The 107,192-nt window shown below is 70.1% G+C and carries 118 protein-coding genes and 3 tRNA genes (1 of these 121 running past the window's edge); 52 read left to right on the top strand and 69 right to left on the bottom strand.

The genetic code is table 11. From position 1 onward, the window contains the following. The 12 genes from ASG30_RS06140 to trpE all read right to left on the bottom strand — a co-directional run. Positions 1-97: GTP-binding protein (locus ASG30_RS06140; protein ID WP_033470817.1), on the bottom strand; the 97-nt coding region annotated here is incomplete at its 3' end. Positions 98-140: 43 nt separating this feature from the next. After that, positions 141-215, bottom strand: a tRNA-Thr gene (locus ASG30_RS06145). Positions 216-245: 30 nt separating this feature from the next. Continuing rightward, positions 246-319: transfer RNA gene (locus tag ASG30_RS06150), tRNA-Gly, on the bottom strand. 145 nt (positions 320-464) lie between these two features. Then, positions 465-550: transfer RNA gene (locus ASG30_RS06155), tRNA-Tyr, on the bottom strand. Between the two features lie 78 nt (positions 551-628). Then, positions 629-1,384, bottom strand: coding sequence for a uracil-DNA glycosylase (locus ASG30_RS06160; RefSeq protein ID WP_442965669.1), 756 nt, complete (start codon positions 1,382-1,384; stop codon positions 629-631). After that, a complete protein-coding gene (gene trpC, locus ASG30_RS06165) occupies positions 1,381-2,172 on the bottom strand; it encodes an indole-3-glycerol phosphate synthase TrpC (protein WP_055894065.1) in 792 nt (263 codons plus the stop codon). The genes ASG30_RS06160 and trpC overlap by 4 nt, the downstream gene beginning before the upstream one ends. Positions 2,173-2,175: 3 nt before the next feature. Then, positions 2,176-3,207, bottom strand: a complete 1,032-nt coding sequence (gene trpD, locus ASG30_RS06170; RefSeq protein WP_055894067.1) for an anthranilate phosphoribosyltransferase — start codon at positions 3,205-3,207, stop codon at positions 2,176-2,178. A 15-nt stretch (positions 3,208-3,222) separates the two neighbouring features. After that, on the bottom strand, positions 3,223-3,873 hold the full coding sequence (locus ASG30_RS06175; protein WP_055894070.1) for a LysE family translocator: 651 nt from the start codon (positions 3,871-3,873) through the stop codon (positions 3,223-3,225). A 5-nt stretch (positions 3,874-3,878) separates the two neighbouring features. After that, positions 3,879-4,928, bottom strand: a complete 1,050-nt coding sequence (gene ltaE, locus ASG30_RS06180) for a low-specificity L-threonine aldolase (protein ID WP_055894072.1) — start codon at positions 4,926-4,928, stop codon at positions 3,879-3,881. Further along, positions 4,925-5,494, bottom strand: coding sequence for an aminodeoxychorismate/anthranilate synthase component II (locus ASG30_RS06185; RefSeq protein ID WP_055894074.1), 570 nt, complete (start codon positions 5,492-5,494; stop codon positions 4,925-4,927). Before ASG30_RS06185 ends, ltaE begins: the two co-directional genes overlap by 4 nt. Positions 5,495-5,567: 73 nt before the next feature. Beyond that, a complete protein-coding gene (locus tag ASG30_RS06190; RefSeq protein WP_235579744.1) occupies positions 5,568-6,005 on the bottom strand; it encodes a GxxExxY protein in 438 nt (145 codons plus the stop codon). Further along, a complete protein-coding gene (gene trpE / locus ASG30_RS06195; protein WP_055894078.1) occupies positions 6,002-7,501 on the bottom strand; it encodes an anthranilate synthase component I in 1,500 nt (499 codons plus the stop codon). Before trpE ends, ASG30_RS06190 begins: the two co-directional genes overlap by 4 nt. Positions 7,502-7,793: 292 nt before the next feature. Between trpE and ASG30_RS06200 the strand changes: the two genes are divergently transcribed. Further along, positions 7,794-8,378 carry a chalcone isomerase family protein gene (locus ASG30_RS06200; RefSeq protein ID WP_055894080.1) on the top strand — a complete coding sequence of 195 codons (585 nt, stop codon included), beginning with the start codon at positions 7,794-7,796 and terminating at the stop codon, positions 8,376-8,378. Positions 8,379-8,394: 16 nt separating this feature from the next. On the opposite strand, the gene gph is transcribed toward ASG30_RS06200, so the two are convergent. Then, the gene (gph, locus tag ASG30_RS06205) at positions 8,395-9,057 is read right to left on the bottom strand and encodes a phosphoglycolate phosphatase (RefSeq protein WP_055894082.1); all 663 of its coding nucleotides are present in this window, start codon (positions 9,055-9,057) and stop codon (positions 8,395-8,397) included. A 41-nt stretch (positions 9,058-9,098) separates the two neighbouring features. Continuing rightward, a complete protein-coding gene (locus ASG30_RS06210; protein ID WP_055894085.1) occupies positions 9,099-11,249 on the bottom strand; it encodes a catalase in 2,151 nt (716 codons plus the stop codon). A gap of 428 nt (positions 11,250-11,677) precedes the next feature. On the opposite strand from ASG30_RS06210, the gene ASG30_RS06215 reads away from it, so the two are divergent. Continuing rightward, entirely contained in the window at positions 11,678-11,983 is a 306-nt protein-coding gene (locus tag ASG30_RS06215; RefSeq protein ID WP_055894087.1) for a hypothetical protein, read from the top strand. Here ASG30_RS06215 and rpe read toward each other — a convergent pair. Next, entirely contained in the window at positions 11,980-12,663 is a 684-nt protein-coding gene (rpe, locus tag ASG30_RS06220; protein ID WP_055894089.1) for a ribulose-phosphate 3-epimerase, read from the bottom strand. The genes ASG30_RS06215 and rpe overlap by 4 nt on opposite strands. Before the next feature lie 46 nt (positions 12,664-12,709). On the opposite strand from rpe, the gene apaG reads away from it, so the two are divergent. The 6 genes from apaG (at position 12,710) to ASG30_RS06250 (ending at position 17,570) form a co-directional block, all read left to right on the top strand. Next, positions 12,710-13,090 carry a Co2+/Mg2+ efflux protein ApaG gene (gene apaG, locus ASG30_RS06225; protein WP_055894091.1) on the top strand — a complete coding sequence of 127 codons (381 nt, stop codon included), beginning with the start codon at positions 12,710-12,712 and terminating at the stop codon, positions 13,088-13,090. A 101-nt stretch (positions 13,091-13,191) separates the two neighbouring features. Then, on the top strand, positions 13,192-14,445 hold the full coding sequence (locus tag ASG30_RS06230) for a cation:proton antiporter (protein WP_055894093.1): 1,254 nt from the start codon (positions 13,192-13,194) through the stop codon (positions 14,443-14,445). 16 nt (positions 14,446-14,461) lie between these two features. Beyond that, on the top strand, positions 14,462-15,616 hold the full coding sequence (locus tag ASG30_RS06235) for a YbdK family carboxylate-amine ligase (RefSeq protein ID WP_055894773.1): 1,155 nt from the start codon (positions 14,462-14,464) through the stop codon (positions 15,614-15,616). A 107-nt stretch (positions 15,617-15,723) separates the two neighbouring features. Beyond that, positions 15,724-15,984: a GlsB/YeaQ/YmgE family stress response membrane protein gene (locus tag ASG30_RS06240; protein WP_055894095.1), complete on the top strand. Its 261-nt coding sequence runs from the start codon at positions 15,724-15,726 to the stop codon at positions 15,982-15,984. A 42-nt stretch (positions 15,985-16,026) separates the two neighbouring features. Further along, positions 16,027-17,007, top strand: a complete 981-nt coding sequence (gene thiL, locus ASG30_RS06245) for a thiamine-phosphate kinase (RefSeq protein ID WP_055894097.1) — start codon at positions 16,027-16,029, stop codon at positions 17,005-17,007. Positions 17,008-17,051: 44 nt separating this feature from the next. Continuing rightward, positions 17,052-17,570 carry a thermonuclease family protein gene (locus ASG30_RS06250; protein WP_156385444.1) on the top strand — a complete coding sequence of 173 codons (519 nt, stop codon included), beginning with the start codon at positions 17,052-17,054 and terminating at the stop codon, positions 17,568-17,570. On the opposite strand, the gene ASG30_RS06255 is transcribed toward ASG30_RS06250, so the two are convergent. Further along, positions 17,567-17,749: a hypothetical protein gene (locus ASG30_RS06255; RefSeq protein ID WP_055894098.1), complete on the bottom strand. Its 183-nt coding sequence runs from the start codon at positions 17,747-17,749 to the stop codon at positions 17,567-17,569. The two genes, ASG30_RS06250 and ASG30_RS06255, sit on opposite strands and share 4 nt — an antisense overlap. A 128-nt stretch (positions 17,750-17,877) precedes the next feature. On the opposite strand from ASG30_RS06255, the gene ASG30_RS06260 reads away from it, so the two are divergent. The 4 genes from ASG30_RS06260 to ASG30_RS06275 are packed head-to-tail and all read left to right on the top strand — an operon-like array spanning position 17,878 to position 20,349. After that, the gene (locus ASG30_RS06260; protein WP_055894100.1) at positions 17,878-18,798 is read left to right on the top strand and encodes a LysR family transcriptional regulator; all 921 of its coding nucleotides are present in this window, start codon (positions 17,878-17,880) and stop codon (positions 18,796-18,798) included. Continuing rightward, complete coding sequence (locus ASG30_RS06265) at positions 18,795-19,334, top strand: phosphatidylglycerophosphatase A family protein (protein WP_055894102.1); 540 nt, start codon at positions 18,795-18,797, stop codon at positions 19,332-19,334. Before ASG30_RS06260 ends, ASG30_RS06265 begins: the two co-directional genes overlap by 4 nt. After that, positions 19,331-19,819 carry a CinA family protein gene (locus tag ASG30_RS06270; protein WP_055894105.1) on the top strand — a complete coding sequence of 163 codons (489 nt, stop codon included), beginning with the start codon at positions 19,331-19,333 and terminating at the stop codon, positions 19,817-19,819. Before ASG30_RS06265 ends, ASG30_RS06270 begins: the two co-directional genes overlap by 4 nt. 32 nt (positions 19,820-19,851) lie before the next feature. Further along, entirely contained in the window at positions 19,852-20,349 is a 498-nt protein-coding gene (locus ASG30_RS06275; RefSeq protein WP_055894107.1) for a nuclear transport factor 2 family protein, read from the top strand. 21 nt (positions 20,350-20,370) lie between these two features. On the opposite strand, the gene ASG30_RS06280 is transcribed toward ASG30_RS06275, so the two are convergent. The 10 genes from ASG30_RS06280 to ASG30_RS06325 form a co-directional block, all read right to left on the bottom strand. Beyond that, positions 20,371-20,781, bottom strand: coding sequence for a PIN domain-containing protein (locus ASG30_RS06280; RefSeq protein WP_055894110.1), 411 nt, complete (start codon positions 20,779-20,781; stop codon positions 20,371-20,373). After that, the gene (locus ASG30_RS06285) at positions 20,762-21,991 is read right to left on the bottom strand and encodes a THUMP domain-containing class I SAM-dependent RNA methyltransferase (RefSeq protein WP_055894112.1); all 1,230 of its coding nucleotides are present in this window, start codon (positions 21,989-21,991) and stop codon (positions 20,762-20,764) included. Before ASG30_RS06285 ends, ASG30_RS06280 begins: the two co-directional genes overlap by 20 nt. A 5-nt stretch (positions 21,992-21,996) precedes the next feature. After that, positions 21,997-23,553 (bottom strand): RNA polymerase factor sigma-54, encoded by a 1,557-nt coding sequence (locus tag ASG30_RS06290; RefSeq protein ID WP_055894113.1) that lies wholly within the window; start codon positions 23,551-23,553, stop codon positions 21,997-21,999. 22 nt (positions 23,554-23,575) lie between these two features. Then, the gene (gene lptB, locus ASG30_RS06295; protein WP_055894115.1) at positions 23,576-24,367 is read right to left on the bottom strand and encodes an LPS export ABC transporter ATP-binding protein; all 792 of its coding nucleotides are present in this window, start codon (positions 24,365-24,367) and stop codon (positions 23,576-23,578) included. Then, positions 24,364-24,975, bottom strand: coding sequence for a lipopolysaccharide transport periplasmic protein LptA (gene lptA / locus ASG30_RS06300; RefSeq protein WP_055894118.1), 612 nt, complete (start codon positions 24,973-24,975; stop codon positions 24,364-24,366). The genes lptB and lptA overlap by 4 nt, the downstream gene beginning before the upstream one ends. Positions 24,976-25,078: 103 nt before the next feature. Next, positions 25,079-25,729, bottom strand: coding sequence for a thiol:disulfide interchange protein DsbA/DsbL (locus tag ASG30_RS06305; RefSeq protein WP_055894119.1), 651 nt, complete (start codon positions 25,727-25,729; stop codon positions 25,079-25,081). Positions 25,730-25,795: 66 nt separating this feature from the next. Next, positions 25,796-26,401, bottom strand: a complete 606-nt coding sequence (locus ASG30_RS06310) for an SPOR domain-containing protein (protein WP_055894779.1) — start codon at positions 26,399-26,401, stop codon at positions 25,796-25,798. A gap of 5 nt (positions 26,402-26,406) precedes the next feature. Continuing rightward, the gene (argS, locus tag ASG30_RS06315) at positions 26,407-28,080 is read right to left on the bottom strand and encodes an arginine--tRNA ligase (protein WP_055894122.1); all 1,674 of its coding nucleotides are present in this window, start codon (positions 28,078-28,080) and stop codon (positions 26,407-26,409) included. Between the two features lie 40 nt (positions 28,081-28,120). Beyond that, positions 28,121-28,573: a DUF2214 family protein gene (locus tag ASG30_RS06320; protein WP_055894123.1), complete on the bottom strand. Its 453-nt coding sequence runs from the start codon at positions 28,571-28,573 to the stop codon at positions 28,121-28,123. Further along, positions 28,570-29,589, bottom strand: coding sequence for a LysR family transcriptional regulator (locus tag ASG30_RS06325; RefSeq protein WP_055894125.1), 1,020 nt, complete (start codon positions 29,587-29,589; stop codon positions 28,570-28,572). Before ASG30_RS06325 ends, ASG30_RS06320 begins: the two co-directional genes overlap by 4 nt. Before the next feature lie 209 nt (positions 29,590-29,798). Here ASG30_RS06325 and ASG30_RS06330 point away from each other — a divergent pair, with 209 nt between their 5' ends. The 5 genes from ASG30_RS06330 to ASG30_RS06350 all read left to right on the top strand — a co-directional run bounded on the left by ASG30_RS06330 (position 29,799) and on the right by ASG30_RS06350 (position 34,442). Beyond that, on the top strand, positions 29,799-30,476 hold the full coding sequence (locus ASG30_RS06330) for a haloacid dehalogenase type II (protein ID WP_055894128.1): 678 nt from the start codon (positions 29,799-29,801) through the stop codon (positions 30,474-30,476). Positions 30,477-30,512: 36 nt separating this feature from the next. Continuing rightward, positions 30,513-32,717, top strand: coding sequence for a malate synthase G (locus ASG30_RS06335; RefSeq protein WP_055894130.1), 2,205 nt, complete (start codon positions 30,513-30,515; stop codon positions 32,715-32,717). A 133-nt stretch (positions 32,718-32,850) separates the two neighbouring features. Beyond that, positions 32,851-33,072 carry a cysteine-rich CWC family protein gene (locus tag ASG30_RS06340; protein ID WP_055894132.1) on the top strand — a complete coding sequence of 74 codons (222 nt, stop codon included), beginning with the start codon at positions 32,851-32,853 and terminating at the stop codon, positions 33,070-33,072. Positions 33,073-33,141: 69 nt separating this feature from the next. Continuing rightward, the gene (locus tag ASG30_RS06345) at positions 33,142-33,906 is read left to right on the top strand and encodes a class II glutamine amidotransferase (RefSeq protein ID WP_055894133.1); all 765 of its coding nucleotides are present in this window, start codon (positions 33,142-33,144) and stop codon (positions 33,904-33,906) included. Positions 33,907-34,091: 185 nt separating this feature from the next. Beyond that, positions 34,092-34,442, top strand: a complete 351-nt coding sequence (locus ASG30_RS06350; protein WP_055894135.1) for a DUF1428 domain-containing protein — start codon at positions 34,092-34,094, stop codon at positions 34,440-34,442. On the opposite strand, the gene gshB is transcribed toward ASG30_RS06350, so the two are convergent. From gshB to ASG30_RS06420, 14 genes are all read right to left on the bottom strand, one after another. Further along, positions 34,432-35,388: a glutathione synthase gene (gshB, locus tag ASG30_RS06355; RefSeq protein WP_055894136.1), complete on the bottom strand. Its 957-nt coding sequence runs from the start codon at positions 35,386-35,388 to the stop codon at positions 34,432-34,434. The genes ASG30_RS06350 and gshB overlap by 11 nt on opposite strands. Before the next feature lie 32 nt (positions 35,389-35,420). Beyond that, positions 35,421-36,134, bottom strand: a complete 714-nt coding sequence (locus tag ASG30_RS06360) for a glutathione S-transferase N-terminal domain-containing protein (protein ID WP_055894137.1) — start codon at positions 36,132-36,134, stop codon at positions 35,421-35,423. A gap of 83 nt (positions 36,135-36,217) precedes the next feature. Next, a complete protein-coding gene (locus tag ASG30_RS06365; protein WP_055894138.1) occupies positions 36,218-38,086 on the bottom strand; it encodes a potassium transporter Kup in 1,869 nt (622 codons plus the stop codon). Between the two features lie 117 nt (positions 38,087-38,203). Then, positions 38,204-39,499: a glutamate--cysteine ligase gene (gshA, locus tag ASG30_RS06370; RefSeq protein ID WP_055894139.1), complete on the bottom strand. Its 1,296-nt coding sequence runs from the start codon at positions 39,497-39,499 to the stop codon at positions 38,204-38,206. Between the two features lie 77 nt (positions 39,500-39,576). Continuing rightward, positions 39,577-40,590, bottom strand: coding sequence for a DUF6352 family protein (locus tag ASG30_RS06375; protein ID WP_055894783.1), 1,014 nt, complete (start codon positions 40,588-40,590; stop codon positions 39,577-39,579). Positions 40,591-40,598: 8 nt separating this feature from the next. Beyond that, positions 40,599-41,879: a glutamate-5-semialdehyde dehydrogenase gene (locus ASG30_RS06380; RefSeq protein ID WP_055894141.1), complete on the bottom strand. Its 1,281-nt coding sequence runs from the start codon at positions 41,877-41,879 to the stop codon at positions 40,599-40,601. A 165-nt stretch (positions 41,880-42,044) separates the two neighbouring features. After that, positions 42,045-43,109, bottom strand: coding sequence for a DNA polymerase III subunit delta (holA, locus tag ASG30_RS06385; RefSeq protein ID WP_055894143.1), 1,065 nt, complete (start codon positions 43,107-43,109; stop codon positions 42,045-42,047). Between the two features lie 149 nt (positions 43,110-43,258). Beyond that, positions 43,259-44,488, bottom strand: a complete 1,230-nt coding sequence (rocD, locus tag ASG30_RS06390) for an ornithine--oxo-acid transaminase (RefSeq protein WP_055894145.1) — start codon at positions 44,486-44,488, stop codon at positions 43,259-43,261. Positions 44,489-44,592: 104 nt separating this feature from the next. Further along, positions 44,593-45,081: an LPS-assembly lipoprotein LptE gene (locus ASG30_RS06395; protein WP_055894147.1), complete on the bottom strand. Its 489-nt coding sequence runs from the start codon at positions 45,079-45,081 to the stop codon at positions 44,593-44,595. Between the two features lie 2 nt (positions 45,082-45,083). Continuing rightward, the gene (leuS, locus tag ASG30_RS06400; protein ID WP_055894150.1) at positions 45,084-47,729 is read right to left on the bottom strand and encodes a leucine--tRNA ligase; all 2,646 of its coding nucleotides are present in this window, start codon (positions 47,727-47,729) and stop codon (positions 45,084-45,086) included. A 47-nt stretch (positions 47,730-47,776) separates the two neighbouring features. After that, positions 47,777-48,193: an ExbD/TolR family protein gene (locus ASG30_RS06405; RefSeq protein WP_055894152.1), complete on the bottom strand. Its 417-nt coding sequence runs from the start codon at positions 48,191-48,193 to the stop codon at positions 47,777-47,779. Beyond that, positions 48,193-48,843 carry a MotA/TolQ/ExbB proton channel family protein gene (locus ASG30_RS06410; RefSeq protein WP_055894154.1) on the bottom strand — a complete coding sequence of 217 codons (651 nt, stop codon included), beginning with the start codon at positions 48,841-48,843 and terminating at the stop codon, positions 48,193-48,195. Before ASG30_RS06410 ends, ASG30_RS06405 begins: the two co-directional genes overlap by 1 nt. A gap of 37 nt (positions 48,844-48,880) precedes the next feature. After that, positions 48,881-49,708 (bottom strand): 4-hydroxy-tetrahydrodipicolinate reductase, encoded by an 828-nt coding sequence (gene dapB, locus ASG30_RS06415; RefSeq protein WP_082521933.1) that lies wholly within the window; start codon positions 49,706-49,708, stop codon positions 48,881-48,883. Between the two features lie 5 nt (positions 49,709-49,713). Further along, positions 49,714-50,277, bottom strand: coding sequence for an outer membrane protein assembly factor BamE (locus ASG30_RS06420; RefSeq protein WP_055894156.1), 564 nt, complete (start codon positions 50,275-50,277; stop codon positions 49,714-49,716). Between the two features lie 69 nt (positions 50,278-50,346). Between ASG30_RS06420 and fur the strand changes: the two genes are divergently transcribed. Beyond that, the gene (gene fur / locus ASG30_RS06425; protein WP_055894158.1) at positions 50,347-50,793 is read left to right on the top strand and encodes a ferric iron uptake transcriptional regulator; all 447 of its coding nucleotides are present in this window, start codon (positions 50,347-50,349) and stop codon (positions 50,791-50,793) included. Positions 50,794-50,797: 4 nt separating this feature from the next. Here the strand turns inward: fur and hprK are convergent, their stop codons facing one another. From hprK to ASG30_RS06445, 5 genes are all read right to left on the bottom strand, one after another. Beyond that, complete coding sequence (gene hprK / locus ASG30_RS06430; protein WP_055894160.1) at positions 50,798-51,748, bottom strand: HPr(Ser) kinase/phosphatase; 951 nt, start codon at positions 51,746-51,748, stop codon at positions 50,798-50,800. A gap of 1 nt (position 51,749) precedes the next feature. After that, on the bottom strand, positions 51,750-52,217 hold the full coding sequence (locus ASG30_RS06435) for a PTS sugar transporter subunit IIA (protein WP_055894162.1): 468 nt from the start codon (positions 52,215-52,217) through the stop codon (positions 51,750-51,752). Positions 52,218-52,359: 142 nt separating this feature from the next. Beyond that, complete coding sequence (gene hpf / locus ASG30_RS06440) at positions 52,360-52,689, bottom strand: ribosome hibernation-promoting factor, HPF/YfiA family (RefSeq protein ID WP_055894163.1); 330 nt, start codon at positions 52,687-52,689, stop codon at positions 52,360-52,362. Between the two features lie 254 nt (positions 52,690-52,943). Further along, positions 52,944-53,120 (bottom strand): hypothetical protein, encoded by a 177-nt coding sequence (locus ASG30_RS22450; RefSeq protein WP_156385445.1) that lies wholly within the window; start codon positions 53,118-53,120, stop codon positions 52,944-52,946. Between the two features lie 26 nt (positions 53,121-53,146). Next, positions 53,147-53,335: a hypothetical protein gene (locus tag ASG30_RS06445; protein ID WP_055894165.1), complete on the bottom strand. Its 189-nt coding sequence runs from the start codon at positions 53,333-53,335 to the stop codon at positions 53,147-53,149. 180 nt (positions 53,336-53,515) lie between these two features. Here ASG30_RS06445 and ASG30_RS06450 point away from each other — a divergent pair, with 180 nt between their 5' ends. From ASG30_RS06450 to ASG30_RS06465, 4 genes are all read left to right on the top strand, one after another. Next, a complete protein-coding gene (locus ASG30_RS06450; protein WP_055894166.1) occupies positions 53,516-54,127 on the top strand; it encodes a cysteine hydrolase family protein in 612 nt (203 codons plus the stop codon). Between the two features lie 45 nt (positions 54,128-54,172). Continuing rightward, positions 54,173-55,369 (top strand): patatin-like phospholipase family protein, encoded by a 1,197-nt coding sequence (locus ASG30_RS06455; protein ID WP_055894168.1) that lies wholly within the window; start codon positions 54,173-54,175, stop codon positions 55,367-55,369. Positions 55,370-55,495: 126 nt separating this feature from the next. Continuing rightward, positions 55,496-56,482 carry a magnesium/cobalt transporter CorA gene (corA, locus tag ASG30_RS06460; RefSeq protein ID WP_055894170.1) on the top strand — a complete coding sequence of 329 codons (987 nt, stop codon included), beginning with the start codon at positions 55,496-55,498 and terminating at the stop codon, positions 56,480-56,482. Between the two features lie 12 nt (positions 56,483-56,494). After that, positions 56,495-57,184 carry a hypothetical protein gene (locus ASG30_RS06465; RefSeq protein ID WP_055894171.1) on the top strand — a complete coding sequence of 230 codons (690 nt, stop codon included), beginning with the start codon at positions 56,495-56,497 and terminating at the stop codon, positions 57,182-57,184. Positions 57,185-57,188: 4 nt separating this feature from the next. Here ASG30_RS06465 and ASG30_RS06470 read toward each other — a convergent pair whose 3' ends face one another. From ASG30_RS06470 to ASG30_RS06490, 5 genes are all read right to left on the bottom strand, one after another. Continuing rightward, positions 57,189-57,881 (bottom strand): 5'-methylthioadenosine/adenosylhomocysteine nucleosidase, encoded by a 693-nt coding sequence (locus ASG30_RS06470; RefSeq protein WP_055894173.1) that lies wholly within the window; start codon positions 57,879-57,881, stop codon positions 57,189-57,191. Positions 57,882-57,970: 89 nt separating this feature from the next. Then, positions 57,971-59,662, bottom strand: coding sequence for a long-chain-fatty-acid--CoA ligase (locus ASG30_RS06475; protein WP_055894788.1), 1,692 nt, complete (start codon positions 59,660-59,662; stop codon positions 57,971-57,973). 135 nt (positions 59,663-59,797) lie between these two features. Further along, on the bottom strand, positions 59,798-61,222 hold the full coding sequence (locus ASG30_RS06480; RefSeq protein WP_055894175.1) for an NAD(P)(+) transhydrogenase (Re/Si-specific) subunit beta: 1,425 nt from the start codon (positions 61,220-61,222) through the stop codon (positions 59,798-59,800). Beyond that, positions 61,219-61,530: an NAD(P) transhydrogenase subunit alpha gene (locus ASG30_RS06485; protein ID WP_156385446.1), complete on the bottom strand. Its 312-nt coding sequence runs from the start codon at positions 61,528-61,530 to the stop codon at positions 61,219-61,221. The genes ASG30_RS06480 and ASG30_RS06485 overlap by 4 nt, the downstream gene beginning before the upstream one ends. Further along, positions 61,530-62,648, bottom strand: coding sequence for a Re/Si-specific NAD(P)(+) transhydrogenase subunit alpha (locus ASG30_RS06490; protein WP_055894178.1), 1,119 nt, complete (start codon positions 62,646-62,648; stop codon positions 61,530-61,532). The genes ASG30_RS06485 and ASG30_RS06490 overlap by 1 nt, the downstream gene beginning before the upstream one ends. 123 nt (positions 62,649-62,771) lie before the next feature. On the opposite strand from ASG30_RS06490, the gene ASG30_RS06495 reads away from it, so the two are divergent. The 3 genes from ASG30_RS06495 to ASG30_RS06505 all read left to right on the top strand — a co-directional run bounded on the left by ASG30_RS06495 (position 62,772) and on the right by ASG30_RS06505 (position 65,236). Then, the gene (locus tag ASG30_RS06495) at positions 62,772-63,881 is read left to right on the top strand and encodes a metallophosphoesterase (RefSeq protein WP_055894180.1); all 1,110 of its coding nucleotides are present in this window, start codon (positions 62,772-62,774) and stop codon (positions 63,879-63,881) included. A gap of 80 nt (positions 63,882-63,961) precedes the next feature. After that, positions 63,962-64,684, top strand: a complete 723-nt coding sequence (locus ASG30_RS06500) for a hypothetical protein (protein ID WP_055894181.1) — start codon at positions 63,962-63,964, stop codon at positions 64,682-64,684. A gap of 69 nt (positions 64,685-64,753) precedes the next feature. Next, the gene (locus ASG30_RS06505) at positions 64,754-65,236 is read left to right on the top strand and encodes an NUDIX hydrolase (RefSeq protein WP_055894183.1); all 483 of its coding nucleotides are present in this window, start codon (positions 64,754-64,756) and stop codon (positions 65,234-65,236) included. 8 nt (positions 65,237-65,244) lie between these two features. On the opposite strand, the gene ASG30_RS06510 is transcribed toward ASG30_RS06505, so the two are convergent. Together ASG30_RS06510 and ASG30_RS06515 are read right to left on the bottom strand one after the other, a co-directional pair. Then, on the bottom strand, positions 65,245-66,237 hold the full coding sequence (locus ASG30_RS06510) for a Bug family tripartite tricarboxylate transporter substrate binding protein (RefSeq protein WP_055894185.1): 993 nt from the start codon (positions 66,235-66,237) through the stop codon (positions 65,245-65,247). A 36-nt stretch (positions 66,238-66,273) separates the two neighbouring features. Continuing rightward, positions 66,274-67,029: an SDR family oxidoreductase gene (locus tag ASG30_RS06515; RefSeq protein WP_055894186.1), complete on the bottom strand. Its 756-nt coding sequence runs from the start codon at positions 67,027-67,029 to the stop codon at positions 66,274-66,276. 65 nt (positions 67,030-67,094) lie between these two features. On the opposite strand from ASG30_RS06515, the gene mnmA reads away from it, so the two are divergent. The 3 genes from mnmA to ASG30_RS06530 all read left to right on the top strand — a co-directional run bounded on the left by mnmA (position 67,095) and on the right by ASG30_RS06530 (position 69,358). Next, positions 67,095-68,201, top strand: a complete 1,107-nt coding sequence (mnmA, locus tag ASG30_RS06520; protein ID WP_055894188.1) for a tRNA 2-thiouridine(34) synthase MnmA — start codon at positions 67,095-67,097, stop codon at positions 68,199-68,201. Between the two features lie 78 nt (positions 68,202-68,279). Further along, positions 68,280-68,660: an antitoxin Xre/MbcA/ParS toxin-binding domain-containing protein gene (locus ASG30_RS06525; protein WP_055894190.1), complete on the top strand. Its 381-nt coding sequence runs from the start codon at positions 68,280-68,282 to the stop codon at positions 68,658-68,660. Beyond that, on the top strand, positions 68,660-69,358 hold the full coding sequence (locus tag ASG30_RS06530; RefSeq protein WP_055894192.1) for an RES family NAD+ phosphorylase: 699 nt from the start codon (positions 68,660-68,662) through the stop codon (positions 69,356-69,358). Before ASG30_RS06525 ends, ASG30_RS06530 begins: the two co-directional genes overlap by 1 nt. A 21-nt stretch (positions 69,359-69,379) precedes the next feature. On the opposite strand, the gene ssb is transcribed toward ASG30_RS06530, so the two are convergent. Further along, positions 69,380-69,877, bottom strand: coding sequence for a single-stranded DNA-binding protein (ssb, locus tag ASG30_RS06535; RefSeq protein ID WP_055894194.1), 498 nt, complete (start codon positions 69,875-69,877; stop codon positions 69,380-69,382). Positions 69,878-69,911: 34 nt separating this feature from the next. Continuing rightward, on the bottom strand, positions 69,912-71,126 hold the full coding sequence (locus ASG30_RS06540; RefSeq protein WP_055894791.1) for an MFS transporter: 1,215 nt from the start codon (positions 71,124-71,126) through the stop codon (positions 69,912-69,914). A 148-nt stretch (positions 71,127-71,274) separates the two neighbouring features. Between ASG30_RS06540 and uvrA the strand changes: the two genes are divergently transcribed. Together uvrA and ASG30_RS06550 are read left to right on the top strand one after the other, a co-directional pair. After that, positions 71,275-74,208: an excinuclease ABC subunit UvrA gene (gene uvrA, locus ASG30_RS06545; protein ID WP_055894196.1), complete on the top strand. Its 2,934-nt coding sequence runs from the start codon at positions 71,275-71,277 to the stop codon at positions 74,206-74,208. Positions 74,209-74,280: 72 nt separating this feature from the next. Further along, positions 74,281-74,499, top strand: coding sequence for a DUF3606 domain-containing protein (locus tag ASG30_RS06550; RefSeq protein ID WP_055894794.1), 219 nt, complete (start codon positions 74,281-74,283; stop codon positions 74,497-74,499). Between the two features lie 14 nt (positions 74,500-74,513). On the opposite strand, the gene pyrF is transcribed toward ASG30_RS06550, so the two are convergent. After that, positions 74,514-75,338, bottom strand: coding sequence for an orotidine-5'-phosphate decarboxylase (gene pyrF / locus ASG30_RS06555; protein ID WP_055894198.1), 825 nt, complete (start codon positions 75,336-75,338; stop codon positions 74,514-74,516). Between the two features lie 35 nt (positions 75,339-75,373). Here pyrF and ASG30_RS06560 point away from each other — a divergent pair, with 35 nt between their 5' ends. Further along, positions 75,374-76,261, top strand: a complete 888-nt coding sequence (locus ASG30_RS06560; protein WP_055894200.1) for a DMT family transporter — start codon at positions 75,374-75,376, stop codon at positions 76,259-76,261. A 6-nt stretch (positions 76,262-76,267) separates the two neighbouring features. Here the strand turns inward: ASG30_RS06560 and ASG30_RS06565 are convergent, their stop codons facing one another. Continuing rightward, positions 76,268-77,122 carry a M48 family metallopeptidase gene (locus tag ASG30_RS06565; RefSeq protein ID WP_055894201.1) on the bottom strand — a complete coding sequence of 285 codons (855 nt, stop codon included), beginning with the start codon at positions 77,120-77,122 and terminating at the stop codon, positions 76,268-76,270. Positions 77,123-77,153: 31 nt separating this feature from the next. Between ASG30_RS06565 and ASG30_RS06570 the strand changes: the two genes are divergently transcribed. Further along, positions 77,154-78,530: an AmpG family muropeptide MFS transporter gene (locus ASG30_RS06570; protein ID WP_055894203.1), complete on the top strand. Its 1,377-nt coding sequence runs from the start codon at positions 77,154-77,156 to the stop codon at positions 78,528-78,530. Here the strand turns inward: ASG30_RS06570 and ASG30_RS06575 are convergent. Then, the gene (locus tag ASG30_RS06575) at positions 78,527-80,005 is read right to left on the bottom strand and encodes a class I adenylate-forming enzyme family protein (RefSeq protein ID WP_055894204.1); all 1,479 of its coding nucleotides are present in this window, start codon (positions 80,003-80,005) and stop codon (positions 78,527-78,529) included. The two genes, ASG30_RS06570 and ASG30_RS06575, sit on opposite strands and share 4 nt — an antisense overlap. A gap of 90 nt (positions 80,006-80,095) precedes the next feature. On the opposite strand from ASG30_RS06575, the gene ASG30_RS06580 reads away from it, so the two are divergent. Next, entirely contained in the window at positions 80,096-80,809 is a 714-nt protein-coding gene (locus tag ASG30_RS06580) for a response regulator (RefSeq protein WP_055894206.1), read from the top strand. Positions 80,810-80,821: 12 nt separating this feature from the next. Further along, entirely contained in the window at positions 80,822-82,012 is a 1,191-nt protein-coding gene (locus ASG30_RS06585) for a sensor histidine kinase (RefSeq protein ID WP_055894207.1), read from the top strand. On the opposite strand, the gene ASG30_RS06590 is transcribed toward ASG30_RS06585, so the two are convergent. Continuing rightward, positions 82,009-82,632 (bottom strand): carboxymuconolactone decarboxylase family protein, encoded by a 624-nt coding sequence (locus ASG30_RS06590; RefSeq protein WP_082521934.1) that lies wholly within the window; start codon positions 82,630-82,632, stop codon positions 82,009-82,011. The genes ASG30_RS06585 and ASG30_RS06590 overlap by 4 nt on opposite strands. Beyond that, a complete protein-coding gene (locus tag ASG30_RS06595) occupies positions 82,622-83,830 on the bottom strand; it encodes a YbfB/YjiJ family MFS transporter (RefSeq protein WP_055894209.1) in 1,209 nt (402 codons plus the stop codon). Before ASG30_RS06595 ends, ASG30_RS06590 begins: the two co-directional genes overlap by 11 nt. Positions 83,831-83,896: 66 nt before the next feature. On the opposite strand from ASG30_RS06595, the gene ASG30_RS06600 reads away from it, so the two are divergent. Then, entirely contained in the window at positions 83,897-84,757 is an 861-nt protein-coding gene (locus ASG30_RS06600) for a LysR family transcriptional regulator (protein WP_055894210.1), read from the top strand. Here the strand turns inward: ASG30_RS06600 and waaF are convergent. Genes waaF through radA form a run of 5 tightly spaced genes read right to left on the bottom strand, consistent with a single transcriptional unit; the run spans position 84,736 to position 88,778 of the window. Beyond that, positions 84,736-85,737, bottom strand: coding sequence for a lipopolysaccharide heptosyltransferase II (waaF, locus tag ASG30_RS06605; RefSeq protein WP_055894212.1), 1,002 nt, complete (start codon positions 85,735-85,737; stop codon positions 84,736-84,738). The two genes, ASG30_RS06600 and waaF, sit on opposite strands and share 22 nt — an antisense overlap. A gap of 7 nt (positions 85,738-85,744) precedes the next feature. Then, positions 85,745-85,972: a zinc-finger domain-containing protein gene (locus tag ASG30_RS06610; protein ID WP_055894214.1), complete on the bottom strand. Its 228-nt coding sequence runs from the start codon at positions 85,970-85,972 to the stop codon at positions 85,745-85,747. An 8-nt stretch (positions 85,973-85,980) separates the two neighbouring features. Beyond that, a complete protein-coding gene (locus tag ASG30_RS06615) occupies positions 85,981-86,916 on the bottom strand; it encodes a branched-chain amino acid transaminase (protein ID WP_055894218.1) in 936 nt (311 codons plus the stop codon). A gap of 36 nt (positions 86,917-86,952) precedes the next feature. Further along, entirely contained in the window at positions 86,953-87,375 is a 423-nt protein-coding gene (locus ASG30_RS06620) for a glycerate kinase (protein WP_200947259.1), read from the bottom strand. Positions 87,376-87,401: 26 nt separating this feature from the next. Then, positions 87,402-88,778, bottom strand: a complete 1,377-nt coding sequence (gene radA, locus ASG30_RS06625) for a DNA repair protein RadA (RefSeq protein ID WP_055894220.1) — start codon at positions 88,776-88,778, stop codon at positions 87,402-87,404. Positions 88,779-88,954: 176 nt separating this feature from the next. On the opposite strand from radA, the gene hpaR reads away from it, so the two are divergent. Genes hpaR through ASG30_RS06690 form a run of 13 tightly spaced genes read left to right on the top strand, consistent with a single transcriptional unit; the run spans position 88,955 to position 98,768 of the window. After that, the gene (gene hpaR / locus ASG30_RS06630; protein WP_055894222.1) at positions 88,955-89,449 is read left to right on the top strand and encodes a homoprotocatechuate degradation operon regulator HpaR; all 495 of its coding nucleotides are present in this window, start codon (positions 88,955-88,957) and stop codon (positions 89,447-89,449) included. Continuing rightward, the gene (locus tag ASG30_RS06635; RefSeq protein WP_055894223.1) at positions 89,446-90,057 is read left to right on the top strand and encodes a fumarylacetoacetate hydrolase family protein; all 612 of its coding nucleotides are present in this window, start codon (positions 89,446-89,448) and stop codon (positions 90,055-90,057) included. The genes hpaR and ASG30_RS06635 overlap by 4 nt, the downstream gene beginning before the upstream one ends. Continuing rightward, a complete protein-coding gene (locus tag ASG30_RS06640; RefSeq protein WP_055894225.1) occupies positions 90,054-90,800 on the top strand; it encodes a fumarylacetoacetate hydrolase family protein in 747 nt (248 codons plus the stop codon). Before ASG30_RS06635 ends, ASG30_RS06640 begins: the two co-directional genes overlap by 4 nt. 7 nt (positions 90,801-90,807) lie before the next feature. Next, entirely contained in the window at positions 90,808-92,265 is a 1,458-nt protein-coding gene (gene hpaE / locus ASG30_RS06645; protein ID WP_055894227.1) for a 5-carboxymethyl-2-hydroxymuconate semialdehyde dehydrogenase, read from the top strand. A gap of 2 nt (positions 92,266-92,267) precedes the next feature. Further along, the gene (gene hpaD, locus ASG30_RS06650; protein WP_055894229.1) at positions 92,268-93,131 is read left to right on the top strand and encodes a 3,4-dihydroxyphenylacetate 2,3-dioxygenase; all 864 of its coding nucleotides are present in this window, start codon (positions 92,268-92,270) and stop codon (positions 93,129-93,131) included. A 4-nt stretch (positions 93,132-93,135) separates the two neighbouring features. Further along, a complete protein-coding gene (locus tag ASG30_RS06655) occupies positions 93,136-93,540 on the top strand; it encodes a 5-carboxymethyl-2-hydroxymuconate Delta-isomerase (RefSeq protein WP_055894230.1) in 405 nt (134 codons plus the stop codon). Between the two features lie 53 nt (positions 93,541-93,593). Continuing rightward, complete coding sequence (gene hpaH / locus ASG30_RS06660) at positions 93,594-94,394, top strand: 2-oxo-hept-4-ene-1,7-dioate hydratase (protein WP_055894232.1); 801 nt, start codon at positions 93,594-93,596, stop codon at positions 94,392-94,394. Positions 94,395-94,417: 23 nt separating this feature from the next. Next, positions 94,418-95,230: an aldolase/citrate lyase family protein gene (locus ASG30_RS06665; RefSeq protein WP_055894234.1), complete on the top strand. Its 813-nt coding sequence runs from the start codon at positions 94,418-94,420 to the stop codon at positions 95,228-95,230. A gap of 24 nt (positions 95,231-95,254) precedes the next feature. Then, the gene (locus ASG30_RS06670) at positions 95,255-96,022 is read left to right on the top strand and encodes a class II aldolase/adducin family protein (protein ID WP_055894235.1); all 768 of its coding nucleotides are present in this window, start codon (positions 95,255-95,257) and stop codon (positions 96,020-96,022) included. A 6-nt stretch (positions 96,023-96,028) separates the two neighbouring features. Next, positions 96,029-97,003 (top strand): 2-dehydropantoate 2-reductase, encoded by a 975-nt coding sequence (locus tag ASG30_RS06675; protein WP_055894236.1) that lies wholly within the window; start codon positions 96,029-96,031, stop codon positions 97,001-97,003. Positions 97,004-97,055: 52 nt separating this feature from the next. Beyond that, positions 97,056-97,412 (top strand): FitA-like ribbon-helix-helix domain-containing protein, encoded by a 357-nt coding sequence (locus ASG30_RS06680; protein WP_055894238.1) that lies wholly within the window; start codon positions 97,056-97,058, stop codon positions 97,410-97,412. Further along, positions 97,409-97,840, top strand: coding sequence for a type II toxin-antitoxin system VapC family toxin (locus ASG30_RS06685; RefSeq protein ID WP_055894239.1), 432 nt, complete (start codon positions 97,409-97,411; stop codon positions 97,838-97,840). Before ASG30_RS06680 ends, ASG30_RS06685 begins: the two co-directional genes overlap by 4 nt. Before the next feature lie 22 nt (positions 97,841-97,862). Then, complete coding sequence (locus ASG30_RS06690; protein ID WP_055894241.1) at positions 97,863-98,768, top strand: DMT family transporter; 906 nt, start codon at positions 97,863-97,865, stop codon at positions 98,766-98,768. A 122-nt stretch (positions 98,769-98,890) separates the two neighbouring features. Here ASG30_RS06690 and alr read toward each other — a convergent pair whose 3' ends face one another. After that, a complete protein-coding gene (alr, locus tag ASG30_RS06695; protein ID WP_055894243.1) occupies positions 98,891-99,985 on the bottom strand; it encodes an alanine racemase in 1,095 nt (364 codons plus the stop codon). A gap of 129 nt (positions 99,986-100,114) precedes the next feature. Between alr and lplT the strand changes: the two genes are divergently transcribed. The 3 genes from lplT to ASG30_RS06710 all read left to right on the top strand — a co-directional run bounded on the left by lplT (position 100,115) and on the right by ASG30_RS06710 (position 103,000). Next, entirely contained in the window at positions 100,115-101,398 is a 1,284-nt protein-coding gene (gene lplT, locus ASG30_RS06700) for a lysophospholipid transporter LplT (protein ID WP_055894245.1), read from the top strand. 196 nt (positions 101,399-101,594) lie between these two features. Next, on the top strand, positions 101,595-102,518 hold the full coding sequence (locus ASG30_RS06705; protein WP_055894247.1) for a DMT family transporter: 924 nt from the start codon (positions 101,595-101,597) through the stop codon (positions 102,516-102,518). Continuing rightward, entirely contained in the window at positions 102,515-103,000 is a 486-nt protein-coding gene (locus ASG30_RS06710) for a glutathione peroxidase (protein WP_055894249.1), read from the top strand. Before ASG30_RS06705 ends, ASG30_RS06710 begins: the two co-directional genes overlap by 4 nt. 57 nt (positions 103,001-103,057) lie before the next feature. Here the strand turns inward: ASG30_RS06710 and ASG30_RS23080 are convergent, their stop codons facing one another. From ASG30_RS23080 to ASG30_RS06730, 4 genes are all read right to left on the bottom strand, one after another. Beyond that, a complete protein-coding gene (locus ASG30_RS23080) occupies positions 103,058-103,585 on the bottom strand; it encodes a phasin family protein (RefSeq protein ID WP_082521935.1) in 528 nt (175 codons plus the stop codon). 95 nt (positions 103,586-103,680) lie between these two features. After that, the gene (gene glcF / locus ASG30_RS06720; RefSeq protein ID WP_055894252.1) at positions 103,681-104,910 is read right to left on the bottom strand and encodes a glycolate oxidase subunit GlcF; all 1,230 of its coding nucleotides are present in this window, start codon (positions 104,908-104,910) and stop codon (positions 103,681-103,683) included. A 1-nt stretch (position 104,911) separates the two neighbouring features. Beyond that, complete coding sequence (glcE, locus tag ASG30_RS06725) at positions 104,912-106,003, bottom strand: glycolate oxidase subunit GlcE (protein WP_055894254.1); 1,092 nt, start codon at positions 106,001-106,003, stop codon at positions 104,912-104,914. 51 nt (positions 106,004-106,054) lie between these two features. Then, a complete protein-coding gene (locus ASG30_RS06730) occupies positions 106,055-106,984 on the bottom strand; it encodes an SMP-30/gluconolactonase/LRE family protein (protein ID WP_200947261.1) in 930 nt (309 codons plus the stop codon). A gap of 68 nt (positions 106,985-107,052) precedes the next feature. Here ASG30_RS06730 and ASG30_RS06735 point away from each other — a divergent pair, with 68 nt between their 5' ends. Continuing rightward, a protein-coding gene (locus ASG30_RS06735) for a hypothetical protein (protein ID WP_156385447.1) crosses the window boundary here: on the top strand, positions 107,053-107,192 show its 5' portion. The gene runs 529 nt beyond the window's last position; only the first 140 of its 669 coding nucleotides appear in the window; it begins with the start codon at positions 107,053-107,055; its stop codon lies beyond the right edge, outside the window.

The raw sequence follows: 107,192 nt of genomic DNA on the forward strand, positions 1-107,192 counted from the left end.
TGATCGCCGCCGTCAGCGTGGTCTTGCCGTGGTCCACGTGGCCGATGGTGCCCACGTTGACGTGCGGCTTCGTGCGCTCGAATTTACCTTTTGCCATTTTTTCGCCTTCCGAAAAAAATAACTGACGATCACTTCTTTTCTGGTGCCCTTGGCGGGAATCGGACCCGCGACCTCTCCCTTACCAAGGGAGTGCTCTACCACTGAGCCACAAGGGCGAAATCTCTCTCGCCTGCGCAATCGATCCGTGGAGCGGGAGACGGGAATCGAACCCGTGTCATTAGCTTGGAAGGCTAAGGTTCTACCATTGAACTACTCCCGCATCGGGCGTGGTTCGAGGGCCCCAGGCGGTCCCGGCGGACCGGCCGCCGGAATCTTGGTGGCGCCGGCTCATCCGGCTGCCCCGTCCTTCATTCGCTACCACTCGTCTCTTGCACTTTTCGCCGAACCCCCTTCTTCAGGAGGTCTGGTGGAGGAGGCTGGATTCGAACCAGCGTAGGCGTAAGCCAACAGATTTACAGTCTGCCCCCTTTAGCCACTCGGGCACCCCTCCGGCGAACCTCGAAATATACCATGTTTCAGCCACTCCAGCCCGTCCGCGCACCAGCGCGAGCCCGGCCGTGGTCCCACGTCAACTGAAGAAGCCCGGGTGGCCCCGCTCGGCCAGCCATTCGCGGGCCTGCGCGAAGTGCCCGCAGCCGAGGAAGGGCACGGGCGGGCGCGAGGCGGACAGCGGCGAAGGATGGTTGGCCTGCAGCACGAGCGCCTCGCGGCCGTGCTGCCCGGCCGTGGCACTGATCAGCCCGGCCTTGGCCTGGGCGTGGGCGCCCCACAGCAGGTAGACGCAGGGGCTGGCCCGCGCCGCCACTTCGGCCAGCAAGGCGTCGGTGAGCGCCTCCCAGCCCTTCTTCGCGTGGCTGCCGGGCTGGCCGTCTTCCACCGTCAGCACGGCATTGAGCAGCAGCACGCCGCGCTCGGCCCAGCGCAGCAGGGACCCGCTGGACGGCGCGGGCCCGGGTGAGCCGCAGGCCAGTTCCTTGAAGATGTTGCGAAGCGACGGCGGCACCTTCACGCCCGGCGCCACCGAGAACGCGAGGCCCTCCGCCTGCCCGGGCCCGTGGTACGGGTCCTGGCCGAGGATGACGGCATGAACCTGCTCGAGCGGGGTGGTTTCCAGCGCCCGCAAGGGCCGAGGCGGATAGATCACCGCACCGGCCGCGATGCGCGCGCGCAGGAAATCGGACAACGCGCGGCCGGTCTCTCGCTGGAAGAAGCGATCGACCACCGGCTGCCATCCCGGCGCCAGCGAGGCCGACGCCGGATCCCAGCCGAGCAGCCGGCCCGCAGCGACCGGCTCCGCCAGCAACGACGCCTGGCGATCGCTCACGCGCCGAACAGCGCCGCCAGCGCCTCGCCCGGGTCGAGCGCGCGCATGAAGGCCTCGCCCACCAGGAAGGCGTGCACGCCCGCCTCGCGCATGCGCTTCACGTCCGCGGGCCCCAGGATGCCGGACTCGGTGACCAGCAGGCGGTCGGCCGGCACGTCCTTGAGCATCCCCAGCGTGGTGTCGAGCGACACCTCGAAGGTGCGCAGGTTGCGGTTGTTGATGCCCACCAGCGGCGTCCTGAGCTTGAGGGCGCGCTGCAGCTCGGCCGCGTCGTGCACCTCGACCAGCACCGCCATGTCCAGCCCGCGCGCGATCTGCTCCAGCTCGGCCATCGGCCCGTCTTCCAGGCAGGCCGCGATCAGCAGGATGCAGTCGGCGCCCATGGCGCGCGACTCGTACACCTGGTAGGGATCGACCATGAAGTCCTTGCGCAGCACCGGGAGGTCGCACGAGGCGCGCGCCTGCTTCAGGTAGTCCGGCCGTCCCTGGAAGAACTGACGGTCCGTCAGCACCGACAGGCAGGCCGCGCCGTGCTCGGCGTAGCTCTGCGCGATGTCGGCCGGGATGAAGTCCTCGCGCAGGACGCCCTTGCTGGGGCTGGCCTTCTTGATCTCGGCGATCACGGCGCTGCGGCCGGCCGCGATCTTGCCGCGCAGCGCCGCCTCGAAGTCGCGCGTGAGGACGCGGCTCTCGGCGTCGGCACGCACGGCCTCCAGCGAAACCTTCTTCTTGGCCGCCGCGATCTCCTCGCGCTTGACGGCGACGATCTTGTCCAGGATGTCGGCCATCGCTCAGCCGGCCAGCTGCTTGGACAGCGCGACCAGCCCGACGAGCCGCGACTTCGCGGCGCCCGAGGCGATGGCTTCGCGCGCGCGCTCGATGCCCGTGCGGATGTCGCTCACCACGTTGGCCGCGTACAGCGCCACGCCCGCGTTGAGCATGACGATGTCGCGCGCCGCGCCCGGCTGGTTGTCCAGCACCGACACCAGCATGGCGCGCGACTGGTCGGGCGTCTCCACCTTCAGCACCCGGTTGCTGGACATGGAAAGACCGAAGTCCTCCGGATGGATCTCGTACTCGGACACCTGGCCATTCCTGAGTTCGCCCACCATGGTGGCGGCCCCGAGGCTCACTTCGTCCATGCCGTCCCGGCCGTAGACCACCAGCGCATGCTCGGCGCCCAGGCGCTGCAGCGCCCGCACCTGGATGCCCACCAGGTCCGGGTGGAACACGCCCATCAGGATGTTGGGTGCTCCCGCCGGGTTGGTCAGCGGCCCCAGGATGTTGAAGATGGTGCGCACGCCCAGTTCCTTGCGCACCGGCGCGACGTTCTTCATCGCCGGATGGTGGTTGGGCGCGAACATGAAGCCGATGCCCACCTCCTGCACGCAGCGGGCGATGGCTTCGGGCGACAGGTTGATGTCCACGCCCAGGCTCTCCAGCACGTCGGCGCTGCCGGACTTGCTGGACACGCTGCGGCCGCCGTGCTTGCTCACCTTCGCGCCCGCGGCCGCGGCCACGAACATCGCGCAGGTGGAGATGTTGAAGGTGTGCGACCCGTCGCCTCCGGTGCCCACGATGTCCACCAGGTGCGTCTTGTCGGCGATGTGGACCTTGGTGGAGAACTCGCGCATCACCTCGGCGGCCGCGGTGATCTCGCCGATGGTTTCCTTCTTCACCCGCAGGCCGGTGAGCAGGGCGGCCATCATGACGGGCGAGAGCTCGCCGCTCATGATCAGCCGCACGATCTTGAGCATCTCGTCGTGGAAGATCTCGCGGTGTTCGATGGTGCGCTGCAGCGCTTCCTGGGGGGTGATGGGCATGGGCCTCTCCTCGATTCAGCGGGAAGGATTGTCGGACAGCGCCAGGCGCGCGCCGAAAGCGATGAACATGGCGCCGGCGGCGCGGTCCAGCCAGTGCATGCCACGCTGCACGGCATCGCGGCGCGCCATCCAGGCCGCGGCCAGCGCCCAGCCGGAATTCACCGGAATGCTGTTGACGTTGAACAGCACGCCCAGCAGCACGAAGGCCAGCGCCTTGTTCGGCGCGTCCGGCGCGATGAACTGCGGCACGAAGGCCAGGAAGAAGATGGCGACCTTGGGATTGAGCACGTTGGTCCAGAAGCCGCCCAGGAAGACCGCGCGCAACCGGGCCGGCGGCTGCGACTGCGCCAGCGAGCGCAGGTCGGCCACGTCGGCCTGCGGGCGCGCCACCAGGAGCTTGACGCCCACCCACAGCAGGTAGGCCGCGCCCAGCCACTTCAGCACCGTGAACGCCGTGGCCGATGTGGCCAGCAGCGCGCCCACGCCCACCGCCGCGGCGAACACGTGCACGAAGCAGCCGGCCGTGATGCCCAGCCCCGCGACGATGCCGGCGCGGGCGCCCGAGCGCAGCGCGTTGGTGACGATGTAGAGCACGTCCGGCCCCGGCGTCAGGTTCAGCAGCCAGCCGGCGGCGATGAAGATCACGAGCTGCTGCAGGTCCGGCATGGCGCTCAGTTCCGGAAGAAGCGGCGGAAGGCGGCGACGGCGCGGTCGACGCCGGCCTCGTCCACGTCCAGGTGGGTGGCGAATCGCAGGCGGTACAGGCCGGTGGCCAGCACGCCTTCGGCCTTCAGGGCTTCGAGCAGCGCCGGCCCGCGATCACGCGCCGCGCCGGTGAGGTCGACGAACACGATGTTGGTCTGCGGCGGCTCCACCTGCACGCCTTCGAGGCCGGCCAGCCCCTGCGCCAACCGCGCGGCCAACTCATGGTCGACGGCGAGGCGCTCGACGTGGTGGTCCAGCGCGTACGAGGCCGCGGCCGCCAGCACGCCGGCCTGCCGCATCGCGCCGCCCGCCATCTTGCGGATGCGGCGGGCGCGGGCGATCAGCTCCTTCGAGCCGCAAAGCGCGGAGCCGGCGGGCGTGCCCAGGCCCTTGCTGAAGCAGACCGAGACGGAATCGAAGTGGCCGGCGATGCGGCGGGCGGCCTCCTGCGCAGTCGTTCCTTCGCGCTGCGCCACCGCCACGGCCGCATTGAACAGCCGGGCGCCATCGAGGTGGGTGGACAGACCGTGCCGGCGGGCCAACGCGGTGGCTTCGCCCAGGTACGCCATCGGGATCACCTTGCCGCCCAGCGTGTTCTCCAGCGCGAGCAGGCGGGTGCGCGCGAAGTGCGGGTCGTCGGGCTTGATCGCGGCCTCGATGGCTTCGAGCGCCAGCGTGCCGTCGGGCTGGTGTTCCAGCGGCTGCGGCTGCACGCTGCCGAACACGGCGGCGCCGCCGCCTTCCCAGCGGTAGCAGTGCTGGAACTGGCCGACGATGTACTCGTCGCCGCGCTGGCAGTGCGAGAGCACGGCGCACAGGTTGCTCTGCGTGCCCGTGGGCATGAAGAGGGCCGCCTCGAAGCCCAGCATCGCGGCGATCTGGTCCTGAAGCGCATTGACGCTGGGGTCGTCGCCGAACACGTCGTCGCCCAGCGGCGCGGCCATCATGGCCTCGCGCATCGCCGCGGTCGGCCGAGTCACGGTGTCGCTGCGCAAGTCAACAAGGCCGGCGCTCACACCTGCTCCAGGAAGTTCTTCAGCATCGCGTGCCCATGCTCGGTGAGGATGGATTCCGGATGGAACTGCACGCCCTGGATGGCCAGCTCGCGGTGGCGCACGCCCATGATCTCGCCGTCGTCGGTCCACGCGGTGGTCTCCAGCTCGCGCGGGCACGTGCTCTTCTCGATGGCAAGGGAGTGGTAGCGGTTCACCGTGAAGCGCTCCGGCAGGCCGGCGAACACGCCCTGGCGGGTGGTGGTGATCTCGCTGGTCTTGCCGTGCATCAGCTGCGCGGCGCGGATGATGTTGCCGCCGAACGCGGCGCCTATGCTCTGGTGCCCCAGGCACACGCCCAGGATCGGCAGCTTGCCCGCGAAGTGCCGGATGGCCGCCACCGAGATGCCCGCCTCCGCCGGCGAGCAGGGGCCGGGCGAGACCACCAGGCGGTCGGGCGCGCGCGCGGCGATGCCCTCGATCGTGATCTCGTCGTTGCGGAACACCTCCACCTGCGCGCCCAGCTCGCCGAAGTACTGCACCAGGTTGTAGGTGAAGCTGTCGTAGTTGTCGATCATGAGCAGCTTCATTCCAGACCCTCCTGAACAAACAGAACACAGAGGCACAGAGGCACAGAGGAATGCATCGAGGGAGGGGTGGGAGTCACAGGGAGATCCTCCGGATGCCCTGTTTGGCTGCTTCGACGTTGAAGTTGATCAGCAGCGCTGTCTTCAGACCCGACATGCGCAGGTAGGTCAGCGTCTGCGCCTTGTGCAGGGGCAGCAAGGCTTCCACCGCTTTCAGTTCCAGCAGCAGCCGGGTGTCCACCACCATGTCCAGTCGGTAGCAATGCGGCAGTCGCTCGCCCTTGTACATGACGGGCAGATCGATCTGCCTTTGAAACGGCAAGCCCTGCAAACCGAGCTCGCGCGCCAGGGCATGTTCGTACGCACTTTCCAGCAGCCCCGGCCCCAGTGCCCGATGCACCTCGATCACACAACCAATGACCTTTCGCGAAAGGGCAAACATCCCCCCATCACCCTGATCCTCCTCTTCCCTCTGTGCCTCTGTGCCTCTGTGTTCTGTCCCGAGGAGTTTCATTCCAACCCCTCCTCGACCAGCTCCGAAGCGCGCAGCAACGCCCGCGCCTTGGCCTCGGTTTCCTTCCATTCCAGCTCCGGCACCGAATCGGCGACGACGCCGGCGGCGGCCTGAACGTACAGGGTCTGGTCCTTCACGATGCCGGTGCGGATCGCGATCGCCACGTCCATGTCGCCTGCGTAGCTGAGGTAGCCGCAGGCGCCGCCGTAGAGGCCGCGCTTGGTCGGCTCGAGACGGTCGATCAGCTCCATCGCATGCACCTTGGGCGCGCCGGTCAGCGTGCCCGCCGGGAAGGTCGCCTTCAGCACGTCGATGCCGGTCATGCCTTCGTTGAGGATGCCTTCGACGTTGCTCACGATGTGCATCACGTGGCTGTAGCGCTCGACCGCGAAGGCCTCGGTCACCTTCACGCTGCCGGTCCTGGCGATGCGGCCGATGTCGTTGCGCGCCAGGTCGATCAGCATCACGTGCTCGGCGCGTTCCTTGGGGTCGGTCACCAGCTCCTGCTCGACGGCCTTGTCCTGCTCCGGCGTGGCGCCGCGCGGACGGGTGCCGGCCAGCGGCCGGATGGTCACCTTCTGGCCCTCGGGCGTCTGCTCCTGGCGCACCAGGATCTCCGGCGAGGCGCCCACCACCTGGAACTCGCCGAAGTCGTAGTAGTACATGTACGGGCTGGGGTTCAGCGAACGCAGCGCGCGGTACAGCGACAAGGGCGACTCGGTGTAGCGCTTCTTGATGCGCTGGCCGATCTGCACCTGCATGAAGTCGCCGGCGGCGATCAGTTCCTTGGCGCGGTCCACCGCCTTCAGGTAGTCGGCCTTGGAGAACTCGCGCTCGGCCGGGAAGGTCTGGGTCTGGCGCACCTGGGGGGCGCTGACCGAGTACTTGAGCTGTTCCTTCAGCTCGCGCAGCCGCTTCTTGGCGTTGCTGTACGCCTCGGGCCGGCCGGGGTCGGCGTACACGATCAGGTAGAGCTTGCCCGACAGGTTGTCGATGACGGCCAGCTCCTCGCACTGAAGCAGCAGGATGTCCGGGCAGCCCAGCGTGTCGGGCGGACAGGTCTTCTCCAGCTTCTTCTCGATGTAGCGCACCGCGTCGTAGCCGAAGTAGCCGGCCAGGCCGCCGCAAAAGCGCGGCAGGCCCGGGCGCAGCGCCACCTTGAAGCGCTTCTGGTACTCGCCCACGAAGTCCAGCGGATTGCCGCGGACGCGTTCGACCACCTGCCCTTCGGTGACCACCTCGGTGACCGCGTCGGCGCCGAAGCCGGTGGCGCGCAGGAGCGTGCGGGCGGGCAGGCCGATGAAGCTGTAGCGCCCGAAGCGCTCGCCGCCGACGACGGATTCGAGCAGGAAGCTGTGGCGGCTCTGGCCCTTGGCATGCGCCAGCTTCAGGTACAGGGAGAGGGGGGTCTCGAGGTCGGCGAAGGCTTCCGCAATGAGGGGGATGCGGTTGAAGCCCTGGAGTGCCAGGCTCTTGAATTCGAGTTCGGTGATCACGGGGTGAGCCTCCACAAGCTCATGCGGCGCGGGCCGCTGGTCCATTCTGGGGATGTCCCGGGGCCGGGACGCGGGGCACGGGCTGCCCCGTGCAGATCAGGAACGCACGTTGACAGGCTTGCGCCAGGGCCAGGCTCCCCGGCCGGAGCAACCTGTGATGGTGGTGCGGTGGATGAACATCGCGGACGAGTGTAGCAAAGGGCTCGCCGAAAACCCTGATGGCTTGCGCCGGGACCGCCGATTAACATCTCGCAACAAAACGAACGGTCGTTCTATTTTCAAGAGACACGCCATGAAAGCGATCCGCAATCTCCTTCTCGCCACGGCCCTGGCGCTGGCCGCAGCCACCCACGCGCAACCGGTCGTCCTGTCGGGCGTGAAGTTCGACGATGCCAACGACGTGCGCGGCTCGCGGCTGCAGCTCAACGGCGCCGGCCTGCGCTACAAGGCCGTCTTCAAGGTCTATGCCGCCGGCCTGTACCTGCCGAAGAAGGCCGCCAGTCCCGAGGAAGTGCTGGCCATGCCCGGTGCCAAGCGCATCAGCATCACCATGCTGCGCGAGATCGATTCTTCCGAGTTCGGCAAGATGTTCTCGCGCGGCATGGAGGACAACATGGACAAGTCCGCGTTCTCCAGGCTGGTGCCGGGCGTGCTGCGCATGAGCCAGATCTTCAGCGACCACAAGAAGCTCAATCCCGGCGAGCTGTTCACCATCGACTGGGTGCCCGGCACCGGCACCGTGGTCACCGTCAAGGGCGTGCAGCAGGGCGAACCCTTCAAGGAGCCGGAGTTCTTCAACGCGCTGCTGCGGATCTGGCTCGGCCCCAATCCGGCCGACTGGAAGCTCAAGGACGCCCTGCTCGGCCGGCCGGCCTGAGGGCGCCGCGCCGCGCTCAGAGCCAGCGGCCGATCTGCGCCAGCGAATCCACGAAGCCGTCGGCGTCCACCGCGCTCACCGGCTCGCCGTGGTTGTAGCCGTAGGTGACCAGCACCACCGGACAGCTTGCGGCACGCGCCGCCGCGGCGTCGTTGCTCGAATCGCCGACCACCAGCGTGCGCTGCGCCGGCGCCCCAAGCCTTTCGCAGGTCCGCACGAAGGGCAGCGGATCGGGCTTCTTGCGCTCGAACGCATCGCCGCCGAACACCACCTCGAACGCGCCCGCCAGGCCCTTGCGCTCCAGCAGCTCGGTGGCGAAACGGGTCGGCTTGTTGGTCACGCAGGCCAGGCGCAGCCCGGCGCGGCGCAACAGGTCCAGGCCTTCCTCGGCGCCGGGATAGACGGCCGAATGCTGGCCGTTGATGGCGCCGTAATGCCTCTGGTAAGCGTCCCAGGCCGCGTCGTACAGCTGCTGCGGCGCGTCGACCGCGGCGAGCGCCGAGCGGATCAGGTGCTCCGAGCCCTTGCCCACCAGGGACTCGACGTCTGAGGTGGCCAGCGGCGGCAGCGACAGCTGCGCCAGCGTGGCGTTGAGGGCGACGGTGAAGTCGCCGAGCGTGTCCACCAGCGTGCCATCGAGATCGACGATGGCCGCCTGGAATCCGGGGGTGAGGGGCATGGCCCGAGTGTGCCGCAGCCCGGAACAGCGCTCCCGCGCCGTCAGGCCATCACGGTGTCCAGCCGGCTGCGGGTCCAGTGCCGATGCCGGGCCATCGCGCCGATGAACTCCTGTGCGAGCGGCACCCGCCCCGCCGGGTCGCCCTTGCCGACCAGCACGCCTTCGGCCGAGGGCGTGTCCGCATCGATGCCCAGGGAGCGAAGCAGTTCCACGCCTTCGCCGATCACGCAGATCGGCTTGCAGTGGCGGTACGCCTCCAGCACGAAATGCACGGCCCGCCCGTTGGCCGCGAGCGCCTGCGCATGCGCGGCGCCACCGGGCACCAGCACCGCATCGAACAGCACCGAGGACGCCGTCAGGAAGCAGTGGTCCACCTGCAGCTGCTGGCCCGAGGACGTGGACACCACGCCCAGGTGCCCCGCCACGATCTTCAGCGTCACCTGGTGCTCGGCCAGCGCCTGCTGGAAGATCTTCAGCGCGCCGATCTCCACGCCGCTGTCCACCAAAACGGCCACGCGCCGCGTGACCAGCGGGCTCACGGCGGACTCCATGCTCAGGGCGGGCGAGGATTCCACCGTCACCTTGCCGCGGTGCTCGCGGAACCCGGCGCGGCCGGCGGCGGCCTTGGCGTCCGCCACCATGCCCAGCGGCTCGGCCACCTTGCGCGCCAGCCGCGCGTCGACGTGCGCCAGGTTGTCCACCACGCGCTGCCGGATCGCCGGCGTCTCCACCCGCGCCAGCTCGTTCTGGAAGGCGCACACGATGTGGTCCTTCTCGGCCGGGCCCTGGCTGTTCCAGAACAGCGTGGCCTGGCTGTAGTGATCGTCGAAGGAGACGCTGCGGCGCCGCACCTTCGACGCATCCATCACGTCCTCGTGGCTCTGGAAGCCCTGGTGGCCGCCGTCGACGCGGAACTCCGAGCCGTTGGCCAGCGTGTTGGGCTCGTAGCTCACCTGGCCCTTGGGCAGCCCGATGCGGTGCAGGCCGTCGCGCTGGTGGTTGTGGAACGGGCACAGGCTGCGGTTGATCGGCAGCTCGTGGAAATTGGCCCCGCCCAGGCGCGCGACCTGCGCGTCCAGGTAGGAGAACAGCCGCCCCTGCAGCAGCGGGTCGTTGCTGAAGTCGATGCCCGGCACGAGGTGGCCGGGGTTGAAGGCCACCTGCTCGCTTTCGGCGAAGAAGTTCTCGGGGTTGCGGTTGAGCACCAGCTTGCCGATCGCCTGCACCGGCACAACCTCCTCGGGGATCAGCTTGGTCGGGTCGAGCAGGTCGATGCCCAGCGCGTCGGCCTTGCCTTCCTCCACCAGCTGCACGCCCAGCTCCCATTCGGGGCAGTGGCCGCGGGCGATCGACTCCCACAGGTCGCGGCGCAGGAAGTCGGGGTCGCGGCCGGCGAGCTTCTGGGCTTCGTCCCAGGCCAGCGCGTGGCGTCCGAGCTTGGGCTTCCAGTGGAACTTCACGAAGTGCGAAGCGCCGTGGGCGTTGATGAAGCGGAAGCTGTGGACGCCGAAGAATTCCATCATCCTCCAGCTGCGCGGCAGCGCGCGGTCGGACATCAGCCACATGAGCGCGTGCGTGCTCTCCGGCATCAGAGAGACGAAATCCCAGAAGGTGTCGTGCGCGCTGGAGGCCTGCGGCATGCCGTGGTGCGGCTCGGGCTTGAGGGCATGCACCAGGTCCGGGAACTTCATCGCGTCCTGGATGAAGAACACCGGCGCGCTGGCGCCCACCAGGTCGTAGTTGCCCTCGCGGGTGTAGAACTTGACGGCGAAGCCGCGCAGGTCGCGCACCGTGTCGGCCGATCCGCGCTCGCCGGAAAAACCGGAGAAGCGCACGAACACCGGCGTGCGCAGGCCGGCCTCCTGCAGGAAGTCCGCCTTGGTGTACTGGCCGAGCGACCGGTAGAGCTCGAAGTGGCCGTGGGCCGAGGCGCCGCGCGCGTTGACCACGCGCTCGGGGATGCGCTCGCGGTCGAAGTGCGTGAGTTTCTCGCGCAGCAGGAAGTCTTCCAGCAGCGTCGGGCCGCGCGCGCCGGCGCGCAGCGAGCCGTGGTTGTCGGGAACGACCACGCCCTGCGTGGTCGTCAGCAGGTTCTCCGGGGCCTGGCTGAAGCTCTCCAGCTGTTTGTGCTTGGCCGTGGCGGCGTCGCCGGACCGTGATCTGCGCTGGGCGTCCGGTTTGGACTGGGCCATGGATTCTCCTGGGGGCGGCCTGCCGGCCACGCGGGCGCAGGGACGCTGTCTTTTTCGGTTCGGCTCAGGTCTCGAGGTCGAGCGCTGCTTCGATGGTGCTGGCCAGCACCGACAGCGCGAACGCCCCGGCCCCGCCGGCAGCGCACCAGACCAGCCATTCAGGCACCGCGGCGATCAATTCCATCATCACTCTCCTTCGGCGACCAAGCCCCTGACCGAGAAGAAGACTGTGCCAAGCTCATGGGGAACCCTCCGTAGCCCGGCAGCGGGGGCGTTTGTCCGCCGGGACTGCCAGTGCAGGTAGGACGCCGCCGACACGGTCAGACGGTGGCGCCGCGGGGGTTCCTACAGGCTGCGGCCCGTCCCTCCTACCGCGCATGAGGTGTCCTGGCGGCACCATGGGTCACCCATCCCCCAGGAGTACAGCCATGCCCGACAACAGGACCGATCTGTCCGACCCCGCCCAGGCCAGCGAGCGGCCCGAAGGCCGGCCGGGCAACACGACCCCGGCCCAGGGCGAGGACCAGCGCACGGTACCGCGGATGCCGCACGAACGCGACGAGTCCGCCGACAGCCAGCCCAGCAGCAATGCATCCCATGCCCGCGTGGGCCGCAAGGCCAGCGCCGACGTGGAACGGGGCGTGGCCGACACCACCAAGGGCGCCGAACTGGACGCCACCTACGACAAGCTGCGCGAAAACCTGCCGGACGGGGAGAAGAAGTACAGGCCCTAGCGTGCCAGCGCGGCGCGCATGCCGTCGATCACCGCCTTGTAATCGGGCTTGCCGAAGATCGCGCTGCCGGCCACGAAGGTGTCGGCGCCGGCCGAAGCGACCCGGGCGATGTTGTCGCCCTTGATGCCGCCGTCGACCTCCAGCCGGATGTCCTTGCCGCACGCGTCGATGCGCTTGCGCGCCTGCTCGATCTTGCGCAGCGACGAGTCGATGAAGCCCTGCCCGCCGAACCCCGGGTTGACGCTCATGATCAGCACCAGGTCGATGTCGTCGACCAGCCAGTCCAGCACGTCCAGCGGCGCCGCCGGGTTGAACACCAGGCCGGCCTTGCAGCCGCGGGCCTTGATCGCCTGAACGCTGCGGTGCGCGTGCGGCGACGCATCCGGATGGAAGCTGATGTAGTCGGCACCCGCGCCCGCGAAGGCTTCGGCGAGGGCATCGACCGGCTCCACCATCAGGTGCACGTCCACCGGCACCGGCGTGCCGTCGGCGCGCTTTGCGTGCGGCTTGAGCGCCGAACACACCATCGGGCCGAACGTGAGGTTGGGCACGTAGTGGTTGTCCATCACGTCGAAGTGGATCCAGTCCGCGCCCGCGGCGATCACGTTGCGCACTTCCTCGCCGAGCCGCGCGAAGTCGGCCGAGAGGATCGAAGGGGCGATGCGGTACGGGGTGCTCATGGGAGCGGATTCTCGCAAATGGAATGCGGCAGGTACGATCGGGGCGATGGCCAAGTACCAGTTCCGCGTCGAAGTTCAGCCCGCTTACCTGCCGGAGCAATCGGCGCCCGAGCAGGGCCTGTTCACCTTCTCCTACACCATCACCATCACCAATGTCGGCGAGGTGGCGGCCCAGCTGATCTCGCGCCACTGGCTCATCACCGACGCCGCCGGCGTGCTGCAGGAGGTCAAGGGCCTGGGGGTGGTCGGCCACCAGCCGCTGCTGCAGCCCGGCCAGTCGTTCCAGTATTCCAGCGGCTGCCGCCTGGCCACGCCCAGCGGCACCATGCGCGGCAGCTACTTCTGCGTGGCCGAGGACGGCGAGCGCTTCGAGACCGAGATCGAGGCCTTCACGCTGGAAGACGGCAGCCGGCGCGTGCTGCACTGAGCCCATCCGCTGCAGCGCCCGGCCCGGCGGGCCGCTGCTCAGCGCCCCGTCCTACAAGCTGAGCCACGGCCGGCGTTTAGAGTCCGCCGCGAGGGACACGCATGGACGAATTCATGGCCATCTGGGGCCAGTGGCTCAAGCCCTCGGCGGGGCTGCCGACGGTGCAATGGTCCCTCCTCCTGGCGCTGGCCGCCGCGGCGGGCCACCTGGTGCAGCGGCACATGGCGCTGCCCAAGGTCGTGGGCTATTCGGCCGTCGGCGCGATCGCCGGCATCCTCGGCTTCACCGGCGCGGCCTGGCCGCTGCAGGGCATCGGCCTTTTCCTGCTGGAGCTGGGCGTGTCGGTCGTGCTGTTCGAGACCGGCGGGCGCATCGCGCTGCGCTGGTTCCGGCACAACCCGATGGTGCTGCTGCAGAGCGTGCTGGAGGCGGCGCTCACCTATGTGGCGGTCTACTTCACCCTGCGCTGGTTCGACGTGCGTCCCTCCGTCGCCGACGCGCTCGCCCTGGTGGCCATGGCCTCGTCGCCGGCCGTGCTCAGCCGCGTCGTCACCGACGTGCGGGCGGCCGGGCCGGTGACCGAGCGGGCGATCGTGCTGTCGGCCCTGGGCGCGCTCTACGCGCTGACCCTGGTCGCGGCGCGCGCGGGCCTGATGCACCGGGAAGAGACCGACCTGTTCGCCCTGCTCTACCCGGTGGCCGTCGTGCTCGGCGTGTCGGTGGCGGTGGGCGCCACCCTGGCCCTGGTGCTGCGCTTCGCGCTGCACTTCATGAGCCCCAACAGCGAGAACACCTCGATCCTCCTCATCGCCAGCATCGCGGCCGGCACCGCCGTCGCCTCGCACCTGGGCGGCTCGGCCGCGCTGGCGGGCCTGCTCGCCGGGCTGGTGCTCAAGCAGATCCACCCCCGCCCCTGGGCCTGGCCGCGCCAGCTGGGCACGGCCGCCTCGCTGCTGGTGATGCTCAGCTTCGTGCTGGTGTCGGTGGTGGCGGCGCAGGCCGACTGGAACCCCGGCGTGGCCGGCCTGGTGCTCGCGCTGGTCGGCGCGCGCACGCTGGCCAAGCTGGCGGGCGTGCTCCTGGCCAACCCGGGCAGCGGCACCAGCTGGCGCCAGGCGCTGATGACCGGCTGGGCGATGTCGCCGATGTCCTCGCTCGCGCTGCTGCTGGTGTCGCAGTTCGCGTCGGCTTCGTTCACCCTGGGGCCGCGCATCGCCAGCATCGCCCTGCCGGCCATCCTGCTGACCGAAGTGCTGGGCGCGGTGATCGCCACCTTCGTGCTGCACCTGGCGCGCGAGAGTTCGCAGCCCGAGCCCACCAACGGCACGGCGCCCGTGGGGGCCCAGCGTGCGTGAGCCGGTGCTGCCGGACCTGACGCCGGCCGGCGAGTCGCCCGAGGCCGAGGCCCGCCTCGAGCCCTTCCACGAGTCCGAGCCGCTGACGCTGGGCGTGGAGCTCGAGCTGCAGCTGGTCAACACGCACGACTACGACCTGGCCCCGTATTCCGACGAGATGCTGCGGCTGATGTCCAAGTTCGAGCTGCCCGGCTCGGTGGTGCCGGAGATGACGTCCAGCATGATCGAGATCTCCACCGGCGTGTGCCGGTCGGCGGCGCACGTGCTGGGCGAGCTCACGCAGCTGCGCGACGCACTGGTGCGCTGCGCCGACAAGCTCAACATCGCGGTGGTGGGCGGCGGCACGCATCCCTTCCAGCAGTGGCACCAGCAGCGCATCTACGACAAGCCGCGCTTTCGCGAGCTGTCCGAGCTGTACGGCTACCTCTCCAAGCAGTTCACCATCTTCGGCCAGCACGTGCACGTGGGCTGCCCCGGCGCGGACGAGGCGCTGCTCATGCTGCACCGCATGTCGCGCTACATCCCGCACTTCATCGCGCTGTCGGCGTCCTCGCCCTACGTGCAGGGGCAGGACACGCAGTTCGACTCCGCCCGGCTGAACTCGGTGTTCGCCTTCCCGATGTCGGGCCGTGCGCCGTTCACGCTGTCGTGGGAGGGGTTCGAGGCGTTCTTCGCCAAGACCACGCGCACGGGCGTGGTCAAGAGCATGAAGGACTTCTACTGGGACATCCGGCCCAAGCCGGAGTACGGGACCATCGAGATCCGGGTGTTCGACACGCCGCTCACCATCGAGCGCGCGGCCGCGCTGGCCGGCCTGGTGCAGTCGCTGGCCAGCTGGTTCCTGCACGAGCAGCCCTTCCTGCCGGCCGAGGACGACTACATGGTCTACACGTACAACCGCTTCCAGGCCTGCCGCTTTGGGCTGGAGGCGGTGTATGTCGACCCGGTCAGCGGACGCCACATGCCGCTGCGCGACCACATCCTGGCCACGCTGCGGCAGCTGGCGCCCCATGCGCAGCGGCTGGGCGCCGGCCCCGCGATCCAGCTGCTGGCCGAAGACGCGGAACTGGGCACCAACGACGCGCGCTGGCTGCGCCAGCGCCAGGTGCGCGAGCGCCTGCTGGCCGAGGTGGTGCGGCAGGGCAGCGAACGCTTCAAGGGCCAGCGGTAGCAGCCGCGCCTATCTCGGCCGCCGCCGTCGTCCTACAGGGCGGCCGTGGCGCCCCTTCCAGAATCCTTTCGCACCCGCGGCGGTGCGCACAAAGGGAGAAATTGGACATGGGAATCATCGGAACCATCGTGGTCGGGTTCATCGTCGGCCTGCTGGCCCGGGCCCTCAAGCCGGGCAATGACCGCATGGGCCTGATCATGACGACGCTGCTGGGCATCGCCGGTGCCTTCCTGGCCCGCTATGCCGGCATGGCGATGGGCTGGTACACAGAGGGCGAACCGGCCGGCTGGATCGCCTCGATCGTCGGCGCCATCCTGCTCCTGGTGATCTACGGCATGGTGCGCGGCAGCTCGCGTCCCCGGGTCTAAGTCCCGGACCCTCCCCGGCGCGGCGGTTATCCTCGCCCGCGCATGGGTGAATTCGAGCTGATCGATCGTTTCTTCCGCCGCGACCGCCCGGCGTCGCGCCAGGTGGCGCTGGGCATCGGCGACGACTGCGCACTGCTGGCGCCCGCGCCGGGCATGCAGCTGGCCGTGTCGTCGGACATGCTGCTGGAAGGCCGCCACTTCCTGTCGACGGTGGACCCGGCCCGGCTGGGGCACAAGGCGCTGGCCGTCAACCTGAGCGACCTGGCGGCGTGCGGCGCCCGGCCGCTGGGCTTCACGCTCTCGCTGGCGCTGCCCGCCGTCGACGAGTCCTGGCTGGCGGGCTTCGCGGGCGGCCTGTTCGCGCTGGCCGACGAGCACGGCTGCGAACTGGTCGGCGGCGACACCACGCGCGGGCCGCTGGCGATCTCGATCACCGTGTTCGGCGAGGTGCCGCCCGGCCAGGCCCTGCTGCGCAGCGGCGCGCGGGACGGGGACGACCTCTACGCCAGCGGCACGCTGGGCGACGCCCGCTTGGCCCTGGAGGTGTTCCGGGGGGGGCTGGCCGTGCCGGCGCCGCTGTTCGAACTCGCCCGCCGCCGCATGGAGCAGCCGACGCCGCGCGTCGCGCTCGGCCAGGCGCTGCGCGGCATCGCCTCCTCGGCCGTCGACGTCAGCGACGGGCTGCTGGGCGACCTGGGCCACGTGCTGCGCCGGTCCCAGGTGGGCGCCACGATCTGGGCGGCGTCCGCCCTGCCGCTGCTCGCCGCGCGCGAGCAGGCGGACGGCGTGGCCGGCCTGCCGGAAGCGACGCAGCTGGAGTTCGTCCTCGCGGGAGGCGACGACTACGAGCTGGTGTTCACCGCGCCGGCCGCGCAACGCGAAGCGGTGGCCGCGGCCGCGGCCGCCAGCGCGACGCCGGTCACCCGCATCGGCCGCATCGAAGCCCAGCCGGGCGTGCGCCTGCTCGACGGCGAAGACCGCGAGTTGCGCGGGCGCTTCGCCTCGTTCGACCATTTCGCCTGATCGCGTCGGCTGCACCCGCCCCTTCGCCGTTGAGTCCAGAACCCATGTCCTGCCTGCGGCTGCTCGTCGCCACCCTCCTCGTCCTGTTGCCGCATGCCGCGCCGGCCCAGCCGCGCAGCTACCCGGCGGTGGTGCTGCACGTCAGCGACGGCGACACGGTCTGGGTGCGGCCGGCGCGCGGCGGGCCCCGCGTGCAGGTGCGCCTGCTGGGCGTGGACGCCCCGGAGATCTGCCAGCGCTTCGGCGAGCAGTCGCGTGACGCCCTGTCGCGGTTCGTCCTGCGCCGCACGGTCATCGTCGAGGAGCACGGCCGCGACGATTACGACCGGGTGCTGGCCAAGATGCGCCGCCAGGGCCAGGACGTGGGCGGCTGGCTGGTGGGCAACGGCCTGGCCTGGTCGCCCACCTTCCGTCGGCAGCCGGGTCCGTACGACGCACTCCAGACCCAGGCCCGCGAAGCGCGCCGCGGCCTGTGGGCGGCAGCGCACCCGCTGGAGCCGCGCACCTTCCGCCGGCTGCGCGGGTCCTGCACGCCGCCCGCCGCCACCCAGGGCCCGTCCTAGGCCCGGCGCAGCGGGCCAGCCGCCCGGCGACGCAGCCGCGGGGTCCGAAGCAGCAGCCGGCGCGCAGCGGCGATGAGCACGCGCCAGCCGCGGTCCAGCGCCTCGTCCCGCAGCCGCAGCGCACGTGCGAGCGCGGCATCCCGAAGGCGTTGCGAACGGTCGGTGTCGTGGGTGTGCATGGCGATCCCCCTGGGGTTGCTTTGAAAGTGCCTGCACTCTAGGAACGATGGGCAGGCCCGGAAACGGCGCGCCGGGCAAATCCGTCTTGCGGTGGATGCAAGGCAGCGTCGCTCGTTAACATCGCCCCATGCGTGAGCTGGCTTTCGATGACCTGCTGCTGTTCGTCCGCGTGGCGCAGCTGGGCACGCTGTCGGCCGTCGCCCGCGAACGCGACGTGCCGGTCAGCCAGGTCTCGCGCACGCTGGTGCGCATCGAAAAAGGCTGCGGCGCGCGCCTGATCCACCGCTCCACCCACGGGCTCTCGCTCACCGCCGAAGGCGAGACCTTCATGGGCCACGCGCGCCGCGTGCTCGGCACGCTGGACGAGCTGGAGGGCGACTTCGCGGCCAGCGCGCGCGACGTGGCCGGCGTGGTGCGGGTCGCGGCCAGCACCGTGGTCGCGCAGTACCAGATCGTCCCCAGCCTGCTCGAACTGGCGCAGCGCCATCCCCGCCTGCGGGTGGAACTGGACGTGGGCGACCGCCTGGCCGACATGGCGCGCGACGGCATCGACCTGGCCATCCGCACCGCGCACGTGTTGCCGGACACCGTGGTCGCGCGCGAGATCGGCACGCTGGGCCGGGCGCTCTATGCGGCGCCGGCCTATGCAGCCGCCCACGGCCTGCCGCAGGACCTGGACGACCTCCCGCAGCACCGCCTGGTGACCAACAACGCCGTGCCCATGCTCAACCAGTGGCCTTTCCGCGTGAACGGCAAACCCGCAACCTTCGCCGCCGACGGCCACTGGCGGACCAACGACACCAACATGGCCGCGAGCATGGTGCTGGAAGGCCTGGGCATCGGGCGCCTCGCCACGCTGGTGGGCGAGGACCTGGTGCGCCAGGGCCGGCTGGTGCCGGTGCTGCCCGGCCTGGTCGACGTGCAACCGGTACCGGTCTATGCCGTCACCGCCGGCGCGCGGCACCGCCTGCCGAAGATCCGCGCCTGCATCGACTTCTGGGCCGAGTGGTTCGGACGCGGCCGGCCCGCCCAGGCGCGCTCCGCATGACCACTGCCCCGCCCCTGAACCCGCCGCTGCAGGCGGCGCTGCTGCGGCCCACCTGGCGCTTCCTGCTCTCGCATCCCGCGCACCTCATGGCGATGGGGTTCGGCAGCGGCCTGAGCCCGGTCGCACCCGGCACCGTGGGCACGCTGTGGGCCTGGGCCTCCTTCCTGGTGCTGCAGGCCTGGCTGTCTCCGTTCGCGCTCGGGTGCGTGGTGCTGGGCAGCGTGGTGGTGGGCTGGTGGGCCAGCACGGTGACGGTCGACCAGATGCGGGTGCTGGACCCCGGCTGCATCGTGGCCGACGAGATCATGTCCTTCTGGCTGGTGCTGTGGGTGCTGATGCCCGCGGGCTGGGAGGCGCAGCTGGCGGCCTTCGTGGTGTTCCGCTTCCTCGACGCGGTCAAGCCGGGACCGGTGGGCTGGGCCGACGGCCTGTTCCACGGCTTCGGCTGGCGCGGCGGGCTGGGCATCATCTTCGACGACCTGGTGGCGGCGTTCTGCACGCTGTTCCTGCTGGCCGCATGGAGGCAGTTCACATGACGAGCGACATCCCGGCCCTGTGCGCCGAGCTGGCCGACCGGCTGCTGGAGCGCGGCTGGATGCTGGCCACCGCCGAGAGCTGCACCGGCGGCCTGATCGCCGGCGCGTGCACCGAGCTGTCCGGCTCCAGCCGCTGGTTCGAGCGCGGCTTCGTCACCTACTCCAACGAGGCCAAGACCGAATCGCTCGGCATCGACCCGGCGCTGCTGCAGGCCCACGGCGCGGTCAGCGAAGTCGTGGCGCGCGCGATGGCGTTCGGCGCCCTGCGCCATTCGCACGCGCAGGTCAGCGTCGCCGTGACCGGCATCGCCGGCCCGACCGGCGGCAGCGCGGAAAAGCCCGTGGGCACCGTCTGGTTCGGCTTCTCGGTGGACGGCCGGCTGCACAGCGAGACGGTGCGCTTCGACGGCGACCGCCAGGCCGTGCGGCAGGCCACCGTGGCGCACGCGCTGGTGCGCCTGCTGGCGCTGCTGCACGCCGCCTAGTTTCTTTCTTGTCCTCTCCCGGGGAGCATCGAATGCAGACGCATCAGACGCTCGAGACCCTGTACGCCGCCTTCGGGCGGCTCGACGCCGCGGTGATGTCCGAGTGCTATGCCGAGGACGCGACCTTCGAGGACGAGGTGTTCTCGCTGAGGGGCCGGCCGCAGATCGCTGGCATGTGGCACATGCTGTGCGACACCGTGCGGGCCGGCGGGCGCGACCCCTGGCGGATCGAATGGTCCGGCGTGCAGGCCGATGCCGCCCGCGGCCGCGCGCACTGGGAGGCCTGGTACCGCTTCAGCACCACCGGCCGCAAGGTGCACAACCGCATCGACGCCGAGTTCCGCTTCGCGGCCGACGGGCGCATCGCGGCGCACCGCGACCGCTTCGGCTTCTGGCGCTGGTCGCGCCAGGCGCTCGGCCTGCCCGGCCTGCTGCTGGGCTGGACGCCGATGCTGCGCGGCAAGGTGCGCCAGCGCGGCGCGGCCAGCCTGCGGCACTACATGGCATCGACCGGCGCCGCCGGGCACTGAGCCGGCGGGCGCCGCAAGGACTCAGGCGGTGGGCAGGACCGGGCCGGCGCCGACGCCCAGCGCCTCCAGGCGCTTGCGCAGGCGCAGCACCGCGTTGTCCTTGCTCAGGAGCGTGGCGCGCTCGCGCACGGCCAGGTCGATGAACTTCTGGTCGTCCGGATCCTTGCAGAGGACCGGCGCCTTGGGGGCGACTTCGACTTCGGTGGCGTGCCGGTCGAAGGCGGCCAGCACGTCGACCGCGGCCAGGCCGTAGTACGCCAGCCGCGGAACGATCTGCCGGTAGCCGAGCACTCGCTGCAGCTCGTCGCGCATGGCCGCGGTGGCCAGCCAGCGGCGGCCGGCGAGCAGCTGCTCGCGCAAGGGCTGGGCGGCGTCGTCCGCGAAGACGAAGACGTCCAGCACGATGTTGGTGTCAAGCACCAGCGGGGGCATCGGGCGGCGCCGTCCTGCGGGCCGAGCCCGCCACCATGTCGAAGCGGAACAGGCGGCACTCGATCGGCCCGTTCCACATCGGCACCCGACGCGATTCCTTCAGCCGCATCAGCGAGGGCAGCTTGAGGTCGGGCGTGAGCACCCAGGCCGACCAGCCCGCGTAGTGCTTCTTCCAGTGGGCGGCCAGCTGGGTGAAGAAGTCGCCCTCGCCGTCGGTCTGCGCGCGTTCGCGCCCGCGCTGCACGCGGCCGGCCACGCCGGCGGTCTCGATGCGCTCGCCGTAGGGCGGGTTGAGCAGCATCACGCCGGGCGTGTCGGCCGGCGGCAGGCGCTGCAGCGCGTCGCCGCCGCGGAACTGCACCGCCCCGGCCACGCCGGCGCGTTCGGCGTTGCGCTGCGCGAAGTCGACCATGCGGAAGGCCACGTCGCTGCCGAACACCGTCACTGGCGACGCGCGCTCGGCGGCGCGCGCCTCATCCTTGAGCTGGGCCCACACGTGCGGCTGGTGCGCGAGCATCCGTTCGAAGGCGAAGCGGCGCCGGATGCCGGGCGCGATGTGGCAGGCCACCTGCGCGGCCTCGATCGCGATGGTGCCGCTGCCGCAGCAGGGGTCGTACAGCGGCTGTTCGGCGCGCCAGCCGCTGGCCGCGATCATGGCGGCGGCCAGCGTTTCCTTCAGCGGCGCCTCGCCCTTGTCCTCGCGCCAGCCGCGCTTGAACAGCGGCTCGCCCGAGGTGTCGATGTAGAGCGTGCAGTGCGTCGAGGTCAGGTGCGCGAACAGGCGCACGTCGGGTCGCTGGGTGTCGACGTCGGGCCGGGCGCCACCCTTGTCGCGGAAGCGGTCGGCGACCGCGTCCTTGATCTTCAGAGCCGCGAAGTTGAGGCTCTTGAGCGGGCTGTGCTGCGCGGTGAGTTCCACCTTGAAGCTCTGGCGCACGGTGAACCAGGCCTCCCACGCCACGGCGTTGGCCGCCTGGTAGAGGTCGGCCTCCTCGCGGTAGGGCGTGTGCGACAGCTGCACCAGCACGCGCTGCGCGAGCCGGCTGTGCAGGTTCAGGCGCAGCGCCTCGCGCCAGGAGCCGCGCACCACCACGCCGGCGCGGCCGACCAGGAGGTCGTCGCCGGCCAGCCCGGTGAGGGCGTGCACTTCGTCGGCCAGGAGGTTCTCGACGCCGGCGGCGCAGGGCAGGAAAAGCTGGAGGTGGGACAAGCGGGTCAGAGCGCCTTGCGCAGGTTGGCGGGTGCGATGCGCAGCGCTTCGCGGTACTTGGCGACGGTGCGGCGGGCGCACTCGATGCCCTGCTCCTTGAGCATCTCGGAGATCTGGCTGTCCGACAGCGGCTTCTTCAGGTCTTCCGAAGCGACGAACTGTCGGATCAGCGCGCGCACCGCGGTCGACGAGGCGTTGCCCCCGGTCTCGGTGCCCAGTGCCGAGCCGAAGAAGTACTTCAGCTCGAAGGTGCCGAACGGCGTGGACATGTACTTGGCCGTGGTCACGCGCGAGATGGTGGACTCGTGCAGGCCCAGTTCGTCGGCGATCTCGCGCAGCACCAGCGGCCGCATGGCCAGCTCGCCGTGCACGAAGAAATTCTTCTGCCGCTCCACGATGGCGTTGGACACCCGCAGGATGGTGTCGAAGCGCTGCTGGATGTTCTTGATGAACCAGCGCGCCTCCTGCAGCCGCTGCTGCAGCGCCTGGTGGCCCTCGCCCTTGTGGGCCTTGAGCGCCCCGGCATAGACGTCGTGCACGCGCAGCCGCGGCATCACGTCCGGGTTGAGCTGCACGCGGAAGCGGAACTGGTTGCCGCGGCCGACCTTGCTGACCAGCACGTCGGGCACCACGATGTTGCGCTCCACGTCGACGAATCGCCGGCCCGGCTTGGGCTCCAGCCGCGTGATCAGGCCGATGGCGGCCCGGATGTGCGCGTCGGTCTGGCCGCACAGCTGGGCCAGCCGCTTGATGTCGCGGCGGGCCAGCAGGTCCATCGGCTGGCGGCAGATCGCCAGCGCGGCCTCGCGCACGGCGTCGTCGCCGTCGCCCTTGCGCACCTGCAGCTGGAGCGTCAGGCACTCGGCGAGCGTGCGGGCGCCCACGCCCGGCGGGTCCAGATGGTGCAGCAGCCGCAGCGCCACCGTGAAGCGGTGCACCAGTTCCTCCTGCTGCTCGGCGTCGCCCGGCGCCAGGCCGTGGGCCAGCGCTTCGATCGAGTCTTCCAGGTAGCCGTCGTCGTTGAGCGATTCGATCAGGAAGCGCAGCGCCGCCTGGTCCACGGGCGCCAGCCGCAGCGAGAGCGCCTGCCGGTGCAGGTGGGCCTGGAGCGACTCGTGCACGTGGGCCAGGTCGGCGGCATCGACTTCGTCGTCGCCGCCCAGGTTGTTGCGGCGCGCCTGCGCCTCGCCGCCCCACTCGCCGTCGTCGGGCACCATCTCGGTGGTGCCGTCGCCGTCCCAGTCGCTGGGGCTTTCCACCGGCTCGGAAGCGGACTCGCTCTCCTGCGTGCCGGCGACCGGGCGCTCGGACTCGAAGCTGCCGAATTCCGCGGCCGCTTCCTCGCGCTCGGACTCGGGTGGCGGCGCGTCGGCCTGCGCCAGGCCGAACTCCTCGCGCGGCGCCTCGTCCTGCGTGACTTCGAGGAAGGGGTTGTCGCCGAGCATCTGCTCGACTTCCTGGGACAGCTCCAGCGTCGACAGCTGGAGCAGCCGGATCGACTGCTGCAGCTGCGGCGTGAGCGCCAGGTGCTGCGAGACCCGAAGCGAAAGGCCCTGCTTCATGGGTACGACCGGTGGTCCACCGCTACATCCGGAAGTGCTCGCCGAGGTACACCCGGCGGACGTCGGCGTTGTTCACGATGTCGGCCGGCGTGCCCTGGGCGAGCACGTGGCCGTCGCTGATGATGTAGGCGTGGTCGCAGATGCCCAGCGTCTCGCGCACGTTGTGGTCGGTGATGAGCACGCCGATGCCGCGCGACTTGAGGAAGCCGATGATCCGCTGGATCTCGATCACGGCGATCGGGTCGATGCCGGCGAAGGGCTCGTCCAGCAGGATGAAGCGCGGCTGGGTCGCCAGCGCCCGGGCGATCTCCACCCGGCGCCGCTCGCCGCCCGACAGCGCCACCGCGGGCGAGTCGCGCAGGTGGTCCACCCGCAGGTCGGCCAGCAGGGCGTCCAGGCGCTCCTCGATGGCGGCGCGCGACAGCGACCGGCCGTCGGGGTCGTGCTGCAGTTCCAGCACGGCGCGCACGTTCTCCGCCACGTTGAGCTTGCGGAAGATCGACGCCTCCTGCGGCAGGTAGGACAGGCCCAGGCGCGAGCGCCGGTGGATCGGCATGTGCTCGACCGGGCGGCCGTCGATGGAGATCTCGCCGGCGTCGGCGCGCACCAGGCCGACGATCATGTAGAACGACGTGGTCTTGCCCGCGCCGTTGGGGCCGAGCAGGCCCACCACCTCGCCCTTGTCGACCGCCAGCGAGACGTCCTTGACCACCTTGCGGCTGCCGTACGCCTTCTGCAGGTGCCGCGCCTCCAGCCGGCTGGGGCCTTGCGCCGAACCTTCCGGCTGCAGCGCTTCCGCCGGATCGGCCCTCACTTGGACTCCCCGCCCAGGGCCGGGCTGGTGCGCAGCTGGGCCGGCGGCGTGGCGGGCCGCTGGCCGGCCACCGGCGCCGATGCGCCGTCGCGCGGCGACAGCACGGCGCGCACCCGGCCGCCCGGCGTGGCCGAGGCCGGTCCGCCGTCGACGGTGAAGACCTCGGTGACGTTGTCGTAGGTGATCAGGCTGCCCACCATCTCGTCGCTGATGGTGGCGCCGCGATAGCGCCGCATCTCGGCGCGGCGGATGAACTTCACCCGGTCGGCCTTGCCGTCGTATTCGATGACCTCGCCCTCGCCTTCGATGAATTCGTCCAGGGCCTCGCGCTTCTGGCGGTAGAACGCCCGCTTGCCCGGCTCGGCCGTGACCACGCCGTACTGGAAGCCCTCGGGGTCCTGGCGCACGTCCACGCGGGCGCCGCGGATCACGATGGTGCCCTTGGTGATCACCACCCGGCCGGTGAACACGCTGGTCTGGCGCAGGTCGTCGTAGCGCAGCGCATCCGCCTCGATGTTCATCGGCTGGTTGCGGTCCGCGCGTTCGGCCTGGGCGGGAAAGCCCAGGACGGCGGCCGCCAGCGCGGCGAGGAGGAAAGCGGGTTTCATATTCGGCATGAATCTTGCTGGCGCATTGTAGCGAGCAGCCGGCCGGCGCCAATGAAAAAGCCCGCCGAAGCGGGCTCGGTCCAGCTTGACAGGGCCGCGGCTCTCAGCGCGACTTGCGGGCCTCGCCGATCAGGTACTCGGCCACCTGCACGGCGCGCGGCATGCTGCCGGCCATGGAGCCGTCGGTGTACCAGCGGCCGGCGATGCCCAGGGCGGGCACGCCTTCCACCTTGAACGCGTCCTGCAGTTGCGCCGCCTTGCGCGCCTTGGTCGAGACGGCAAAGGAGTTGTAAAGCTCCTGGAACTTGGCCTTGTCGACGCCGTTCTTCTCGACCCAGGCCAGGATCAGGTCTTCCTTGTCCAGGGCCTGCTTCTCGGCGTGGATGGCGTGGAACACCTTGCGGTGCAGCTCGTCGAGCTTGCCCATGGTCTCCAGCGTGTAGAACAGGCGCTGCTGGGGCACGAAGCTGTCGCGGAAGGCCACCGGCACGCGGCGCAGCACCACGTCGGCCGGCAGCTTCTTCTGCCAGGCTTCCAGCTGCGGCTCGAAGGCGTTGCAGTGCGGGCAGGCGTACCAGAAGAACTCGACCACCTCGATCTTGCCGGCCGGGGCCTCGGTGGCCACGCGCTTGTCCAGCGACTTGTAGTCGTTGCCGTCCTCGGGCTTCTTCTGCGCCCAGGCCAGCGGGGTCACGCCCAGGCCGGCCACGGCGGCCACGCAGGCCAGGCCCGCGGAAAACTCACGTCGATCCATCTTGGTTAGCACTCCTTGAGTTCGGGGTCTGAGCCCGGCGGCGCGGGAAAGGTTCCGCGCGGCGGCTCAGCGCTGCACGCGCACCAGCGCGGTTTCCAGGCCCACGGCCTCGAGCTTTTCCTTGCTGAGGTCGGCGTCGTCCTTGCGGTCGAAGGGGCCCACGCGCACGCGGAACACCTGGCGGCCGGACTGCTCGCGCTCGGTGATGCGCGCCTCCACGCCCATGAGCGACAGCTTGGCACGCTGGGCCTCGGCGTCCTCGGGCGCGCGGAAGGCGCCGACCTGCACGAAATAGATGAAGGGGTCGGCGGCCGGGCTGGCCGAACGCGAGGCGGCCAGGTCGCCCAGCGGATCGCCGGCGGACGAGCGCGCGGCCGGGGGCGCCGAAGCCGCCGGGCCGGGCCGCTCGGCCACGGGCGCGGAAGCAGCAGGCGCCGCGACGGGCGGCAGCGGCTTGGCCGGGTTCTTGCCATGCAGGGGCGCGTTGGGGTCCCAGTCCTTGTTCTTGCGCGATTCGGCCGCGTCCTGCTCGGCCGTGCGGCCGGGGGTCTTGCTGACGAAGGGGATCGGCACCTTGGTGACGTACACCGCCACGGCGAGGGCGGCCGCGAGGCCGAGCACCACGCCGATGATCACGCCCACCAGGACATTGCCACGCTGTCTGTTCAACATCTTGCTCACATCTTCTCGGGTGCGCTCACACCCAGCACGGCCAGCCCGTTGCGCAGCACCTGCGCCGTGGCGGCCACCAGCGCCAGCCGGGCCCGCTTGACCTTGTCGTCGTCGACCAGGATGCGCTCGGAATCATAGTAGGAGTGGTAGGCCGCGGCGAGCTCGCGCAGGTAGAACGTGGCGTCGTGCGGCGCGAAGTCGGCGGCGGCGGACGCGAGCATGTCCGGGTACTTGGCCAGCTGCAGCATCAGGGACAACGCGGCCGGGCTGTCCAGCGCCGACAGGTCGGCCTGCGGCAGCGTCGCGGCATCGCCGCCCCACGCCGCCAGCACCGAGCAGATGCGCGCATGCGCGTACTGCACGTAGTAGACCGGGTTGTCGTTGTTCTGCGCCAGCGCCAGGTCGACGTCGAACACGTACTCGGTGTCGGGCTTGCGCGAGAGCAGGAAGAAGCGGACCGCGTCCTTGCTGGTCCACTCGACCAGGTCGCGCAGCGTCACGTAGCTGCCGGCGCGCTTGGAGATCTTCACCTCCTCGCCGCCGCGCATCACGCGCACCATGGTGTGCAGCACGTAGTCGGGGTAGCCGGCCGGGATGCCGACGCCGGCCGCCTGCAGGCCGGCGCGCACGCGGGCGATGGTGCCGTGGTGGTCCGTGCCCTGGATGTTCACCGCCTTGGGAAAGCCGCGCTCCCACTTGGTGACGTGGTAGGCCACGTCGGGCACGAAGTAGGTGTACGTGCCGTCGGACTTGCGCATCACGCGGTCCTTGTCGTCGCCGTAGTCGGTCGACCGCAGCCACAGCGCGCCGTCCTGTTCGTAAGTCTTGCCGGCCTCCTGCAGCCGCCGCACGGTGGCCTCGACCTTGCCGCTCGTGTAAAGGCTGGATTCCAGGTAGTAGTTGTCGAAGCGGACGGCGAAGGCCTGCAGGTCCAGGTCCTGCTCGTGGCGCAGGTAGGCCACGGCGAACTGGCGGATCGAGTCCAGGTCGTCGACGTCGCCCGACGCGGTGAACTCGCGGTCGTCGGACTTCACCGTCTTGCGGGCCTTGAAGTCGTCGGCGATGTCCTGGATGTACTCGCCGTTGTAGGCGTTCTCGGGCCACTGCGGGTCGCCCGGCTTGATGCCCTTGGCGCGCAGCTGGGTCGAGGTGGCCAGGGTGGCGATCTGCACGCCCGCGTCGTTGTAATAGAACTCGCGGTGCACGTCCCAGCCCTGGCTGGCGTACAGGTTGCAGATGGCATCGCCCAGCGCGGCCTGGCGGCCGTGGCCCACGTGCAGCGGGCCGGTGGGGTTGGCCGAGACGAACTCCACCATCATCCGCTGGCCGCCCGCGGGCCGGTGGCCGTAGCGGTTGCCGGCCTGGAGCACTTCGCTCACGACCTGCTGCTTGGCGGCGGGCTTCAGGCGGATGTTCAGGAAGCCGGGGCCGGCGATCTCGACGGCATGGACCCAGCGCTGGAAGGCCGTCGACTGCAGCAGCTCGGCCTTGAGGTTTTCCGCCACCTGGCGCGGGTTGGCCTTGAGCGGTTTGGCCAGCTGCATGGCCGCGGTGCAGGCCAGGTCGCCGTGCGCGGCCACCTTGGGCGACTCGAAGGCCGCCTTGGCGCCCGCACCCGGCGAGAGCTTTTCCAGCCCGGTCGCGAGGGCGCCGAGCAGTTCATCTTTCACGAGGAGCATCGCGGGATTCTAAGGAGGCGGCCCCTGCCCCCTTCGTGAATCAGTTCCCGTAACCGCGCGCGAGGAACACCGCCGCCAGCGGAATGAGGGGGATGACGTGCGCCTGCCGCATCACCCAGCGGCGCACCCGCCGCACTTCCTCCGCCGGTGGCAGGCGGCCGTCGGCGCGCAGGGCCCGGCGCCAGGCGATGAAGCGGCGCGTGGGCGCGATCGACATCAGCCCGACCGCCACGAACAGGCCCAGCTTGGTCCAGAGCAGCCAGTTGTGCCCGTACCAGGCGCCGCCCTTGCTGCCCAGGAAGACCCGCGCCAGGCCGGTGAGGAAGACTGCGGCTGCGGCGATGGCGTAGACCCGGTCGACGGTGACCAGCCGCTCGACGGCGGCGGCATTGAGCCATTCGGGCCGGCACAGCGCGGCCTCGCTGGCGATGAACACCACCAGCGTGAGGATGGCCAGGATGTGGGCGTAGGCGAGAAGAGCGTCGGTGGTCATTCGCTGGAGGTGGCGGTGTTGGCCGTGGGGACGCTGGAGGGAGCCGGGCTGCGCCAGAACCCGGGCTGGCCGAAATGCTGCTTGAGGAACTCGATCCACAGCCGCACCCGCACCGGCAGGTGCTTGCGCTGCGGGAACACGGCGTAGATGCCGTTGGGCGGCGCGGCGAACTCGGCCAGCACCTCGACCAGGCGGCCGGCGGCGATCTCGCTCTCCACCTCCCAGGTGCTGCGCCAGGCGATGCCGTGGCCCTGCAGGCACCAGTCGTGCAGCACCTGGCCGTCGGAGCAGTCCAGCGGCCCGGCGGGCTTGAAGTGGATGACCTCCCACTGCTCCTTCGGCGGGGTCGGGCTTTCCGCCGGCGCCCCGTCCTGCGGGCGGCCGTGGACGCCGCGCGGCACGCGGAACGCCCAGCCGCGCACCTGCGATGCGTCGCTCGACAGCGTGAGGCAGGCGAAGCGCGCCAGGTCGGCGGGCTGCTGCGGCGTGCCATGGCGCTCCAGGTACTCGGGCGTGGCCACGCACAGCCGGCGGTTGTCGGCCATGCGCACGCTCACCAGCGACGAGTCCGGCAGGTCGCCCACCCGCACCGCGCAGTCGTAGCCCTCCCCGGCCAGGTCGACCACGCGGTCGCTGAGGTTGAGCGAGACGGTCACGTCCTGGTGGAGCCGGCGGAATTCGGGCACCAGCGGCGCCACGTGCCGGCGGCCGAAGCCGGCCGGCGCGGTGATGCGCAGGTGGCCGCTGGCCTTCACCCCGCCGGCGCTGACGCTGGCCTCGGCATTGGCGATGTCGGCCAGCAGGCGCTGGCAGTCCTCCAGGAAGGCGCTGCCCTCGTGAGTCAGGGTCAGGCGGCGGGTGGTGCGCACCAGCAGCTTGACCCCGAGCCGCTCTTCCAGCGCGTCCAGCCGGCGGCCCATGATGGCGGGCGCGACCCCCTCGGCCTTGGCGGCCGCCGTCAGGCTGCCGCGGGTGGCCACGGAAACGAAGGATTCGAGCTGCTTGAGCTTGTCCATGCCGGGCAGATTATGCGTACGCAGGTTCAGAATCTACGCGATTGACGGGATGATTCACTGTAGAGTTTGTTTGCGGCCACGCCATCGGCAGGGCCGGCCTTCGCGGCCGCCAGCCGCGCACATCTCAGCCATTACAGCTGCACAGGTCACGAATCAAATCACCATCCGGGGTCTAAACCTCGGCGCGAGGTTCAAATACAGTGACGCCCGTGGAGAAGCCGCGCGCAGTCCTGTTCGATGCCTATGGCACGTTGTTCGACGTGTACGGCATCGGCGCGCTCGCCGAGCGGCTGTTCCCCGGCCAGGGCCACGCCCTCGCAGTGCTGTGGCGGGACAAGCAGATCGAGTACACGCGCCTGGTGACCACCAGCGATGACGGCGCCCACTACCGGCCGTTCTCGGAGCTCACGCAGGCCGCCCTGCGCTACGCGTGCAAGCGGCTGGCCCTGGCCCTCACCGACGACGCCGAACGGCAGCTGATGCAGCAGTACCGCGAGCTGCCCGCCTTCCCCGAGGCGCGCGAGGTGCTGCAGGCGCTGCACGAGCGCGGCGTGGCCACCGGCATCCTGTCCAACGGCGACCCGCCGATGCTGCAGGCCGCCGTGGCGAGCGCCGGGCTGGCGCCGCTGCTGGACCACGTGATCAGCGTCGATCCGTTGCGCAGGTACAAGACCCACCCGCAGGCCTACGCCCTCGGCCCGCAGGCGACCGGGCAGGCCGCGGCGGACATCCTGTTCGTCAGCTCCAACGCCTGGGACGCGCTGGCCGCCACCTGGTTCGGCTTTCGCACGCTGTGGATCAACCGCTACGGGCTGCCGTTCGAGGAACTCGGCACGCAGCCCACCCGCACCGGCGAGACGCTGCACGACGTGCTCGCCTTCTTCTGATTTCCCATTTTTTTTTGTTTCGACAAGGAGCCCGCCATGACCGCCCGCACGTCCGCCCACCGCCTCCAGGTGGCGACCGAACTGCACCGCTTCATCGAGGACAAGGTCCTGCCGGGCACCGGCGTGGAACCCGCCGCGTTCTGGAAAGGTTTCGACGCCCTGGTCCACGACCTCGCGCCCAAGAACATCGCCCTGCTGGCCGAGCGCGACCGACTGCAGGCGGAGCTGGACCGCTGGCACCAGGCCCACCCGGGCCCGATCCAGGACATGAAGGGCTACCGCGCCTTCCTGGAGCAGATCGGCTACCTGGTGCCGCAGCCCGCGGGTGCCAAGGCCACCACCACCAAGGTCGACGCCGAACTCGCGCTGCAGGCGGGGCCGCAGCTGGTGGTGCCGATCCTGAACGCGCGCTATGCGCTCAACGCCGCCAACGCGCGCTGGGGTTCGCTCTACGACGCGCTGTACGGCACCGACGCCATCCCCGAGACCGGCGGAGCGGAGAAAGGCCCCGGCTACAACGAGGTGCGCGGCGCCAAGGTGATCGAGTACGCGCGCAAGGTGCTGGACCAGGCCGCGCCGCTGGCGTCGGGCTCGCACCGCGATGCCGTGGGCTACAAGGTCGAAGGCGGCAAGCTGCAGGTGGCGCTCAAGGGCGGCGCGAGCAGCGGCCTGAAGGACGCGGCGCAGTTCGTCGGCTTGCGCGGCGACGCGGCGGCGCCTTCGTCGGTGCTGATCCGGAACAACGGCATCCACTTGGACATCGTGATCGATCGCAAGCACGCGATCGGCAGCACCGACGCGGCCGGCGTGGCCGACGTGGTGGTGGAGGCGGCGCTGTCCACCATCCTCGACCTGGAAGACTCGGTGGCCGTGGTCGATGCGCAGGACAAGGTGCTGGCCTACGCCAACTGGCTGGGCATCCTCAAGGGCGACCTTACCGAGGAAGTGAGCAAGGGCGGCCGCAGCTTCACCCGCGGGCTGAACCCGGACCGCGTCTACACCGGGCCCGACGGCGGCACCGTCACGCTGCATGGCCGCTCGCTCATGTTCGTGCGCAACGTGGGCCACCTGATGACCAACCCGGCCATCCTGTGGGAAGGCGGCAAGGAGATCCCCGAGGGCATCCTGGATGCGGTGGTCACCACGGCCATCGCCATCCACGACCTCAAGAAAAGTGGCGGCGCAAAGGGTGCCGCGGGCATCCGCAACTCGCGCACCGGCTCGGTCTACATCGTCAAGCCCAAGATGCACGGGCCGCGCGAGGTGGCCTTCGCCAGCGAGCTGTTCGGCCGCGTCGAGCAGCTGCTGGGCCTGCCCGCCAACACGGTGAAGCTGGGCATCATGGACGAGGAGCGCCGCACCAGCGTCAACCTGCAGGCCTGCATCGCCGAGGCCGCCGCGCGCGTGGCCTTCATCAACACCGGCTTCCTGGACCGCACCGGCGACGAGATGCACACCGCCATGCTGGCCGGCCCGATGTTCCGCAAGGGCGACATGAAGTCCAGCGCCTGGATCCAGGCCTACGAGAAGAACAACGTGCTGGTGGGCCTGTCCAGCGGCCTGCGCGGCCGCGCGCAGATCGGCAAGGGCATGTGGGCCATGCCCGACCTGATGGCCGCCATGCTGGAGCAGAAGATCGGCCATCCCAAGGCCGGCGCCAACACCGCCTGGGTGCCCTCGCCCACCGCCGCCACGCTGCACGCCCTGCACTACCACCAGGTCGACGTGGCCGCGGTGCAGCGCGAGCTGGAGAAGACCGACGCGGCCGCCGAGCGCGAGAACCTGCTGGCCGGCCTGCTGCAGATCCCCGTGGTGCCCGAGGCCAGGTGGAGCGCGCAGGAGCGCCAGCAGGAGCTGGACAACAACGTGCAGGGCATCCTGGGCTACGTGGTGCGCTGGATCGACCAGGGCGTGGGCTGCTCCAAGGTGCCGGACATCCACAACGTCGGCCTGATGGAGGACCGCGCCACGCTGCGCATCTCCAGCCAGCACATCGCCAACTGGCTGCACCATGGCGTGGTGAGCAAGGAGCAGGTGGTGGAGACCTTCCAGCGCATGGCCGCGGTGGTCGACAAGCAGAACGCCGGCGACCCCCTCTACCAGCCGATGGCGGGCAATTTCGAGAAGTCTTCCGCCTACCGCGCGGCGCTGGACCTGGTGTTCAAGGGCAAGGAACAGCCGTCGGGGTACACCGAGCCGCTGCTGCATGCGTGGCGGCTGAAGGTGAAGGCGGCGCGCTGAACGTCATCCCCGCGGAGGCGGGGATCCAGTGCGTCCGCCTTCGCGCACTGCCGGGAAGCTCTGGATTCCCGCCTTCGCGGGAATGACGGGACTCGGTGGCATGGGGACCGTGAGCACGGCCTAAACTTCGCCGATGTCCTCGCTTCCCGCTCCACGCGCCCTGGATTCGAACCTCTGCCCGCTCTGCGGGCAGCCGAACACCTGCGCCATGGAAACCCAGCGCATCACCGGCCAGCCCCAGCCGCCCTGCTGGTGCACGCTGGTGGACTTCTCGCGCGAGCTGCTGTCGCAGGTGCCCGAGCCTGCGCGCAACCTGGCCTGCATCTGCTCCGCCTGCGCCACCCGACAGCAGTAGGACGCCCCGCGCAGCGCCATTCGGCAGGGCCCCGCCCACGAGGCACGCGGCGTCGCGAATAATGGCCTCATGTGCCAGCTGCTCGGGATGAACTGCAATACGCCGACGGACGTCACGTTCAGCTTCACCGGTTTCGCGCAGCGCGGCGGGCGCACCGACCACCATGCCGACGGCTGGGGCATCGCCTTCTTCGAGGGCCTGGGCCTGCGCCACTTCGTCGACCACCAGCCGGCGTCGCAGTCGCCGGTGGCCGAGCTGATCCGGCGCTACCCCATCAAGAGCCGCAACGTCATCGCCCACATCCGCAAGGCCACGCAGGGCGAGGTGTCGCTGCAGAACTGCCACCCCTTCGTGCGCGAGCTGTGGGGCCGCTACTGGGTGTTCGCGCACAACGGCGACCTCAAGGACTTCCAGCCGCGACTGCACGCCAGCTTCCGCCCGGTGGGCAGCACCGACAGCGAGCGCGCGTTCTGCTGGATCATGCAGGAGCTGTGGAAGTCCCACGCCGGCGTGCCCAGCGTGGCCGAGCTGACGCTCACGCTGCGCGAGCTGGCGCCGCAGATCGCGCGGCACGGGCCGTTCAACTTCCTGCTGTCCAATGGCGAAGCGCTGTGGGCCCACTGCGCGACCAGCCTGTTCTACGTGGAGCGCCGGCACCCCTTCGCCCATGCGCGGCTGAAGGACGAGGACCTGTCCATCGATTTCGCCCACCACACCACGCCGCAGGACAAGGTGGCCGTGGTGGTGACGGCGCCGCTGACCACGGACGAGCAGTGGACGCAGATGCAGTCAGGGGACCTGCGGGTGTTCGTGGACGGGGCGGCGGTCTGCTGAGTCGCCCAGAACCGTCATTTCCGCGGAGGCGGGAATCCAGTGCTTCCCGGACTCTCGCCGAAGGCGGACGCCCTGGATTCTCGCCTCCGCGGGAATGACGGGAAGGGGTTGTCGATCCGCCCCCCGCTCGTTCGTCGTAGGGTAGGAAGCGCTCTCGCGCTGCCCCAACCCGACAGGAGACCCTCATGACGACTTACGTGGATGGATTCGTCGCCGCGGTGCCCAAGGCCAACCGCGCCGCCTACCTCGAGCACGCGCGGGACACCGCCCGCGTCTTCAAGCAGTTCGGCGCCCAGAGCGTCGTGGAGTGCTGGGGCGACGACGTGCCCGAAGGCAAGCTGACCTCGTTCCCGATGGCCGTCAAGCGCAAGGACGACGAGGTGGTGGTGTTCTCGTGGATCACCTGGCCGTCCAAGGCCACGCGCGACGAAGGCATGAAGAAGGCCATGGAAGACCCGCGCTTCAAGGACATGAAGATGCCGTTCGACGGCCAGCGCCTGATCTACGGCGGCTTCGAGGTGATCCTCAGCGAGTGACCGCGGCGCAGGCCGCCTCCAGCGCGTCGACGAACATCGCCGGCACGTCGAACCCGGTCTGCTGCGTGATCTCCTGGAAGCAGGTCGGGCTGGTCACGTTGATCTCGGTCAGGCAGTCGCCGATCACGTCCAGGCCCACCAGCAGCAGGCCGCGCGAGGCGAGCACCGGCCCGAGCGCCTGCGCGATCTCGCGGTCGCGCGCGGTGAGCGGCTGCGCCACGCCCTTGCCGCCGGCGGCCAGGTTGCCGCGCACTTCGCTGCCCTGCGGGATGCGGGCCAGGCTGAACGGCACCGGCTGGCCGGCAATGACCAGCACGCGCTTGTCGCCCTGCACGATCTCCGGCACGAAGCGCTGCGCCATCAGCGTGGTGGCGCCGCCGCCGTTGAGCGTCTCGACGATGGCGCCCAGGTTCATCCCGTCGGCCCGCACGCGGAAGATGCCCATGCCGCCCATGCCGTCCAGCGGCTTGAGGATCACGTCCTGGTGCTCCGCGTGGAAGCGCCTCACCTCGTCGGGATCGCGCGTCACCAGCGTGGGGCTGAGGAACTGCGGGAACTCCATGATCGCCAGCTTTTCCGGGTGGTCGCGCAGCGCCCGCGGGCTGTTGAACACGCGCGTGCCTTCGCGCTCGGCCTGCTCCAGCAGGTGGGTGGCGTAGAAGTACTCCGAGTCGAACGGCGGGTCCTTGCGCATCAGCACCGCGTCGAACTCGGGGAGCGCGCGCGTGCCGATGGCGGTCTGGGTGAACCAGGTATCGGCGTCGCCGGTCAGGTGGATCTCGCGCACGCGGGCCTGCACCTTGCCGCCCGAGCGCCAGGCCAGGTCGCGCGGCTCGCAGGCGGCGATGCGGTGGCCGCGGCGCTGCGCCTCGCGCATCATCGAGAACGTCGTGTCCTTGTAGACCTTGAAGGCCTCCAGCGGATCGGCAACGAAAAGCAGGTTCATGGGGGGATTGTCGGGACTTTGAAGGGACGCGCTCAGGCCTTGGGCGCCGCCGGGATGGCCAGGCCGCGCTGCACGGCCGGCCGCGCGAGGAAGGCGTCCAGCCCGCGCCGCACGTGCCTGAAGTCGTCGAAGCCCACCAGGTCCCCGGCGCCGTAGAAGCCGACGATGTTGCGGATCCAGGGGAAGGTGGCGATGTCCGCCACGCCGTACTGCGGGCCGGCGATCCAGGCGTGTCGCGCCAGCTGGCCGTCGACCACCGCGAGCAGCCGCCGCGACTCGGCCAGGTAGCGGTCGCGCGGGCGCTTGTCCTCGTAGTCCTTGCCGGCGAACTTATGGAAGAAGCCGACCTGGCCGAACATCGGGCCGACGCCGCCCATCTGGAACATCAGCCACTGCACCGCGCGCCAGCGGTCCGCGGCATCGCTGGGCAGCAGCTGGCCGGTCTTCTCCGCCAGGTACAGCAGGATGGCGCCGGACTCGAACAGCGCCAGCGGCTCGCCGCCGGGGCCCTGGGGATCGAGGATGGCCGGGATCTTGTTGTTCGGGTTGAGCGACAGGAACTCGGGCGACAGCTGGTCCTTGCGCTCGAAGTCGACGCGGTGCACCTCGTAGGGCAGGCCGGTTTCCTCGAGCGCGATGGAGATCTTCACGCCGTTGGGCGTGGGCAGGGAATACAGCTGCAGGCGGTCCGGGTGCCGGGCCGGCCACTTGCGGGTGATGGGATGGTCGGAAAGCGTGTGGGGCATGGGGCGCCACCGTAGCATGCAAGGCCAAGGCCCAGGGCCCGCGGGGACTCGGGCGACGTGCTAGCGCCGCCGGCCGCCGCGCCTCAGATCTCGATCTTGGAGCCCAGCTCCACCACCGCGTTGTTGGGCAGCTTGAGGAAGTCCGCCGCCGCGCCGGCGTTGTGGTGCATCTGGGCGAACAGCTTCTCGCGCCAGGGCGCCATGCCGCTGCCGATGGTGGGCACGACCACGTCGCGCGAGAGGAAGTAGCTGGTGGTCATGGGCTGGATCTCGCAGCCGCGGGTGCGCATGTGTTCCAGCGCGCGCGGCACGTCGAAGTCGTTCTTGAAGCCGTAGTGGACCACCACCTGCCAGCAGTTGTGGCCGAGCGGCTCGACCTCCAGCCGCTTGGTGCCGCCGATCCAGGGCACCTCGTGGCTGCGCACCGTGACGAACAGGTTGTGGTCGTGCAGCACCTTGTTGTGCTTGAGGTTGTGCAGCAGCGCGTTAGGCACCGCGCCGGGTTCCGCCGTGAGGAAAACCGCCGTGCCCTCCACCCGCGTGGGCGGGTTGACGAACACCGCGTCCAGGAAGCTGGGCAGGTCGATGGCGTCGGCCCGCAGCTTCTCGTTGAGGATGGCGCGGCCCTTCTTCCACGTCATCATCAGCGTGAAGATGAAGCTGCCGATCATCAGCGGGAACCAGCCGCCCGCCAGCAGCTTGAGCATGTTGGACGCGAAGAAGGCGAAGTCCACCAGGAAGAAGCAGCCGGTGGCGGCCACGCACAGCCACAGCGGGTACTTCCAGCTGTAGCGGATCACGAAAAACGTGAGCGTGGTGGTGATCAGCATGTCCAGCGTGACCGCGATGCCGTAGGCCGCCGCCAGGTTGCTCGAGGAGCGGAACAGCACCACCGCCAGCACGATGGCCACGAACAGGCCCCAGTTGACGAACGGGATGTAGATCTGGCCGGTCTCGCGCACGCTGGTGTGCTGCACGTCCATGCGCGGCAGGTAGCCCAGCTGCATGGCCTGGCGGGTCACGCTGAAGGCGCCCGTGATCAGGGCCTGCGACGCGATCACCGTCGCGGCGGTGGCCAGCCCCACCAGCGGCAGCAGCGCCCAGTCCGGCGCCATCAGGAAGAACGGGTTCTTCACCGCGTCGGGCCGGTCCAGCAGCAGCGCGCCCTGGCCGAAGTAGTTGAGCGTCAGCGAGGGCATCACCACCGCGAACCAGGCCAGCCGGATCGGCTTCTTGCCGAAGTGGCCCAGGTCGGCGTACAGCGCCTCGGCGCCGGTGACGCACAGCACCACCGCGCCCAGGACGATGAAGGTGGTGCCGGGGTGGTGCCACATGAAGCCGATCGCATGGTGCGGGCTGATGGCCTGCAGGATCTCGGGGTGGCGCAGGATGTTGCCCACGCCCAGCACGGCCAGCACGCCGAACCACACCACGGTGATCGGGCCGAAGTAGCGGCCGACGCCGCCGGTGCCGTTCTTCTGCACGGCAAAAAGGCCGAACAGGATCAGCAGCGTGAGCGGGATCACCCATTCGGCAAAGCGCGGCGACACCACCTCCAGGCCCTCGACCGCCGACAGCACCGAGATCGCCGGCGTGATGACGCCGTCGCCGTAGAACAGCGAGGTGCCGAAGATGCCGATGGCCAGCAGCACCGAGCGCAGGCGGGGCTTGTCCTTCACCGCCTGCGAGGCCAGGGCCAGCATGGCGATCAGGCCGCCCTCGCCGTTGTTGTCGGCCCGCAGCACCAGCACCACGTACTTGAGCGAGACGATGACCGTCAGCGTCCAGAAGAAGATCGAGAGGATCCCGTAGACGTTGCCGGTGGTGAATTCCACGTGCCCGGAGCCGAAGACTTCCTTCAGCGAGTACAGGACACTGGTGCCGATGTCGCCGTAGACGACGCCGATGGCGGCCAGGGTGAGCGCCGCAAGCGGTGATTTGGAGCTTTGCAAGTCAGGGCCCCGTCTTGGCGCCGGCACGGCCGGCGGCGGGGTTCCGTTCCTTAGGGGACGGTTATTGTGCGCCTTTTGTCGCGCCATGTTGCAGCGCAACAACCGCCCGCAAGCGCTTTAGTCGTAGCTCTCGGCTTCCGGGTCGGTGGCCTCGAGCTCGTAGCTGGCGGCCAGCATGGCCAGGCGGCCGATCACCCCGTACATGTAGAAGCGGTTGGGGGCGCTGGCGCCGGGTTTCTCGCCGGGCTGGGGTAAGCGCGTACTCTCGGCGAAAGCGAGTGGCACGAACCCCGCACCTGGCGCGTTGAGGTTCTCGTCGATGCCGCGCTCGGGGTGCACCCGGTAGAAGCCGCCGACCACGTAGCGGTCCATCATGTAGACCACCGGCTCGGCCACGGCGTCATGGATGCGTTCGTAGGTCTGGACGCCCTCCTGGATGATGACGTCGTTGACTTCGCGGCCGTCCTTGACGACGGACATCTTGTTCTTGGCCCGACGGCTGAGCTGGTCCAGGTCCTTGACGTCGCGCACGGTCATGATGCCCATGCCGTAGGTGCCGTTGTCGGCCTTGACGATCACGAACGGCTTCTCGTTGATGCCGTATTCCTTGTACTTCTTGCGGATGCGGGTCAGCAGCGCATCGACGTTGGTGGTCAGGCAGTCCATGCCCGAGCCCTCGGCGAAGTCGATCTCCCCGCACTTGTTGTACATGGGATTGATCAGCCACGGGTCGATGCCCAGCATCTTGCCGAAGCGCTTGGACACCTCCTCGTAGCTCTGGAAGTGGCGGCTCTTGCGCCGCACCGACCAGCCCGCGTGCAGCGGCGGCAGCAGGTACTGCTCGTGCAGGTCCTCCAGGATGCCGGGCGGGCCGGCCGAGAGGTCGTTGTTGAGCAGGATGGTGCAGGGATCGAAGTCCTTCAGGCCCAGCCGCGTCTTGGTGCGCACCACCGGCTCCAGCACGATCGATTCGCCGGTGGGCAGGTTGATCGTGGTGGGCTCCTTGATCTCCGGGCTGATGGAGCCGATGCGAACGTTCAGCCCCGCCATGTGGAAGACGCGCTTCAACTGCAGCACGTTGGCCAGGTAGAACGTGTTGCGCGTGTGGTTCTCGGGGATCACCAGCAGGTTGCGCGCCTCGGGGCAAATCTTCTCGATGGCCGCCATCGCGGCCTGCACCGCCAGCGGCAGCATCTCCTGCGTCAGGTTGTTCCAGCCGCCGGGGAACAGGTTGGTGTCCACCGGGGCCAGCTTGAAGCCGGCATTGCGCACGTCCACCGAGGTATAGAACGGCGGCGTGTGCTCCATCCACTCGAGCCGGAACCAGCGCTCGATGGCGGGCATAGACTCCAGGATGCGTTCCTCGAGTTCGTTGATCGGCCCGGACAGGGCCGTGATGAGGTGGGGGACCATGCAAACGCTCGCTCGAGGGAGTTGTCCAGACGATTGTAGGAATCTGGGGGCGCGCGCGGCGCTTGCAAGCCGCGGGCTTACGCCGCCGGTCGGGCCAGGGGCAGGTTGAGCAGCAGGTTCTGGGGCTTCAGGCGCAGGCGGTTGGCTTCGTCCATGGCCATCGCCAGGTACACGGGGTGGCCGGCCACCTGCGGCAGCACGACCTGCGGCTCGTCGAAGTCCAGCCGGAACAGGCACAGCATGCGCTTGCCCTGCGCCGGATCGACCTCTTCGCCCTGGTACAGCGCATTGAGCACGGCGCTGGCCTGCGCATCCAGCCCGACGTGCCAGACCCACTGCTCGTCGTCGATCTCGCCTTCGGGCTGCACCCGCACGTCGACGGCCAGGAAGTGCTTCACCCAGCGCTCGATCACGCGGCACAGCGCGGCCAGCGCGGGCTGGCCGTGGTTGAGGCTGATGACGAAATCGTGCGCCTCGCTGCGGGCCCAGTAGCCGTCGGCGTTGTCGTCGCCCAGCACGTCCAGTTCGGCGGTGCGCGGCATGGCGCCGGCCTGGCGCAGCAGCTCGCCGATGCCGCCGAAGCTGGCCTGGGCCTGGCGCTCGACGGTCTGCTCGTCCGCGGCCATGACGTGGCCGTCGTCCTGGATGGCGATGCGCTGGGTGCGGAACAGCATCTCCGCCGCTCGCGCCTCCATCGGCGTCGCTTCGTCGCCCAGCACCTGGCGCAGGATCACCTGCGTGAGCAGGTGCACCAGCACCGGCGGCACGTCGACGTCGGCGCGGAACAGCTGCAGGTAGCTGCCTTCCAGCGTCGGGCGCACCAGCAGCCTTTCGCGGAAACGCAGCCAGACCTGGTAGTTGGCGCGCGCGTCCTCGTCGGCCAGGGCCTGCAGCCGGGCCGCGTCGACGGCCTGGCGGGGCGCGTCGAGCAGGGCGTGGTGCAGTGCGCGTTCGGCGTCGCAGGACTCGGCCACCGGCGCCAGCTCGGGGCGCAGCAGCAGGCTGCGCAGGAAGTCGTCGGTCACGAGCAGCTGGCCGTCGGGGGCGCGCTGCAGGAGGTGCCAGCCGCAGCCGGTCCAGAAATCGGGCATGGGCGGCACTAGCGGCGGATCTCGCCCTGGCCGAGCACCACCCACTTGAGCGAGGTCAGGCCTTCGAGGCCGACCGGTCCGCGCGCGTGGAACTTGTCGGTGCTGATGCCGATCTCGGCGCCCAGCCCGTACTCGAAGCCGTCGGCGAAGCGGGTGCTGGCGTTGACCATCACGCTGGCCGAGTCCACCTCGCGCAGGAAGCGCTGCGCGTGCACGTGGTCGCGCGTGACGATGGCGTCGGTGTGGTGGCTGGAATAGTGGTTGACGTGGGCGATGGCTTCATCGAGCCCGTCCACCACCTTGATGCTGATGATGGGTGCGAGGTATTCCTCGTACCAGTCCTGCTCGGTGGCGTCCTGGAGGTTGGCGCCAGGCACTGAGGCCAGCACCTTCTTCGCCTCGGGATCGCAGCGCATCTCCACGCCCTTGGCGGCGTAGACCGCACCGATCTTCGGCAGGAACCGCGCCGCCACGCCGCGCGCGACCAGCAGGCCTTCGCTGGCATTGCAGGGGCTGTACTTCTGGGTCTTGGCGTTGTCGGCGATCGTCACCGCCATGTCGACGTCGCAGGGATCGTCGACGTACACGTGGCAGTTGCCGTCCAGGTGCTTGATCACGGGCACCTTGGCGTCGCGGCTGATGCGCTCGATCAGGCCCTTGCCGCCGCGCGGGATGATGACGTCGACGAACTGCGGCATGGCGATCAGCTGGCCCACGGCCTCGCGGTCGGTGGTCTGCACCAGCTGCACCGCGTCCTCGGGCAGGCCGGCCTCGGCCAGCGACTCGCGCACCAGGCGCGCCAGCGCCTTGCTGGATTCGATGGCCTCGGAGCCGCCGCGCAGGATGCAGGCGTTGCCGCTCTTGATCGACAGGCTGGCCGCCTCGATCGTCACGTTGGGACGGCTCTCGAACACCATGCCGAACACACCGATCGGCACCCGCATCTGGCCCACGCGGATGCCGCTGGGCTGCTGGGCCATGCCGCGGATCTCGCCGATGAGGTCCGGCATCGCCGCGAGCTGCTCGCAGCCTTCGGCCAGCGTCTGCACGATCTTCGGCGTGAGCTTGAGGCGGTCGACCAGGGGCGCGGCCAGGCCGGCGGCCTGCGCGCGCTCGATGTCCTTGGCGTTGTCTTTCGCGAGGACCTCGATGGAACCGCGCAGCCTGGCCGCGAGGGTCCGCAGCGCGCCGTTCTTCTCGGCGGCGGTCGCGGACGACATGCGGGCGGCGGCTTGCCGGGCCTGCACGCCCAGGGTCTGCATGTATTCGGCGATGTTGAGCGCGTTCACAGGCCGATTATCCCGCCACTACGTCGTCCCCGCGGAGGCGGGGAACCAGGGCTTGGTTTCGCCGCCCGGGGAAGCACTGGATTCCCGCCTTCGCGGGAATGACAGGACAGGGGCGAGGGCGGTGACGCGGCCCGCGGGTCGGGAACGGGATGCCCGCCGCGCCGGTCAGCGGCGCTGGGCGGCCGGGGCGCACTCGCGGCAGAGGTCGCCCGCCAGCCGGTGCAGCGCCTGCCAGCCGTCCGTGGGCCAGCCCGGCGCCTTCAAACCCTTGACGATGCCGTCCACGGTGTGGGCCGCGTGCAGCAGGTTGTCCAGGGCCGTGGCCGACAGGCGCGGCAGAACGCGTTCGAACAGGCGCTCCTTGAGGCCCCAGACGCGCTGCTCGCGCAGCGCGACCGGCAGCGGCCGGCCGGCGCCCATCGCATCCTTGACCCGCTTGAGCGCGCGGATGTCCTCGGCCAGCGTGTAGTGCACCAGCACCTCGGCCTCGCCTTCGGCCTGCAGGCCATCGAGCATGCGCTGCACGCGCGCGAGCTGGCCGGCCAGCACCGCCTCGGAGAGCTTGAAGACGTCGTAGCGGGCCACGTTCAGCACGGCGCTTTCCACCTGCTCGAAGCTCAGCTCGCCCGCGGGGTACAGCAGGGCAAGCTTCTGGATTTCCTGGTGCGCGGCCAGCAGGTTGCCTTCGACGCGGTCGGCGAAGAACTGCAGCGTGCGCTGGCCCTCCTCGCCGGCCCCGACGCGCTGCTCCTGGCGGGCCAGGCGCTGCGCGATCCATTGCGGCAGCGCCGCGCGCTCGATGCCCTCCACCTGGATCGTCACGCCGTAGCTCTCCAGCGCGCCGAACCACGCGCCGGTCTTGGTCATCTTGTCCAGGCGCGGCAGCAGCACCAGCGTGAGCGTGCTGTCGTTGCCTTCGGCGCTCTGCGCCAGTTGCTGCAGCGCGGGGCTGCCCTCCTTGCCGGGCTTGCCCGAAGGGATGCGGATCTCGACGATCTGCCGCTCGGCGAACAGGCTGAGCGAACCGCCGGCCGCGAGCACCTCGCTCCAGTCGAAGTGCGCGCCGGCGACGGTGTGGACGGTGCGTTCGGTGTAGCCCTGGGTTTTCGCCGCGGCGCGGATGGCATCGGCGGCCTCCTGCACCAGCAGGGGCTCGTCGCCGTGCAGGGTGTAGAGCGACTTCAGGCCCTTGGCGAGGTGCGCGGACAGCTGGGCGGGGGCGAGCTGCATGGGCGGAGATTGTAGGTGCGGGCTCCGCGGTCCCGGCCTTCGTGCCCACTCTCCCGTCATTCCCGCGAAGGCGGGAATCCAGGACGTCCGCCTTCCAGAAGCACCGAGACGCGCTGCGCTGGATTCCCGCCTTCGCGGGAATGACGGGGCTAGGGGCGCAACACCACCTCGCGGAAGACCCCGCACGCCTTGTCGATCAGCGCCCTCGTGATCGTCAGCGGAGGCGCGAAGCGGATCACCGTCTCGTGCGTTTCCTTCGACAACACGCCGCGCTCGGCCAGCCTCTCCACCAGCCGCCGCGCGCTGCCGTGCGCCGGGTCGATGTCGACGCCGACCCACAGTCCGCGACCGCGCACGTCGCGGATCAGCGGTCCCGCGGCCTTTTGCACCTCCTGAAGGCGGTCCATCAGGTAGGGCCCCAGCTCGGCCGCGCGATCGACCAGGTGCTCCTCCTCCAGCACGCGCAAGCCTTCCAGCGCCACCGCCGCCGCCAGCGCGTTGCCGCCGAAGGTCGAGCCGTGGCTGCCCGGGTCGAACACGTTCATCACCGCGTCGTCGGCCAGGAAGGCGCTCACCGGCAGCAGCCCGCCGCCCAGCGCCTTGCCCAGGATCAGCCCGTCGGGCCGGATGCCTTCGTGCTCGAAAGCGAACCAGCGGCCGGTGCGGCCCAGCCCGGCCTGCACCTCGTCGTCGATCAGCAGCACGCGATTCTTCGTGCACCAGTCGCGCAGCGCCCGGAAGAACCCGGGCGGCGGCACCACCACGCCCGCCTCGCCCTGGATGGGCTCGATCAGCACGGCGCAGGTGTGGGGCGAGGCCGCGGCCTCGATGCTGGCCATGTCGCCGAAATCGAAGTGGCGGAATCCCGGCGTGAACGGCCCGAAGCCGGCGCGGTACTCGGGCTCGCTGGAGAAGCCGATGATGGTGTTGGTGCGCCCGTGGAAGTTGCCGCGCGCCACCAGGATCTCGGCCTGGCCGTCGGGGATGCCCTTGACGCGGTAGCCCCAGCGGCGGGCGCACTTGATCGCGGTCTCCACCGCCTCGGCGCCGGTGTTCATCGGCAGCGCGCGGTCGAATCCGGCCACCGAGCACAGCTTGGCCAGGAAAGGCCCCAGCGTGTTGCCGTAGTAGGCGCGAGAGGTCACCGCCACCTTGCCGAGCTGGCGCTGGGCGGCCGCGACCAACCGCGGGTGCAGGTGGCCGTGGCTCACGGCCGAGTACGCGCCCATCATGTCGATGTACTCGCGGCCCTCGACGTCCCACACCAGGCAGTCGAGCGCCCGGTCCACGACCACCGGGACGGGGAGGTAATTGCGCGCCCCGTAGCGCGCTTCCAGGGCAACATAGTCGCCGCTGCCGGGTCCGGTCTGGCTGTCCATCGCAGCGCTCCCGCGGGCCGGGGAACGGCCCTTGTTGAGCCAGTCTAGGCCGCGCGCGACCATGGCGGCGTCGGAGAACGCCGCGACAACATGGCCCGAGGGGGTTATACGGTCTTGACCGCCGCCAGCCGGCGCATGAGCTGCTGCACCAGGTCGGTCTGCATGTCGCGGTAGAGCAGGCCCTCTTCCGCTTCCTTGGCCAGCACGGCCGATTCGTTGAAGCTGATGTCGCGCTGCTGGACCAGCTCGGTCTCCGGGATCAGCTCGCGGCCCTGCGGCGTGCGCAGGCGGAACTTGACCTTGGAGCGCAGCTGGAACTCGCGCACTTGGCCGCTGGCGTTCAGGCCCACGACAACCTTCTCGCGCAGCTCGGCCAGCAGGTCCAGGATCACCTGCGCCTGGTCGGCCGGGGTCTGGCGCGGCGTCACCTGCACGTTGCCGGCGGCGCCCATGGTGCGGCGCAGTTCGTTGGCCACCGGCCCGGCGGCGGGGATGGCGATGGTCTGGAAGGCGAAGTCGGGCGCCTTGCGCAGCTCGAAGCCGCAGCCCGCGAGCGCGGCGCCACCGGCGGCCAGGAACAGGCGGCGGTCCATGCTCACACCACCACGTTGACCAGCCGGCCTGGCACCACGATCACCTTCTTGGGCGCGGCGCCGCCGCCGAACTTGGCGAAGGCCTCGCTGGCCAGGGCCAGCCGCTCGATCTCGTCCTTGGACGCGCCGGCCGGCACCAGCACCGAGCCGCGGTGCTTGCCGTTGACCTGCACCACCATTTCGACCTCTTCCTGCTCCAGCGCGCGCTCGTCCACCTTGGGCCAGGGCGCGTCGAGCAACTCGCCATGGGCCGCCACGTAGTCCAGCTCCTGCCACAGCGCATGGGTGACGTGGGGCGTCACCGGATAGAGCACACGCAGCAGGATGGCGAAACCTTCGGCCAGCGCCGTCCCGGCGCCCTCCTCGCCGGCGCCCTTGAAGTCCTCGAGCGCGTTGAGGATCTTCATCGCGCCCGACACCACGGTGTTGTATTGCATGCGGACGTAGTCGTAGTCCACCTGCTTGAGCACCGTGTGCACCTCGCGCCGCAGGGCCTTGGTCTGCTTGCCGAAGTGCGAGGCCTTGCCCAGCCGCTGCGCGAAGCCGGCCGCCGAGCCCGAAGGCGCCAGCCGATGGCCGAACTGCCACACGCGGCGCAGGAAGCGGTAGCTGCCCTCCAGCGCGGCGTCGTTCCACTCCAGCGTGGCCTCGGGCGGCGCGGTGAACATGGTGTACAGGCGCGCGGTGTCGGCACCGTATTTTTCGATCAGCTCCTGCGGGTCGACGCCGTTGTTCTTGGACTTGGACATGGTGGTCCAGCCCTCGTAGACCACCGGCTGGCCGTCGGCCTTGGCGGTGGCGGAGATCACGCGCGCGTGCTCGTCGCGCGCGATGTCCAGGTCGTGCGCCCAGTAGTACTGCTTGCCGGCCTTGGCGCCGGTGCGCGAGAAGGCCTCGTTGAGCACCATGCCCTGCGTGAGCAGGCGGGTGAACGGCTCGTCGATCTTCACCAGGCCCAGGTCGCGCATCACCTTGGTCCAGAAGCGCGCGTACAGCAGGTGCAGGATGGCGTGCTCGATGCCGCCGATGTACTGGTCCATCGGCATCCAGTACTGCGTGCCTTCGGACACCATGGCGCGGTCGTCCTTGGGATCGCAGTAGCGCATGAAGTACCAGGACGAGTCGACGAAGGTGTCCATGGTGTCGGTCTCGCGGCGCCCGGGCTTGCCGCACACCGGGCAGCTGCAGGCCAGGAAGTCCTCGCGCTTGTTCAGCGGGTTGCCGCTGCCATCGGGCACGCAGTCCTGCGGCAGCACCACCGGCAGGTCCTTCTCGGGCACCGGCACGGCGCCGTGCTCCTCGCAGTGGATGATGGGGATCGGCGTGCCCCAGTAGCGCTGGCGGCTGATGCCCCAGTCGCGCAGCCGCCAGGTGACCTTCTTTTCCCCCAGGCCCTTCTGCTGCAGCGCGTGGGCCACCGCGTCGACGGCCTGCTGGTAGCTGTAGCCGCTGAAGTTGTCGGAGTTGATGGTGACGCCGCGCTCCTTGTCGCCGTACCAGTCATGCCAGTGGTGGTAGTCGTAGGTCTCGCCGTCGACGTGCACCACCTCCACGATCGGCAGCTGGTACTTGAGCGCGAATTCGAAGTCGCGCTCGTCATGGCCCGGCACGCCCATCACGGCGCCGTCGCCGTAGCCCATCAGCACGTAGTTGCCGACCCAGAGGTCGATCGGCTCGCCGGTGAGCGGGTGCGTCACCGTCAGCCCGGTGGGCAGGCCTTCCTTCTCGCGCAGCGCGAGTTCGGCTTCGGTGGTGCCGCCCTTCTTGCATTCGTCGATGAACGCGGCCAGCTTGGGATTGGTGCGGGCGGCGTGCGTGGCCAGCGGGTGCTCGGGCGCCACGGCGCAGAACGTCACGCCCATGATGGTGTCGGCGCGCGTCGTGAACACGTACATGCGGCCGTCGCCGATCAGGTGGCCTTCGGGGTCGCGGATGTCGTGGGTGAAGGCGAAGCGCACGCCTTCGCTCTTGCCGATCCAGTTCTCCTGCATCAGCTTGACCCGCTCGGGCCAGCCCGGGAGCTTGTGCTCCACGTGGTCGAGCAGCTCCGACGCGTAATCGGTGATCTTCAGGTAGTAGCCGGGGATCTCGCGCTTTTCCACCACCGCGCCGGTGCGCCAGCCCTTGCCGTCGATCACCTGCTCGTTGGCCAGCACGGTCTGGTCGACCGGGTCCCAGTTGACCACCTGGGTCTTGCGGTAGGCGATGCCCTTTTCCAGCATCTTCAGGAACAGCCACTGGTTCCACTTGTAGTAGCTGGGGTCGCAGGTGGCGACCTCGCGCGACCAGTCGATCGCCAGGCCCATGGCCTGCATCTGGCCCTTCATGTAGGCGATGTTGTCGTAGGTCCACTTGGCCGGCGGCACGCCGTTCTTCATCGCCGCGTTCTCCGCCGGCAGGCCGAAGGCGTCCCATCCCATGGGCATGAGGACGTTGTAGCCGTTCATGCGCAGGTAGCGCGTCAACATGTCGTTGATCGTGTAGTTGCGCACGTGTCCCATGTGCAGCTTGCCGCTCGGATAGGGCAGCATGGAACAGGCGTAGAACTTCTTCCTGCGCGCATCCTCGACCACGCGGTACGCGTCGCGTGCGGTCCAGTGCGACTGCGCGTCCCGCTCGACCTCGAGGTGGTTGTACTTTTCTTGCATGGCGGGAATTCTAGGTGGGGCCTGCCGCCGGCCCGAGGCGCAAGGCCTTATCGCGGGGGCTCGGCGACGAACCCGATGCGGGCCAGGCCCGCCTTCTGGGCCGCGCCCATCACCTGGACGACCCGGCCGTAGGGCACGGACTGGTCGGCGCGCAGCTGGACCTCGGTGTCCGGATCGCGGCGCGCCGCCTCCGACAGGCCTTGCGCCAGCTGTTCATCGTTGACGGGCTTCTCGTCCAGGAAGACGCCGCCCTGCTTGTCCAGCCCCACCGTGACGAACTTCGGCGCGTCCTGGGGCTTGGCGCCCTCGGCTCGCGGCAGGTCCAGCCGAAGCGAACTGGCCATCAGTGGCGCCGTGATGATCAGGATCACCACCAGCACCAGCATCACGTCGACCAGCGGCGTGACGTTGATGTCGCTCATCGGTCGCGGGACTTCCGTCCGCTCGAGCCGGCCGAAGGGCATCAGCGGCCCTCCGGGTGGTGGGCGGCCAGCTCGCGCAGGTCGCGCGCGAAGCCTTCGAGGTCGGCCTCGATGCGGCCGATGCGGCGGCCGAAGATGTTGTAGCCCAGCACGGCGGGGATGGCGACCGCCAGGCCGGCGGCCGTCATGATGAGCGCCTCGCCCACCGGGCCGGCCACGCGGTCGATGCTGATCTGGCCGGCGGCCGCGATGCCGGTGAGCGCGTGGTAGATGCCCCAGACGGTGCCCAGCAGGCCGACGAAGGGCGCGGTCGAGCCCACCGTGGCCAGCAGCACCTGGCCGAACTGCAGCTTGTCGAGCACCGCATGCAGCGCGTCGCGCAGCACGCGCGTGAGCTGCTGGCTGCGGTTGCCGGCGGCCGCCAGCGACCCCGGCGGTTGCGACTGCGTGGCGGCGATGAGCGGGAGCACCAGTTGCTCCCGGTCGAAGCCCGAGACGCGCTGCTGCGCTTCGGCCAGCGAGGGCGCCTGCCAGAAGGCGGCGGTGGCACGGGCCACGTCGACGCCGGCCCGGCGCAAGAGCCAGCCCTTCCACAGGATCACCACCCAGCTGGCCACCGACATCACCAGGAGCAGCAGCGCGACGGCGCGGCCGATCGCGTCGGCCTGGCTGAACAGCTGTGGAATGCCCATCGTCGCCCTCCCCTTGCCCGCCGCTGGCGGGCCGCGCCTATTTCAGGCCCAGCACGTCGAACATGTCGAACAGGCCGCTGCGCCTGCCGGCCAGGAAACGCACCGCCCGCAGGCTGCCCTGCGCATAGGTGGCGCGGCTGGACGACTTGTGCGTGATCTCGATGCGCTCGCCGGTGCCGGCGAACAGCACCGTGTGGTCGCCCACGATGTCGCCGCCGCGGATGGTGGAAAAGCCGATGGTGGAAGGGTCGCGCTCGCCGGTGACGCCTTCGCGCGCGTAGACCGCGCTGGACGCGAGGTCGCGCCCGAGGGCCTCGGCGATCACCTCGCCCATCTTGAGCGCCGTGCCGGAGGGCGCGTCCACCTTGTGCCGGTGGTGCGCCTCGATGATCTCGATGTCGTAGCCGGTGGCGAGCGCCTTGGCCGCCATCTCCAGCAGCTTGAAGGTGACGTTGACGCCCACGCTCATGTTGGGCGCCATGACGATGGCGATGTCGCGCGCGATCGCGGCGATCTCGTCCTTCTGCTGCGCCGAGAAGCCGGTGGTGCCCACCACCGCGTTGACGCCCAGTTCGCGGCAGGCGGCCAGGTGGTCCATCGTGCCCTCGGGGCGCGTGAAGTCGATCAGAACCTTGGCGCGAGCCAGGCCGGCGCGCACGTCGGCCACCACCGGCACGCCGCTGGCGACGCCGAGGAAGGCCGCGGCGTCGTTGCCGATGGCGGGGCTGGAGGGCAGGTCCAGCGCGCCGGCGAGCTGGCAGTCGCCCGAGGCGCGGATGGCCTCGATCAGGATCTGTCCCATGCGGCCGGTGGAGCCGGCGACGGCGACCTGGTGCAGGGCGTCGCCCTGGGGAGTGGAGGCCATGCGGTTCAGCGCGCGGTGGGTTCGAGGGGCGGGTACGAAGCGGCTGCCGGCGGCGACGCAGGCGTGGCCGGCGCGGGCGCTTGCGACCCCGCCGGCTTGGCCGCGGCACTGGCGCGCTGCAGCTGCTCTTCGCTGGCTTCGAGCACCGGCTTGCGCGCGTCGCGCGGCTTGGCACCGATGGCGGCGACGAATTCGGACTCCGAGGGCATGGGATCGCCCTGGAAGCGCTGCAGCGCATCGCCGGTGAAGAACAGCGTCAGGCGGCGCGGCTGCTCCTGCACGCCGTCGCGCTTGAGCGTGAACACGTAATCCCAGCGGTCGCCGTGGAACACGCTGGTGACGAGCGGCGTGCCCAGCAGCTCGCGCACCTGCTGGCGCGAGAGGCCCGGCTTGAGCTGCTCGACCTGCTCGCGTGAGATGAAGTTGCCCTGCACCACCTCGACCTTGTAGGGCGTGACGGCGCTGGCGATGCGGCGGCTGACGCCATCGACGCTGCCGCAGCCGACCGCCGCGGCGCACGCCGCGAGCACGAGGCTGGAGCGCAGGAAGCGGAGGGTGGTGGAGGGCATCTTCGAGGGCGGCGATATGATCGGAAGATTGTAGCGGCAGCCCTTCGGTGGCCCCTTCGCGCGAGCGCCATGTCCAACGTCGACGAACTGAAGAACACCGGCCTGAAGGCGACCCTGCCGCGGCTGAAGATCCTGGACGTGTTCCAGAAGGGATCGCAGCGCCACATGACGGCGGAAGACGTGTTCCGCGTGCTCCTGGAGGAGCGCTCGGACATCGGCCTGGCCACCGTCTACCGCGTGCTCACCCAGTTCGAGCAGGCCGGCATCCTCTCGCGCAGCCACTTCGAGAGCGGCAAGGCGGTGTACGAGCTGAACGAGGGCACGCACCACGACCACATGGTGTGCCTGGACTGCGGCCGCGTCGAGGAGTTCTACGACGCCGAGATCGAGAAGCGCCAGCACGCGGTGGCCAAGGCCAAGGGCTTCGCGATCGCCGACCACGCCCTGTCGCTGTACGCGCACTGCACGAAGGACGATTGCCCGCACCGGCCGCACCGCGGACCGGGCGCCCGCTAGCGGCTCAGCCGCCCTTCTCCATCGCGCGGCGGTGCCGCTCGACGAACTCCTGGTAGGTGTCCACCCCGCGCAGCTGCAGGATGGTGTTGCGCACCGCCGCCTCCACCAGCACGGCGATGTTGCGGCCGGCCACCACGGGGATGACGGCCTTGCGCACGGGAACGCCCAGCACGTCCTGGGTGAGCGGCTCGTAGGGCAGCCGCTCGTACTCGCGCTCCATGGTCTCGCGCCGCACCAGGTGCACGATCAGCCGCAGCCGCATCTTCCGGCGCACGGCCGTCTCCCCGAAGATGGCGCGGATGTCCAGGAGGCCGATGCCGCGCACCTCCAGCAGGTTCTGCAGCAGCTCGGGGCAGCGGCCCTCGATGGTGGTCTGGTTGACCCGGTACAGGTCGACCGCATCGTCGGCCACCAGGCCGTTGCCGCGCGTGATCAGCTCCAGCCCCAGCTCGCTCTTGCCCAGGCCGCTCTCGCCGGTGATCAGCACGCCCAGGCCCAGGATGTCCATGAACACGCCGTGCATCGAGGTGCGCTCGGCGAAGTGCTTGGACAGGTAGGCGCGCAGGACGTCGATGACGAAGGCCGAGGGCTCGCGCGTCGCGAACATCGGGATCTGGGCCCGCTCGCACAGCGACAGCAGCGCTTCGGGTGCGGCCTGGTCGTCGGTGAGCACCAGCACCGGCGGCTCCAGCGTGACGATGCGCGAGATGCGGCGGGCGCAGTCCTCGGCCGTCGCATTGGTGAGGTAGGCGACTTCGCGCTCGCCCAGGATCTGCACCCGGTAGGGATGGATGTAGTTGAGGTAGCCGACCAGGTCGGCGCCCGAGCGCGCGGCGCGCACGGCCACCTCGTCGAAGCGCCGCTCGGAAGCGCCCAGCCCGGCGACCCACTCCCATTTCAGCTGCGCGCGATGGTCCTCGAACAGGACATCGGCGCTGACGACGGTGGGCTTCACGCTACGCCGGTTGGGCCGACTGCCAGGTGGCGATCAGCCGGTGCAGCTCGGCCGCGTCGGTGCTGGACTTGATCTTCTCGCGCAGCGGCGCGTCGGAGAGCAGCTCGGCGATTTCGGAGAGGATCTCCAGGTGCTTCTGGGTCGCGGCCTCGGGGACCAGCAGGAAGATCAGCAGGTTGACCGGTTGTTCGTCCGGGGCGTCGAAGCCGATCGGGTTGGCCAGCTGGAACAGCGCCGCCATCGGCGCCTTCAGGCCCTTGATGCGGCCATGTGGGATGGCGACGCCGTGGCCCAGCCCGGTGGAGCCCAGCCGTTCGCGGGCGAAGAGGCTGTCGGTGATCAGGGCGCGCGACAGGCCGTGCAGGTTCTCGAACAGCAGGCCGGCCTCTTCGAACGCCCGCTTCTTGCTGGTGGCGTCGACGCTCACCAGCACCTGGGCGGCGGGCAGGATGGCTGCGAGGCGATTCATGGTCGGGATGGGCGATTATGCACCTCCCCTCCTGGCTCGACGGGCCTTCGAACGGGCGTGCTGCGGCCGAGCTACAGCCCCATGAAGAAGGGGCCCGCAGGCCCCTTTTTTCGTTCCGGTCGGGCGGCGATCCGCCCACGCTTCACATGATCCGCTTGGCTGCCGGATGGTGGTGGTCCTGCAGCCGCGTCTTGTGGCGGCCGACCTGCCGGTCGAGCTTGTCGACCAGCTCATCGAGGGCCGCGTACAGGTCCTCGTGCGAGCTCTCGGCGAACATGTCGTTGCCCTTGACGTGGATGCGGCACTCGGCCCGCTGCCTTCGTTCCTTTTCCTTCTGTCTTTCAATCGTGAGGAGGACCTTGATGTCCACGACCTGGTCGAAATGGCGTGTGATGCGATCGAGCTTGGTGGTCACGTAGCTTCTCAGTGCGGGGGTGACTACGAGGTGGTGACCGCTGATCGTCAAGTTCATGTAGAGCCTCCTGGTGCACTCGGGTTGAAAGGCCCGGCGGAGGACCCGCCGGACCGAGGGGAGAAGGTGAGCTGTCGCTGCGGACCACTATGCCGTGCGAGTCATGCGATTGCAATCGCCGCAGGACGCAGCCGAACACTTTAAAACTCTCGAGCGTCGACCGACGCGTTGCATCCGGGTCCGCGCAAAACGAAAGCGGCCCACGAGGGGCCGCTTGCTTCGGAAACGCGCGCATTCGAGCGCGGTGTGTCAGGTCAGTTCAGACGCCAGCCGCTCACGCGCTGCGTGTAGTGGGACCAGTCGGTGCCGCGCATGCGCGGGTGGGTCGCGGCGCCCGGGCGTTCCAGGTTGGCGTGTTCCACGCGATCGCCTTGCGGCTTGTCGCGCGGCGTGTCGGAAATCTTGTTGGGGCTCTTGGATTCGGTCAGCATGGGGGGCTTTCGGAGATGGGCGGCCATCAGCTGCCGCTGTCGTTACGCGGGGACTTCGCACCTTCCTGCTGGGCAGGGCGGCGCGCGTGCGGGCTCAGGAAAGGCCAGGCGTGGCCGGTGCGGCTGCGGCGCGGATCGTGTGCCGCGGCCTTGTCGGCGGCGGCCGGCCGCCAGCTGGTACGGCTCGCATTCGGGTCGTTCGCTAGCTGGATCATGGAAAACTGCTCCTGGGACTCCCCGGACGGTGGCACCGCCCGAGTGGACAGGTCCAATGTAGGGGCCGGACCTCATCGGATATGTCGGACAGGTCGGCCCTGCTTTGTAGGACTCCTCCTGCGGCCGAGCCATTCCCTGCGCTGTCACGGACCGTGCGCGGCCACCCGCAAAATCCCCGAATGCCCCCCAGCTCCCGCGCCTGCGAGACCCAGCCCCGCCGCCTGCCCAAGAGTCAGCGCGTACTTCTGCTGGTCGACTTCATCACCGCCCTCGACTTCCCCGGCGCCGAGCAGCTGGCGGCTCCGGCGCTGGCGGCGGCACGCGCCACGGCCGGGCTGAAGAAGCGGCTGGGTGCGCAGGGCGTGCCCACCATCTACGCCAACGACAACTTCGGCGTCTGGCAGTCGGACTTCCGCCGGCTGGTTTCGCGTTGCCTGGATCTGCCCGGCGAAGCCGGCGAGATCGCCCGCGTGCTGCAACCCCAGGAGGACGACCTGACCGTGCTCAAGCCGCGCCACTCGGCCTTCTACGCGTCGCCGCTGGAGCTGCTGCTGGATGAGATGGAAGCCCGCGAGCTGGTGATCTGCGGCCTGGCCGCCGACATGTGCGTGCAGCTGAGCGCGGCCGATGCTTTCCTGCGCGAGTACCGCGTCTGGGTGCCGTCGGACTGCACGGCGTCGGAGACGGAGAAGGCCAAGGCCGCCGCGCTGGAGTACATGGGCTCGGTGCTCAAGTGCGACGTGCGGCCGTCCACGGACCCGGCACCGTCTCCCGACCGGCCCGCGCCCTGAGCCGCGGGCGGCGCTGCTCTACCATGCGCCGCGAGGAAAGCGGCGATGGGACTCGAGACGATGATGCAGACGGGAGAAGCGCCCACCCGGCCGGGCGCGGCGCTGGTGCTGATGGGCGGCGGCGCGCGCACCGCCTACCAGGTCGGCGTGCTGCAGGCGCTGGCGTCCATGCTGCGGCTTCAGGCCGGCCCGGCGGGCGCCTTTCCTTTCCAGGTGCTGGTGGGCACGTCGGCCGGAGCGCTCAACGCGGCCTACCTGGCCAGCGCCGCGAGCGAGGGGCTGCAGGCCTTCGACAAGCTGTCCGCGTTCTGGGCGCGGCTGCGCTGCGAAGACGTTTACGACCTGCAGCTGCCGATCTGGGTGCGCTTCAGCCGGCTGGTGGCGGCGGTGCGGCTGTGGGGCCAGGCGCGCCGGGCCGGCGCCATCCTGGACACCATGCCGCTGGTGGACACGCTGCACCGGGCGGTCTCGCTGGAAGGAATCGAGCAGGCGCTGGCCTGCGGCGCGATCGACACCCTGGCCGTGACCGCCTCCAGCTACACCAGCGGGGTGCACTGGACCTTCTGCCACACGGCGCACGACCGCACCCACCTGTCCTGGAACCGGCCCGGCCGGCGCGCCGAATTCCAGCCGCTGACCATCGAGCACCTGATGGCCTCCAGCGCCATCCCGTTCCTGTTCCCCGCCACGCCGCTGTGGGTGGACGGCCGGCGCGAGTTCTTCGGCGACGGCTCGATGCGGCAGGTCTCGCCGCTGTCGCCCGCGATGCACCTGGGTGCGCAGCGCATCCTGGTGGTGGGCGCCGGCCAGCCCGAGCGGGCCGGCCTGGCCGGCCCGGCGGCGGCCGGCGCGCCCAACATGGGCGCGATCGCCGGCCACGCCATGGCCAGCGTGTTCCACGACACGCTGCAGGCCGACGTCGAACAGGCCCAGCGCGTCACGCGCGAGCTGCAGCAGCTGCCCCGCGAGGTGGCGGCCCTGCTGCCCTTCCGCGGCGTGGAGGTGCTGGCGGTGCAGCCCTCGCAGTCGCTCGACGCGATCGCGCAGGACCACGTGCACCTGCTGCCCGCGTCGGTGCGGCGCGCCCTTGGCGGGCTGGGCACGCGCAGGGGCGGAGGCGCCGTGGCCAGCTACCTGCTGTTCGAGCCCGCTTTCGTGCGCGCCCTGATGGCGCTGGGCGAGCAGGATGCGTATGCGCGCAAGGGCGAACTGCTCGCTTTCGTCGAGGGGCGCGCGGCATAATCGCGCCTTCCTCATTCCGGAGAGACCTCCTTGGAAGCGCACCCCAGTCGGTAGCTTCCAACGTCCGTGAGCGGCGTTGGAAGCCTGCACGCGACGCCGACCCCCCACCTCTCACGGAGTGAGCCCATGCTCAACATCTTCTCGCTCGCCAACGGGCGCCTTTTCCAGGAAGAGATCGAGTCGCTCGAGGAGCTGTCCCGGTTCCAGCCGATCTGGGTCGACCTGGAGTCGCCCACCCTCGAAGAGAAGCGCTGGGTCAAGCAGTACTACGGCCTGTCCATCCCCGAGGATGCGATGGACGAGGACATCGAGGAGTCGGCCCGCTTCTACGAAGAGGACAACGGCGAGCTGCACATCCGCAGCGACTTCCTGATCGCCGACGACGAGCAACCCAGCTCGGTCCGCGTGGCCTTCATCCTGAACCAGGCCAACGAGACGCTGCGCAGCAAGGGCGTGCTGTTCTCCATCCACGACGAGGACGTGCCCGTGTTCCGGCTGCTGCGCCTGCGCGCGCGCCGGGCGCCGGGGCTGATCGAGGATGCCAAGGACGTCCTGCTCAAGCTGTTCGACGCCGATGCCGAATACTCGGCCGACACGCTGGAAGGCATCTACGACGAGCTCGAGAAGGTGAGCAAGCAGGTGCTGGCCGGCGAGGTGACCGACGAGATGGCCGGCGAGGTGCTGGGCGACATCGCCCGCCAGGAAGACCTGAACGGCCGCATCCGCCGCAACGTGATGGACACCCGGCGCGCGGTGAGCTTCATGATGCGCAGCCGCATGCTGTCGGCCAGCCAGTTCGAGGAGTCGCGCCAGATCCTGCGCGACATCGAGTCGCTGGACAACCACACGGCCTTCCTGTTCGAGAAGATCAACTTCCTGATGGACGCCACCGTCGGCTTCATCAACATCAACCAGAACAAGATCATCAAGATCTTCTCGGTGGCCAGCGTGGCGCTGCTGCCGCCGACGCTGGTGGCCAGCCTCTATGGCATGAACTTCCAGTTCATGCCGGAGCTGCAGTGGCGTCTGGGCTACCCGTTCGCGCTGCTGCTGATGGCCGCCAGCGCGCTGGTGCCCATGTGGTACTTCCGAAAGCGCGGCTGGCTGCGCTGAAAAAGAAAAGAAATGCTCCGACTCCTGCCCACTCCCTTCCGCATCCACGCCGCGATTGCGGCTTGCCTGCTCCTCGCCTCGGGCCTGGCCCAGGCGGCCGGTGGCCACCATGGCGTCGACGATGCGGAACTGCTCGACGAAGGCCGCTGCAAGCTCGAGAGCTGGTACGAGCGCTCCTCCTCGTCCGGGCGCCTGCTGCACCTGGGCGCGGGATGCCGCGTCGGCGCCTTCGAGCTGGGCGCGGCCACCGAGCCGCAGCGCCAGGACGGATCGTCCACTTCGGACCACTCGCTCGCGATCAAGTGGGCGACCGAACTCGCGCCCGGCCTGAGCGCGGGCCTCTCGGCCAGCCCGTCGTGGCAAGCGCATGCTCGTCCCCGCTTCCAGGGCACGACCGCCGCGGCGCTGCTGACCTGGGAGGCGGTGGAGAACGTGCGCCTGCACGGCAATCTCGGTCGCGACTTCGTGCACCGCGGCGCCGACGAGTCGCGCGGGGGCGTGGCCATCGACTGGACGCCCGGCGGCGGTGCGTGGCAGCTGGCGGCCGAACGCTACCGCCAGGAAGGCGGGCATTTCGCGCGTGCCGGACTGCGCTGGACGCCGACCAGGGACTGGATCGTGGACCTCAGCCGCGCCGTGCGCATCCGCGGCGCCGGCGAGTCGTCCTGGACGATCGGCCTGACGCGCGAATTCGACCGCTGACCGCTCAGGCCAGCAGCGCCTGCACGATGGCGGCGCTGTGGCGGCTGGCCACCTCGCGCACGAAGCGGGTGAAATCGACGGCGGCGCCGTCGTCGGCCCGGTCCGAGATCGTCCGTACGGCCGCGAAGGGGATGCCGAAGTCGTGGCACACCTGGGCCACCGCCGCACCTTCCATCTCCACCGCCAGCGCGTCGGGCAGGGCCGCCTGCAGCGCGCGGCATTCGGCGTCCGTCGATACGAAGCGGTCGCCGCTGACCACCAGGCCGCGGTGCAGCCGCTGTTGCGGGAGCGCCTTCCTCACCGCCGCGGCCAGGCGTTCGGTCAGGGCCGCATCGGTGCGAAAGCGACTGGTGCCGTACAGCGGCACCTCGTAGCGCGGAAAGATCGGCGAGGCGTCCAGGTCGTGCTGCAGGAACGAATCCGCCACCACCACATCGCCCACCGCCACGCCGGGGCCGAGCCCGCCGGCCACGCCGGTGAAGACGATCCCGGACACGCCGAAGCGCTCGATGAGCACCGCGGCCGTGGTGGCCGCGGCCACCTTGCCGATGCGCGAGAGCACCGCCACCACTTCGCGGCCGTGCAGGTGGCCGACCCAGAACTCGCGGCCGGCCACGCTCTGGCGGGCCTCGTCGGGCATCAGCGCGAGCACGGCGGCCAGCTCCTCGTGCATGGCGGAGACGATGGCGGTGGGCATGGGCCGATTGTGCGCGGCCCCAGGAAAAAAGCCGGGCGGTGCCCGGCTTTCCTGGATTCCCGCCTGCGCGGGAATGACGGGGGGCGCGACTACTTCTTGTCCCGCAGCTCCCGCCGCAGGATCTTGCCCACCGGGGTCTTGGGCAGGTCGGTGCGGAACTCCACCACCTTGGGCTGCTTGTAGCCGGTGAGGTTGGTGCGGCAGTACTCGCGCACCTTCTCCTCGGTGAGCGCCGGGTCCTTCTTCACCACGACCAGCTTCACCGCCTCGCCGGTCTTCTCGTCGTTGACGCCGACCACGGCGCATTCGAGCACGCCCTCGAGCCTGGCCACCACGTCCTCGACCTCGTTCGGGTACACGTTGAAGCCGGAGACCAGCACCATGTCCTTCTTGCGGTCGACGATCTTGAAGTAGCCTCGCTCGTCCATGATGCCGACGTCGCCGCTCTTGAAGAAGCCGTCGGCCGTCATGACCTTGGCGGTCTCGTCCGGGCGCTGCCAGTAGCCCGCCATCACCTGCGGGCCCTTGATGGCGATCTCGCCCGGCTGGCCCACGGGCACTTCCTTGCCGTCGTCGTCGATGCACTTCATCAGCGTCGAGGGCAGCGGCACGCCGATGGTGCCGGTGTACTCGGTGCTGGTCACCGGGTTGCAGCTGGCCGAAGGCGAGGTTTCCGACAGGCCGTAGCCCTCGCAGATCGGGCAGCCGGTCTTCTGCAGCCACTTCTGCGCCACCGCGCCCTGCACCGCCATGCCGCCGCCGACCGAGACCTTCAGGTTCTTCCAGTTGACCTTGTCGAAGTCGGGATGGTTGGCCAGGCCGTTGAACAGCGTGTTGACCGCCGGGAAGCTGTGGAACGTGTGCTTGGACAGCTCCTTGAGCACCGCCGGCAGGTCACGCGGATTGGGGATCAGGATCAGCCGCCCGCCCGTGCGCATGCTCAGCATCATGCCCACCGTGAACGCGAAGATGTGGTACAGCGGCAGCGCGCACACGCCGGTGGGCTGCTCGCCGGCCGGCACCTTGGCCATCACCGGCTGGTTCCAGGTCTCGGACTGCAGCACGTTGGCGATGACGTTGCGATGCAGGAGCACCGCGCCCTTGGACACGCCCGTGGTGCCGCCGGTGTACTGCAGCACCGCGACGTCGTCGGAGCGGATGTCCACCGGCTTGAGCGTGGCGCGCGTGCCGCGGGCCAGGGCGTCGTTGAAGCGAACCGCGCCCGGGAGGGTGTAGGCGGGCACCATCTTCTTGACGCTGCGCACCACGTAGTTGACCAGCGCGCCCTTGGCCAGGCCCAGCATGTCGCCCATCGCCGCCAGCACCACGTGCTTGACCGGCGTGGCCGCGATGCACTGCTGCAGCGTGTTGGCGAAGTTCTCGATGATGACGATGGCCTTGGAGCCCGAGTCCTTGAGCTGGTGCTCCAGCTCGCGCGGCGTATACAACGGGTTGACGTTCACCACCACGAAGCCGGCGCGCAGGATGGCGGCCACCGCCACCGGGTACTGCGGCACGTTGGGCATCATGATCGCCACGCGGTCGCCCTTGGCCAGTCCCAGGCTCTGGAGGTACGCCGCCAGCGCCTTGCTCAGGGAATCGGTCTGCCCGAAGGTGACGTCCTTGCCCATGAAGCTGTAGGCCGTGCGGTCCGCGAACTTGCGGAAGCTCTCCTCCATCAACTGCACCAGCGACTGGTACTGCGACGCATCGACTTCGGCCGGCACGCCCTGCGGGTAGGCGCTCAGCCAGGGGCGTTGGTGGGCGGGCGGCGGACTCATGTCCATGGTGTCTCCTCGTTGTGGCTGTCCCGGCGGACGCGGCATTGTGCGCTCAGCCACGGGCGGGCGGCGCCGTGTTTTTCCCTGACGCGGATTGGGGTGGACGCTCTAGCGGCGCCCCTGGCCGCACGGGACTTACTCGATGGCCTTGGCCATGTCCTCGACCACCTTCTTGGCGTCGCCGAAGACCATCATGGTCTTGTCCATGTAGAACAGCTCGTTGTCCAGGCCGGCGTAGCCGGCCGCCATGGAGCGCTTGTTCACGATCACCGTCTTGGCCTTGTAGGCCTCCAGGATCGGCATGCCGTAGATCGGCGTGCCCTTCTGCAGGGCGGCCGGGTTCACCACGTCGTTGGCGCCCAGGATGATGGCCACGTCGGCCTGGCCGAACTCGCCGTTGATGTCCTCCATCTCGAACACCTGGTCGTAGGGCACTTCGGCCTCGGCCAGCAGCACGTTCATGTGGCCCGGCATGCGGCCGGCCACCGGATGGATGGCGTACTTGACGGTGATGCCCTTGTGCGTGAGCTTCTCGGCCATCTCCTTGACGGCGTGCTGCGCCCGCGCGACCGCCAGGCCGTAGCCCGGGACGATGACCACCGTTTCGGCGTTCGACAGCACGAAGGCCGCGTCGTCGGCGCTGCCGCTCTTGACCGTGCGCTGCACCCCGCCGGTCGCCGCCGCCTGCCCCGCCTCGCCGCCGAAGCCGCCCAGGATCACGTTGAAGAACGAGCGGTTCATCGCCTTGCACATGATGTAGCTCAGGATCGCGCCCGAGCTGCCCACCAGCGAGCCGGCGATGATCAGCATGCTGTTGTTCAGCGAGAAGCCGATGCCCGCGGCCGCCCAGCCCGAATACGAGTTGAGCATCGACACCACCACCGGCATGTCGGCGCCGCCGATCGGGATGATGATCAGCACGCCCATCACGAAGGACAGCGCCACCATCGCGAAGAAGGCCGGCCAGCTGCCGGTGAAGGTGAACACCAGGCCCAGCGCGATGGTGACCAGCCCCAGCACCAGGTTGAGCATGTGCTGCCCGGAGAACACCACGGGGGCGCCCTTGAACAGGCGGAACTTGTAGGTGCCCGAAAGCTTGCCGAAGGCGATGACCGAGCCGGAGAACGTGATCGCGCCGATCGCCGCGCCCAGGAACAGCTCGAGCCGGTTGCCGGCGGGGATGGGCGCGTCCTTGGGCAGGCCGCTGAGCAGGGCGGAAGGTTCCAGCACCGCGGCCACCGCGATGAACACCGCCGCCAGGCCGATCATGCTGTGGAAGAAGGCGACCAGCTCCGGCATCTTGGTCATCTCGACCGTCTTGGCCCGGTAGGCGCCGTAGCCGCCGCCCACCACCAGGCCGACCAGCACCCAGGCCAGGCCGCGTGCCGTGCCCGCCAGCTCGACGACCAGCGCCGCGGTGGTCACCATGGCGATGGCCATGCCGATCATCCCGAAGACGTTGCCGCGGATGGAGGTGGTCGGGTGGCTGAGGCCCTTGAGCGCCTGGATGAAGCAGACCGATGCCACCAGGTACAGCAGCGTGACGAGGTTCATGCTCATTTGGGGGCTCCCGGCTTCCTGTCCTTCTTCCTGAACATCTCCAGCATCCGCCGGGTCACCAGGAAGCCGCCGAAGATGTTGACCGCGGCCAGCGCCACGGCCAGCACGCCCATCGTCTTGCCCGCCAGGGTTTCGGTCTGCGCCGCCGCCAGCATGGCGCCGACGACCACGATGGCCGAGATCGCGTTGGTCACCGCCATCAGCGGCGTGTGCAGCGCCGGCGTGACGGTCCACACGACGTGGTAGCCGACGTAGATCGCCAGCACGAAGATGATGAGGTTGGTGATGGTGTGGCTGACTTCCATGATCAGGTCTTCCTCTTCACTTCGCCGTCCTTCGTCATCAGGCAGGCGGCCACGATGTCGTCTTCCAGGTCGATGTTCAGCTGGCCTTCCTTGGCCAGGATGAGCTTGAGGAAGTCCAGCACGTTGCGCGCGTAGAGCGCGGACGCGTCGGCCGCCACCAGCGCCGGCAGGTTCGTTTCGCCCACCAGGGTGACGCCGTGCCTGGACACGGTGCGCCCCGGCTCGGTGAGCGGGCAGTTGCCGCCCTGCGGCGCCGCCAGGTCGACGATCACCGAACCGGGCTTCATCGCCTTGACCATCTCCTCGGTGACCAGCACCGGCGCCGGACGGCCGGGGATCAACGCCGTGGTGACCACGATGTCGGCCTGGGCGACCCGTTTGGCGACTTCCGCCTTCTGCCGGTCCAGCCAGCTCTGCGGCATCGGCCGGGCGTAGCCGCCCACGCCTTCGGCCGCTTCCTTTTCTTCCTGGGTCTCGTAGGGCACGTCGATGAACTTGGCACCCAGCGACTCGACCTGTTCCTTCACCGAGGGCCGTACGTCCGAAGCCTCGATCACCGCGCCCAGCCGCTTGGCGGTGGCGATCGCCTGCAGGCCCGCCACGCCCACGCCGAGGATCACGACCCGCGCGGCCTTCACCGTGCCGGCCGCGGTCATCAGCATCGGGAAGAAGCGCTGGTACTTGTCGGCCGCGATCATCACGGCCTTGTAGCCGGCGATGTTGGCCTGCGAGGACAGCACGTCCATGCTCTGCGCGCGAGTCGTGCGCGGCGCCGCTTCCAGCGCGAAGCCGGTCAGCCCCGCCGTCGCCATGCGCTGCAGGCCGGCCGCATCGAAGGGATTGAGCATGCCCACCAGGGTCGTCCCCGGCCGCATCGCCGAAAACTCGTGCTCCTGCGGGGGCCGCACCTTGAGCACCAGGTCGCAGCCCAGGGCGCCGGCCTGGTCGGTGATCTCGGCGCCGGCCGCGACGTAGGCGTCGTCGGTGGCGCTGGCGGCCAGCCCGGCCGCGGAGGCCACGCGCACCGTGTGCCCCTGCGCCTTCAGTTTCTTGGCCGTCTCGGGGGTGACGGCGACGCGGGTCTCACCGGCCGTGGTCTCGGCGGGCACGCCAATCTGCATGGGCGGTCTCCTCGCTTTTTCGTGAGGTTGTAAGAGTTGCGTTGAGCTTACATGAACTGACGCTGGCCCATTGGAATCCAATGCGCGCGCCTCCATCTGTGAACGCCCCCCAACGCATCCGTCGTGCCCCTCTTCATCCTCTCCCTGCTCCTGCACGCCTTCATCGGCCTGCGCCTGCTCCCCGCCCTGCCCCTGGCCGCCGCCTTCGCACTGGGCGCCTGGCTGCTCACGTCGGCGGTCCTGGTGCCGGCCGGGCTGATGGCCCGCCGCATCGCCCGGCCGCCCCGCGCCGACCAGCTGGCCACGGCCGGCCTGTTCGCCCTGGGCCTGTTCTCGTCGCTGTTCGTGCTCACGCTCGGCCGCGACGTGCTGCTGTTCCTCGCCTTCCTGGCAGACGCCGGCGGGCCGGCGCTGCCGCACGCTTCGGCCCGCTGGGTGCCGCTGCTGGCGCTCGGCCTGAGCGCCATCGGCCTGCTGAACACCCGCCGCACCGCGCAGGTGAAGGAAGTGGACGTGCCGATCGCCGGGCTGCCGGCCGCGCTGCACGGTTTCACCATCGCCCAGATCAGCGACCTGCACGTCGGGCCGACCATCCGCGCTGCCTACATCCAGCGCATCGTCGACCGCGTCAACCGGCTCGAGGCCGACGCCGTGGCGATCACGGGCGACATCGTCGATGGCTCGGTGCCCGAACTGGGACCGCATGTCGCGCCGCTGGGCGGACTGCGGTCGCGGCACGGCAGCTTCTTCGTCACCGGCAACCACGAGTACTACTCGGGCGCCGGGCCCTGGCTGGCCGAGGTGCGGCGGCTGGGGATCCGGGTGCTGCTCAACGAGCACGTGGTCATCCGCCGCGAGGACGCCGCGCTGGTGCTGGCCGGCGTCACCGACTACGGGGCGCACCACTTCGATCCCTCGCACCAGAGCGATCCGGCCGCGGCGCTGGCCGGCGCGCCCGCCGATGCGGGCGCCCGCATCCTGCTGGCCCATCAGCCCCGCAGCGCGACGGCAGCCGAGAAGGCCGGGTTCGACCTGCAAATCTCCGGCCACACGCACGGCGGCCAGTTCTTCCCGTGGATCTTTTTCGTGCGCTTCCAGCAGCCTTTCACGGCCGGGCTGCACCGCCTGGGCCGGCTCTGGGTCTACGTCAGCCGCGGAACAGGTTACTGGGGCCCGCCCAAGCGCGTGGCCGCGCCGTCCGAGATCACACGGTTGAGGCTGGTGGCCGCGTAGGCGGGGATGGCGGCGGTCCTACAAGGACCCAAGGTGGCGTCCCACATGGATGAGTTTGGCCGCCACCAAAAACTGCCCGAATGCCACGCCCAGCATTCCTCTCCTCCCCCCTCACCGGTGCCCGCGCCAACGGCGTCTGCTACCTCGGCGCGGCGCGTGCTCGCCGCAAGTTCGAGCTTTACTACCCCGACGGCTTCCAGGACGAGACCTACCTGATCGCCGAGCGGGCCTACAAGGAGCGCGCCCACCTCGAGTGGCACGCCGAACTCGGTCCGGCCGAATTCCGCAAGCTGCTGGCGCGCGGCGAGTTCCGCCAGATCGCCGACGCCGCCATCCGCATCGAGTCGCGCACCAACCTGCTCTTCTCGTTCGAAAAGATGGCCTTGCGCGACGCGCTGCGCTCGCCCGCGGGGGCCCGGCTGTTCGCGCACGAGCTGTACGCCTTCCTCTACGGCCGCGGCTCGCCGCAGCGCAAGTTCGAGGACTGGGTGCAGGCCGTGGCCGACCTGCCGCAGCGGCAGGCGCGCGTGTTCACCTGGCCCGTGGTGACCGTGTTCGGCTTCATCGCGCGGCCCGACAAGCACCTGTTCCTCAAGCCGCGCGTGACGCGCAAGGCGGCGCGCGGCTACGGCTTCGATTTCGGCTACCAGCCCGAGCCCTCGTGGTCGGTCTACCAGGGCCTGCTCACGTTCGGCGCCATCATCCGGCGCGACCTCGACCGCCGCCCGGGCTTCAAGGCGCGCGACATGATCGACGTGCAGTCGTTCATCTGGGTGCAGGGCTCGGACGAGTACGACGCCTGAGGGCGCGGGGGGCGGCCCGTTCGGGTGCGCGGGCCCCACGGAGCTCGGCGGCTCCCCAATAATCGGCCGATGGACACGCGTTGGAAGCCGAGCGTCACCGTCGCCGCGATCATCGAACACGAGGGGCGCTTCCTGCTGGTGGAGGAAGAGACCAGCGAGGGCCTCAAGCTCAACAACCCTGCGGGCCACCTGGACCCCGGCGAATCGCCGGTGCAGGGCTGCGCGCGCGAGGCGCTGGAGGAGACCGCCCACCGCTTCGAGCCGACCGACCTCGTCGGCGTCTACTTGTCGCGGACGAAGCGGGCCTCCACTGGCGAGGAGTTCACCTACCTGCGCTTCGCCTTCTGCGGGCGCCTGGGTGAACGCGAGCCCGGCCGGGCGCTGGACACGGGCATCGTGCGAACCCTGTGGCTGACGCCGCAGGAGATCCGCGCCAGCCGCGAACGCCACCGCAGCCCGCTGCTGCTGCGCTGCATGGAGGACTACCTGGCCGGGGTGCGGCACCCGCTGTCGGCGATCACCACGGACGACAGCGTCTTCGGGGAGTTCTGAGGCGGCGCTCAGTCGGCCTTGATCTGGGCGCGCTTGACGATGTCGCTCCAGATCTTCTGCTCGCGGGCGATGAAGGTGGCGAACTCGCTGGCCGGCCCGCCGCCGCCCACCGCGGAGTCGGTGGCGAAGCGTTCGGTCACCGCGCTGGAGCGCAGGGCCTTGAACGACTCCTCCTGGATCCGCCTGACGACGTCGGCCGGCGTTCCGGCCGGCGCCAGGATGCCGTACCACTGCGAGGTCTCGAAGTCCTTGTAGCCCATCTCGTGCACCGTCGGCACCTCGGGCATGGCGGCGATGCGCTGCAGCGTGCCCACGGCGATCGGGCGCAGTTTGCCGGAGCGGATGTGCGCGCCCAGCGCCGGCATCCCGGCCGACGAAGCCTGGGTGCGGCCCGCCAGCAGGTCGGTGAGCTGCGGGCCGGTGCCGCGGTAGGGGATGTGGGTGATGAACATCCCCGTCACCAGCTTCAGGTACTCCATGGCCAGGTGGCCGGCGCTGGCGTTGCCGGCCGAGCCGTAGCTCAGGCGGCCCGGGTTCTTCTTCACGTAGGCGACGAACTCGCGGAAGTCCCTGGCCGGCACGTCCGGGTGAATCACGAACACGTTGGGCACCTTGGCCAGCAGCGTGACCGGAACGAAGTCGCGGTTCACGTCGTAGGGCTGGTTGGACAGCATGTACGGATTGACCGCCAGCGTGCCGACATGGCCGAGGATGATGGTGTGGCCGTCGGGCGCGGCCTTCTGCGCCTCCACCATCGCCACCACGCCGGCGCCGCCCGGCTTGTTCTCCACGAAGACGTTCTGGCCGAGCTGCTTGCTCAGTTCGGCCGCGACCGAGCGCGCCACGATCTCGGAGGTGCCGCCCGGTGCGAACGGCACCAGGAAGCGAACCGGCTTGCTCGGCCAGGAGGCCTGGGCACGCAGCCCGGGGGCGGCGATCGCGGCAGCGGCGCCGGCCACGAATGCGCGGCGCGTGAGGGAAAAAGTTTTCTTTTGCGGCATGGGGAGTCTCCAGCCGAAAAGCCTAAGCCGCGCTGCTCAGAATTGGTATCTGCGCAAACCCCCATCGACCGGGATCACGGCGCCGGTGATGTAGCCGGCGCGCGGCGAGGCCAGGAAGGTCACCAGGTCGGCGAGCTCGCCCGGCTCGCCGTAGCGGCCCACCGGGATCTCGTGCTCCGACTGCCACGCGCGGTACTCCGGCGTGTAGTTGCGCAGGATCTGCTCCGAGTGGATGCGCCCGGGTGGGATGCAGTTCACCGTGACGCCCTGCTTGCCGACCATGCGCGACAAACCCTTGGCCCAGCTGTGGATGCCGGCCTTGGCGCAGAAAGCGCCATTGATGTGCTCGGGCTCGCTCTTGCCGGTGATGTTGATGATGCGGCCCCAGCCGCGCGCGACCATGCCGTCGATCAGGGCGTCGGCCAGCTGGCGCGGGCGGTGGAAGTTCAGGGTCATCGCCTCCTGCCAGGCCTCTTCGCTGACGTGCAGGTCCTTGAAGCTGCGCGAGCCGCCGGCGTTGTTCACCAGGATGTCGACCTGGCCCAGCGCCTGCACCGCAGCCGCGGCCAGCTTGCGCGACGCGTCGTCCTCGTACAGGTCGCAGGCGAGGACCGCCGGCGCCGGCCCGCCGGCCGCGACGATCTCGCGCGCCAGCGCCTCCAGCTGGTCGGTGCGGCGGGCCGCGATGGCCACCCGCACACCCTCGGCGGCCAGCGCCGCCGCGATCGCGCGGCCGATGCCCGCGCTCGCGCCGGTCACCAGCGCGGTCTTGTCGGAGAGTCTCAGGTCCATGCTGCGAACGGCCCCGGTGGGCCCGGGCGCCATGGGGAGAAAGAGGGCCCGGGATAATCGCATACATGGGCAATGGCAAGCGAGTCGTCGTCGGCTTGAGCGGGGGCGTGGACTCCGCGGTCAGCGCCTGGCTGCTCAAGCGCCAGGGGTGGGACGTCGTCGGCATCTTCATGAAGAACTGGGAAGACGACGATGACGACGAGTACTGCTCGTCGCGGCAGGACTTCCTGGACGCGGCCGCCGTGGCCGACGTCATCGGCATCGAGCTGGAGCACGTCAACTTCGCCGCCGAGTACAAGGACCGCGTCTTCGCCGAGTTCCTGCGCGAGTACCAGGCCGGCCGCACGCCCAACCCGGACGTGCTGTGCAACGCCGAGATCAAGTTCAAGGCCTTCCTCGACCACGCGGTGCGGCTGGGCGCCGAGAAGATCGCGACGGGCCATTACGCGCGGGTGCGCGAGGCCGGCGGCCGCTTCGAGCTGCTCAAGGGCCTGGACGAGACCAAGGACCAGAGCTACTTCCTGCACCGGCTCACGCAGGGGCAGATGGCCAAGGCGCTGTTCCCGGTGGGCGAGCTGCGCAAGACCGAGGTGCGGCGCATCGCCGACGAGATCGGCCTGCCCAACGCCCGCAAGAAGGACTCGACCGGCATCTGCTTCATCGGCGAGCGGCCGTTCCGCGAGTTCCTCAACCGCTACATCGCCAAGGAGCCGGGGCCGGTCAAGGACGAGCGCGGCCGGGTGATCGGCCAGCACCAGGGCCTGTCGTTCTACACGCTGGGCCAGCGGCAGGGGCTGGGCATCGGCGGCATCAAGGCGCGCGGGGCGCAAAAGGGCGGCGGCGAGCACGCGCCCTGGTTCGTGGCGCGCAAGGACGTGGAGAAGAACACGCTGTGGGTCGTGCAGGGGCACGACCACCCCTGGTTGCAGTCGCTGGCGCTGCAGGCCGACGACGCGAGCTGGATCGCGGGCGAGGCGCCGGCGCCGGGCGAGTACGGGTCCAAGACGCGCTACCGGCAGGCGGACGCGCCCTGTCGGCTGGCCGCCGGCGCCAACGGCGCTTTCGAGCTGGCCTTCCCCCAGCCCCAGTGGGCGGTGACGCCGGGGCAATCGGCCGTGCTGTACGACGGCGAGGTGTGCCTGGGTGGTGGGGTGATCGCGGCGGCCGCCTGAGGCAAGATTGCCCTCCCGCTCTTGCTCCAGCAAGCCGGTCGCCGTACAATTGCCACAGACACCCAACAGGAGCAGCAAATGGCTGAGGCAGCGCTTTCCGCCGACCGGGCAACCGCTGGCGCGGTCCTGACCAAGGCCGCCCTGCGCGCGGCGCAGCTCCTGGGCCTGACCCACGCCGCCCTGGCGCGCACGGTCGGCGTGAGCGAATCCCATATCTCCCGCATGGCCGCCGGCCAGCGCCAGCTGGAGATCGGCACCAAGCCGGCCGAGCTGGCCACCCTGCTGGTGCGGGTGTACCGCTCGCTCGATGCCCTGGTGGGCAACAGCGACCGGCACCGCCACCTCTGGATGGACAGCTACAACCAGGCCTTCAACGAGGCGCCGAGGGACACCATCCAGAAGGTCGAAGGCCTGGTGCGGGTGGTCCGCTACCTGGACGGGGCCCGCGCGGTCATCTGATGCCCTGGGACGAGGGCTGGCTCGCCTCGGTCCGCGGCGAGCGCCGGGACCTGTGGCGCGGCGTCGAGGCCCAGCACCGCGTCGCCACCATGCGGCTGGCCGACACCCTGCGCGAGCAGGAGCTGCTGGAGGAACTGCTGGAGACCAGCAAGCCCGCCCTGCCGCGCATTCCCCCCGGCACGCACTACCTGCTGTTCACGCCCTTCCGCTACGTCGCCGAGTGGCCCTCGCGCTTCCGGCGGCCGCAGGACCCCGGCGCCTGGTACGGCGCCGACGAGTGCCTGACGGTGGCCGCCGAGATCGCGCACTGGCGCTGGAAGTTCTTCATGGATTCGGATGGGCTGCGCGGCGAGCAGCTGGTGACCGAGCACACCTTCTTCCAGGCACGGTTCGCCGGCTCCGAACTGGACCTCACGCAGGCGCCCTGGAACGAGCACCGAGCCCGGTGGCGCCACGGCGAGGACTACTCGCACTGCCACGCGCTGGCTTCGCGGGTGCGCGGCCTGCAGGCGCCGCTGCAATCCATCCGCTACGAATCGGCGCGCCGGGAAGGCGGCCTGTGCCAGGTGGTTTTCGACCCCGCCGCCCTCAGCCTGCCCCATCCGCATTTCCAGCAGACCTGGATCTGCAAGACGACCCGGGAGCTGGTGCTGCTCTCGCATGACCGCGAGAGCGTCGAGTTCAGGATGCCGGCCTGAGCGGCAGGCCGGCGACGCCCGTCAGAACGGGATGTCGTCGTCCATGTCGTCGAAGCCGGACGACGGCTTGTTGCCGGCGGCCGGACGCTGGGCGGCCGGCGCGGGAGCGCGGGGGGCCGGCGCGCGGCGCTGCTCGTAGCCGCCTCCGTCGTCATCACCGCCCGGGGCGCCGCCGCCCATGCCTTCGCGCTTGCCGAGCATCTTCATCTCGTCGGCGCGGATCTCGGTGGTGTACTTCTCGGCGCCGCTCTGGTCGGTCCACTTGCGGGTGCGCAGGCTGCCTTCGACGTAGACCTGGGAGCCCTTGCGCAGGTACTCGCCGGCGATCTCGGCCAGGCGGTCGTTGAAGACGACCCGGTGCCATTCGGTGGCTTCCTTCATCTCGCCGGACTGCTTGTCCTTCCAGCGCTCGGACGTGGCGATGGTGACGTTGCACACGCGGCCGCCGCTGGGGAACGTGCGCATCTCGGGGTCCTTGCCGAGGTTGCCGACGATGATGACTTTGTTAACCGATGCCATGAGGTGTTCCTCCTGAGGATTGCGGGAATTATGGCTATGTCGCCTGGGCCTCGTCCGCCAGCACTTCCCCCGGGGAAGGCGAGCGGCCGGGCGCCGCCATGGGCCAGGCGACCACCAGCCAGAGGAACGTCAAACCGGCGCAGGCGGCGAACAGGCCCTGCGCTCCAACGTGCTTGGCCAGCCAGCCGCCGACCGCGCCACCGGCGAAGAAGCCCAGCGATTGAAGGGTGTTGTAGACGCCCAGGGCGGATCCCCGGGCGTGCGGCGGCGCCATGCGCGAGGCCATGCTCGGCTGGCTGGCCTCCAGGACGTTGAAGCCGCAGAAGAAGACGAACAGCACGGCCGCCAGCAGGGCCACCGACGGCCGTTCGGCCGTGAAGGCCAGCACGACCTGGACCGCGCCCACCAGCGCCACCGACGCCAGGAACACCGCGCGCAGGTAACCGCGCCGCTCCAGCGGGAACAGCGTGGCGCCCATCACGAAGAAAGACGCCAGCACCGTCGGCAGGTACACCGTCCAGTGGCGGTCCTTGTCCAGGCCGGCCTGCACCAGCAGGGCCGGGATGGCCACCCACATGGCCAGCTGCACGGCGTGCAGGACGAACACGCCCACGTCCAGGCGCAGCAGCCCGGCGTGGCGCAGCACTTCACGCAGGCCGCCGCGCGGCCTGCCCGGGTTCTTGTGCTCCGCCGGCTCCGGCGGCGTCCACCAGACCACCACCGCCATGCAGGACAGGGCCAGCAGGCCGGTGATGCCGAACAGGAGCGGCAGCCCGCCCACGCCGGCCAGCAGCGGGGCCGCCACCAGCGACAGCGCGAACATCAGCCCGATGCTGGCGCCCACCATCGCCATGGCCTTGGTGCGGACCTCGTCGCGGGTCTGGTCGGCCAGCAGGGCCGTCACCGCGGCCGAAACCGCGCCGGCGCCCTGGAGCGATCGCCCGACGATGAGCCAGAGCAGGCTGTCCGCCGCCCCCGCCACGAAGCTGCCGCCGGCGAACACCGCCAGCCCCAGGAGGATGACCCGCTTGCGGCCGAACCGGTCCGAGGCCATGCCGAACGGGATCTGCAGCAGGCCCTGGGTCAGGCCGTAGATGCCCATGGCCAGGCCGACCCGCGCGGCGTCGTCGCCGCCCGGATAGCGCGCGGCCTCGAGCGCGAACACCGGCAGCACCAGGAAAAGGCCGAGCATGCGCGCGGCGAACACCAGGGCGAGCGAACCGCTGGCGCGGCGCTCCAGGGGCGTCATGCGGTGCCGGTCGGGATGGGAGGTGGAGGTCACGAGGAGCGGGATCCGGCCGCGGGCGGCCAAAACGGGCCGGGACGGGCACCGGCGAGCCCGCATTGTCAGGCATGGCGGGCCCGGCCTTGGCGCGGCGGCGACCCGGCCGTCTATCATGGTCGGTTTCCCTCGACCAGCCCAGCGTTTGAACACCTCCGAAGGCAAGTACCTGGCCCGCTCCCTGCAGGACCAGCGGATCTCCATCCGCGGGGCGCGCACCCACAACCTCAAGAACATCGACCTGGACCTGCCGCGCAACCAGCTGGTGGTGATCACCGGGCTGTCGGGTTCGGGCAAGTCCTCGCTCGCCTTCGACACGCTGTACGCGGAGGGCCAGCGCCGCTACGTCGAGAGCCTGTCGGCCTATGCGCGGCAGTTCCTGCAGCTGATGGACAAGCCCGAGGTCGACCTGATCGAGGGCCTCTCGCCGGCCATCGCCATCGAGCAGAAGGCCACCAGCCACAACCCGCGCTCGACCGTGGGCACGGTGACGGAGATCCACGACTACCTGCGCCTGCTGTTCGCGCGCGCCGGCACGCCCTACTGCCCCCACCACGACATCCCGCTGACGTCGCAGACGGTTTCGCAGATGGTGGACACGGTGCTGGCGCTGCCGCCGGACACGCGGCTGATGGTGCTGGCGCCGATCGCGCGCGAGCGCAAGGGCGAGTTCGAGGACGTGTTCGCCCACATGCAGGCGCAAGGCTACGTGCGCTTTCGCATCAACGGGCAGCCGTACGAGGCCGAGAACCTGCCCAAGCTGAAGAAGACCGAGAAACACGACATCGACGTGGTGGTCGACCGCCTGAAGGTGCGGCCCGAGGTGCAGCAGCGCCTGGCCGAAAGCTTCGAGGCGGCGCTGCGGCTGGCCGAGGGCCGCGCCGTCGCGCTGGAGATGGACGGCGGCAAGGAACACATGTTCAACGCCAAGTTCGCCTGCCCGATCTGCCACTACTCCATCGCCGAGCTGGAGCCGCGCCTGTTCTCCTTCAACTCGCCGGTGGGCGCCTGCCCGGAATGCGACGGCCTGGGCTGCATGGAGTTCTTCGATTCGCAGCGGGTGGTGGCGTTTCCCTCGCTGTCGCTGGCGTCGGGGGCGATCAAGGGCTGGGACCGCCGCAACCCCTACTACTTCAGCATGATCGAGAGCCTCGCCAAGCACTACCGCTTCAGCGTGGACGAGGCTTTCGAGAACCTCGAGCTGCCGGTGCAGAACGCCGTCCTGCAGGGCTCGGGCGACGAGGAGATCCGCTTCAGCTACGTGATGGAGTCCGGCAGTACCGCCGGCAAGAAGGTCACGAAGAAGCACCCGTGGGAGGGCGTGATCCCCAACATGGTCCGGCGCTTCCGAGAAACCGACTCGGCCACCGTGCGCGAGGAGCTGGCCCGCTACCGCAGCCTGCAGCCCTGCCCCGTTTGCGCCGGCACCCGGCTGCGCACCGAGGCCCGGCACGTGCGCGTGGGCGACAACGAGCAGGCCCGCAGCATCTACGACGTCAGCCGCGTGACGTTGCGCGATGCGCTGGCGTACTTCGAAGGCCTGCAGCTGCACGGCGCCAAGGCCGAGATCGCCTCCAAGGTGGTGCGCGAGATCGCGGCGCGGCTGAAGTTCCTCAACGACGTGGGCCTGAATTACCTGAGCCTGGAGCGCAGCGCCGAGACGCTCTCCGGCGGCGAGGCCCAGCGCATCCGGCTGGCCAGCCAGATCGGCTCGGGCCTGACCGGCGTGATGTACGTGCTGGACGAGCCCAGCATCGGGCTGCACCAGCGCGACAACGACCGGCTGATCGGCACGCTCAAGCACCTGCGCGACATCGGCAACAGCGTGCTGGTGGTCGAGCACGACGAGGACATGATCCGTGCCGCCGACCACGTGGTGGACATGGGGCCGGGCGCCGGCATCCACGGTGGCCGCGTCATGGCGCAGGGCACGCCCGAGGAGGTGGAGGCCACTGCGGAATCGCTCACCGGCCGCTACATGGCGGGCACGCTCAAGATCCCCGTGCCCAAGAAGCGCCACGTGTGGCTGCCGCTGGAAGGCGGCAAGCCCGGCGAGCTGCAGCGGCTGCGCATCGCGGGCGCGCGCGGCAACAACCTGAAGGACGTGACGGTCGAGATCCCGGTGGGCCTGCTGACCTGCGTGACCGGCGTTTCCGGCTCGGGCAAGTCGACCCTGGTGAACGACACCCTCTACGCGGCCGTCGCGCGCACGCTCTACCGCGCGCACGAGGAGCCGGCGCCGCACGAGGAGATCGACGGCATCGAGCACTTCGACAAGGTGATCAACGTCGACCAGTCGCCGATCGGCCGCACGCCGCGCAGCAACCCGGCCACCTACACCGGCCTCTTCACGCCCATTCGCGAGCTGATGGCCGAGACCGCCACGGCCAAGGAGCGCGGCTACGGGCCCGGGCGCTTCTCCTTCAACGTGTCCGGCGGCCGCTGCGAGGCCTGCCAGGGGGATGGCGTGGTGAAGGTGGAGATGCACTTCCTGCCCGACGTCTACGTGCCCTGCGACGTCTGCCGCGGCCAGCGCTACAACCGCGAGACGCTGGAGGTGCAGTGGAAGGGCCGCAACATCGCGCAGATCCTGGACCTGACGGTCGAGGACGCGCACGAGTTCCTCAAGCCCGTGCCGGCCATCGCGCGCAAGCTGCAGACGCTGCTGGACGTGGGGCTGTCGTACATCAAGCTGGGGCAGGCCGCGACCACGCTGTCAGGCGGCGAGGCGCAGCGGGTGAAGCTGGCGCTGGAGCTGTCGAAGCGGGACACGGGACGGACGCTGTACATCCTGGACGAGCCGACGACGGGGCTGCACTTCGCGGACATCGACCTGCTGCTGAAGGTGCTGCATCAGTTGCGCGATGCAGGGAACACCATCGTCGTCATCGAGCACAACCTGGATGTGATCAAGACGGCGGATTGGTTGGTGGATATGGGGCCGGAGGGCGGGGCTGGGGGTGGGACGGTTGTGGGGGCGGGGACGCCGGAGGACATCGCGGCGAATGCAGCGAGTCACACGGGGCGCTACCTCAAGCGGCTGCTCTGAGCTTTCAGTGGCGCGCGCCTACAGCGTTGGCGCTTCGTGCGCGCTACTGTCTTGCGGAACAGGAGACGCATGATGGATAAGTCCACCCGCCCCGGCGAGGAGCCAGACCGCATCAACATCGAAGACCCCAAGGACCGCGCCGAGTGGGCGCGCAAGCTGGACTGCTCGGAGGCTCAGCTTCGTGAAGCGGTCAAGGCAGTGGGCGACGAGGCCGGCGCCGTGGAGATGCACCTCCACGGCGTGCACAGCACGACCAATTCCGATCGCGTGCATGAACTCGGGGACGACTGAAAGGTCCCCTTGCCTCAGGGCTTGGCTGCCTCCAGCGCCGCGCGCGTCTTCTCCGCTTCGCGCCGCGCCGCCTGGGCGAAGTCCTCGCCCGACGACGCATACAGGATCGCGCGCGACGAATTGACGACGATGGGCGCGTCGGCCCGCCAGCCCGCGCGGACCGTGGCCACGGCATCACCGCCCTGGGCGCCGACCCCGGGGATCAGCAACGGCAACGTCGGCGCAATCGCCCGCACCCGCTCGATCTCATTCGGATAAGTCGCGCCCACCACCAGGCCCAGCTGCCCGTTCAGGTTCCAAGGCCCCTGCGCCAGCCGGGCGACGTGCTCGTACAGCAAGGGCGATCCCTCGACCGAGCCCAGCCGCTGGTTCTGCAGGTCGTCCCCACCCGGGTTCGACGTGCGGCACAGAAGGAAAGCGCCCTTGCCTTCATGCTTCAGGTACGGCGCGACCGAATCGAACCCCATGAACGGGGACAGCGTCACCGCATCGGCCCCGTAGCGCTCGAACGCCTCGATGGCGTACTGCTCCGCGGTCGATCCGATGTCGCCGCGCTTGGCATCCAGGATCACCGGCACGTGCGGCGCCACCCGGCGCATGTGCGCGATCAGCTTCTCGAGCTGGTCCTCCGCCCGGTGCGCCGCGAAGTACGCGATCTGCGGCTTGAAGGCGATCGCAAGGTCCGCGGTGGCGTCGACGATGCGCGCGCAGAACTCGTGGATGCGGGAAGCGTCGCCCCGCAACCCCGCCGGGAAACGCTTGGGCTCGGGGTCCAGGCCCACGCACAGCATGGACCCGTTTCGCTCTTGCGCGCCGCGCAGCATCTCCAGGAACGTCATGCGGCCGATTGTAGGGATGACCCACAATCGCCCCGATGCAGAGACTCAGCCGGCAGCAACTCGTCCTCCTGGTGCTCCTGACGGCGGTATGGGGCATCAACTGGCCGGTGATGAAGCTGGGCGTGACCGGCTACCCGCCGCTCACCTTCCGCGCGCTGTCGCTGGTCCTCGGGCTGCCGGTGCTGGCCGCCGTGTTGCTGGCGATGAAGGTGCCGTTCTCGGTGCCCCGGCGCGACTGGCCGCAATTGCTGCTGCTGGCCGCCACCAACATGTTCGTCTGGCACGTCTGCATCATCCTGGCGGTGAGCACGCTGTCGAGCGGCCGCACGGCCATCCTGGGCTACACGATGCCGATCTTCTCGGCGTTGATCGGCGCCTGGTTCTTCTCCGCCGTTCTCTCGCAGCGCGGCTGGCTGGGCGTGAGCGCGGCGGCGCTGGGCGTGGCGTTGCTGCTGTGGCACGAGTTCACCCAGTTGGCGGGGCGGCCGGGGGGCGTGGCGCTGGCCCTGGTCGGGGCGGCGGTCTGGGCCCTGGGCACGCAGCTCTTGCGCCGCACGACCATCGACCGGCCCACGCTCACGCTCTCGTTCTGGATGACGGCGCTCACCGCGGCGGTGATGACGGTGCTGTCCATCGTGTTCGAGCGCTCGCAGTGGGCCTGGCCGCACGATGCGGCGATGGGCGCGATCGGCTTCAATGCCGTGCTGGTGTTCGGCTTCGCCCACGTGGTCTGGTTCTACCTGGCCCGCAGCCTGCCGCCGGTGGCGTCCACGCTCAGCGTGATGTTCATCCCGGTGGTGGGCGTGTTCTCGGGGGCGCTGTGGCTCAAGGAAGCGCTGCACTGGCAGGACTGGACCGCCGTTGCGCTGATGGTGGTGGCGATCGCTTCGGTGCTGTGGCCGGCGCGGCCGGCGCGGGCCTGAGGCGCGCTACTGGCGCTTGACCGGCGGCGAAGCCGCCACGGCCTGCTGGTACAGGCCGCGCACCTTGGGCACGTTGTCGCGCAGGCGGGCCAGCCGGTCCGGGCCGGTGGGGTGCGTGGACAGGAACGCCGGCCCCTGCTCGCCGCCCGAAGCCTTGCCCATCTTTTCCCAGAGCGAGACCGAAGCTTCGGGCACGTAGGCCCCGCGGGCCCCCATCTCCAGGCCGATCAGGTCGGATTCGATCTCGTCCTCGCGCGAGAAGCGCAGCGTCAGCAGCTGGGTGCCGATGTTGGCGGCCACGTCGCCCAGCTGACCCAGGCCGAACAGCGCCGCGCCCATCGACAGCAGCGCGCCGGTGCCGGCCTGCTTGGCGATGCGGGCCCGGGCGTGCTCGCGCACCGCGTGCGCGATCTCGTGGCCCATCACCATGGCGAGCTCGTCGTCGGTCAGCTGCAGCTGGTCGAGGATGCCGGTGTAGATGGCGATCTTGCCGCCGGGCATGCAAAAGGCGTTGATCTGCTTGCTGCCCAGGAGGTTGACCTCCCAGCGCCAGCCCTTGGCGCGGTCGTTCCAGCGCAGGCTGTGCGGGATCAGGCGCGAGGCGACATAGCGGATGCGCTGCAGCTGCGGATGGTTGTCCGGCGCCAGCGCGCCCTGCTGGCGCGCCTTGGCCATCATCTCCGAGTACTGCTGCTGCGAAGCGGCCTCGATCTCCTCGGCCGGCACCAGGCCGCGCGCGCGGGAAGGTCCGCCGACGTCGACCTGGGCCAACGCGGGCGCGGCAGCCGTCGCACCCGCGAGCGCCAGGAAGCCACGGCGTGGCATCCAGGGCGAGTTCTTCGGGTAGCACATCTGGCACATGAGGCAATAATAAAAGGGATCGGCCGAGCAGATGTCAGACAAAAGCCCCACGCAGCCTCAGACGAGCCCGGCCCCCGGTTGGATCGCAAGCCTCAAGGTCTATGCGGAGCCGCCTACGCTGCGCATGCTGGCGCTGGGTTTTTCGGCCGGGCTGCCGCTGCTGCTCGTGCTGGGCACGCTGAGCTTCCGCCTGCGTGAAGCCGGCATCGACCTCGCCACCATCGGGTACCTCTCCTGGGTCGGCCTCGCCTACGCGTTCAAGTGGGCCTGGGCGCCGCTGGTCGACCGCCTGCCGCTGCCGCTGCTCACGCGCCTGCTGGGGCGCCGGCGAAGCTGGCTGCTGGTATCGCAGGCGGCCATCGTGGCGGGCCTGGTCGGCATGGCCTGGTTCGACCCTTCCGTCGACCGCACGCTGGTGGCGTTGTGCGCGCTGGGCGTGGCCTTCGCCTCGGCCACGCAAGACATCGCGCTGGACGCATTCCGCATCGAGTCGGCCGACGCCAACCGGCAGGGCGCGCTCGCCGCGGCCTACCAGACCGGCTACCGCCTTGCGATGATCTGGGCCGGCGCCGGCGTGTTCTGGATCGCCGCGCGCGCCGAGGTGCCGGGCGGCGTCACCTACCAGCACGAGGCCTGGCGCTTCGCCTACCTCGTGATGGCCGGCTCGATGGCCGTCGGCATCCTCACCGTGCTGCTGTCGCCCGAGCCGATCCGCCGCGTGCTGCCGCCGGCGCGTGATGCCGCCCAGTGGCTGCGCGAGACCCTGGTCGAGCCCTTCGCGGAATTCCTGCGCCGCTACGGCAGCCAGGCCGTGCTGGTGCTCTCGCTGATCGCTGTCTACCGCATCAGCGACGTGGTGATGGGCATCATGGCCAACCCGTTCTATTCCGACATGGGCTTCACCAAGACCGAGGTGGCCAACATCACCAAGGTCTATGGCGTGGTCATGACGCTGCTGGGCACCTTCATCGGCGGCCTGATGGCGATGCGCCTGGGCGTGATGCGGGTGATGATGCTGGGCGCGCTGCTCAGCGCCGGCAGCAACCTGCTGTTCGCCTGGCTGGGCTCGCGCGGGCACGACGTGCCGGCGCTGATGCTGGTGATCTCGGCCGACAACCTGGCGTCCGGCATCGCCTCGGCGGCCTTCATCGCCTACCTCTCCAGCCTGACCAACGTGAACTACTCCGCCACGCAGTACGCGCTGTTCAGCTCCATGATGCTGCTGCTGCCCAAGTGGCTGGCCGGGTTCTCGGGCAAGTTCGTGGAGCAGTTCGGCTACGGCAACTTCTTCACCGTGACCGCCTGCCTGGGCGTGCCGGTGCTGCTGCTGGTGTGGTTCGCCTCGCGCATGCACGCGGCGGCGGGGAACACGCAGGCACCGCCCGCGCGGGTCGAGGCGATTTCCTAGCCGCGTCGGACCCGCGCCGCCAGCGACTGGCGCTGCACCTTGCCCAAGGCCGTCTTCGGCAGCGCCTCCAGCCGCACCCAGTGGCGCGGCAGCTTGAACCGCGCCAGCCGCGCCGCCAGGTGCTCGCGCAAGGCCTCGTCGCTGGCCTGCGCCCCCGGGCGCAGCACCACGGCCACGGCCACCGCCTCGCCCCAGTCCGCATCGGGCACGCCGAAGGCGGCGCATTCCAGCACGGCCGGGTGGTCCGACAGCGGCGCCTCGATCTCGGCCGGGTGGATGTTCTCGCCGCCCGAGATGATCAGCTCCTTGGCGCGGCCCACGATGCTGTAGCTGCCGTCGGCCGCCCGCGACGCGAGGTCGCCGGTGCGGAACCAGCCGTCCGCATCGCACGCCGGCTGGTCGGGCCAGTAGCGCTGCACCACGTTGCCGGCCCGCAGGCAGACCTCGCCGCTGCCGTCCTTGCCGGTGTTGGCCAGCCGCACCTCGACACCCTCCGGCGGCCAGCCACAGGACCCGACGTGGTCGAACGCGTGTTCCGGCGGTAGCGCGATCGAGAAAGGCCCCGTCTCCGTCGCGCCGTAGACGTTGCACACCGGAAGGCCGCGTTCGTGGAAAGCCTGCACGAGCTGCGCCGGCAGCAGGCTGGAGCCGGCCCACACCGCGCGCAGGCTGGCCAGGTCGGCCCGCGGCCAGTCCGGATGTTCGACCAGCGCCTTCATCGTCGCCGGCACCTGCAGCGTCAACGTCGGGCGATGGAGGGACAGGGCCCCGAACGTCGCCTCGGGCGTGAACCGCGGATGCAGCAGCACCTGCGCGCCCGCGTACAGCGCCGGCAGCGTCTGGATGCACAGGCCGCCGACGTGGAACAGCGGCAGCACCGTGAGTACGCGGTCCTGGGGCGTCATCCGCTGCACGGCGGAAGCGATGCGCATGTTGGCCAGCAGGTTGGCCTGGGTGTGGACCGCGACCTTGGGCCGGCTCGTGGTGCCGGAGGTCGCCACCAGCAGCACGGCGGCATCGGCCGCGGCGTGGTCCGGCGCCGCATGCTCGCCGCCGCCTTGCAGCGACGCCAGCGCGTGCACGGCCATTCCGTTGCGAGCGCCCAGTGCCGCCGCGGCGGGCGCGAAGGCTTCGTCGTGCACGAGGTGCGCAGGCCCGCATTCGGCCACCAGCGTGTCCCACTCGGCCGGCGCCAGCCGGAAATTCAGCGGCAGCAGCACCGCGCCGATGCCCGCCAGCGCGAACAGCAGCGCGACCTGCTCCACATGGTTCAGCCCCAGCCACGCGACGCGGTCGCCGGGCCGCACGCCCCAGTCGTGCCACAGGGTCGCGGCGATGGAGGCCGCGCGCTCCGACAGCGCCGAATACGAGAGCACCCGCCCGTCGAAGACCATCGCCGGCGCATCGGGTTGTCGTCGCGCATGCAACGCCAGCACCTGCGGCAGGTCTCGCGGCTGGAAAGTGGCTACGCCCATTTACCTAACTTTACCGCCGCGACAAGCCCTCTTTCGCCGTGCTGCCGATGCTGGGCCACATCGGCGGTCCACGTGACTAACATTGCCCCCATGCAGCAACTCCTGATGATCGAAGACGACGCGCGGCTGGCCCAGATGGTGGGCGAGTACCTCGAGCGCTCCGGGTTCGGCGTGACCAAGGCGGTCGACGCCAAGGCCGGCCTCGGGCTGCTGCAGGAGCCCGCCAACGGCCAGCTGCCCGACCTGGTGGTGCTCGACCTGATGCTGCCCGACCTGGACGGGCTGGAGGTCTGCCGCCGCATCCGCTCCATGCAGGGCGAGGCCGGCCGGGTGCCGGTGCTGATGCTCACCGCCAAGGGCGACCCGATGGACCGCATCGTCGGCCTGGAGATCGGCGCCGATGACTACCTGCCCAAGCCTTTCGAGCCGCGCGAGTTGCTCGCCCGCATCCGCGCCATCCTGCGGCGCCGCGGCGAAGGCGCGCCGCCCACGGCCAAGCACATGCGCTTCGGCTCGCTGGAGATCGACCGCGACGCGCGCACCGTCACCGTCGGCAGCGAGCTGCGCGAGCTCACCTCCTACCAGTTCGACCTGCTGGTCGCGCTGGCTGAGCGGGCCGGCCGCGTGCTCACCCGCGACCAGATCATGGAAGCGGTGCGCGGTCGCGAGCTGGAAGCCTTCGACCGCTCGATCGACGTGCACATGGGCCGCATCCGCGCCGCCATCGAGGCGGACGTGAAGAACCCCAAGCGCATCCTCACCGTGCGCGGCGTCGGGTACGTCTTCGCCAAGCAGCAAGACTGACCCGCCGCGCTCGTGAAACTCCGCTTTCCCCTCTACCTCCGGATCTGGCTCGCGGTCATCGTCGCCGTCGCCCTGCTCACGCTGGCGTTCGGCGCGCTGTGGGAGCTGTACCGCGACCAGGTGCGCACCGAGCAGGCGCAGTCGGCGCGCGAGATCATCCTCCGCGACGACGCCGGCCAGGTTCTGGGCCAGGGCCAGGCCACCCGCGCCAACCGCCAGCCCGGCCAGGGCTGGGAAGCCGAGGTGACGCTCAAGGACGGCCGCACGCTCACCGTGCAGGTTCCGCCCCGCCAGCGCCGCCCGGGCGAGGGGCCGGGCGGCATGCGGCTGTACCTGCCGCGCGGCCCGACGGGGCTGTTCTGGCTGCTGGGCATCGTGGCGCTGGCGATGGTGGTGGGCAGCTACCCGATCATCCGGCGGCTCACGATGCGGCTGGAGAACCTGCGCGCGGGCGTGGAACGCTGGGGGCGCGGCGACCTGGCCGCGCGGGTCGACGAGAGCGGCCACGACGAAGTCGCGTTCCTGGCGCGCCGCTTCAACCATGCGGCACAGCGCGTCGAAACCCTGGTGCAGAGCCACAAGTCGCTGCTGGCCAATGCATCGCACGAGCTGCGCTCGCCGCTGGCGCGCATCCGCATGGCGCTGGAGCTGCTGGACGGCCCGCCCACGCCGGTGCAGCGGCAGGAGTTGCTGCGCAACATCGGCGAGCTCGACCAGCTGATCGACGAGATCCTGCTGGCCAGCCGGCTGGACGCGCGCGAGACCGACATCGGCACTTTCGAGCCGGTGGACCTCACCGGCCTGGCCGCCGAGGAATGCGCCCAGACCGGCGCAGAACTCTCGGCACAGGGCGTGGCCGACGGGCTCGCGGTCGACGGCGTGGCCAAGCTGCTGCGCCGCGCGATCCGCAACCTGCTGGAAAACGCTCGCCGTTATGCCGAAGGGCCGGCCGAGGTCGAGGTCCACCGCGACGGCCAGCACGCCGTGGTGCGCGTGTGCGACCGCGGCCCGGGCGTGCCGGCCGACCAGCGCGAACGCATCTTCGAGCCCTTCTACCGCCTGCCCGGCGCCAGCGAGCGCGAAGGCGGCGTCGGCCTGGGGCTGGCCCTGGTGCGATCGATCGCGCAGCGCCACCACGGCACGGTGCACTGCGAGGCGCGCGAGGGCGGCGGCGCTTGCTTCGTGCTGCGGCTGCCGATCTAGAGCGGAAAAGGCGTCATGTCCGCGCCGGCGCTCGCCTGCGCGGGCGTGTGGGCCACGTTCATCAGCCAGTTCACCATCACGAAGTAGCCGACCAGGGTGGTGAGTTCCACCACGCCCTGCTCGCCGAACGCGCGCAGGGCACGCTCGTAGGTGAGCTCGCTGCTGCCGTTGGTGCGCAGCAGTTCCAGCGCGAAGTCCAGTGCCAGCGCCTCGTCCTCCTTCAGGCCGGACGCGGGCCGCGCGCCCTGGCGCAGCGCATCGATGGCGCCGGCGTCCACGCCGGCCTTCGCCGCCAGCGGCGCATGCATGTGCCACTCGAACTGGTTGCCGACGTGCCGCGCCGCGGCGCAAGTGGCCAGCTCGCGGATGCGCGCGTCCAGCACGCTCTCGAAGCGCAGGTACTCGCCGACCCTGGCGACGCGCTCCAGCAGCACGGGGCTGCGCATCAATGGCAGGAACGGGCCAAACACGCCCTTGCGCGGACCGTCGATCAGCGCCTGCGCGGCGGCGCGCTGCGGCGGGGTCATGGACTCCATCGCGGGCAGCGGCATGCGCTCGCGCCAGGGCTGGGTGGATCCTTGGCGCAGGGCTTCGGGCGAGGTGGAAGTGTCATCGGGCATGGGAGGTCTCCGGCAGGTCCGTCTTGGGAACAAGGGTGGCGCGCCAGAGCCACGCAGCGCTGGCGAACAGGGCGAGCGCGCCGGCCTGCAGCGCAAGCGCCAGGCCGTGCTCGGGCGACAGCTGCAGCAGCAGCGACGACGACACCGGTCCGGCGATCTGGCCGAGCGCGAAGGCCGCGGTCATCCGGCCGACCAGCGCCGTGGCATCGCCCTGGGCGCGCGCACGGATCTCCTGCACGCCGGCCAGCGTCACCACCATGAAGGTGCCGCCAACCAGGAGCGCGGACAGGGCGATGGTCCAGCCGCTGCGCCACAGGCTGGGCAGCAGCACGCCGACGCCCATCAGCACGTGCGACGCCGACCAGACCTGCAGCCGCGAGGCGCGGCGCAGCAGCGCGGCCGCGACCAGGGTCGACACGGCGGCCGTCGCGCCGAACACCGGCCAGGCCAGGCCGAACAGGCGCGGGTCCTCCACCACGGCGCGGGCCAGCACCGGCAGGAAGGTGGCCGGCAGGATGTAGCCGAAGCCCAGCAGGGCGTAGCAGACGACCAGGCCGGTGCTGCCCGGTGGCATCGTTGCGGATGGCGGCTTCGCGGCGGTGCCCGTCTCCGGTCGCGCGACACGGGCCAGCACCCCCAGGACGGGAACGACCAGCAGCAGCGCCAGCGCACCGAGCTGCAGCCACAAGGCCATGGGCCCCTGCCCCGCCGCTGCGCCCCCCCAGCAGTAGAGGCCCGCCAGCGCGATGCCCAGGCCCACCCCCGAGTAGAGGGCGCTGTTCCACGCGCTCGGCCCGCTGCGCGCCAGCGCCGACAGGCACCAGATGCTGGTGCCCACGAAGGCCCACGCGCTGGCCACGCCCGCCAGCAAGCGCAGCGCGGCCCACCAGGCCAGCGGCCCCGGCAGCGCCATCGCTGCCGTCAGCGCGGCCGTGGACAGCAGGGCGACGAGCGACAGGCGCGACGCGGTCCAGCCCGTGCGCGCGGCGGTGAGTGCGCCGACCAGGTAGCCCGCGTAATTGGCCGCGGCCAGCCAGCCGCCGCCGGCCACGTCGAGCTGCCCGGCCTGGACCATGAGCGGCAGCATCGGCGTGAAGGCGAAGCGCCCCACGCCCATCGCGACCGCCAGCGACAGCAGGCCGGCCAGGCCGATGGCCCAGGCGGGCGGCTCGCGGTGGGGCGCTTGCGGGTTTGCCATGGCGGGCCATTACACCCAGAATGGACTGCACGCACAAATGAATTTTCGAGAAGGACCATTCTTGCCGTGAGAACGATCGACCTCGACTCGCTGGAGATCTTCCGGGCCGTGGTGCAGGAGGGCGGCATCATCCGCGCGGCCGACAAGCTCGGCCGCGTGCAGTCCAACGTGACCACGCGCATCAAGCAGCTCGAGCAGCGTCTGGGCCTGGCGCTGTTCCGCCGCCAGGGCCGCTCCATCGTGCTGTCGCCCGAGGGCGAACTCTTGCTGTCGTACACCCAGCGTTTGTTCCGCCTGGCCGACGAGGCCGAGAGCGAGCTGCGCACCGGCAAGCCGATGGGGGCCTTTCGCATCGGCTCGCTGGAGAGCACGGCGGGCAGCCGGCTGGGGCCGCTGCTGTCGAAGTTCCACGGCCTCTACCCCGGCGTGGTGGTGGAGCTGGCCACCGGCACCACCGGCGCGCTCATCCAGCGGGTCACGAACTTCGAGCTGGAAGCCGCGTTCGTGTCCGAACCCTTCAGCGCTCCGGGCCTGGAGGCGCTGAAGGTGTTCGACGAGGAGCTGGTGCTCATCACCGGCAAGGACGTGCCCGCCGTGCGGCGCGCGGCCGACCTGGAGGGCCGCACCGTGATCGCCTTCGCCACCGGCTGCTCGTACCGCAAGCGGCTGGAGGAGTGGCTGGGCGCTTCGGCCGTGATGCCGGCGCGTACGCTGGAGTTCGCGTCCTACCAGGCCATGATCGCCTGCGTGGCGGCGGGGACGGGCTTTGCGGTGGTGCCGCGCTCGCTGCTGCTGGCGCTGCGCTCGGCCGGCGACGTGCAGCAGCACGAGCTGCCCGCCCGAGTGCGGCGCAACCGCACCCACCTGGTGTGGAACGGCGCGCCGTCCACGGCGCTGCTGGGGCTTCAGGCGCTGCTGGCGGCCTGAAGCAGGTCGGCCACGCGCTGCGGCGCCACGTCGCGCAGGCACCGGTGGTGCCCCAGCGGGCATTCGCGCGCGAAGCAGGGCGCGCAGTCCAGCGGCGGCTGGTAGCCGGGGTCGTCCTTCAGCCAGACCACGCGCGCCGCGTCGTTGAGCGGCGGCGTGTGCAGCGGGCTGGAGGAGCCGAACAGCGCCACCTGCGGCACGCCGAAGGCCGCGGCCACGTGCATCAGGCCCGAGTCGTTGCTGACGACGGCGCGCGCCGCGGCGATGAGGGCGAAGGCCTGCATCAGCGAGGTGCGGCCGGCCAGGTTGCGGCCGTTGGGCGCGGCCGCGGCGATGGCCTCGCACACCGGCGAGTCCTTACCCGAGCCGAGCAGCAGCACCGGCTGCGACACCGACAGCGCCAGCGCTGCGTAGTGCTCGGCCGGCCAGCGCTTGGACGGTCCGAACTCGGCGCCCGGCGCGAAGACGACATAGCCGCCGCGGGCCAGGCCTTGCGAGGCGAGCGCGGCGTCGATCTCGCGCGGGTCCAGTTGCAGCACCGGCCGGTCGTGCTCCAGCCCGGCCGTGTCGCCGCTCAGCGCCGAATAGAAGGCCACCATCGGCGGCTTGTTCTTCGGGTTCTTCAGGCGGTGCGTGAGCAGGCCCACGCGCGCTTCCCCGAGGTAGCCGACCCGCCGCGGGATGCTGGCCAGGAAAGGCAGCAAGGCGCTCTTGAGCGAATTGGGCAGCACGTAGGCCGTGTCGAACCGCCCCTGCATTTCGCGGCCCAGCTTCCGGCGCGCGGCCCACTGCAGGCCGCCGTGCTGGAAGGGGAACTCGATGACTTCGTCGACCTGGGGCATGGCCCGGTAGACCGGCGCCACCCAGGGAACGGCGCCGACGGTCAGCCGCTCACCGCGCGCGTGCAGGCGGCGCAGCAGCGGCCCGGTCATCACGGCATCGCCGATCCACTGCGGGGCGATGACGAGGGAGCGACCCACGGTGCGGTCAGTGGCCGCCGTGGCCGAAGTGCTCGCCTTCCTTGAGCTTGTAGATCGTGCCGCAGTAGGCGCAGCGCGCCTCACCCGTGCCGGCCACGTCCAGGAAGATGCGCGGGTGCGTGTTCCACAGCTTCATGCCGGCCACCGGGCTGGGGCAGAACACCCCGCCGTTGCCGTTGAGGTCGCTGGCGCGCAGTTCGACGACGGTGAGGGGCTTCTTCGTGGGGGCGTCCATGTGCGGCCTCAGACCTTGGTGAGCCAGTGGGCGTACTTGGGATTGCGGCCGTTCACGATGTCGAAGAACGCGTTCTGGATCTTCTCGGTGATCGGGCCGCGGGAGCCGGCGCCGATCTCCACCCGGTCCAGCTCGCGGATCGGCGTGACTTCGGCGGCCGTGCCGGTGAAGAAGGCCTCGTCCGAGATGTAGACCTCGTCGCGGGTGATGCGCTTTTGCACCAGCTCGATGCCGAGGTCCTTGCAGATGTGGAACACCGTGTTGCGGGTGATGCCGTTGAGGGCGCCGGCCGACAGGTCGGGGGTGTAGATCACGCCGTCCTTGACCACGAAGACGTTCTCGCCGGCGCCTTCGCTGACGAAGCCGGAGCTGTCCAGCAGCAGGGCCTCGTCGTAGCCGTCGTCCAGGGCCTCCATGTTGGCCAGGATGGAGTTGCTGTAGTTGGACACCGCCTTGGCCTGCGTCATCGTGATGTTGACGTGGTGGCGGGTGTAGCTGGAAGTCTTGACGCGGATGCCGCGCTTGAGGCCTTCCTCGCCCAGGTAGGCGCCCCAGGCCCAGGCCGCGACCATCATGTGGATGGTGTTGCCCCGGGGGCTGACGCCCAGCTTCTGCGAGCCGATCCAGGTCAGCGGCCGGATGTAGCAGCTCTCCAGCTTGTTGGCGCGCACCACCTGCTTTTGCGCCTCGTTGACCTGCTCCTTGCTGAAGGGCAGCTGCATGCGCAGGATCTTGGCGCTGTTGAACAGGCGGTCCGTGTGCTCCTGAAGCCGGAAGACGGCGGTGCCGTTCACGGTGTTGTAGGCGCGGACGCCCTCGAACGCGCCGCAGCCGTAGTGGAGGGTGTGGGTCAGCACGTGGATCTTGGCGTCGCGCCAGTCCACCAGCTCGCCGTCCATCCAGATCTTGCCGTCGCGGTCGGCCATGGAGGGCAGTGCAGTCATGTCTCGTCCTTGGGAAGGGAAAGCAAACGGGCGATTTTACTGAGCCGGCTCGGGCGGGGACGGCTCATCGGCCGGCGGGCGCTCCAGCGTCCACCGCACCAGCTTGCCCTGGGCGAACTCGCAGGTCACGTGCGACCCCGAGCCGTCGGTCCAGCGGAACACCTCCGGCTGCTCGTCCTTGGGCGACAGCTGCTCGCCCAGCGCGCGGGTCAGGCCGATCACGTGCAGCAGGGTGAGCCTGGGACGCAGCCGGGAATGCAGCATGACGGCGCTGCCCACGTAGCCGACCGGCAGGTCGGCCGCCCGCCGCAGCACGCCGGTCATGCGGGTGAAGTTCAGCAGGGCCCACATGACGATGCCGCCTGCCACCAGCGCCACCCCGGGCCAGCCCCAGGTGCGCCAGGCCATGGCCACCAGCGCCACGCCGGCGATGGGGACGAAGATTCGTTGCCAATTCATGGGCGCGATTGTCGCGCCACCACGGGTCAGTCCAGCCCGCGCACCACTTCCATGGCTTCCTCGATGCGGTCCACCGCGTGGATGGTGAGGCCCTCGATGTCGCGGCTGCCCTTCTTCGGCGCGTTGGCCCGGGGCACGACCGCCACCGAGAAGCCGAGCTTGGCGGCCTCGCGCAACCGCTCCTGCCCGCGCGGCGCCGGCCGCACTTCGCCGGCCAGGCCCACTTCGCCGAAGGCGATGAAGCCCTTGGGCAGCGGGCGGCCGCGCAGCGACGAGGTGATGGACAGCATCACGGCCAGGTCGGCCGCCGGCTCGGTGATGCGCACGCCGCCGACCGCGTTGACGAACACGTCCTGGTCCATGCAGGCCACGCCGGCATGGCGGTGCAGCACGGCCAGCAGCATCGCCAGCCGATCGCGTTCCAGGCCGACCGACAGGCGCCGCGGGCTGGGGCCGCCGGTGTCCACCAGCGCCTGCACCTCGACCAGCATGGGCCGCGTGCCCTCCAGCGTGACGAGCACGCAGCTGCCGGGCACCGGTTCGGCATGCTGCGACAGGAAGATCGCGCTGGGATTGGCCACGCCCTTGAGGCCCTTCTCGGTCATCGCGAAGACGCCGATCTCGTTGACGGCGCCGAAGCGGTTCTTGATCGCCCGCACGAGGCGGAAGCTGGAATGCGTGTCGCCCTCGAAATAGAGCACGGTGTCCACCATGTGCTCCAGCACGCGCGGGCCGGCCAGCGCGCCTTCCTTGGTCACGTGGCCCACGAGGACGATGCAGGTGCCCGAGGACTTGGCCGCACGCGTCAGGTGCGCGGCGCATTCGCGCACCTGCGCCACCGAGCCGGGCGCCGAGGTGAGCTGGTCGGAGTAGACGGTCTGGATCGAGTCGATCACGGCCACGGACGGCTTGATGGCCGCCAGCGTGCCCAGGATCTTCTCCAGCTGGATCTCGGCCAGCACCTGCACCTGCGAGTTGTCCAGCCCGAGCCGGCGCGAGCGCAGCGCCACCTGCGCGCCGGACTCCTCGCCGGTGACGTACAGGCAGGGGATGGCCGCGCGCTGCAGGCCGTCCAGCGCCTGCAGCAGCAGGGTGGACTTGCCGATGCCGGGATCGCCGCCGATCAGCACCACGCCGCCTTCCACGATGCCGCCGCCCAGCACGCGGTCGAGCTCGCCGATGCCGGTGGGCGTGCGGGCCACTTCGCTGGCCTCGATGTCGGCCAGCACGGCGACCCCGGCGGTGGGCGCGAGGGAGGCGAAGCGGTGCCGCTGCGAGGCCGGGGCTTCCGCCACGGTCTCGATCAGCGTGTTCCAGGCGTTGCACTGCGGGCATTTGCCCTGCCACTTCGGCGTGCTGCCGCCGCACTCGGTGCAGCTGTAGGTCGTTCGGTCTTTGGCCACGCGGCAGTGTAGGCGAGCACTTGCGCGGCGCCCTCGCGCAGCAGCGGGTTGCACAGGGCGGATAGCCGGTGCAGCGCAGGCTCAGCGTTGGCGCTTTGACCGCCCCTCCTGGCGACAGGGACGTTGCCCTTGCGCGGTCCCCGCCAACTCATTTAACATATTAAGCAATCGCCGCCATGAGCACCTCGTTCACCCACCGCAACCTCCCGCGCCTGCTGCTGCAGGCCCGCGAAGCCGTCATGGCCCACAACCGCCCCCGCCTGCGCGAGCATGGCCTGTCGGACCAGCAGTGGCGCGTGCTGCGCGTGCTGGGCGAACACGGCACGGTCGAGACCGGCCGGGTGGCGCGCGAGGCCTTCATCCTCGGGCCCAGCCTCACCGGCGTGCTCGCGCGCATGGAGCGCGACGGGCTGATCCGCCGCGAACGCGATCCCGCCGACCAGCGCCGCACCGTCGTGGAAGCCACCACCAAGGGCCGCAAGCTCGTGGACAGGCTGTCGAACGCGGTCGAGGCGCACTACCAATGGATGGAGAACACCCTGGGCAAGCAGAAGCTCGGGCAGCTGTACCAGCTGCTCGATGAACTCATCGAACTCGAACAACCCGGCGGCGACGCCTGCCGGGTGACCAAGCCCGGGCGTTCCGCCCGGCGACCGGAAGCCACCGCATGAGCTACCTCCCCCAAGGCACCGTGTACGGCACGCTGCTGAATTTCCGCAGCGAGCACGAAGCGCTGTCGGCGCAGATGCACGAGGCGCCCTACAAGGCCCCGCCCAAGGCGCCCATCCTGTACGTCAAGACCGCCAACACCTTCAGTCCGCATGGCGTCGACATCCCGGTCCCGCAGCGCGTGCCCGAGGTCGAGATCGGCGCCACCGTGGGCCTGGTGATGAAGTCGGCCACCGAAGTGGCGGGCTGCGTGCTGATGAACGACCTGTCGATCCCGCATGCCAGCTTCTTCAGGCCGCCGGTGAAGTTCAAGTGCCTGGACGGGTTCCTGGGCATCGGCGCGGAGGTGCGCGCGGCCGACCCGGCTGCGCTGCAGATCGAGGTGTTCGTCAACGGCGAGCTGCGCCAGGCCGTGCGCTTCGACGCCCTGGTGCGCGACCCGCAGCGGCTGCTGGCCGACGTCGCCGAGTTCATGACGCTGGGCGAAGGCGACGTGCTGCTGCTCGGCTGCGATGCCCCGCGCCCGCACGCCCGCGCCGGCGACCGCATCGAGCTGCGCTCGTCCGCGCTCGGCACCCTGTCCAACACCCTCGTGCCGGAGGCCGCATGAAGCACGCCCGCGTGGTCCACGAAGGCCGGACCCAGCGCGCCATCGAGCGCGACGGCCAGCTGCTCCTGTCCGACGGCCGGCTGGTCGCCTTCGACGCCGTCACCTGGCTGCCGCCGGTCGAGCCCACGGCGCAGCCGCGCACCATCCTCGCGCTGGGCCTGAACTACGCCGACCACGCCAAGGAGCTGGCGTTCAAGGCGCCGGAGGAGCCGCTGGTCTTCCTGAAGGGCGAGCGCGCCCTCAACGGCCACCGCCAGTTCACCCGCCGTCCGCCGGACGTGCAGTTCATGCACTACGAGTGCGAGCTGACCGTCGTGATCGGCAAGACCGCCCGCCGCGTGCGCCGCGACGACGCCTACGACTTCGTCGCCGGCTACACCGTGGCCAACGACTACGCGATCCGCGACTACCTGGAGAACTGGTACCGGCCCAACCTGCGGGTGAAGAACCGCGACGGCACCACGCCGCTGGGCCCTTTCCTGGTGGACCGCGGCGACGTGCCGAACCCGATGGACCTGGCGCTGAGCACCACGGTGAACGGCAAGGTCACGCAGTCCGGCCACACGAAGGACATGATCTTCGACGTGCCCTTCCTCATCGAATACTTCTCCAGCTTCATGACCCTCCAGCCCGGCGACCTGATCCTGACCGGCACGCCCGACGGCGTGGTGGACTGCCGCCCGGGCGACGTGGTCGTCACCGAGATCGAGCGCCTGGGCGCGCTCGTCAACACACTGCAGTAGGACCCGAATGAAGATCGACCACCTGATCGACGGCAAGCATGTCGCTGGCCGCGACTACTTCGAGACCGTCAACCCGGCCACCCAGGAAGTGCTGGCCGAAGTCGCCAGCGGCGGCGAAGCGGAGGTCAACGCCGCCGTCGCCGCCGCCAAGGCCGCCTTCCCCGCCTGGGCCGCGATGCCGGCGCCGCAGCGCGCCAAGCTCATTCGCAAACTGGGCGACCTGATCGCCGCGCACGTCCCCGAGATCTCGCGCACCGAGACCAACGACACCGGCCAGGTGATCTCGCAGACCGGCAAGCAGCTGGTGCCGCGCGCGGCCGACAACTTCTATTACTTCGCCGAGATGTGCGTGCGGGTGGACGGCCACACCTATCCCACCGAGACGCACCTTAACTACACGCTGTTCCACCCGGTGGGCGTCTGCGCGCTCGTGTCGCCGTGGAACGTGCCGTTTATGACCGCGACCTGGAAGGTGGCGCCCTGCCTGGCCTTCGGCAACACCGCGGTGCTGAAGATGAGCGAGCTGTCGCCGATGACGGCCGCCCGCCTGGGCGAGCTGGCGATCGAAGCCGGCATCCCGCCCGGCGTGCTGAACGTCGTGCACGGCTACGGCAAGGAGGCCGGCGAGCCGCTGGTGCGGCACCCGGACGTGCGCGCCATCTCCTTCACCGGCTCCACCGCCACGGGCAACCGCATCGTCAAGGAAGCGGGCCTGAAGAAGTTCAGCATGGAGCTGGGCGGCAAGTCGCCCTTCGTCATCTTCGAGGACGCCGACATGGCCCGCGCGCTGGACGCCGCCGTGTTCATGATCTTCTCCAACAACGGCGAGCGCTGCACCGCGGGCAGCCGCATCCTGGTGCAGAAGTCGATCTACGCCGACTTCGCCAAGAAGTTCGTCGAGCGCGCCAGGCGCATCGCCGTCGGCGACCCGCTGGACGACAAGACCATCATCGGGCCCATGATCTCCCAGGCCCACCTGGCCAAGGTGCGCAGCTACATCGAGCTGGGCCCCAGGGAAGGCGCCACGCTGCTGTGCGGCGGCCTGGATGCGCCGCTGCTGCCCGACCGGGTGAAGAAGGGCAACTACGTGATGCCCACCGTGTTCGCCGACGTGGACAACCGCATGAAGATCGCCCAGGACGAGATCTTCGGCCCGGTGGCCTGCCTGATCCCGTTCGAGGACGAGGCCGACGCGATCCGCATCGCCAACGACATCCAGTACGGGCTTTCCAGCTACGTGTGGACCGAGAACATCGGCCGCGCCCACCGCGTGGCCGCGCAGGTCGAGGCCGGCATGTGCTTCGTCAACAGCCAGAACGTGCGCGACCTGCGCCAGCCCTTCGGCGGCACCAAGGCCTCGGGCACCGGCCGCGAAGGCGGCACCTGGAGCTACGAAGTGTTCCTGGAGCCCAAGAACATCGCGGTGTCAATGGGCTCGCACCACATCCCGCACTGGGGGGTCTGACCATGGGCAAGCTCGCGCTGGCCGCCAAGATCACGCACGTTCCGTCGATGTACCTGTCGGAGTTCCCGGGCCCGAACTTCGGTTGCCGCGACGCCGCCATCAACGGCCACAAGGAGATCGACCGCCGCTGCCGCGAGCTGGGCGTGGACACCATCGTGGTGTTCGATGTGCACTGGCAGGTCAACAGCGAGTACCACATCAACTGCGGGCCCAAGTTCGAAGGCGTCTACACCAGCAACGAGCTGCCGCACTTCATCAAGAACATGCCGTTCGCCTACCCCGGCAATCCGAAGCTGGGGCACCTGATCGCCGACACCGCCAACGCCATGGGCGTGAAGAGCCGGGCGCATTCGGACACCACGCTGGAGCTGGAATACGGCACGCTGGTGCCCATGCGCTACATGAACGCCGACCAGCACTACAAGGTGATCAGCGTCAGCGGCTGGTGCGACTGGCACGACCTCCACGAGTCGGGCCGCTTCGGCCTGGCCGTGCGGCGCGCCATCGAGGAGCAGTACGACGGCACGGTGGCGGTGTTCGCCAGCGGCTCGCTGTCGCACCACTTCGCCGACAACGGCCGCGCCCCCGAGTTCATGCACAAGGTGTACGACCCGTTCCTGGAGCAGGTCGACCGGCGCGTGGTCGACCTGTGGAAGGCCGGCGACTGGAAGACTTTCCTGGGCATGCTACCCATGTACGCCGACAAGTGCTGGGGCGAAGGCGACATGCACGACACGGCCATGCTGCTGGGCCTGCTGGGCTGGGACCGCTACGAGGCGCCGGTGGAGATCGTCACGCCCTACTTCGGCAGCTCCGGCACGGGGCAGATCAACGCCATCTTCCCGGTCACGCCCCTGCCCGCCTGACGCCATGCCGCACCTGGTCATCCTCTACACGCCGAACATCGAGCCCGAGACCGACATGGACGCGCTTTGCCGCACGCTGGCCGATGGCATGCTGACGGTCAAGGACGAAGCCGGAAAGCAGGTCTTCCCCACCGGCGGCACGCGCGTGCTCGCCTACCCGGCGGCGCACTATGCCGTGGCCGACGGCCAGGGCGACTACGCCTTCATCTACATGAACCTGCGCATGGGCGCCGGCCGCAGCGACGCGGTGAAGAAGCTGGCCGGGGACACGGTGCTGGAGCGGGCCCGCACGCACCTGGCCCCGCTGTTCGAGAAACGCCTGATCGGACTCACGGTCCAGGTGGACGAAAGCCCCGGGCAGGTGTACGACGGCAAGCACAGTACGCTGCACCCTTATTTCAACAAATGAACGCCAAGCCCCGTCATGCCCGCGAAGGCGGGCATGACGAGAAGAGAAAGACCATGCTTGAACAGGACCTGATCCAGCGCCTCGCCGCCGAACTGCACGACAGCGAGAAGAAACGCGTGCAGGTGGAACACTTCTCCAAGCGCTTCCCGGGCATGACCATCGAGGACGGCTATTCGGTCTCTCGCGCCTGGATGAAGCTCAAGCTGGCCGAAGGCCGCCAGGTGCGCGGCCACAAGATCGGGCTGACGTCGCGCGCCATGCAGCAGTCCAGCCAGATCGACGAGCCCGACTACGGCACGCTGCTGGACGACATGTTCTTCGAGCCCGGCGACATCCCCACGCAGCACTTCATCGCGCCGCGCGTGGAGGTGGAGCTGGCCTTCGTGCTCAAGCGCAAGCTGGAAGGCGATCGCATCTCGGTCGACGACGTGCTGGACGCCACCGACTACGTCACGCCGGCCATCGAGATCATCGATTCGCGCATCGAGCAGTTCGACCGCCACACCAAGGTGATGCGCAAGGTGCAGGACACCATCAGCGACAACGCGGCCAATGCCGGCATCGTGGTCGCCGGCCACCGCGTGAAGCCGCGCGAGGTCGACCTGCCCTGGTGCGGCGCCATCCTGCGCCAGAACGGCGTGGTCGAGGAGACGGGGCTGGCCGCCGGCGTGCAGGGCCATCCCGCCATCGGCGTGGCCTGGCTGGCGATGAAGCTCGCGCCCTGGGGCGAGAGCCTGCAGGCCGGCGAGGTGGTGCTGGCCGGCTCCTTCACCCGCCCGGTGGCGGCGAAGAAGGGCGACCGCTTCGATGCCGACTACGGCCCGCTCGGCCGCTTCGAGTTCCAGTTCACCTGACAAGACGAAAAGGAAGGTCCGCCATGCAGACGCCCGTCAATCCTTTCAAGAAGGCGCTCGCCGAGCGCCGCCCGCAGATCGGCCTGTGGCAGGGGCTGGCCAGCGCGTACTCGGCGGAGATCTGCGCCGGCGCCGGCTTCGACTGGCTGCTGATCGACGGCGAGCACGCGCCCAACGACCTGAACAGCGTGCTGCAGCAGGCGCAGGCGATCGCCGCCTATCCCGGCACGCATGCCGTCGCGCGCATCCCCCTGGGCCATGGCCACGTGGGCCAGATGCTGATCAAGCAGTACCTGGACCTGGGCATCCAGACGCTGCTGGTGCCGCTGGTGGACACGCCCGAGCAGGCCCGCGAGATCGTGCGCTGCATGCGCTACCCGCCGCAGGGCGTGCGCGGCATGGGCGGCGCGCGGGCCTCGCGCTGGGGGCGCTACCCGAACTACCCGACGGAAGCCAACGGGCAGGTGTGCCTGCTGGTGCAGGCGGAGACGCAGCAGGCCATGGACAACCTGGACGCGATCGCCGCGGTCGAGGGCGTGGACGGCGTGTTCATCGGCCCGGCGGACCTGTCGGCCTCGATGGGGCATGTGGGCAACGCGGCGCACCCCGAGGTGCAGGCCGCGATCGAGGACGGCATCGCCCGCATCAACCGCGCCGGCAAGGCCGCGGGCATCCTGACCCCGGCCGAACCGCAGGCGCGCCGCTACCTGGAGCTGGGCGCGCTGTTCGTCGCGGTCGGCCTGGACAACAACCTGCTGGCCAAGGCCAGCGCCGCGCTGGCTGCGAAATTCAAGGGCACGACCGCCCCCGCCGCCCAGGGCGGCAATCCCTACTGACCCCGGGAGGTTTTCGTGAACGCCATGCTCCAACCCGCCTCGACGGCGATGCATCCGGACGAATGGCAGGCCCGCGTGCAGCTGGCCGCCTGCTACCGCGTCTTCGACCTGCTCGGCTGGACCGAGATGATCTACAACCACATCACGGTGCGGCTGCCCGACAGCGTGACGGGTGGTGAAAAGCAGTTCCTGATCAACCCCTTCGGCCTGCACTACAGCGAGGTGACCGCGGGCAACCTGCTCAAGATCGACGTGCAGGGCCGCAAGCTGGACGACAACCCCTGGCCGGTGAACCCGGCGGGCTTCACCGTGCATTCGGCGATCCACGAAGGCCTGCCGGAGGCGCACTGCGTGATGCACACCCACACCACGGCCGGCCTGGCGGTGGCCTGCACCGCCGCCGGCCTGGCGCAGAACAACTTCTACTCGGCCCAGCTGCACGGCCTGGTGGCGTACCACGACTTCGAGGGCATCACCATCCACGCGGACGAGGCCCCTCGCCTGCTGAAGAACATCGGGGACAAGCCCGCCGTGATCCTGCGCAACCACGGCCTGCTGTCCTGGGGCCGCACGCTGCCGCTGGCTTTCGTGCGGCTGTGGACGCTGCAGCGCGCCTGCGAGGTGCAGGTGGCGCAGGCCGCGCTCGGCCCGGCGCTCCCGGTGCCCGAGGAGGTCGCGGCGCGGACGGTGGCCGACTCGTTCCAGTGGGACCAGAAGTTCGGCGCCGGCCAGGACGTGTTCGATGCGCTGGTGCGGCGCGTCGACCGCATCGATCCCTCCTACAAGCACTGACACGGCATGAAGGTCTGCATCTACGGCGCCGGCGCGATCGGCGGATGGATCGGTGTGAAGCTCGCGCAGGCGGGCTGCGAACTGAGCGTGGTGGCCCGCGGCGCCACGCTGGAGGCCATCCAGCAGCACGGCCTGCGGCTGGAGGAGAACGGCCAGGCCACGTCGGTGGCCGCTCGCGCCAGCGCCAGCCCGGCGGAACTGGGTGAGCAGGACCTGGTGGTCGTGGCCGTGAAGGCGCCGGCCATGGCCGACGTCGCGCTGGCCATCGGCCCGCTGCTGGGCCCCCGCACCGTGGTGCTCACCGCCATGAACGGCGTGCCCTGGTGGTTCTTCGAGGGCTTCGGCGGCCGCCTGGCCGGCACGCGGCTCAAGGCGGTGGACCCGGAAGGCGTGATCGCCGGCGCCATCCCGCCGCGGCACATCGTCGGCTGCGTGGTCCACGCCAGCTGCTCGCTCAAGTCGCCGGGCTTCGTGCAGCGCCACTTCGGCAACAAGCTGATCCTGGGCGAGCCCTCCGGCGAGAAGAGCGCGCGGGTGCGGGACCTGGCGGCGCTGCTGGAGAAGGGCGGCCACGAGGTGGTGGTTTCCGAGCAGATCCAGAAGGACGCCTGGTACAAGCTGTGGGGCAACATGACGGTCAACCCGGTGAGCGCCTTCACGGGCGCCACCACCGACCTCATCCTGCGCGACGAGCTGGTGCTCGGCTTCATCTCCAGCGTGATGCTGGAGGCCCGCGAGATCGGCGCCCGCATCGGCATCCCCATCGACCAGCTGCCCGAGGACCGGCACCAGGTCACGCGCAAGCTGGGCGCGTTCAAGACCTCGATGCTGCAGGACGTGGAAGCCGGCAAGCCGGTGGAGATCGATGCGCTGGTGACGGTGGTTCGCGAGCTGGGCCAGCTCACCGGCGTGCCCACCCCGTACACCGATGTGCTGCTGGGCCTGTCCCGGCTGCACGCGCGTGTCCACGGCCTGTATTGACGAAGCGCGCAAACGGCTCCAGAATGGAACCAGGTTCCGTTCTGGAGCAGATATGACCACCCTTTCGATCAAGGACGTGCCGGAGCACTGGGCCGAAGCCCTGCGCCAGCGCGCCGCACGCCACCACCGGTCGCTGCAAGGCGAGCTGATGGCGCTCGTGGAGCAGGCCGTCACAGGCCCGGCCGCCCCCTCGGCTGGCCTGGCCGTGCAGGAAGGCGGCGTCGCCGAGGACCAAGCCCACGGCCGCCCCCGGATCGTGGGCTATGACAAGCGCGGCTGGCCCATCGTGCGCCAGGGCTGGAAGGCGCCGGAGCAGGTGGTGGCTGAACTGCGCGGCAAGTACCCGCAGCCCGTGCACGACCAGCCGCTCGGGGCCGACATCGTCCGGCAGGACAGGGACAGCCGTTGAGCGCGCCGCGGCTGCACGTCGCCGAGCCGCCGGCGCAGTACCTGGTCCGCCCGCCGCTGGTGGTGGACTGCAGCGTGATCGCCGGCAGCGTGTTCAGCGAGCCCTGGCAGGCGACGGCCGATGCCCAGATCGCCGGCCGCGAGCTGCATGCGCCCTCGCTGCTGCCGTACGAGATCACCAGCGTCGCGGTCAAGAAGCTGCGCCACGGCCTGGGCGAACTCGCGGCCGACGGGCTGCGCCATGCGTCCGAGATGAGCATCGAGCTGCACCGCATCGAGGAAGCCGCGGTCGCGGCCCTGGCGGAGCAGTACCGCCTCTCGGCCTACGACGCCGCCTACCTCTGGCTCGCCGCCGACCTGCGCTGCCCCCTGGCCACCTTCGACGAGAAGCTGGCCGACGCGGCCCGGGCCCATTTCGCCAGCCTGTGATCCGCCGCCCGGCCCACCGCCCATGACCGCGCCCGCCCGCGCCCTCAGCGGCGCGGCCTTCGCCACCCTGCTGCTCATCGCCCTGATGATGGGCGCCAACCACGTGGCGGCGCGCATCGCCTTCAACCATGGCGCCGACGTCGCCACGGCGGTGGTGTTCCGCAGCACCGTCACGGCGCTGGTGATCGTGGCCCTCCTCGCGGCCCAGGGCGTGCGCGTGCGGTTCAGTGCGCGGCACAAGCGCTTCCTGCCGGTCATCGGCCTCCTGATCGGCGTGCAGAGCCTGTGCCTCTATTCCGCGGTGGCGCGCCTGCCGGTGGCGCTGGCGCTGCTGGCCTTCAACACCTACCCGATCTGGACAGCGATCTGGTCGGCGCTCGTCTACCGGCACAAGCCCGAGAAGGCGATGCTGCTGGCCATGCCGGTGATCCTGTTCGGCCTGGCGCTGGCGCTGGACGTGCTGGGCGCCACCTCCGGCCTGGGTGCCGCCGGGCAATGGAGCCGCATCGGCGCCGGCGTGGCCTTCGCGCTGGCGGCGGCCGGCACCTTCGGCCTGGCGCTGGTGCTCACCCAGCACGAGGCCGGCGACGTCGACGGCCGGGTGCGCACCGCCACCACCATGGGCATGGCCGCGCTGGTGGCCCTGGCCACCGTGAGCGTGCAGGGCGGCTTCCACCTGCCAGATGCCGCCGCGGGCTGGGGTGGGCTGGCGGCGCTCACCTTCCTCTACGGCACCGCTTTCACCATCATGTTCACGGTGCTGCCCCGGCTGGGCGTGGTGGGCAACTCCGCGATCATGAACGTGGAGCCGGTGTTCGCCCTGGTGCTGGGGTGGGGGGTCCTGGGCCAGTCGATCGCGCCGGTGCAGGTGGCGGGCGCGCTCGTCGTCGTGGGCGCCGTGATGGTGCTGGGGATGCGCAAACGCTGACCCCGCCCCGTCGTCATTCCCGCGGAGGCGGGAACCCAGGGCTTGCGCCTTCGGCTCCCGCTTGGGAAGCACTCCATCCCCGCCTCCGCGGGGATGACGGGATCAACGCGATGCCGGGCTTGCTAGTCCACCGCCTTCTGCACCCGCGGCGCCACCGCGCACATCAGCTCATAGCCGAGCGTCCCGCCCGCCCGCGCCACCTCGTCGATCGGCAGCACCGCGCCGTTCTCCGCGCGCCCCCACAGCGTGACCGCGCTGCCGATTCGGGCCTGCGGCAGCGACGTCAGGTCGACGGTGAGCATGTCCATGCTCACGCGCCCCACCATGCGGGTGCGGACGCCGTCGACCAGCACCGGCGTTCCGCTCGTGCAATGGCGCGGGTAGCCGTCGGCATACCCGCAGGCCACCACGCCGATGCGCAGCGGCGCGTCGGCCACGAAGGTGGAGCCGTAGCCGACCGTGTGGCCCGGCTGCAGCTGCTGCACGCCGATCAGGCGGCTCGCCAGTGTCATCGTGGGCTGCAGGTCCCAGTGGCCGATGTCGTGCTCGGGAAAGTCGGGCGCGCTGCCGTACACCGCGATGCCGGCGCGCACCCAGTCACCGCGCACGCCGGCGTCCTGCGCGTGGCGAAGGGTGGCCGCGCTGTTGGCCAGCGAGCGCTCGCCCGGCAGGTCGCGCGTGGCCTCGGCGAAGTCGCGCACCTGGTGCGCGATGCCGCGCTCCCCGTCGGCGTCGCTGAAATGCGTCATCAGCGAAATTTCGTCGACCTGCGGCAGCGCGTTCAGCCGCGTCCAGGCTGCGCGGAAGGCAGCGGGCGCGAAGCCGAGCCGGTTCATGCCCGAGTTCATCTTCAGGAAGACACGGTGCGGCACCTGCGTCTTGTGCGCGGCCAGCCAGTCGATCTGCTCGGTGCAGTGCACCACGTGCCACAAGCCCAGCCGCGAGCAAAGTTCCAGGTCTCGCGGCTCGAACACGCCTTCGAGCAGCAGGATGGGCCCACGCCAGCCCAGGGCGCGCACCCGCTCGGCTTCCTGCAGGTCCAGCAGCGCGAACCCGTCGGCGCCGCGCAGGCCTTCGTAGGCGCGTTCGATGCCGTGCCCGTAGGCGTCGGCCTTGACCACGGCCCACGCCCGGGCATCGGGGGCGGCGCGGCGGATGCGCGCCAGGTTGAGTCGAAGGGCTTCGGTGTGGACGGTGGCCTGGATGGGACGGGGCATTCCGGCTGGGCTCGGCTGAGGGGTCCGAAGATTTTGTCATTACTGCGCGTGATATAACCCGCGACGCTTGGAGACAGCTGTTAACCCACACGCAGCACGCCCGCCGATGACAACACCAAAGCCGGCCCGATGAAGCGCGGCTTCTACACCATCATGGCGGCGCAGTTCTTCTCGTCGCTGGCGGACAACGCCTTGTTCGTGGCGGCCGTGGAGCTGCTGCGGACCTCGGGCGCCGCCGAATGGCAGCGCGCGGCCCTGGTGCCGATGTTCGCCCTGTTCTATGTGATCCTGGCGCCCTTCGTGGGGGCCTTCGCGGACGCCCGGCCGAAGGGCAACGTGATGTTCATCAGCAACGCGATCAAGGTCGTGGGCTGCCTGATGATGCTGTTCGGCAGCCATCCGCTGCTGGCCTACGCCATCGTCGGCCTGGGCGCGGCGGCCTACTCGCCGGCCAAGTACGGCATCCTCACCGAGCTCCTGCCGGCCTCCCAGCTGGTCAAGGCCAACGGCTGGATCGAGGGCCTGACCATCGCTTCCATCATCCTGGGCATCCTGCTGGGCGGCCAGCTGGTGGGCCAGGCGATCGCCAGCCGGATGCTGGCGCTGGACTTCCCGCTCATGGACACCGGCATCGACACGGCGCCCGAGGCGGCGATCTTCCTGCTGATCTTCATCTACGCGATCGCCGCCTGGTTCAACACGCGCATCCCGTTCACCGGCGTGGAGATGCGTCCGCTGCCCAAGAACCTGCTGGAGCTGGTGCCCGACTTCTGGTCCTGCAACTCGCGCCTGTGGCGCGACAAGCTGGGGCAGATCTCGCTGGCCACCACCACGCTGTTCTGGGGCGTGTCGGGCAACCTGCGCTACATCATCCTGGCCTGGAGCGCCGCGGCCCTGGGCTACAGCACCACCCAGGCTTCGTCCCTCAGCGGCGTGGTGGCCCTGGGCACGGCGGTCGGCGCGATCGTCGCGTCGATGCGCATGCGGCTGGACATGGCCACCAGCGTGATGCCGCTGGGCATCGCGATGGGCCTGCTGGTGATCCTGATGAATTTCATCAGCAACGTCTGGGTGGCCGCGCCCTTCCTGATCCTGCTGGGCGGGCTGGGCGGCTTCCTGGTGGTGCCGATGAACGCGCTGCTGCAGCACCGCGGCCACAACCTGATGGGCGCCGGCCGCTCCATCGCCGTGCAGAACTTCAACGAGCAAAGCTGCATCCTGGGCCTGGGCGCCTTCTACAGCCTGTCGGCCGGCCTGGGCCTGTCGGCGTTCGGCGCCATCACGGCGTTCGGCATCGTCGTGGCCGGGGCCATGTGGCTGATCCAGCGCTGGCACGCCTACAACACCGTCCACCACCGCGAGGAACTCGACCACCTGCTGCACATCGCGCGGCAGGACAAGTCGCATGGATAAGAAGCTGTGAACGGATTCCTCGCGCCCGCGCGAGCCGTCACGTATCTTTGCTTCCGCCACGCTCCTGGCCGGGCTCGCCCTGCGGGCTGGGGCGTTCCAAGGTGCATGCGGGCGTTGCGGGCTGTGGTCCAGGCAATCAGCCTGGACCACAGCCCGCGCCTACGCCTGCACCTCGGACCACCCCATCGCGGCCACGATGAATCCGTCCACAGCTTCTGAAGGCCGCACGCTCCCCGCGCTGGCCCTGGTCTTCAACGCCTTCGTCTGGGGCGTCTCCTGGTGGCCGTTCCGCGAGCTGCAGGCGCACGGCCTGCATCCGCTCTGGGCCACGGCGGGCATCTACTTTTTCTCGCTGGCCGCGCTGCTCGCGTGGCGGCCGCAGGCGTGGCGCGGGTTCGCCGGGCAGCCGCAGCTGGTGCTGCTGATGCTGGCCGCGGGCCTCACCAACGTGGGCTTCAACTGGGCGGTGACGGTGGGCGACGTGGTGCGGGTCGTGCTGCTGTTCTACCTGATGCCGGCGTGGAGCACGCTCCTGGCCTGGCCGCTGCTGGGCGAGCGGCCGACCGCGGCGTCGCTCCTTCGGCTGGCCGTGGCGATGGTGGGCGTGGCGGTGATCCTGAAGACGCCCGAGGCGTCCTGGCCGCTGCCCGAGGGCCTGGCCGACGGGCTGGCGCTGCTGGGCGGCTTCAGCTTCGCGCTCACCAACATCCTGCTGCGCCGGCTGCAAAAGGCGCCCGCCGCCACCCGCATCGGCGCTATGTTCAGCGGCGGCGCGCTGGCGGCCCTCGCCGCGGCGCTGGCCGGCATGGCCCAGGGCGCGGTCGCTGCTCCGAGCGCCCTGCCCGCCGGCGCCCTGCTGCTCGGGCTGCTGCTCAGCCTGGGCTTCCTGGCGGGCAATGCGGCGCTGCAGTTCGGCGCCACCCGGCTGCCGGCCCAGACCACCGCGCTGGTGATGCTGTCGGAGGTGCTGTTCGCCAGCGCCACGTCGGTGGTGGCCGGCGCGGCCGAGCTGTCGCCGCGCGTGTGGACCGGCGGCGCGCTGGTGGTCCTGGCGGCCGCGTGGTCGGCCTGGGCGGCGCCGCGCGATGCCGCGCCGGACGCCGCACAATCGGCCCCATGACCACCGTCTACGACTTCGAGGCCACCGGCATCGATGGCCAGCCCGTGCCACTGGACCGGTTCAAGGGCCAGGTGCTGCTGATCGTCAACACGGCCAGCGCGTGCGGCTTCACACCGCAGTTCGCCGGGCTGCAGGAGCTGCACCAGCGCTACGGCTCGCGCGGCCTCGCGGTGCTGGGGTTCCCGTGCAACCAGTTCGGCTCGCAGGACCCGGGCAGCAACGACGAGATCGCGACGTTCTGCCAGCGCAACTACGGCGTGGACTTCCCGATGATGTCCAAGATCGACGTCAACGGACCGCAGGCCGACCCACTGTACCGCTGGCTCACGACCGAGAAGCCGGGCCTTCTGGGCAGCACGGGGATCAAGTGGAACTTCACCAAGTTCCTGGTGGGCAAGGACGGCCGCGTGGTCAAGCGCTACGCGCCGCAGGAAGCGCCGGCGGCGCTGGCCAAGGACATCGAAGCGGCCCTCGCGGCGTAAGGCCGGCGAACGCTCCACCCGCACGCGCCGTGCGGGGCGCGGAGGTGGGCGGCTCGCTCAGTGCGTCTGCTGCGCTGCCTGCGCGGCCCTCATCGGTGCCGTGAACATCTGCTGGAAGGCGTCGGCCATCGGCCCCGCCGCCGTCATCGCCGCGCCCATCATGCTGGCCGCCGGCGAGCTGCCCGCCGCACCCTCCTGCTGCCCCTGGGTGGGTCGCAGCATCTCGCCGCCGGTCTTGGCGAGCGCAGCCACCAGTTCCTGGCCGTAGCGCATGGCCTCCTGGAACTCGTACATCACCAGCGTCGACTGGATCGACGCCACTTCCATCGGGCTGCCCGCCTTGCGGATGTTGTCCGCCGCCTGGCTGTGGAGCAGCGCCGAGCGTTGTCCCATCTGCAGCTGCGCCTGGTGCACCGCTTCGCCTGCGCGAAACAGGATGCTCAGGGCCTCCACGCCGGCAGCCAGCTGCTGCCGCTGGATCTCGGCCACCGTGCTGGCCGCCGCGCCGAGGCTGGCCACCGCTGCGCCCGCATCCGCACCATCGCCCGATGCACCTTGCCCGGGTCTTTTCGTCTGAGTCGCCATTTGCGGCCTCCTTGGGTTGGGGAAGGGGCAGCCTAGGCCCCTTCTCGCCCTGGGCAAGCTGGGCAATGAACTGTTTCTTGCGCGACTGCGTGGTCTCAATCGGTACGAAGCGATTCGTCCAGCACCTCCACCCAATGCCGCACCGGCAACGCGGTGCCGCTTTGCAAATGAGTGATGCAGCCGATGTTGGCGGAGAGCACCGCCGCCGGCTGCAGCGCACCCAGGTGATCGAGCTTGCGGTCCCGCAACTGCGTGGCGATCTCCGGTTGCAGCACCGAATAGGTGCCCGCGGAGCCGCAGCACAGGTGCGACTCGTTCAGCGCCACCTGAACGTCGAACCCGAGGCGGCGCAGATTCGTCTCGACCCCGCCGCGCAATTGCTGCCCGTGCTGCAGCGTGCAGGGCGGGTGGTAGGCCAGCACGCCGGCGGGCGCCTTCACGCGCGCCTGCAGGGCGGGCACGAGTTCGGGCAGCAGCTCGCTCAGGTCGCGCGTCAGCTCGCTGATGCGCGCGGCCTTCTGCGCGTACCGCGGGTCGTGCTTCAGGTGGTGGCCGTACTCGCGCACCGTGACGCCGCAGCCGGAAGCGTTCATCACCAGCGCCTCGACCTCGTTGCGTTCCACGTGGGGCCACCACGCGTCGATGTTGCGGCGCATCTGGGCGAGCCCGCCCTCCTGGTCGTTCAGGTGGAACTTCACCGCGCCGCAGCAACCGGCCCGAGGCGACACCAAGGACTGAATGCCGGCCGCATCGAGCACGCGCGCGGTGGCGGCGTTGATGTTGGGCGCCATCGACGGCTGCACGCAGCCTTCCAGCAGCAGCACCTTGCGCGCGTGGGTCCGCGTGGGCCATTCACCGCCGGGTCGCGATGCCGGCACCTTGGCCTTGAGCGCGCCGGGCAGCAGCCCGCGCACCGCCTGCCCCAGCTTCATCGCGGGGCCGAAGGCCGGCGAGGTCAGGCCTTCCTTCAACGCCCACCGCAGCGCCTTCGATCCGGCGCCGCGCGGCACCTTCCCCTCGACGATCCGCCGGCCGATGTCGACCAGGTGGCCGTACTGCACTCCGCTCGGGCAGGTGCTCTCGCAGTTGCGGCAGGTGAGGCACCGGTCCAGGTGCAACTGCGTCTTTTCGGTCGGCTGCTCGCCTTCGAGCACCTGCTTGATCAGGTAGATGCGGCCGCGCGGGCCGTCCAGCTCGTCGCCCAGCAACTGGTAGGTCGGGCAGGTGGCGGTGCAGAAGCCGCAGTGCACGCACTTGCGCAGGATGGCTTCGGCCTCGGCGCCCTCGGGCGTGCCGGCGAACTCGGGGGACAGGTGGGTCTGCACGTCAGAGGTCGGGGTAGAGGCGGCCGCGGTTGAAGATGCCGGCCGGGTCGAACTCGCGTTTGAGTTCGCGGTGGATGCGGTCCAGTGGCGGCGCGAGCGGATGGAAGCGCGGCGTGCGGGTGCCGGCCGCATTCGCCCGGAACAGCGTGGCATGGCCGCCGGCGCGCTCGGCCACCCGGCGCAGCCGGTCGGCCCCTCCGAGTTCGGCCGACACCCAGCGCTGGCCGCCGTGCCACTCCACCAGCGGGGGCTCGGGCAGGTCCAGGACCGGCGCGGTCTGCGGCACCGAGAGACGCCAGAGATCGCGGCCGGCCCGCTCAGCGAACCAGGACAGCCGATGGTCCCGGCATGCATCCCAATCCGCCTGCGCCACCCCGTCGTCGATGCGCTCGCCGCCGAGCGCATGGCACGCCGCATCGACCGCCGCGACCGCGCCGCGCAGCCGCAGGGTCAGCGCGGGGCCCGAAGCCTCCTCGGCCCATCGGCTCGCGTTGAGCGGCAGCGGCTGCCCGCCCCAGGCATGCAGGCGCTTGAGCGCCTCGGCCTGCGGAAGCTCGAAGCGCAGCGTGGCCTCGGCCGGCGCGCGCGGCAGCACCTTGAGGCTGACCTCCACGATCAAGCCCAGCGTGCCCAGCGCGCCGGCCATCAGGCGCGACACGTCGTAGCCGGCCACGTTCTTCATCACCTGGCCGCCGAAAGTGAGCAGCTCGCCGCGGCCGTTGACCATCGACAGCCCCAGCACGTAGTCGCGCACCGAGCCCACGCTGGCGCGCGCCGGACCCGAGAGGCCCGCGGCCACCATGCCGCCGACGGTGGCGGCGCCGCCGAACCTCGGCGGCTCGAACGGCAGGCACTGGCCTTCGCGCGCCAGCGTCGCCTCGAGTTCGGCCAACGGGGTGCCCGCGCCGACAGTGACGACCAGCTCGCTGGGCTCGTAGCTGCGGATGCCGTTCAGGCCCGCGGTCTCCAGCACCTCGCCCGTTGCCGGCTCGCCGTAGAAATCCTTGCTGCCACCGCCCCGCACGCGCAGCGGCGTGCCGCGCGCGCTGGCCGCACGGATGCGTTCGATGCAGTCGGTGAGCGCCCCATCCATGCCTGCGATGGTAAGCGCCGCCCTTGTCCGACGGCGTTGATCTTTCCGGTGCTAGTCGATGAAGAAATTGACGGGCAGGCCGGGCACGTCGACGCGCGTGGCCACCACGTGGCCGGACTGCGGCCAGCGGTCGCGCTCGGTCGCGGGCCGGTCGCCGGCGCTGGTGACGAACAGCGTGCGCAGGTCGTCGCCACCGAAGCACGGCATGGTGGGGCACGGCATCGGCGTGGCGATCTCGTCGACGATCTCGCCGGCCGGCGACAGGCGGACGATGCGGCCGCCCTCGAACATCGCGCACCAGTAGTGGCCTTGCGCGTCGACCGTGGCGCCATCGGGCCGACCCCCGTAGCCGGGATCGCCCACGTTCCAGCCCGACGGCTTGGAAGGGAACTGGTGGAACACGCGCTCGTTCGACAGGCGGTTGTTCGCCGCGTCCCAGTCCCATGCCCGCACGAGGTGGCGCGGCGTGTCGGTCCAGTAGACCGTGTCCCCGGCGGGAGACCAGGCCAGGCCGTTGGCGGTGGTCACGCCGTCGGCCATTCGCTGCGCGCGCGGCGCGCCGGCGCGGCAATCCAGGCTGTAGAGCTCCCCGGCGGCCCGCGTCTTGGGTTCGAACACGGTGCCGGCCCAGAAGCGCCCCTGCGGGTCGGCCTTGCCGTCGTTGAAGCGGGTGTTGGTGGCGTCGTAGTCGAAGCGATGCAGCAGCGAGAGCTCGCCGCCCCACCCGTGCGCGCGGTACATGCCGTCGCGCAACGCGATCACCCAGCCGCCGCGGCGGGCCGGCGCGAAGCAACCCGGCTCCTGCGGCATGGCCCAGCTCTCGGCCGCGCCGCTGTCCGGGTCGGCCCGGCGCAGGCGGCGGCCGGGGATGTCGACCCAGTAGAGCCTGCGCTCACCGGGATGCCAGAAGGGCGACTCGCCCAGCCGGTCGGGCTGCGCGACGACGCTGCGCCAGGGGGTCGGTTGCGTGGCTGGGGACACGGCGCGATTGTGCGCGGGCGCCCCACGCCCGGGGGCTAGCCGTTACCATCCCTGCGAGCTTCCAACACATGACCTCATCCGTATCGTCCGCACAGAACAGCCTCATGCTGGTCGAGTCGGCGCGCTATGCCCTGCTGCGCCGCCTCGCTTTTTCCATCCGCCACCAGATGGTGGCCCACCTGCAGCCCATCGGCATGGTGACCGAGCT

Origin of the sequence: Ramlibacter sp. Leaf400 (genome assembly GCF_001424545.1) — a bacterium.
GTDB lineage: Bacteria > Pseudomonadota > Gammaproteobacteria > Burkholderiales > Burkholderiaceae_C > Ramlibacter.

What these genes read in the sequence shown, in the direction of transcription:
- trpC (WP_055894065.1), bottom strand. Translation starts at nt 2,172, where the DNA reads ATGGCCGACATCCTGGACAAGATCGTCGCCGTCAAGCGCGAGGAGATC.
- trpD (WP_055894067.1), bottom strand. Translation starts at nt 3,207, where the DNA reads ATGCCCATCACCCCCCAGGAAGCGCTGCAGCGCACCATCGAACACCGC.
- ASG30_RS06175 (WP_055894070.1), bottom strand. Translation starts at nt 3,873, where the DNA reads ATGCCGGACCTGCAGCAGCTCGTGATCTTCATCGCCGCCGGCTGGCTG.
- ASG30_RS06185 (WP_055894074.1), bottom strand. Translation starts at nt 5,494, where the DNA reads ATGAAGCTGCTCATGATCGACAACTACGACAGCTTCACCTACAACCTG.
- ASG30_RS06190 (WP_235579744.1), bottom strand. Translation starts at nt 6,005, where the DNA reads ATGAAACTCCTCGGGACAGAACACAGAGGCACAGAGGCACAGAGGGAA.
- ASG30_RS06200 (WP_055894080.1), top strand. Translation starts at nt 7,794, where the DNA reads ATGAAAGCGATCCGCAATCTCCTTCTCGCCACGGCCCTGGCGCTGGCC.
- gph (WP_055894082.1), bottom strand. Translation starts at nt 9,057, where the DNA reads ATGCCCCTCACCCCCGGATTCCAGGCGGCCATCGTCGATCTCGATGGC.
- ASG30_RS06210 (WP_055894085.1), bottom strand. Translation starts at nt 11,249, where the DNA reads ATGGCCCAGTCCAAACCGGACGCCCAGCGCAGATCACGGTCCGGCGAC.
- ASG30_RS06215 (WP_055894087.1), top strand. Translation starts at nt 11,678, where the DNA reads ATGCCCGACAACAGGACCGATCTGTCCGACCCCGCCCAGGCCAGCGAG.
- rpe (WP_055894089.1), bottom strand. Translation starts at nt 12,663, where the DNA reads ATGAGCACCCCGTACCGCATCGCCCCTTCGATCCTCTCGGCCGACTTC.
- apaG (WP_055894091.1), top strand. Translation starts at nt 12,710, where the DNA reads ATGGCCAAGTACCAGTTCCGCGTCGAAGTTCAGCCCGCTTACCTGCCG.
- ASG30_RS06230 (WP_055894093.1), top strand. Translation starts at nt 13,192, where the DNA reads ATGGACGAATTCATGGCCATCTGGGGCCAGTGGCTCAAGCCCTCGGCG.
- ASG30_RS06240 (WP_055894095.1), top strand. Translation starts at nt 15,724, where the DNA reads ATGGGAATCATCGGAACCATCGTGGTCGGGTTCATCGTCGGCCTGCTG.
- thiL (WP_055894097.1), top strand. Translation starts at nt 16,027, where the DNA reads ATGGGTGAATTCGAGCTGATCGATCGTTTCTTCCGCCGCGACCGCCCG.
- ASG30_RS06250 (WP_156385444.1), top strand. Translation starts at nt 17,052, where the DNA reads ATGTCCTGCCTGCGGCTGCTCGTCGCCACCCTCCTCGTCCTGTTGCCG.
- ASG30_RS06255 (WP_055894098.1), bottom strand. Translation starts at nt 17,749, where the DNA reads ATGCACACCCACGACACCGACCGTTCGCAACGCCTTCGGGATGCCGCG.
- ASG30_RS06260 (WP_055894100.1), top strand. Translation starts at nt 17,878, where the DNA reads ATGCGTGAGCTGGCTTTCGATGACCTGCTGCTGTTCGTCCGCGTGGCG.
- ASG30_RS06265 (WP_055894102.1), top strand. Translation starts at nt 18,795, where the DNA reads ATGACCACTGCCCCGCCCCTGAACCCGCCGCTGCAGGCGGCGCTGCTG.
- ASG30_RS06270 (WP_055894105.1), top strand. Translation starts at nt 19,331, where the DNA reads ATGACGAGCGACATCCCGGCCCTGTGCGCCGAGCTGGCCGACCGGCTG.
- ASG30_RS06275 (WP_055894107.1), top strand. Translation starts at nt 19,852, where the DNA reads ATGCAGACGCATCAGACGCTCGAGACCCTGTACGCCGCCTTCGGGCGG.
- ASG30_RS06280 (WP_055894110.1), bottom strand. Translation starts at nt 20,781, where the DNA reads ATGCCCCCGCTGGTGCTTGACACCAACATCGTGCTGGACGTCTTCGTC.
- ASG30_RS06290 (WP_055894113.1), bottom strand. Translation starts at nt 23,553, where the DNA reads ATGAAGCAGGGCCTTTCGCTTCGGGTCTCGCAGCACCTGGCGCTCACG.
- lptA (WP_055894118.1), bottom strand. Translation starts at nt 24,975, where the DNA reads ATGAAACCCGCTTTCCTCCTCGCCGCGCTGGCGGCCGCCGTCCTGGGC.
- ASG30_RS06305 (WP_055894119.1), bottom strand. Translation starts at nt 25,729, where the DNA reads ATGGATCGACGTGAGTTTTCCGCGGGCCTGGCCTGCGTGGCCGCCGTG.
- ASG30_RS06310 (WP_055894779.1), bottom strand. Translation starts at nt 26,401, where the DNA reads ATGTTGAACAGACAGCGTGGCAATGTCCTGGTGGGCGTGATCATCGGC.
- argS (WP_055894122.1), bottom strand. Translation starts at nt 28,080, where the DNA reads ATGCTCCTCGTGAAAGATGAACTGCTCGGCGCCCTCGCGACCGGGCTG.
- ASG30_RS06320 (WP_055894123.1), bottom strand. Translation starts at nt 28,573, where the DNA reads ATGACCACCGACGCTCTTCTCGCCTACGCCCACATCCTGGCCATCCTC.
- ASG30_RS06325 (WP_055894125.1), bottom strand. Translation starts at nt 29,589, where the DNA reads ATGGACAAGCTCAAGCAGCTCGAATCCTTCGTTTCCGTGGCCACCCGC.
- ASG30_RS06335 (WP_055894130.1), top strand. Translation starts at nt 30,513, where the DNA reads ATGACCGCCCGCACGTCCGCCCACCGCCTCCAGGTGGCGACCGAACTG.
- ASG30_RS06340 (WP_055894132.1), top strand. Translation starts at nt 32,851, where the DNA reads ATGTCCTCGCTTCCCGCTCCACGCGCCCTGGATTCGAACCTCTGCCCG.
- ASG30_RS06345 (WP_055894133.1), top strand. Translation starts at nt 33,142, where the DNA reads ATGTGCCAGCTGCTCGGGATGAACTGCAATACGCCGACGGACGTCACG.
- ASG30_RS06350 (WP_055894135.1), top strand. Translation starts at nt 34,092, where the DNA reads ATGACGACTTACGTGGATGGATTCGTCGCCGCGGTGCCCAAGGCCAAC.
- gshB (WP_055894136.1), bottom strand. Translation starts at nt 35,388, where the DNA reads ATGAACCTGCTTTTCGTTGCCGATCCGCTGGAGGCCTTCAAGGTCTAC.
- ASG30_RS06360 (WP_055894137.1), bottom strand. Translation starts at nt 36,134, where the DNA reads ATGCCCCACACGCTTTCCGACCATCCCATCACCCGCAAGTGGCCGGCC.
- gshA (WP_055894139.1), bottom strand. Translation starts at nt 39,499, where the DNA reads ATGGTCCCCCACCTCATCACGGCCCTGTCCGGGCCGATCAACGAACTC.
- ASG30_RS06375 (WP_055894783.1), bottom strand. Translation starts at nt 40,590, where the DNA reads ATGCCCGATTTCTGGACCGGCTGCGGCTGGCACCTCCTGCAGCGCGCC.
- holA (WP_055894143.1), bottom strand. Translation starts at nt 43,109, where the DNA reads ATGCAGCTCGCCCCCGCCCAGCTGTCCGCGCACCTCGCCAAGGGCCTG.
- rocD (WP_055894145.1), bottom strand. Translation starts at nt 44,488, where the DNA reads ATGGACAGCCAGACCGGACCCGGCAGCGGCGACTATGTTGCCCTGGAA.
- ASG30_RS06395 (WP_055894147.1), bottom strand. Translation starts at nt 45,081, where the DNA reads ATGGACCGCCGCCTGTTCCTGGCCGCCGGTGGCGCCGCGCTCGCGGGC.
- leuS (WP_055894150.1), bottom strand. Translation starts at nt 47,729, where the DNA reads ATGCAAGAAAAGTACAACCACCTCGAGGTCGAGCGGGACGCGCAGTCG.
- ASG30_RS06405 (WP_055894152.1), bottom strand. Translation starts at nt 48,193, where the DNA reads ATGCCCTTCGGCCGGCTCGAGCGGACGGAAGTCCCGCGACCGATGAGC.
- ASG30_RS06410 (WP_055894154.1), bottom strand. Translation starts at nt 48,843, where the DNA reads ATGGGCATTCCACAGCTGTTCAGCCAGGCCGACGCGATCGGCCGCGCC.
- dapB (WP_082521933.1), bottom strand. Translation starts at nt 49,708, where the DNA reads ATGGCCTCCACTCCCCAGGGCGACGCCCTGCACCAGGTCGCCGTCGCC.
- ASG30_RS06420 (WP_055894156.1), bottom strand. Translation starts at nt 50,277, where the DNA reads ATGCCCTCCACCACCCTCCGCTTCCTGCGCTCCAGCCTCGTGCTCGCG.
- fur (WP_055894158.1), top strand. Translation starts at nt 50,347, where the DNA reads ATGTCCAACGTCGACGAACTGAAGAACACCGGCCTGAAGGCGACCCTG.
- ASG30_RS06435 (WP_055894162.1), bottom strand. Translation starts at nt 52,217, where the DNA reads ATGAATCGCCTCGCAGCCATCCTGCCCGCCGCCCAGGTGCTGGTGAGC.
- hpf (WP_055894163.1), bottom strand. Translation starts at nt 52,689, where the DNA reads ATGAACTTGACGATCAGCGGTCACCACCTCGTAGTCACCCCCGCACTG.
- ASG30_RS22450 (WP_156385445.1), bottom strand. Translation starts at nt 53,120, where the DNA reads ATGCTGACCGAATCCAAGAGCCCCAACAAGATTTCCGACACGCCGCGC.
- ASG30_RS06445 (WP_055894165.1), bottom strand. Translation starts at nt 53,335, where the DNA reads ATGATCCAGCTAGCGAACGACCCGAATGCGAGCCGTACCAGCTGGCGG.
- ASG30_RS06450 (WP_055894166.1), top strand. Translation starts at nt 53,516, where the DNA reads ATGCCCCCCAGCTCCCGCGCCTGCGAGACCCAGCCCCGCCGCCTGCCC.
- ASG30_RS06455 (WP_055894168.1), top strand. Translation starts at nt 54,173, where the DNA reads ATGGGACTCGAGACGATGATGCAGACGGGAGAAGCGCCCACCCGGCCG.
- corA (WP_055894170.1), top strand. Translation starts at nt 55,496, where the DNA reads ATGCTCAACATCTTCTCGCTCGCCAACGGGCGCCTTTTCCAGGAAGAG.
- ASG30_RS06465 (WP_055894171.1), top strand. Translation starts at nt 56,495, where the DNA reads ATGCTCCGACTCCTGCCCACTCCCTTCCGCATCCACGCCGCGATTGCG.
- ASG30_RS06470 (WP_055894173.1), bottom strand. Translation starts at nt 57,881, where the DNA reads ATGCCCACCGCCATCGTCTCCGCCATGCACGAGGAGCTGGCCGCCGTG.
- ASG30_RS06475 (WP_055894788.1), bottom strand. Translation starts at nt 59,662, where the DNA reads ATGAGTCCGCCGCCCGCCCACCAACGCCCCTGGCTGAGCGCCTACCCG.
- ASG30_RS06480 (WP_055894175.1), bottom strand. Translation starts at nt 61,222, where the DNA reads ATGAGCATGAACCTCGTCACGCTGCTGTACCTGGTGGCATCGGTCTGC.
- ASG30_RS06490 (WP_055894178.1), bottom strand. Translation starts at nt 62,648, where the DNA reads ATGCAGATTGGCGTGCCCGCCGAGACCACGGCCGGTGAGACCCGCGTC.
- ASG30_RS06500 (WP_055894181.1), top strand. Translation starts at nt 63,962, where the DNA reads ATGCCACGCCCAGCATTCCTCTCCTCCCCCCTCACCGGTGCCCGCGCC.
- ASG30_RS06505 (WP_055894183.1), top strand. Translation starts at nt 64,754, where the DNA reads ATGGACACGCGTTGGAAGCCGAGCGTCACCGTCGCCGCGATCATCGAA.
- ASG30_RS06510 (WP_055894185.1), bottom strand. Translation starts at nt 66,237, where the DNA reads ATGCCGCAAAAGAAAACTTTTTCCCTCACGCGCCGCGCATTCGTGGCC.
- ASG30_RS06515 (WP_055894186.1), bottom strand. Translation starts at nt 67,029, where the DNA reads ATGGACCTGAGACTCTCCGACAAGACCGCGCTGGTGACCGGCGCGAGC.
- mnmA (WP_055894188.1), top strand. Translation starts at nt 67,095, where the DNA reads ATGGGCAATGGCAAGCGAGTCGTCGTCGGCTTGAGCGGGGGCGTGGAC.
- ASG30_RS06525 (WP_055894190.1), top strand. Translation starts at nt 68,280, where the DNA reads ATGGCTGAGGCAGCGCTTTCCGCCGACCGGGCAACCGCTGGCGCGGTC.
- ASG30_RS06530 (WP_055894192.1), top strand. Translation starts at nt 68,660, where the DNA reads ATGCCCTGGGACGAGGGCTGGCTCGCCTCGGTCCGCGGCGAGCGCCGG.
- ssb (WP_055894194.1), bottom strand. Translation starts at nt 69,877, where the DNA reads ATGGCATCGGTTAACAAAGTCATCATCGTCGGCAACCTCGGCAAGGAC.
- ASG30_RS06540 (WP_055894791.1), bottom strand. Translation starts at nt 71,126, where the DNA reads ATGACGCCCCTGGAGCGCCGCGCCAGCGGTTCGCTCGCCCTGGTGTTC.
- uvrA (WP_055894196.1), top strand. Translation starts at nt 71,275, where the DNA reads ATGGTCGGTTTCCCTCGACCAGCCCAGCGTTTGAACACCTCCGAAGGC.
- ASG30_RS06550 (WP_055894794.1), top strand. Translation starts at nt 74,281, where the DNA reads ATGGATAAGTCCACCCGCCCCGGCGAGGAGCCAGACCGCATCAACATC.
- pyrF (WP_055894198.1), bottom strand. Translation starts at nt 75,338, where the DNA reads ATGACGTTCCTGGAGATGCTGCGCGGCGCGCAAGAGCGAAACGGGTCC.
- ASG30_RS06560 (WP_055894200.1), top strand. Translation starts at nt 75,374, where the DNA reads ATGCAGAGACTCAGCCGGCAGCAACTCGTCCTCCTGGTGCTCCTGACG.
- ASG30_RS06565 (WP_055894201.1), bottom strand. Translation starts at nt 77,122, where the DNA reads ATGTGCCAGATGTGCTACCCGAAGAACTCGCCCTGGATGCCACGCCGT.
- ASG30_RS06570 (WP_055894203.1), top strand. Translation starts at nt 77,154, where the DNA reads ATGTCAGACAAAAGCCCCACGCAGCCTCAGACGAGCCCGGCCCCCGGT.
- ASG30_RS06575 (WP_055894204.1), bottom strand. Translation starts at nt 80,005, where the DNA reads ATGGGCGTAGCCACTTTCCAGCCGCGAGACCTGCCGCAGGTGCTGGCG.
- ASG30_RS06580 (WP_055894206.1), top strand. Translation starts at nt 80,096, where the DNA reads ATGCAGCAACTCCTGATGATCGAAGACGACGCGCGGCTGGCCCAGATG.
- ASG30_RS06590 (WP_082521934.1), bottom strand. Translation starts at nt 82,632, where the DNA reads ATGCCCGATGACACTTCCACCTCGCCCGAAGCCCTGCGCCAAGGATCC.
- ASG30_RS06595 (WP_055894209.1), bottom strand. Translation starts at nt 83,830, where the DNA reads ATGGCAAACCCGCAAGCGCCCCACCGCGAGCCGCCCGCCTGGGCCATC.
- ASG30_RS06610 (WP_055894214.1), bottom strand. Translation starts at nt 85,972, where the DNA reads ATGGACGCCCCCACGAAGAAGCCCCTCACCGTCGTCGAACTGCGCGCC.
- ASG30_RS06615 (WP_055894218.1), bottom strand. Translation starts at nt 86,916, where the DNA reads ATGACTGCACTGCCCTCCATGGCCGACCGCGACGGCAAGATCTGGATG.
- ASG30_RS06620 (WP_200947259.1), bottom strand. Translation starts at nt 87,375, where the DNA reads ATGAATTGGCAACGAATCTTCGTCCCCATCGCCGGCGTGGCGCTGGTG.
- hpaR (WP_055894222.1), top strand. Translation starts at nt 88,955, where the DNA reads ATGAGCACCTCGTTCACCCACCGCAACCTCCCGCGCCTGCTGCTGCAG.
- ASG30_RS06635 (WP_055894223.1), top strand. Translation starts at nt 89,446, where the DNA reads ATGAGCTACCTCCCCCAAGGCACCGTGTACGGCACGCTGCTGAATTTC.
- ASG30_RS06640 (WP_055894225.1), top strand. Translation starts at nt 90,054, where the DNA reads ATGAAGCACGCCCGCGTGGTCCACGAAGGCCGGACCCAGCGCGCCATC.
- hpaE (WP_055894227.1), top strand. Translation starts at nt 90,808, where the DNA reads ATGAAGATCGACCACCTGATCGACGGCAAGCATGTCGCTGGCCGCGAC.
- hpaD (WP_055894229.1), top strand. Translation starts at nt 92,268, where the DNA reads ATGGGCAAGCTCGCGCTGGCCGCCAAGATCACGCACGTTCCGTCGATG.
- ASG30_RS06655 (WP_055894230.1), top strand. Translation starts at nt 93,136, where the DNA reads ATGCCGCACCTGGTCATCCTCTACACGCCGAACATCGAGCCCGAGACC.
- hpaH (WP_055894232.1), top strand. Translation starts at nt 93,594, where the DNA reads ATGCTTGAACAGGACCTGATCCAGCGCCTCGCCGCCGAACTGCACGAC.
- ASG30_RS06665 (WP_055894234.1), top strand. Translation starts at nt 94,418, where the DNA reads ATGCAGACGCCCGTCAATCCTTTCAAGAAGGCGCTCGCCGAGCGCCGC.
- ASG30_RS06670 (WP_055894235.1), top strand. Translation starts at nt 95,255, where the DNA reads ATGCTCCAACCCGCCTCGACGGCGATGCATCCGGACGAATGGCAGGCC.
- ASG30_RS06675 (WP_055894236.1), top strand. Translation starts at nt 96,029, where the DNA reads ATGAAGGTCTGCATCTACGGCGCCGGCGCGATCGGCGGATGGATCGGT.
- ASG30_RS06680 (WP_055894238.1), top strand. Translation starts at nt 97,056, where the DNA reads ATGACCACCCTTTCGATCAAGGACGTGCCGGAGCACTGGGCCGAAGCC.
- ASG30_RS06690 (WP_055894241.1), top strand. Translation starts at nt 97,863, where the DNA reads ATGACCGCGCCCGCCCGCGCCCTCAGCGGCGCGGCCTTCGCCACCCTG.
- alr (WP_055894243.1), bottom strand. Translation starts at nt 99,985, where the DNA reads ATGCCCCGTCCCATCCAGGCCACCGTCCACACCGAAGCCCTTCGACTC.
- lplT (WP_055894245.1), top strand. Translation starts at nt 100,115, where the DNA reads ATGAAGCGCGGCTTCTACACCATCATGGCGGCGCAGTTCTTCTCGTCG.
- ASG30_RS06705 (WP_055894247.1), top strand. Translation starts at nt 101,595, where the DNA reads ATGAATCCGTCCACAGCTTCTGAAGGCCGCACGCTCCCCGCGCTGGCC.
- ASG30_RS06710 (WP_055894249.1), top strand. Translation starts at nt 102,515, where the DNA reads ATGACCACCGTCTACGACTTCGAGGCCACCGGCATCGATGGCCAGCCC.
- ASG30_RS23080 (WP_082521935.1), bottom strand. Translation starts at nt 103,585, where the DNA reads ATGGCGACTCAGACGAAAAGACCCGGGCAAGGTGCATCGGGCGATGGT.
- glcE (WP_055894254.1), bottom strand. Translation starts at nt 106,003, where the DNA reads ATGGATGGGGCGCTCACCGACTGCATCGAACGCATCCGTGCGGCCAGC.